The sequence below is a fragment of the Algibacter sp. genome, assembly GCF_039977455.1.
Lineage (GTDB): Bacteria > Bacteroidota > Bacteroidia > Flavobacteriales > Flavobacteriaceae > Algibacter_B.
On the sequence record NZ_JBDWDG010000016.1, the window covers coordinates 1 to 115,343 of the forward strand.

Genomic DNA, 115,343 nt, shown 5'->3' on the forward strand with positions numbered 1-115,343 from the left:
ACTAGAAGACGAATTAATTCATGTAATTGTTAATCACTGGCCTTCTAGACGTGGTGGTGAAGCTAAAAGCCGACCTAAGCGGATTGCTGCAGCTAAATTGAATAAACGAATTATCGATTCGCTTCAAGTTATTAATCCATATGCTAAGATTATTACCATGGGCGATTTAAACGACAATCCTAATAACGCAAGCGTAAAGTCTATTTTAAAGGCTAAAAATGAAAAACGTAAAGTAGGATTAAAAGGTATTTATAACCCATATATCAATTTCTTTAAAAATGGATTAGGAACAACTGCATATCGAGATGCTTGGAGTTTATTTGATCAAATCATGATTTCAAAACCACTAACAAAAAAGGACTATAGTACTTTCAGGTTTTATAAAGCGGGTATTTTTAACAAGCGTTTTCTTATTCATAAAACAGGAACCTATAAAGGTTACCCTTTTAGAAGTTGGTCCGATGGTGGTTTTAGCAATGGTTTTAGCGACCATTTTCCTGTTTACATCTATTTAATTAAAGAAGTCCCAACGGAGGAAAATAAATAAAAAAGACCTGCCACATTTTAAACTTGACAGGTCTGTAATTATATATAATCTTTAAATTTTATCCTATCCAAGTACTCCAAGGAATTCTAGATAAAAACAATACCAATGCTATGGTATAGAAAATAGCTATCATTTTAAGTTTAGCCTTAGAGGTTAACTTCTTTTTATGTTTTGAATAACCTATAGTGATTAATGCTACCGCAATAATATTTATTAAAGGATGCTCTACTAAATAAAGTCTATTAACCGAATCTTTCATGATTTCTCCCATTCCAGATTCACTAAAGAGTTTTAATCTTGGTGACACAAAATATAGGACTAACCCAATTAACAATTGAATGTGTGATACTATTAAAGTAAACAAAGATTTTCTAAAATCATTGGCTTCATATTCCTTATCGCCAAAGGATTTTATAATAGCATTAACAGCTGCTATTGTTAAAATAACAAGCACTAAATAGGCCCAATAAGAGTGGAGTGATTTTACAACTTCGTACATGATTTTCTTGATTTTTTTACAAAGAACAAATGTAATGATAAAATTTAATTCAAAATTTTATCTTGATTCCAATTTCTAGAGTTTTAAACTATTTATAAGAAGCTTAATTTAAAATTAGGAGGACATTTTAATTTATTGGCATAAAAAAGCCGCTTTAGAAAAAAGCGGCTTTAATTATTTTTAGTTCCATCTATTTTCTGCGGCTTCGCCACCCCAAATTATAGTGGCTAAGTAAGGATTATCTATAAATGCATTTCTATTGCCCTGTGCACCATATATAACTTCATTTCTTTGCTCTTCAAATTCAGAAACAGGATCTTCAACATTCCATTTTAAAAATAATTCTAAACTTCCTACTTTATTAAAAGACTCTCCGTATTTATTATTTAAATACAAAATCATTCTAGCTACATCACCTTTCCATTCATCACCCGGATACCAAGCATCTCCAATTAGTTGATAGGTACCACTACCATCTGTAAACGGATGATTACTTCTATCTGAATTTATAGTTGCATCGCACGCCCTTAGATGATGTAAATCTGTCTTTACAATTTCATCCTTATCTGCTCCACCTTCTCCTCCTTCAAACAAAGACTGCGGATAAACATGTTCTGTATTAAACGTTAATGGAGTATAACTTGGATTACCTTGATACTCTTGCCAATATCTACTTTCACCAGAATACATTAATATCACATTATCAGGGTTACTCGAATCTTTATCAGCATCATATAAATAATCATGACGCTGGGTATATTCCAATATCGTTGTATGATTTATTGTTGTGTTACTTTCTAATTCTTCGAACATTAAGTCCCCATCTTCTATAAATAAAACCCCATCATAATAATCGTGCAATTCAGCAGGAATATTAAAATATATAGGTGTAAGTACGTTAAGCGTTACTGTAGCTGTTGAACATGAGTTTTCTGGTGAATCATCATCGCAAATTGTATACGTAAATGTATCTTGACCTTCAAAATCATTTGCAGGTATATAGCTTAATGTCCCATCTGTATTTAAAGTAACAGAACCCATAGTTAAAGTAGTATCAATTGAAATGATGGCTGCATCATCAACCACAGAATCATTACTTAATACTGTTGTTAGTTGTGCTGTTTCATTTTTTAATACCGTAATGCTATCATCAACTGCATTCGGATTCCCTTCATCTTCAATAGTAATAGTAACTGTGGCAGTTACACAAGTTGGATTAGCATCGTTATCACACAATGTGTATGTAAATGTATCTTCACCAGAATAACCATTTAAAGCAGTATATGAAACGCTATTATCATCATTTAAAATTGCAGTACCAATGGTTAAAGTGGTATCAATAGAATCTAATGTAGCTCCATCAGCTAGCGTATCGTTGGTTAATAACGTTGTAAAATTTGTTGTAGAGTTTTCTATAACATCGTATGCATCATCAACAGCTATAGGGTCTCCAGAGTCTGAAACCGTTATTGTAACTGTTGCTGTAGCACAATTTGGCGTGCTGAAACCATCGCAAATGGTATAGGTAAATGTGTCGGTACCTGTAAAGCTATCAGCAGGTGTATAAATTAGTCTATTTGAAACCTCGATTACTGTTCCATTTTGAACCGAATTAGAATCGAAGCTAAAAAGCGTGGCATTATTTGTAAGCGTATCATTTGTTAATACACTTATTGTTACCGCTGTATTCTCAGAAGTACTTGCCGTGTCATTAATAGCTGTTGGAGGCTCAACATCTACATTATCTTCACTTCCACTACAAGCAAAAAGTGTTACGAATACTATTAGATATAAATATTTCATGATAAAAAAGATTAGCAAAAAAAACCTCTGACATAAAGAAAGAGGTTTTTTAAATTATTTAATTAAAATAGGTTATTCTTGAAATACCCATTCTCCATCGGTTTTAATAACGTATTGTGTTTCTGTTACCGTTGCTCCATTATAAATAACAAAAGATAAGGCATATTTTTGACCTTCCGCAGCATCAGCATTTATAGAGTCTAACAATGCATTAAAAGCTTCTAGCAACATATCATCAGACCAGTAATTACTACTTGTATCTCTTCTATCAAAACTCCCAAAGAACCCAACATTGTCAGCTGGTCCAGGATATATATCAATAAATGTATTAGAAATAAATGTAATATCGGCAGATACTAAACCATAACTAATTGTATTATCTGGAACCCATTCTCCATCTTCATACCCGTATTGGAATGATGTTTCGATGATATCTGGAGTTAATTTCCATTTATTTCCATCAAAAACACTTGTACCGTACTTAGTGTTTGTGCTTCCATCATAATATTCATATACTACATTTGTTTCGTCTCCTGCTTGAGCATAAGGAAATAAAGACTCTAAAAAGATGTCTAATCTAAAGATAGAACCACTATCAAAGTTTCCGTATGATTGACCTAACAAATTGTAATCAGCATCTGTAACCGTGTAAGGAAACACCCAGTACAAGCCATTTTTAGCTACTATTGCAGTAACATCAACAGTTGTAGCATTAATAACATAAGCTCCAGAAGTATATTGTAATGTTAAGGTTTCTGTTGTAACAGTTGAGCCATTATAAATTGCATAAGTTACAGCATAAACATCACCTTCAGTTGCTGTTGGTAAAACAAGGTTTAAACCTTCTAAAATCATAGCCTCACTCCAGTAATTAGAACTATTACTATCCGTTGTAAAACTACCATACTGCGCTAAATTTGCTGCAGGAGCAGGATAATCTTCAAGTAATTCGGCTGCTATAGTATCATATTCATCATCACTTAATGTGTAATCAATTGAAGTTCCTCCAGCTGCATCTACGTCTAATTTTAAGAAACCAGAACCATTATATTGAACTGTAAATGATTCAGACCAATTTGTACCACCATCGTAAATTGCAAATGTAACAGCAACTACTTGACCAACAGTGTAATCATCACCAAACAATACATTAAATCCTTCAAGGATCATACCATCTGACCAATATGCACTATTGCTCCCTCTTCTTTCAAAATTACCAAAGGCAATAGCACTTGATGTTGCTTCCGGATAAGTTCCACTTAAAGCATTACCAATAGTTTCAAAATCATCATCAGATAATGTATAAGATAAAATATCTGCCGTATAACTAAGCTCAACAAAAGTACCATTAGCGGCCGTTTCATAGTTTGCAGATAAGTAATCTCTAATTTCATATATATTTGATAACACATCTGTAGTCGACATAGACTCTAAAACTGTTTCTGCATATAAATTGTAAGTTACGTTTACTAGCGAACCTTCTCCCCAAACTGGGTTTTGAGCAGCTAAAAAGTCAGGTATAATTTGATCTGCTAAGTCTTGCGAAGAAAAATATCCTACAGAGTCTAACTCTTGTTCGTATAATTCATAGTCTTCATCAGTGAACGTGTATTCAGCTGCACCTACAGCGTAATCAACTCCTGCTGTTTCTCTAGAATTGATTTCATCTGTAATATCTTCCAATGGGTTACACCCAGTAAAGGCGATCCCAACTATTAATAAATAATAAATTACTTTTTTCATCTTGAATATTTTTTAAAATTTAAGTTTTGCCGAAATACTAAATGTTCTACCCGTTCCAAAATAAACTAATGCAGTATCATTTGTACCATCAAAAGCATCTGTTACATATTCCGTGTCAAATACATTATTAATTCTTGCTGTTAACGTTGTATCAAATGGTCCAAAATCAAAACCATGACTTACAACAGCATCAAATAAACCGTAATCAGGTAATTTCCATGCATCTGGAGCACCTTCAGTACCACGTTCACTTGGATCAAAATCGGCATAAAGATTTCCAAAGTAATTATAATCTATTATTAATCTTGTACTTGGAGATAATCTATAGTTTGCACCTAATGCTAAAGTTGTTTGAGCAGCATCACCTACGTGTAAATCTTCAATATAAAGATCTACTTCTTCAATTAGTTCTTGATCTTCATCAAGAATTTGTACACCAGTTACATTACTATCCCATCTCCAGTCTCCTAAAGACACCATACCTGTAATGTTTAACTCATCAGTAGCCTTATAAATAAAATCTAATTCAATTCCTTGGTGAATTGCGTTTACACCTAAAATATTAGCAAATGCATTTGTACCATCTGGTTGTTGAAAAGAAACCGTTTCTGTTCTATCCTTCCAAGTTGTTCTGTATAAGTTTGCGTTAGCTGTAAGCTTTTCACTTCTATAACCATAACCTAGTTCGAAACTTAAGATCTTTTGGTTTTCAGCATCTTCATTTATATGCTCATTATCAAACTCTTGAAAAACAGCATCAAAATCCGCCGCTTTTTCAAAATATCCAATATTAGCGAAAACATTGTGGTTAGAATCTAACCTATAGTTACCACCACCTTTTACACTATAACCTAAAAAGTTATAACGGTCTGTTTCTTGTAATGGATCGTTATCTAAGTAGTTAAAGTAATCTACTCTTTTATATGACGTATTAGATAATGCAACAGATAAGAAGGTATTAATATCTTCATTAACATCGTATTCTAATTGTCCGAATGCTCCTAACCATCCAACTAAACCGTCATTATAATAACTTCTTTTATCTCCTACTTGAAGTAAAGCATTTGGATTATTTACGTTAGCATCATCTAATAAGTATTGACCTCCTAATAAATCTGTAACTTCAGAGAAGTGAATCCCTTTGTAATCTCTATAATCTAAACCTGTTAATAAAACCATATCATCAGATAGGTTTGTTTTTAACGTAGAAAGTACTCCGTACCAATTATGATCATTTCTAGATGCTCTTAAAGCTGTAATAGAACCATTTGCACCGTTAGCAATGTTTTCATCAACTATTTTATCGAAATCGATAGGTCCGTAAAGTCCATTTCTGTACTCACTAAAACCAGTTTCGTCGAAACCAAATTTATACTCACCAGCAGTACCACCACCACCACCTGTACCGAAAGAAGCATAGGCTACAGTAGAGATTGATGTGTTATCATTTAAAGTCCAGTAGTGATTTAAAGACATTTGAGGTTTATTGTAGAAGTTATCTTCTTGGTGTAATACTTGACCATCTTTGTAACCCCAATCTGCATTAAATTTTCTTCCTCTCTCGCTAGAGTTAAAAGTAGAAATTAACTGTCTGTTTTGTCTTTGACCATGACTTTGTTTAGAACCAAATGCCGTAAACGAAAGTGAATGAGATTCGTTAATTTCTTTAGATAAATTAACAAAGTAAGATACTCCTGTAAATTCTGTTCCATCTACATAACCATCGCCACTTGTTTGTGCTGCAGATACAGTTGCTGCAAATCCTTTATCGTTTAATCCTGTAGAGTATGTTAAACCATATTTAAAGTAACCATCATTTGCAACTGAAGAAAAAACATTTCCACCTTCTTCAACATCTGTAGTTTTTGTGATTACATTAATTGTACCACCAATAGAAGGTACAGCAACTTTTGAAGCTCCTAAACCTCTTTGAACTTGCATTGAAGACGTTACATCTCCTAAACCAGCCCAGTTAGACCAATATACAGCTCCGTTTTCCATATCATTAACAGGGATACCGTTAATCATTACAGCTACGTTTTCTGATTGAAACCCTCTAATTCTTGTTTTAGCATCTCCGTATCCACCACCTGTTTTAGTCGTGTAAATACCAGGAGTAGATTTTAAAATCTCTGGAAATTCTTGAGTTCCTAATTTAAGCTCAATATCTGCGGCTTTAACTGTAGAAACAGCCACAGGGGTTTTTCTATCCACCGCCACAGAAGCAATAATTTCAACAGTTTCCAAACCTACTTGACTTGAAGTTAAAGATATTACACCCAAATTGCTATCTGATGTAAAGGCAACAGTTTTAGAATTGTACCCAATATAGGATACCACAAGGTCTCCGGTTGAAGATTTTGTTTTGATAGTAAAATTACCATCAAAATCTGTTACAACACCATTAGTAGTACCTTTTTCGATAACATTAGCACCTGGAAGTGGCATATTTGAGCCTGCTTCAGTAATTGTACCTGAAATTGTACTTTGAGCCATAACAACAACTGAAAACAGCATCGCTACGGTAAACATTAAAAAACGCGTAGTTCTTCTCATAATTATTTTTTTGAAATTAGTCGGTGCAAAAATACGTATAATTAGAGTATTAACATTAACTAATTATTAACAAATTAATTATTTTATTAAAAGCAAAAAGGCGATAACACTTAAAATATTATCGCCTTTTACATATTTACCTAAGAATAATTTTTACTTTTAAGACTTTTGCTTATAATAATTCAATAAATTATTAGTTGAAGAATCATGTTCATTATTAGCACTATTGTTAAATTCTTGTAAAATTTTACTAGCTAATTGCTTTCCTAATTCTACTCCAAATTGATCGTAACTAAATATATTCCAAATAATCCCTTGCACAAAAATTTTATGTTCATACATAGCGATTAATTCACCTAAACTTTCTGGTGATAACTTATTTATATAAATGGTATTTGTTGGCTTATTTCCTTCAAATATTTTAAATGGGATAATAGGTTCGCTAGTCCCTTCTGCAACAACTTCATCTCGCGTTTTACCATTTAAAAGCGCTTCGGTTTGGGCTAAAAAGTTAGAAGTTAGCTTATCCTGATGATCTTGGTTACCATGCAACGATTTAGCAAACCCAATAAAATCGGCTGGTATTAACTTCGTTCCTTGATGTATTAATTGAAAAAACGCATGTTGCGAGTTAGTTCCTGGTTCTCCCCATATAATAGTACCTGTTTGGTAGTCTATAGGGTTGCCGTTTCTATCCACACTTTTACCATTACTCTCCATAATACCTTGTTGCAAATAGGTTGCAAATTGATTTAAATACTGAGAATAAGGAATAATAGCTTCACTTTCTGCTCTAAAAAAGTTATTGTACCAAACACTAATTAAAGCTAAAACTACCGGCATATTTTTATCGAAATCTTCATTTTTAAAATGCTCGTCCATTTTGTTAGCGCCTTTTAAAAGGCTATCAAAATTATTATAACCAACAGCTAAACTAATGGTTAAACCTACAGCACTCCATAATGAAAAACGACCACCAACCCAATCCCACATAGGGAAAATGTTGTTTTCATCAATACCAAAAGCTTTTACATTTTTTATATTTGTTGAAACGGCTACAAAATGTTTTGCAATAGCATCTTCTGAAGCCGAATTTAAAAACCAAGCTTTTAATGTATTGGCATTAGAAAGGGTTTCTTGCGTTGTAAAGGTTTTTGAAACGATTACAAATAAGGTTGTTTCTGGGTCTAACTTTTTTATAACTTCATTAACATGATCGCCATCTACATTACTAACAAAATGCGTAGTTAAGTGATTTTTATAATACTGTAATGAATCTACAACCATGGCAGGACCAAGATCCGAACCCCCAATACCAATATTTACAACATCGGTAAACGCTTTTCCTGTATATCCTTTTCTATCTCCGTTTACAACTTCGTTAGTAAAACCTTCAATTTTTTGTTTTACTTGATATATTTCAGGCATTACATTTACACCATCAACCTTAAAATCTGCATCTTTTGGTGCTCTTAAAGCCGTATGCAAAACAGCTCGTCCTTCAGTTTCATTAATAATTTCGCCCGAAAACTGACTTTTTATAGCATCTTTCAACTTAACCTCATCAGCCAATTCTAAAAGGTATTTAAATGTTTCTTCTGTGATCCTGTTTTTTGAAAAATCAACATAAAAATCCTCCCATTTAATGGTAAATTTATTTGCGCGTTGATCATCTTGAGCAAACAAATCTTTCATTTTCACATCCTTAACATCGTTAAAATGCGCCTTTAATTTATTCCACGATTTAGTTGTTGTCGGGTTAATGCTTGGTAATGCCATATCTATTAACGGTTTAATGAAATTTGATTAGTATTTTGTTTAATGGAAAGCTCTGGTTGATTCTGTTCCTCAAAAATATCTTCTAAGAAATGAATATTATCTAGTTGCTGCTTAATAGGCGCAATAAAATCAAGATATTTAACTTTTAAAGAATCGGAAATTGGTTTAGCTTCTGGTAGTTTTTGTTTAAACGGATCTACTTGTTTGCCATTTTTCCAGAAACGATAACAAACATGAGGCCCTCCAGTGTTTCCTGTCATACCTACCCATCCTATAACATCACCTTGTTTTACAAAATCGCCCACTTTTGCTTTTCGACTTTTCATGTGGAGATATTGCGTTTCGTAAGTTGCATTATGTCTTATTTTTACATAATTACCATTACCTCCTCTTTTCTTAGATTCGGTAACCGTACCATTTGCCGTTGCCATAATTGGCGTACCTATTGGTGCTGCAAAATCGGTTCCTTTGTGTGGTCGTAATTTAAATCCGTAAACTGCGATACGGCGTTTTAAATTATAACGAGACGATATTCTACTAAACTTAACAGGCGCTTTTAAAAATGCACGACGTAAATTTTTAGCAGCTTCACTAAAATAATCGACAATACCCTTAGCCGAATCCGTTTCAAACTCAAAAGCATAAAATGGTTCTTTATTATGCTCAAAATAAGCCGCTTTTATCTTGTGCACACCGGTATAAATGGTATCATCAATAAACTTATCGGTATAAATCACCTTAAATCTGTCGCCTTTTTGTAACCTTCTAAAATCTATAGTCCACGCATAAATCTCGTCAGCCATTTTATATGCTAACCTAGGACTTAACCCTTGGTCTTCTAAAGTTTGAGATATATTGCTATTAATTACCCCTGTAGCTGATTTTTCAACGTACTTAATAGGTTTTCTACTTGTGTAGGCATGGATTGAATCTTGAAAATTTATAACCACATACTCCTCCAAGGTAGGCTGATAAATAAAGCATTTAGGTGTTTCTAAAGAATCCTTAGAACATAATAGCGTATAGGGTTTCCCTACTTGAAGTCGCCTAATATCAAAAGTATCCTTTGCTTTTTCTGCGATATTAAAAATTTTAGGGTACCCCACTTTATTGCGCTCTAAAATTTCACCAAAACTATCGCCACGACGAATGGTGTCTCTTTTTACAATAAAATCGTCTACCTTAAAACCAAATTCTAAAACTTCTTCTGGTTCTTCAACAACCTCAACTATATCCTCTACAACAGGCTCTTTATCGTCCTTACATCCAAAAACAAATGCAATGCACAATACTAATGTTAAATATCTGTTCCCCACGTTTCTTTTTCTTTCTCTGTCCATAAATCTGGAAAAAATATTCTTTTTTGATATTTCGGGTGCATATATTTCACCCATTCACTTCCGCCGGTAGCCTCGGCAGTTTTTCCGTTAATATTTAAATAATGATTTGCGGTTTCGTAATGCGCCATAACCCATTTTATATTCACCGTGTAATCGTAATGTCTCATGGCACTTATTAAATCTTTACTAGCCTGATCTTCTTTTGGCAAGGTTTTAAACTTGCTCCACAAATTCTTATCTTGATAATGTTTTATAAATCTAATAATTTCATCTTTATAACGTTCCTCAAAAGCAGAAAGTGTATACGTTTTTTTACCCGTTTTAAAATCCTTACCAGCCGCTTGCCAATATAAATGCTCAAAAGCATTCGTAAAATCCTCATCGATAGTAAAATTATCTCGAAAGCGCTTATCAATAAGATTAATTAACTCCGTAGAAGCAAACTCAACCATTCTATACTGCGCACTTTGAAAACCACTAGCAGGTGTTAAGGTGGTTCTAAACTTGTTATACTGATCGACATCCATACCATCCTTCATGATACTAAATGACGATGTTAACACATCAAAATAGCGACTAATGCGCATGATTTTTGCTGTAAACGTTTCGGTATCTATATGTTCTAGAGCTGCTATTTGACTCATTTCAGAAAGCACCATTTTAAATAGCAATTCATTAACCTGATGGTACATAATAAATACATTCTCATCAGGAAAAACGGTACGCTGCACCTGTAAATTCAACAAGGCGTCTGTTTGTATATATTCCCAATAATTAATGGGTTTGCTATGAAGTAGACCTTCTAAATGCACCTCAGCATCTTGGTCTATAGCGTTATATTTTTCTTTTAATTGGTCGGTTATTTTAGAGTTCAAAATATCTTAATTATTAACAACTATTTTAAAGGGATGTTTTAATCCTTTAAATGCTTCAAGGTCTGCTCTTAAAGACCCAACAGCTAAGTCTGCCTTAATGCGTAAAGGTACTTTATTTTTGTCTTTTGACACCCAAAGCGTTAAACTTTCTTCCTCTTTAAATACACGTCCAGCCATAACATAAGGTCTAAATTTTAAAGAGGCTACCTTTCCAAAATCGGTTTCAATAGTTTCTTCGCCCAAATATTTTAACTTAAAACCATAGTTTTCTTCATCAAAAAACATATCAATTTTAACCTCATCCCCCACTTTAAGGCTACTAATTTCAAGATTATTTCGTAAATAGTAAAACGTAGATACCATGTCTTGAATATTAGGCTTTGTATCAATAACCTTTAGCGTTTTGTGCTTTTTATCATTAACATGGGCTTTGTTATTTTCTTGATCGAAATCAATTTCTATATCTTTGGTATGTCCCCCCTCATCAATATTTCTAACAAATTTATACGGGGTAATGGCTTGCTTATCAAAATAGGTTTCATACCGATCCTTAACCTTAAAAAACCATTTTATCATTCCTGTTGTCCAACCCTTACCAACCACATGATATACCTCTTTATTATTAAGTGTAGCATCTTTAACAGTTAACGTTGCATTACCAGCCTTGAGCCAATTACTATAACTCATTTTAAATTTAAACCATTCGCCGTCTTGAAATGCAGATTCTTCCTGAGAAAAAGCACCTTGCATAAATAGTATAGCGAAACCTATAAGTAGTAATTTCTTCATCCTTTTTTGGGTAATTGTTATGTAACTCCTTTGTGGTTACTTTTATTGTTTTAAACTAAAAATTACAATTACTGTTCCAAAAATAAAAATTTTATTGTATTCGATACCTTCAAGTAGGTTATACTTGTATTACAACATAAAAAATTAACGAATTCGCAATTCTTTTGTGGCGTTACCACAAGGGTCGGGCTAAACGCTTTATCTTTTTTTGCCATTGGTGGCAGCAAAAAAAGTATGCCGCTACTATCCCTAACGCGGCTTAGAACTAAACATAATCCATCTTGCTAAAAATTAATAATTTATATAAAACACAAAAAACCTACAAGATTCTAACAACCTTGCAGGTCTATTATATTTACACTAAAGCGTACCTCTTTTTGCCTGTTCACGCTCAATAGATTCAAACAATGCTTTAAAGTTTCCTGCTCCAAACCCTCTAGCTCCCATTCGTTGAATAATCTCAAAAAACAAGGTTGGCCTATCTTCAACTGGTTTTGTAAAAATTTGCAACAAATAGCCTTCCTCATCAGCATCAATCATAATACCCAACTTTTTTAATGCCTCAATATCTTCACGTAATTCATGGCTATGTTCTTCCAATCTTCCCGGAACCGCTCTATAATACTCCTCCGGCGGAATAGATAAAAACTCTACCCCTCGCGCTCTTAACTGGCTTACCGAACTAATAATATCATCCGTTGCAACAGCAATGTGTTGCACACCAGCGCCTTCGTAAAAATCTAAGTACTCTTCAATCTGAGAACGTTTTTTACCTTTTGCAGGCTCGTTAATTGGAAATTTTATGCGTCCGTTTCCGTTACTCATCACTTTACTCATAAGTGCCGAATATTCGGTATGGATTTGTTTATCATCAAAAGACAAAAAGTTTTCAAATCCCATAACTTCTTCATACCATGTAACCCAAGTATTCATCTGGCCCCAACCTACATTTCCAACCATGTGGTCAATATATTTTAAGCCAATTGGTTCTGGACTATAATCGCTTTCCCATTTTTGAAATCCAGGTAAAAAAGCGCCGTTATAATTTTTCCGCTCCACAAACATATGCACCGTTTCACCATAGGTGTAAATTCCTGCTCTAACCACTTCGCCATGTTCATCTTTTTCAACAACTGGCTCCATATAGGATTTAGCACCTCTACTTGTGGTTTCCAAATAGGCTTTTTTAGCATCTTCAACCCAAAGCGCTATAACTTTCACACCATCACCATGCTTTACAATATGCTCGTTTATAGGCGATTTACTCGTTAAAGGTGTTGTTAAAACCAATTTGATTTTGTCTTGTATTAACACATAACTAACAGAATCTTTCGAGCCCGTTTCTAAACCTTTATACGCATAAGACTGAAACCCAAATGCTGTTTTATAAAAATGAGCCGATTGTTTTGCATTACCTACATAGAATTCTACATAGTCTGTTCCTAAAAGCGGCAAGAAATCTTGTGCGCCTTCAAATATTTTTTCTAAACCGTAGTTTACTGATTTTATGTTTTTACTCATGATAAATGATTTATTGGTTTATTCGTTAAGGTGTTTAGTTGATAACGAATATGTGATGTTTATAGCCATGATTAAGGCATTTGTTGGAGCTCCTCGAAGAGAGCGACAGCCGAAAGCAAGAAATAGTTTCTAATAAAATTATTCTAACCATGATTTATAATAACTTTCATCAGCTATTTTCATGGCGTCTTCAGTAACCATTAAAGGCTTAAAGGTGTCAACCATAACCGCAAGTTCGTCTGTTTTTGTTTTTCCTATGCTGCGTTCTGTAGCCCCTGGATGCGGACCATGAGGAATTCCTGCTGGATGCAATGAGATATGACCGGCTTCAACATCATTTCTGCTCATAAAATCACCATCAACGTAATACAATACCTCATCACTATCAATATTACTGTGATTGTATGGCGCTGGAACAGATAACGGGTGGTAGTCGTAAAGTCGTGGCACAAAACTACACACTACAAAGGCATCGGTCTCGAAAGTTTGATGCACAGGTGGTGGCTGATGAATGCGCCCTGTAATAGGTTCGAAATCGTGAATTGAAAACGCATACGGGTAGTTGTAACCATCGTAGCCAACCACATCAAACGGATGCGATGCATACACCATTTCTATTATATCGTCTTGTTTTTTTACTTTAATTAAAAAATCTCCTGACTCGTTATATGTTTCTAATTCTTGCGGACGGCGAATATCGCGCTCGCAAAATGGTGCATGTTCTAGTAATTGCCCAAACCAGTTTCGGTATCGTTTTGGGGTGTAAATTGGTCGGCGAGATTCCACAATAAACAACCTGTTATCCTGAGTATCAAAATCTATTTTATAAATCACACCTCTGGGAATCAGCAAATAATCGCCATATTTAAAATCGAGATTACCTAAATGTGTTCTTAATTTACCGGTGCCATTGTGAACAAAAATTAATTCATCGGCATCGGTGTTTTTATAAAAATAATCTTTGGTAGATTCCTTTGGCGCCGCCAAAATAATAGCGCAATCGGTATTAATTAAAACGGTTTTTCTACTCTCAAGAAAATCGTTTTCTGGTTTCACTTGAAAGCCTTTTAAGCGGTAAGACTTTATATTATTAGTTAGTACTATTTTAGGTGCAACATTATATTGCTTTTTTATTTCTTTTACTTGTGTTGGTCGTTGCTCGTGATAACTATTTGTAGACATACCATCAAAACCAATGGTACCAAAAAGCTGTTCAGAATACAGGCTTCCATCTGGTTTTCTAAATTGGGTGTGACGTTTAGACGGAATATTTCCTAATTTATGATAAAAAGGCATATATACTTGATTTAATTATGAATAGTCAAAAACATTAAAGGTCTTAAAACCCTAATATTCAAACTCTAATAAAGATAATAAAATTAAAAAGAAGTCTTTTCTGAAAATCATATTGATAATCAGAAACAACACGAATTTATGCTCACTCAGGATTTCTCTTGATGAGATAATGAAGATACGCTAATAAATCGTTCCAAAAAGGTGTCATAGTGTTACAAATATCGGGAAAATTATTGATAATTACTTTACACCCGTTTTTCAAGAGTTTTCCTTTGTAGTTTATCTTAAATAAAGACGAAAGGCAGAAATAAAAAAATTAAAACCAGAAGCCAATATTAAAAAACCAATTACTTGCTTCCTGCTCAGGAGAATAACTATATTTAACTTGTATTGGACCTATAATAGATTCAATACCATAGCCCAAAGCATAACCGCGATAATCCGGAAGCGTAAACCATTCACCAGTATCAAAAATATTATTTTCTATATTAGCCCAATTCCCTTCTAAAGTAAGATGGTGTTTTCTTAGGAGTTCGTAATCCGCAAGAAACGATGCTTTCACATAACTATTACCTGTTAAAGAAATAAAATCGTAACCAATAAAAGGGATGAAATTATTTATTAAATCGTTACCATAGCCACCTAAAGCAAAATCGAGTGTTCTGTTCGATTTATCTCCCAATTTAAAGCCCCCACTAGTTCTAATATTAAACGCGACTTTATTAGAAACTCCAAAAGCATAACCTATTTCTGCCTTAGCTATTGAAAAATCTTTAAATTCATCAACATAACCTGAAGCATTTAGGTAAATATTTAAATCGCCATTAAAATAAACGCCTTCACTAGGAAAATATTTATCATCATAAGTATCTAATTTTAGATTACCAAAAAAACTAAGATAGTCTGTATTTTCGAACTGAAAACTTTTATTTGGACTGCTACCTAAAATGGTTTCAGAATTTATTTCGAGTCTTTTATGCTCTAGACCAGCACTTAATGAAAAATCTCTTCTAAACAAAGTTTGCAGGTAAAACTGATTCATTTGATCTCTAAGTTTTACCTCAATTTTGTTTAAACCAGAATTCGCTATTTGCTCATCATCCAACAACAATTGCGCATTTATTTGCTTTTGAAATTGATTGTACCGAGATCTTAAACCTACGCTCCAATAAAACCCTTTATCAATTAAATACTCAAAATTATAACGCACATTATCACCCAAAACAACATCTAACGAAGCCTCATCATTTTTAAATAACAACTGCTTTTTAGTTAAATTTATTAAGGCGCCACTTTTATATAAATCATCAAAATGAAGTCCTAATTTTAAAAAGGTATTTACACGTCTTTCTTCTAGAGTAGCAATAAAATTGTATCCTTCTTTTGCTGGCGTACTTTTTAACTCATACTCGAACGACTTAAAATTATTTGTAGCTACTAGGTTATTTAACCCTTTAGTAAAAGCCAGATAACTTATTATTTTATCCTTTTTTAATTTAAGCTTCCCTAAAACATATGCTCTTGTATAGTTTTTATTCCCTATAATTTTAATATTATGTATTCTTAAACTATCAATAGGCTTAATTTTGAGCTTTTGATTTATATAGGGTGTCGTACTTAATTCCACTAAAGCATTTCCTTCTTTTAACGCTGCAATTTTACCCGAATTAATAATTTCATCGCCTTCATCAAAAGACACCACATTAAATTTTTTAATATTAGGTTTAATGTAAATATCTGTTTTTTTAACCTTTAACTTCATGTCGTGAATAGTCCTGAAGTTGTTAACTTGAATTAAAACATCGGGCGCAGAGATTAATTCATCTCGGGTTGCCAAACCATCTTGTACATCTACACCAATAATAAAATCCATGCCTTTGGCACGAATTTCGTCAACAGGATAATTATTTACAACACCACCATCAATTAATATGTCGTCATTTATATTTACGGGTTGAAACAAAGACGGTAAAGCGGAACTTGCCATAATGGCTTGTGTTAAATTCCCTTTTTCTAAAACAACCTGCTCTCCTTTTTCTACATTGGTTGCAATACAGAAAAATGGAATGGGTAGCTTACTAAAATCATTAATTTCATTAACATGTATTAGTAATTTTAAAAATAAACTATAAGTATTATGGCCTCTAGAAAGAGCCGAAGGCAATTTTATTTTAAAATTATTGAACGGTAATTTAAGCGCATATTTCTCCATATTATTACGTTCGCTAAATGCCGTTGAAGATCTAGGTAAATCGTCATTAATAATTTTATCAAAATCTATTTTATGAAAAATAGAATCCAATTGCTTACCTGAATAACCAGAAGCATAAAGCGCTCCAACAATAGACCCCATACTGGTTCCTGCAACGTAATCGACTTGTATCCCTAAACTATCAATCACTTTTAAAACACCAATATGCGCTAAACCTTTTGCCCCACCACCACTTAACACTAAACCAACTTTGGGTCTAGGTTTTTTTAACTCCTTATATTGCGCTTTCGCGGAAAATGAAGCAAGTATAAATAGGGTTAATATTGTTGTTTTTATCCTCAATTTCTCTTTATTTCAATCCTAGAAGGTTTTTAAAATATGACAGATTGTTTACTTCTCATGATAATAATTATAAACTTTCTCGGCTCTAGACACTCCAACAACAGCTTCCAACTCGTCCAACTTTGCATTAGCAACACGTTTGGCCGATTTAAAATGTCTTAATAATTCAACTACCGTTTTTTCACCAACACCTGTTATGGTTTCCAGCTCTGTATTTAACGCAGTTTTACTACGTTTATTTCTGTGATGTTCAATACCAAAACGGTGCGCCTCATTTCGTAACTGCTGAGTAATTTTTAGGGTTTCGCTTTTTTTATCTAAATATAAAGGAATCGGATCGTCTGGATAAAATAATTCTTCCAATCGCTTCGCTATTCCGATAATAGCTATTTTACCTCTAAGCCCTAATGCCTCTAAGCTTTTTAATGCCGACGATAATTGCCCTTTACCTCCATCGATAATTATAAGTTGCGGCAACGGTTGACCCTCTTCCAGCAATCTTTTGTAACGTCTGTACACCACTTCTTCCATGGATGCAAAATCATCTGGTCCTTCTACCGTTTTTATGTTAAAATGGCGATAATCCTTTTTGCTTGGTTTCCCGTTTTTAAAAACCACACAAGCCGCTACGGGATGCGTACCTTGAATGTTTGAGTTATCGAAACACTCGATATGCCGCGGCTCTTCCGATAAGCGTAAATCGACTTTCATTTGCGCCATAATACGGTTGGCATGCCTATCTGGATCTACAATTTTCATTTGTTTGAAACGCTCCATTCTAAAATACTTAGCATTACGAAGGGATAAATCTAAAATATGCTTTTTATCACCTAATTTTGGAATGGTGACTTTTAAATTTTCTCCTAAATCGACTTTAAAAGGTACATAAATTTCTTTAGAATTGGAGTTGAAACGTTGCCTAATTTCTGTTATTGATAATTCCAGTAATTCTTTATCAGTTTCATCTAATTTCTTTTTTATTTCTAAGGTATGCGAACGAATAATAGAACCATAAGATAGTTGCAAAAAGTTAACATAACCATAACTCTCGTCACTCATTATAGAAAACACATCGACATTGCTAATTTTTGGGTTTACAATGGTAGATTTAGCTTGATAGTTCTCTAGAACTTCAACTTTTTCTTTTATTTTTTGAGCCAATTCAAACTCCATATTATCGGCATACTTGCGCATTTGCACTTTAAATTGCGATAAGGAATCTTTAAAATTACCTTTTAAAATTTCTTTTATGGCTTTGATGTTTTTGTTGTATTCCACTTCGGTTTCAAGTCCTTCGCAAGCGCCTTTACAATTGCCTAAATGGTATTCTAAACATACCTTATACTTTCCGGCATCAACTTTCTCTTCAGCTAAATTAAAATTACAAGTACGCAAACTGTATAAGCCTCTAATTAAATCTAGCAGTGTATGCACGGTTTTCCCACTGGTGTACGGACCAAAATATTCACTACCATCTTTAAATACCCGACGTGTAGAAAACACTCTAGGAAAGCGTTCGTTTTTTATGCAAATCCACGGATAGGATTTATCGTCCTTAAGCAAAACATTGTAACGTGGTTTATGCTTTTTTATAAGGTTATTTTCAAGCAGAAGCGCATCGGTTTCCGTTTCTACAACAATGTGTTTTATGTTAGCTATTTTTTTAACCAAAACCCTAGTTTTACCATTGTCGTGAGTCTTAGTAAAATAAGAGCTCACCCTTTTTTTTAGGTTTTTGGCTTTACCAACGTAAATAATAGTCCCTTCTTTATCGTAATATTGATAAACTCCAGGTTGGTTTGGTAAGGTTTTTAACTGTATATCTAAAGTTGGGGTATCCATTATTGTAAAGGTAATTATTTTAATGTTTTTTTGGGCGAAATTGAGCCTCATTTAATGTTATGAAAAAAAATTGAATTTTGTTTTTTGAACCGATAATTTATATACATTGCGCCGCTTTTAAAAAAAATTAATCCTATTTAAAACAGCATTAATAATAGATTAAATTTGGTGCTAGTATTTACACCCGAGTTAGGGATTGAAGGACATGTTCGAGCTTGCCAACCAACGGAAGGCGCGATTAGTGAATGCCCGTCCCTTGTGATAACGCTCACTTCTCGACACATCCCGAAAAAAAATCAGGACACTCGAAGTGACAAATACATATTTAAAAAAAATGAGTAAAAAAATTCTAGGACGTACCGACATTATTGATTTTCCGCAACTAGGATTGTATAATATTGATGTAAAGATGGATACTGGGGCATACACCTCGACGATACATTGTTCTGAAATTATTGAAATTGACAATGCCTTGCTTTGCGTTTTTAACAGTAATGTGCACAAAAACTTCGGCAAAACCGAAATTATTTTTGATACCTTTTGGCGTACTAACGTAAAAAGTAGCAACGGTTATAAAGAAAACAGATATAAAGTAAAAAGTGAAGTGGAATTTTTTGGTAAAACATACAAGATTAACTTAACTTTAAGCACTAGAGACGCTATGAAATTCCCTGTACTTATTGGCAGGCAATTTTTAAGGCAAAAATTTATGGTTGATGTAGATTTGGAAAACGTTTCGTTTAATTTTAACAGCAAAAACAAAGCATGAATATTGTAATACTATCTAGAAACGCAAATTTATATTCTACAGAACGTCTTATTGAAGAGGGGGAAAAAAGAGGACATGAAATTGAGGTTATTGACCCTTTAAAATGTGATATTATAATTGAAAAGGAAAAACCTACCATATTTTATAAAGACAGGTATTTAGATTATGTAGATGCCATAATACCTAGAATTGGATCTTCAGTAACATTTTATGGCTGTGCCGTAGTACGACAGTTTGAAGAAATGGGAGTTTTTACCATTGTAACTTCGGACGCGATACAGCGCTCAAGAGATAAACTACGTAGTTTGCAGCGTTTAAGCAAAGCCGGAATTGGTATGCCTAAAACGGTTTTTACAAACTATTCGCGCGATGTAGAAGAAGTTATTGAACATGTTGGAGGTGTGCCTGTAATTATTAAATTACTTGAAGGCACTCAAGGTTTGGGCGTAGTTTTAGCGGAAACTAAAAATGCTGCCGAATCGGTTTTAGAAGCCTTTAATGGTTTGGAGGCTCGTGTTATTGTTCAAGAATTTATTAAGGAAGCCGGGGGTGCAGATTTAAGAGCTTTGGTAGTTGACGGACAGGTTGTTGGCGCCATGAAACGCCAAGGCAAGGAAGGTGAATTTAGGTCTAACTTACACCGTGGAGGATCGGCTAATATTATAAAGCTAAACCACGACGAACTAAAATTAGCCATGAATGCAAGTAAAGCATTAAAGCTTCCTGTTTGTGGCGTTGACATGTTACAATCGTCTAGAGGACCTTTATTATTAGAGGTAAATTCTACACCTGGTTTAGAGGGTATTGAAGCGGCAACTGGACGCAATATTGCTAAAGCTATTATTACTTTTATAGAAAAAAACAAACAATAAATGACACAAGTAAATAATAATGGCTTAACCATTTTTGGTGAAACTATTGCACCTGGCGCGAGTAAGGAGGTTAATTTTGATGTGGCCAATTTACATACCTCGACACCGGTAAATATTCCCGTTATTATTGAACGCTCTAAAAAACTAGGACCAACTATATTGTTTACCGCCGGTATACATGGCGACGAGGTAAATGGTGTTGAAATTGTTAGACAACTTATCTCTAAAGGCATTAACAAACCTAAATGCGGCACTATAATTTGTATGCCCGTTATAAATATTTTTGGGTTTATAAATTTAAAACGCGAATTCCCAGATGGTCGTGACTTAAACCGCGTATTCCCAGGAAGTCCCTCGGGATCTTTGGCTGGTCGTGTAGCCCATAAACTTATTAGCGATATTATACCACACGTGGATATGATTATCGATTTTCATACGGGTGGCTCAGGCCGATTTAACGCACCGCAATTACGGTACACTAAAGAAAACAAAGAACTTAATAACCTAGCTAAAGCCTTTGGCGCCCCGTTTGTATTATACTCTAAAAATTTATCAAAATCGTTTAGAACAACATGCTATAAATTAGAAAAACCTTTATTACTTTTTGAAGGCGGAAAATCGTTTCATATTGACGATGCTGTAACCAACTCTGGCGTAAATGGCTCAAAACGTTTATTGAAACATTTAGGCATGTTACAATCTAGCTTTAAGGTTTCTAAACCTAAAAGAGACACCGTTTTTATAAACGATAGTAGGTGGCAACGTGCTAAATATTCTGGTATGTTTAAAGCCTCTATTCCTATAGGATCGTTTGTTTTAAAAGGCGATGTTTTAGGCCATATTACCGATCCTTATGGTAAATTTAACTATGCCGTAAAAGCTTCGAACAATGGGTATATTATTAATGTAAACGAATCGCCAATTGTATATCAAGGCGATGCTTTATTTCATGTTTCTACTAAATTAAAAGGATGATGACTAAAACTGAATTGCGAAAAACATACAAAGCACTTCGTAAGGATTTGTCTGAAAATGACATTGATAATTTTAGTTTAGCTATTTCAAATCAGCTTTTAAAACTACCTATTTGGGAGCATTCGTTTTACCATATTTTTCTAGCTATTGCAGAACAAAAGGAAGTTAATACCGATTATATATTGAATATTCTTGCTGGTAAGGACAAACATATTCTTATCTCTAAAAGTAATTTTGAAACTGGCGGAATGACACATTTTTTACTAACGGATAATACTGTAATAAAGAAAAACAAATACAATATTCCTGAACCCATTGATGGTATAGAGATCACCAATGATAAAATTGACGTGGTATTTATTCCGCTTTTAGCCTTCGACAAAAATGGAAACCGCGTGGGGTATGGCAAAGGGTTTTATGATCGGTTTTTATCGGATTGCAAACCGGAAATTATAAAAATAGGATTATCTTTTTTTGAAGCTGAAACTGAAATTACAGATGTTTTTGATGGTGATATAGGGCTGGATTATTGTGTGACGCCTAAACAAATTTACAAGTTTTAATTGCGATACTTAATTTCAACTTAAAACCACTAACCTTCTTCTGTAGAAAATGCCTTTTTATTAAACACAATAAGCATAATAAAACCAGTACTTATTGCCATATCGGCGATATTAAAAACAGGATCAAAAAAACTAAAGCGTTTGCCCGCATAAAACGGAAGCCACTGCGGTAGGTCAACCTCAAATAACGGAAAGTGAAGCATATCAACAACTTTACCATGTAGTAAACTGTCGTAACCACCTGTTTCCGGAAGAAAATTGGCTACTTGGTTATAACTATCTTCAAACAAAACACCATAAAAAACAGAGTCTATTATATTTCCTAAAGCCCCTGCAAATATTAAGGCAATAGCGATAATTAACAATTTAGATTGTTGCTTAACCGTAGCATTATAAAGCCAATAGCCAATTCCAAAAATAGCTACTATTCTAAAAGAGGTCAGTACAACTTTAGCTGTCCTATCGGAAATAAAAGATACAAAATCGCTAATTTTAGTGCCCCATGCCATACCGTCGTTTTCAACAAAAATGATTTCGAACCAGCTAAAAACATCTATACTTTCCTGAAGTACAAAAGTTGTTTTTATGTAAATTTTACTAATCTGGTCGATAAGTAAAATAATTATAATTAGGATTATAGATTTTTTTAATGACATGTAGCTATAGGTCTCCTTAATAAATAGATTCCTACCAGTGCAGGAATAACAAATAAAAAACGTCTCAAAATTATTGAGACGTTTCAAATATATAATTTAAAATTATTAAATTTCTTTTATACCCCAGAATTATTGCTGCATGTTTTTAGCTTCAATACTTAAGGTAGCATGTGGTACAAGCTCTAGTCGTTTTTTATTTATTAGTTTTCCTGTTACACGACAAATGCCATAAGTTTTATTTTCAATTCGAATTAAAGCATTTTTTAAATCACGAATAAATTTCTCTTGACGAATTGCTAATTCAGAATTAGATTCTTTACTCATTACAGCACTACCCTCATCAAACGCTTTAAAAGTAGGCGATGTATCCTCGGTACCATTATTATGGTCGTTCATATAGGCACTTTTAATTAACTCTAAATCGTGTTTTGCTTTCTCTATCTTACCACTAATTAGCGTTTTAAACTCAGCTAACTCTTGATCTGAATATCTTACGGTGTTTTCTCCCATAATATTAATGTTTTTGTATAAATAGTTTTGTACTTACATCATCGAAAGCAATTTCTATACCATCTTTCAATTTATCAGTAAATTCAAGGTTGTTTGTTAATGTTTCAGTTTTAATATACGTTAAGTTTGCATGGATAGCCTTTATAATATGTTCGTCTTTTTGAAGCATTACATCAATTTTATCTGTAACCTCAAAACCTGAATCTTTTCGCAAATTTTGTATTCTATTAATTAACTCTCTAGCTATACCTTCTTGCCTTAAATCTTCAGAAATAGTTACATCTAAAGCCACTGTTAATGCGCCTTCATTTGCTACTAACCACCCCTCAATATCTTGCGAGGTAATTTCTACATCTGTACGTTCTAAGGTAATACTTTTTCCGTTTATTTCAACGTTTAAAATACCATTTTGTTCGATATTTTTAATATCGACTTGGGTAAAGTTGTTAACTAACTGAGCCACAGCTTTCATGTCTTTTCCAAAACGTGGCCCTAGTACTTTAAAATTTGGTTTTATTTGTTTTACTAGAATATCTGAAGCGTCTTCTAAAACTTCTATTTCTTTTACATTAACCTCAGATTTTATAAGGTCTGCAACCGCTAATATTTCATTTTTTTGAGATTCACTACTAATAGGAATCATTATTTTTTGCAGGGGTTGTCTAACCTTTATTTTTTCTTTAGCTCTTAATGATAGTACCAAAGACGAAATTATTTGAGCACTTTCCATCTTATTTTCTAGCGACTTATCAACATAAGTTTCATCGAAAACCGGAAAATTAGCTAAATGTACACTTTCAAAATCTTCTTTTTTAGTAGCTGCATTTAAATCCAAATACAATCTATCCATAAAAAACGGTGCAATAGGTGCACTTAATTTGGCTATAGTTTCCATACATGTGTACAATGTTTGGTAAGCCGAAATTTTATCCTGTTGGTAATCGCCTTTCCAGAAACGCCTTCTACTTAAACGCACAAACCAGTTACTTACATAATCTTGTGTGAAATCTGAAATAGCTCGTGCTGCTCTTGTAGGCTCGTAATCGGCATAAAACGCATCTACTTTTTGAATTAGCGTATGTAATTCTGAAAGTATCCAACGGTCTATTTCTGGTCTTTCGGATAACGGAATATCTGCTTCACCATAGTTGAAATTATCTAAGTTAGCGTATAATTGAAAAAATGAGTACGTATTATAAAGTGTTCCGAAAAACTTACGTTTCACCTCTTCAATACCGTCTAAATCGAATTTTAAATTATCCCAAGGATTAGCATTACTAATCATGTACCAACGTGTGGCATCGGCACCGTAATTCCCAAGGGTTTCAAAAGGATCGACAGCATTCCCAAGACGTTTAGACATTTTTTGTCCGTTTTTGTCTAATACCAATCCGTTTGACACTACATTTTTATAAGCCACAGAATCGAAAACCATGGTTCCAATAGCATGAAGGGTATAAAACCAACCACGAGTTTGGTCGACACCTTCTGCAATAAAATCGGCAGGAAAGGTCGTGCCTTTGTCAATTAAATCTTTATTTTCAAATGGGTAATGCCATTGCGCATACGGCATAGAACCAGAATCAAACCAAACATCAATTAAATCGCTTTCGCGGAACATTTTTTGGCCAGATGGAGATACTAACACCACCTCATCCACGATATTTTTATGTAAATCTATTTTAGCGTAGTTTTCATCAGAATTATTTCCAACTTCAAAATCGGCAAAAATATCTTTATCCAAAACACCTGCTGAAACAGCTTTGGCCATTTCAGATTTTAACTCTTCAACAGAGCCAATACAAATTTCTTCTTTTCCATCTTCGGACCTCCAAATTGGTAATGGAATTCCCCAATAACGTGAACGCGATAAATTCCAATCGTTGGCATTTGCTAACCAATTACCAAAACGTCCTGTTCCAGTAGATTTTGGTTTCCAGTTTATACCGGTGTTAAGTTCGTGCATACGGCCCTTAACATCTGTGATTTTAATAAACCAAGAATCTAGAGGATAATACAAAATTGGCTTATCGGTTCTCCAACAATGCGGGTAGTTGTGTTTGTATTTTTCAACTTTAAAGGCTTTATTTTCTTCCTTAAGTTTAATTGCTATTTCTACATCTACTGAACGCTCTGGGGCTTCGCCATCATTATAATATTCATTCTTAACATATTTACCGCCAAACTCCTTCATTTCTGGCCTAAAACGACCTTGTAAATCTACAAGTGGCACTAAATTATCATTTTCATCTTTTACCAGCATTGGTGGTACTTCTGGAGTTGCCTGTTTTGCAACCAAGGCATCATCTGCTCCAAAAGTTGGTGCTGTATGTACTATTCCTGTACCATCTTCGGTAGTTACAAAATCGCCCGATATTACTCTAAAGGCATCTTGAGGATTATCGTTTGGTAAGGCGTATGGTAATAATTGCTCGTATTTTATACCAACAAGGTCTTTTCCTTTAAATTCTTTAACAACGACATATGGTATTTTTTTATCGCCATCTTTATACTCTAAAAGTGCTGATTTATCGTCAACTTTTTTAAACTTACCATCAAACTGTTTATTAACTAGCGCTTTTGCCAAAATTACATTCATAGGCTTGAATGTATATTGGTTATAGGTTTCCACTAAAACATAATCAATTTTTGGCCCTACGGTTAAGGCTGTATTACTTGGTAATGTCCAAGGAGTTGTTGTCCAAGCTATAAAATGAATATCGCCATCGTTTTGTAAAAAATCTGGCAACGTGTTTTCTATAGCTTTAAATTGTGCGACAATTGTTGTATCGGTTACATCTTGATAGGCTCCAGGTTGATTAACCTCATGCGAACTTAGACCAGTTCCGGCTTTTGGAGAATAAGGCTGAATGGTATAGCCCTTATACATTAATTTTTTAGAGTAGATTTCCTTTAGCAACCACCAAACAGATTCCATATATTTTGGCTCGTAGGTAATATATGGATCTTCCATATCTACCCAATAGCCCATTTTTTGAGTGAGGTCGTTCCAAACATCCGTATAACGCATAACTGCCTTACGGCATGCCGCATTATAATCCTCAACCGAAATGGTTTTACCTATATCTTCTTTGGTAATTCCTAATTCTTTTTCAACACCTAGTTCTATTGGTAAGCCGTGTGTATCCCAACCTGCTTTACGCTTAACTTGGTAACCTTTCATGGTTTTGTAACGCGGAAAAATATCTTTAATAGCACGCGCCAAAACATGGTGTACTCCCGGAAGCCCATTTGCAGAAGGAGGTCCTTCAAAAAATACGAATGATTTTTTACCTTCTCTAGTGGATACACTTTTTTCAAAAATGTTTTTTTCTTGCCAATATTGTAGTATCTCGTTTGCTACATTTGGTAAGTCAAGTCCTTTGTATTCAGGAAATTTCATCTGATAGTATTTATTTATTTTGTAATGGACAGATGTAAACTTTGGATTTAATAACTGTAAAATACAATCATCTAATTACCAAAGTTTTCGCGCTCATTTTTTCTTAATTCTTATAAGTTCGCGAATTTAATGAATTATCCCTAAAAACATTTATTTAAAAACAAAAAAAGACGACGCGTTAACGTAGTCTTTATTAACTTGAGTTTAGTTGGATCCTTATTTAACGATTACCTTTTTAGTTAGCACTTCATTCGCTTCTGTTTGCATGGCTACTATATAGGTTCCTGTTGCTACATTATTGAATGGTATACCGTTTTCTAATTGTGTTGTTGAAACATCTGTTAAATTTAGAATAGTTTGTCCACGCATATTTATTAGCGATAACCTACTCACATCACTATTTAGCTTCTTAACAAATAAGGTATTAGTTGAATTTTGATAATACATATAGTTTTCTGTAAAGGCAGACACTTGTGTACTTAAACTTTGTTGCTCGTTTTGAAATACAAGTTCCAATCTTTTATTAAAAATACCTGGACTTGATGTAAAACTATACGGGGTACCCTGTGTTAAATCGAAATAGGCTCCTGTTAAATTATCGTGTAAATAGATGGCTTGACCATCTTCGATATTTACTGTTTCCGTAATACCAATTACAAAACCATTATCGCCGGATGACCTGAAGTTTAACGGAATAATTTTATCGTCGGTTATTGGTCCATAAGCTTGAATACTCATATTTATACCTTGAAACTCTAAATTTAAATCATTGTTTTTTTGAGTAGTATTTTTTGCTTCGTAACCATAATCATAATCATCGGTTGTATAGTCGCTAAAACCTAATAATAATTCACGTTTTGTATCTGGACCTGATGTTGAGCTAAATTCTAATCTAATTTTCTGCATTATAGGCTCCTCATCACCATTATCTACCTCAGTTTCCTTTTCTTTATAATTTTTAACAAGCTCAGATTTTGAAAACAATGAACCTGTATCATAAGGACCTGTCGGGGAATAATCGGCTTCTTTTACAAATACGCGTTGGCTATTATTAAACTCTACGGTTCCATCGAATGGCAAAACACCATTATTCTCAATCTCCACCATAAAACCTTGTCCCACCGGTAAGTATCTTGTTGGCATTTTTGTACCTTCTAATCCTCCTGTATCATTTCCTTCTACACCAATAAACTGAGACGCTCTTACCGTTCCTGTCTTGTTTACTTGGGCATAACCACCATTATACTGATCAAGTACGTGGCTTGAACCGCTCCACTGCTGCCACAATTCCACATTGCCTTCTATAACGCCTATGTTATCATCGATAAACTTATGAATATCTAGCGCCGATGGATATGGGTTAGCCAACAAATAAGCTGTTTTTGATACATTTTGAACAGACCCGGTTCCACCTACATCTGCTACATTGACTAGGATGGTACCGTTATTTGGTTTACCATCAAAAATATATTGTTGCGATGTACCCGTAGTTCCGCTTCCTTTTTGTGTATAGCCAACACCAGGTGGTATTGGGGTCGAAATACTAAATTGCTCCCAATCATAATACGTAACACCATTTTTAAAAGTGAATAACCAATAATTACTGATGTTTCCGCTACCCGTATAACCCGATGTAAATGGCATACTAGCTCCTGTTCCATCCTTTAGCATATCCAAAGTAAATGCCGCATTGTTGGCGTTATTACTTGCCGTATTATTATCACTTAAACTTGTAGCTCCTGTTTCACCAACTGGCGACCCCCAATAGTTATACCAAAACGGACAGGTTGTTCCTTCTTGGCGTCGTAATATTTTTCCTGTAGCCGAGGTAACTAAGTCACTTGTAGTGGTTTGTATTAATTGCGAATCGTCTTCTAAATCTAAAGTACCATTTAATTCTAAATACCAACTGTTTTCAACTAGGTTATCGCCCTGTACTGTTAAGGTTTTATTTGCATCTATATACAAACCAATTGACTTGGTTGAGTTACTAGTGGTTACATTATGCTTTATTTCTATAATACTCCAGTCTTTATTGCTTGTAGCATTTGTAATATCCCAAACATTTCCATACAACCATGTGTTTGCAGATGTCCAATCACCATCTGCCTGTGTTGCATAAGGTATTGGAGCTGTTTCATCTTGAAACGAAGTAATGTTACGAACTTTAGTAATTCTATCAAAAGATGAAAAATCGAAAGTTCGTGTGTTAGAAATTATATTACTTAATGGGTAATAGGCTAATAAACTTGACCATGATACGGTTGCATTTGTAGTCGCATCTGTAATATTTTTATTAATTGTTTTTCCTTTTACATCACCGTCATTATTTTTAATTTCTTGATAGACCATGCGCTGTATTTGACTATCTGTAAGTGTAGTATTAAACACTCTTACTTCATCTACATCTCCTTTAAAATATTCGCTTCCTGAACCAGTAGATCGACGTCCTATTTCAAAATTACCATTTGAAGCGACATTAGCTATTGTAGACCCTGTAGCACCCACACTAACACTGGTTGAAAACACTCCATCCACATACAACTTCATGATTCCAGTGGCACTCGAAAAAGTTCCTGTAATATGATGCCATTCATCGTAATTAATATTTGTAGCTGCAGAAATGGTTTTTAAAGTAGTGGCAGCTGTTTTTAGCGTAAATGTGGGTTTATTGCCATTTTGAAGCCATAATCTACAGCCCACATCTTCACCTGCAATGGTCATATTGGTTGTATTTCCAGAATCGGATAACACCCAAGCCATAATAGTTACATTACTTATTCCGTTAATAAAATTTGGAGTCGTCACATAATCATCAACCCCATCAAAGTCTAGTTTAGACTCTTCTATAAATGGATTCACAATAATATCCCCACCACAATTGGCTAATAGCTCTTCGTTTGTACTTGGTAATGAAATACTAGTTACTATATCTATATCTTGAGTACAGCCACCACACCCACTATCAAAACCACCACCATCATCAATATCGTAGTACAAATGCCCTGATATAACACCATTACTACTCAGTGTTGCATTTTTACGCACGACTAGCAAAGAATTTTTGTCATCTCCAATAAGACTATAATTATTTAAGTTAATATTATCAACTACCATAATATTAGAATTGGTAAATACCGATCCGGTAAAATTCAAGGTACCATCTAATATAAGTAAACCCTCATTTGTATAATCGGCATTTAAATTCATGTCTGAATGGATGTATGTAGAACAAAAATTATTCAACCCACTCGATCCTCCTGAAGATAAAGATCCAACCAACTCAAATAATCCACAGTTATTAAAAGGAGCATTCATTGCAGAATCACCTTGTACTATAACTTTAGCATTCGGATAGTTATTTATAGAGGCATTTCCTCCCAAATTTAAATCACCTCCTATATTAAAACTGCCAGCATTATCTATTGTAGCAGAACCACCAGGAGCATAATCACCTGGTACTGAAACAATACCATCAACACCTATGGTTATGGGTAAACCTGAAAATGAAGGCGTATTTGTAAAATCAATTTCACCAGCGGCTAAAATTTGTGAAGAACTGGTAAATGCAGACACCTGACCAGTATACTTTACGCCAGATGCCACATAAAACGTTCCTCTAACATTAAAATTAAAATTACCTGTGTAATTGACTAAAATACAAATAGACTCACTTGACGATAAAGAGGTAGGTGCAATTGTTGGCAGCCCAAAAGCATTTTGCCACCCTGTAGAAGTATACGTATACGTACAATTTGAAGGTGCACTAGGGGGAACAAATGTATTACCACCACATGTTTGCGCCTGCAAGCTTAATACCAATAATAAACAAGCTAGACTTAAAAATAAACGAAAAGTAGGTTTCATAAAATTAACAATTAGATTTAGCATTTTTACTATGATATGTTTCAATCTAAATACAACACAATGAATACTTGAGGGGCCAGTAAACATTATTAAACAAACCAAATTTATGGTTCTCAATCAATTACTAGTACAATAGTAGTAATAAATTACCTATTAAACTAATAAATAAACAGTTTTTTATCGATTAAAAGCGCAATAAGTCCGTTAAAACACTGTATCGGTTCCTAAAAATGACTATTAAAAAGATAAGCAAAAACCTAGTTCACAATAATTTTTTTATTGAACACCTGGTTATCATCTGTCCTGAAATAGACAATATATGCACCTGTTGCCAAACCAGATAGTTGAATTCCATTACTCAAAGCCTGTGTTGACACATCTTTTAACTCCTTAACTAGCTGACCTGTCATGCTTATTACCGACAATCTGCTTACCGAAGCAGTCAACTTTTTAGCAAACAAGGTATTGGAACTGTTGTGGAAGTATATAAAGTTTTCATTATAGCTAGCCTCTGCCGTGCTCAAGGCTTCTGATTCTGACTGGAACATGATTTTAAAACGCTCATTAAATATTCCTTGACCCGATGTAAAACTAAACGGGGTACCCTGAGCTAAATCGAAATAAGCGCCTGTTAAATTATCTCGTATGTAAATAGACTCCGTTTCATCTATATGTTCTGTTTCAGTAATTTTTATACCGAATGTATGATCACCCGAAGACTTGAAGTTTAAAGCAACAACCTTGTCTTTTGTAATTGGCCCATAGGCTTGTATACTCATGTTTTCTCCATCGAGGTCCAAATTTAAATCATCGCTAATTACTTTAGTATTTCTAGCATCATAACCATAGTCAAATGCATCAGTGGTATAATCGCTAAAACCTAACAATAATTCTCGCTTTACAAAAGGACCTTTGGTACATTCAAACTCCAACCTAATTTTCTGCATGACACCTTCTTCTACGGCTTCTTCCTTTGAAGATTCATCTGAAGATGTTGAAGTAGTTTGGGATTTTTTAGAATTTGTTTTTGAAAATATTGAACCCGTATCATAAGGACCTGATGGGGAATAATCGGCTTCTTTTACAAATACACGCTGGCTATTATTAAACTCTACGGTTCCATCGAATGGTAAAACACCATTATCCTCAATCTCCACTATAAAACCCTGTCCTACCGGTAAGTATCTCGTTGGCATTTTTGTACCTTCCAATCCTCCTGTATCATTTCCTTCTATTCCAACAAACTGAGACGCTCTTACCGTTCCTGTCTTGTTTACTTGAGCATAACCCCCATTATAGTGATCAAGTACGTGGCTTGTGCCACTCCATTGTTGCCACAATTCCACATTGCCTTCTATAACACCTATGTTATCATCGATAAACTTATGAATATCAAGCGCCGATGGATATGGATTAGACAACAAATAAGCTGTTTTTGATACATTTTGAACAGATCCGGTTCCGCCTACATCTGCTACGTTTACTAAAATGGTACCGTTATTTGGTTTGCCATCAAAAATATATTGCTGTTCTGTACCCGCAGCTCCGGTGCCTTTTTGTGTATAGCCAACACCAGATGGTATTTGGGTCGAAATACTAAATCGCTCCCAATCATAATATGTAACACCATTTTTAAAAGTGAATAACCAATAATTACTAAGGTTTCCGCTACCCGTATAATCCGATGTAAATGGAATACTAGCTCCTGTTTCACCCTGTAACATATCCAAAGTAAATGCCGTATTGCTGATATTATTACTTGCCGTATTATTATCACTTAAACTTGTAACTGCTGTTGCTCCCACTGGCGATCCCCAATAGTTATACCAATACGGACAGGTTGTCCCTTCTTGGCGTCGTAAAATATGGCCATCGGCAGAGGTTACTAAATCGCTGTTTTCGGTTTGTATTAACTGCGAATCGTCCTCTAAATCTAAAGTGCCGTTAAGTTCTAAATACCAGCTATTCTCTACTAAATTATCGCCCTGTACTGTTAAGGTTTTGTTGGTATCTATTAATAATCCGATACCCTCATGTGAACTAGATGTTGTAACTTCATTTTTAATTTGTACAATACTCCAAGTTTCAGGAGATTGTGACGTTGGCGTAAAAAGTGGTAAATTTTCAATACCCCAAACATCCCCATGTAGCCATGTGTTTTCATTGGTCCAATCGCCATCATTGGTCGTTTCAAATGGCATAGGTGCTGTTTGCTCTAATACCGAGGTAATATTATATAGGTTAAGTCCATTTCCATTCCCAGAATAATCTAAAACCGGAGTATTTTTAATATCTGTTAGCGGATAATAAGAAATTAAACTAGCCCAAGGAATTGTAGCACTAGATGAAATATCTACAATATCTTTAGGAATAACAGAACCGTGAACATTTCCTCCTATATTTTCTATTTCTTGATACACCATGCGTTGTATTTGGTCATCAGTAAGAGCGGTATCAAAAATTCGCACTTCATCCATCCAACCTTCAAAATTGTATTCAAAATCATTGATGCCGCTAACAACTCCTAGACGCAAGGGTTCTGCATTAGTAGATAAAGTTCCTGGCAAGCTTCCCCATGAAGACGCATAACCGTCTCTATAAATTTTAGCTTCAACATTAGCTCCATTTTGCCTAACTACTACTGTTAGATTTGTCCAATCGCTTTTATTAAATTTCCACCCCGAACTCACAGATAAAGTTGGTGAATTATTATAAAAAACACTTGCAAAGACATTATTATTAACAGCATTATGGGCTGCCCCCCAAGTTTTTATAGAAACTTCAAAAACATCATTTTGTCCCATTACAAACACATCATCGCTCGTATCTAAAGTTGGTCCATTATATTTAAACCAAAGCGATACAGTATACTCACTTAAGCCATTAATTACAGAATTGGATACTTCAGCATAATCATCTACCCCATCAAAATCTATAGTTGCAGAAGCAGGAGGATTTATATCGAAGTAATCTCTATAATCTAAATCGCCACCGGTAAATAAGTCTAAATCCGTATCTGGAAGTACAGTCAAATCGGTAGGGTCATTTATTTCGTCATTCACGTCCAAAGGATCACTAAGGTTTCCGCCTTCAAAAAGGTTATCCAAGCCATCGTTATCCAAATCGGTAAATGTAACTATAACATCGGCCATACCATTTTCTTCGATATCTAATAAGCCATCACTGTCGGAATCTAAATCTCTAAAATCAGGAACCCCATCACCATCGGTATCCTCGAGAGTTACAAATCCTAAACCGTAATTATCATCTATACCATTTAGGCCTGCATCAGTAATTCCAGAACCAGCACCACTAGGTGCTACATACCCTAAAGTTGGTTGTGCTTCAATATTATCAGGAATCCCATCATTATCACTATCAATATCTTGATAATCTGGTAATCCGTCGCCGTCTGTATCTTCACAATTAGGAAGTATATAGAGTTGCACTTTATCGACAAAATTCCCTGAAGATGTTCCACCGCCTGATGCAACTTGAATAGCAGTAAAGGTTAATCGTGTTACAGTCTGTCCTGCCGGCACCGTATACGTTCCTGTATGCTCGGTCCATGAGGCATCTCCGGCCGAACTAAAATCGCCTTGACTGGTTAAAGTTCCGGTTGGATCTCCAATTAAAAGCCTAGCAATATCTTCTTGTGCACTGCCAGCGTAACTTGTTCTTTTTCTATGGGCAAAAGACCATTGTAGCATATCGCCAGGCGTTGTTGCTATATCTTGATATAATCCATCATTTGTAGTAGCATTAATTTCTGCCCACTGAATTCCAGAAAATGCTACACCACCTGCATCACTAGCTGCTCCTTGTGAGTTATGCCAGATTTCTAAATGATTGTTTGTCCCATCAGAACTTTCCCAGTTAGGAATTTCACCGGCATCTCCTTTCCAAATACCCGAAGTTCCAACAACATCTGTTGGACCATCATCTAAACCACTAGTTATAATATTTAAGTCTTCAAAATCAGGATTTAATAAGGGTGTTTTACCTAAATCGGTACATTCATCAACATCTAAAATCCCATCATTATCATCATCTAAATCGCATGTATCTGAAATATTATCTCCATCAAAATCTAAATTTCCTGAAGCTGCAGCATCACAAGGGTCTGCAGTAACTGTAGCTTCAACCACCACGTTGTCCCAATATATATCTTCTGAACTGGAGTTCGCCCCAGATCTAAATCTAAGCACGGTATTAGCACCACCAACAGTTGTAAATGAGACGGTTTCAGTTCCTGTATCTGTATCATTTGAAGATGGACATATTTGATCTCCATCTCTAGTAAATAAAGTTGTAGAAAAACTTGTACCACCATCTGTGGAAAGTGCCACGTCTATATAATCATTCGATTCAAATCCAGAACTACTATCATTACAACTCCAAGTAAAAGTTACCGATGCTGTTTCGTAACCACTTAAATCAACTTGTCTTGTGATAGTTCGCGTACCACCTCCGTTCATAAACACTTGCCCTCCAGTGAAAGCTGGAGACCCCGTTGTTCCCCAATTAGCACTCCACCCTGTTCCGCCAGAATTATTATTACTACTAAAATCATCACAAGCTATGTCGTTTCCAGACAAAGTACATTGCGCATGAACCATAAGAGCTGGCAACAAGCACAACATGGCAATAAGCATATGTAAAGTATGTTTCATAAAAGTAGATTTTAGACTTGGGAACCTTAATCACTTAATTTTTAATCACTTAATTTTCTACATAGTAAAAAATATAATACACAATAGTAGGTAAAACAGTCAGAAAAACCTAATTTTTTATCGATAAAAAGCATTTTTATTCGTTGAAATGCATAAAATCCATCCGTTTATACCATTTAAATAGAAAAAATTAATAAAACGAATGCTATTTGGCAGCCATTTATAATTTAACATCTTGATTATTAGACCCCAAAATTTAATAAAGTCACTTTTTTATACCTAATCTTTTTTTTAAATTAAAAAGTAGCAGACCAATCCTATTTCACAATAATTTTTTTAGTGAGCACTTCATTGGCCTCAGTGCGCATATATACCACATATGCTCCTGTTGAAATAGTATTGAATTGTAATCCATTTTGCAGGGTTGCTCCTGCAACATCTTTCATTTCTAATACCACCTGCCCACTCATATTTACCAACGATAAACTATTTACATCGCTATTTAGGTTTTTAATAAACAAGGTGTTTGTTGAGTTTTTATAGTACACATGGTTTTCGTTTAAACTAGAAGCTTCTGTACTTAAACTGGCCTGTTCATTTTGAAATACTAACTCGAACCTTGTATTAAAAACACCATGATCACTATTAAACTCATAACCTTTATTTTGCGTTAAATCGAAATAGGTTCCGGTTTGGTTATCTTTTAAATAAATAGATTGGTTTTCATCTATATTTTCTAATTCACTTAGCTTTATTTCGAATGAATTATCGCCAGACGATTTAAAGTTTAATGGCACCACCTTTTCGGCTGTTAAAGCGCTGTAGGCTTGGATAAGCATATCCTTACCTTCAAAATCTAATAATAAATCGTTATTTGTTTCAACCATATTTTCTGCATCGTAGCCATAATCAAAACTATCGCTTGTTTTATCACTAAAACCTAATAATAATTCGCGATGTGTTTCAGGTCCTGTTATGGAATTTAATACCAATCTTATTTTCTTAAATTCTGTATCTGTGCTTGTTTCACTACTATTGGATGCCGTGGCCTTTTTTGTGCCTTTAAAAAATACCGAACCTGAATCATAAGACCCATTGGCATCGGCTTCTTTTACAAATACACGTTGGCTATTATTAAATTCTATTTGGCCATCGGCTATAATACTCACCATAAAGCCTTGCCCTACAGGAATCGACTTAGTGAGTATTTTTGTTCCGTTTTGAGACCCTGCCTCTACTCCCCCTGAAAGACCATCAAATTGGAAAGCTCTTGTAGATCCTAATTTATTTACTGTAGCATAACCACCATCATACTCGTCTAAATTATGCGAGGTTCCACCCCACTGTTGCCAAAATTGCAAACAACCCGATATGACACCCGCATTATCATCCAGAAATTCACCCACATCTATGGCAGATGGGTAAGGATTACCAACTAAAGATTGTGTTTTATCCGATGATGACCCTTTTTTAACAACGTCTATCAAAATAGTTCCGTTATTAGGCTTACCTTCAAATATATATTCCTGTTCGGCTCCTACAACACCAGTACCTTTTTGGGTATAACCTACTCCAGGCGCTATAGCTGTAGATGTACTTATTTGTTTCCAATCCCAATAAGTTTGCCCACTCATATAAGTAAATAACCAATAACTGCTTATAGAACCATTTCCGGTATAACCATTAGTAAAAAAATAATCGCTACCGGTACCATCTTTAATCATATTTAAACTAAAAGGACTATTATTTGTATTATTAGCAGATGCGTTATCATTAGATAAGGTTGTTTCTCCTAATTCTCCTACTGGCGAACTCCAATAATTATACCAATACGGACTTGTAGTTCCTTCTTGACGGCGTAATACCTTGCCAGTTGAAGAGGTTACTAAATCGCTGGTTTCTGTTTGAACCAATTGCGAATCGTCTTGTAAATCTAATATCCCGTTAAGCTCTAAATACCAGCTATTACTAACTAAATTATCGCCATTTACCGTAAGTCTTTTACCTGGCGCTATTATTAAACCCGCTGTATTTAAGGTTGCGTTTACAGATACATCATTATCTACCTTAATAATGGCATACCCTGTATTACTTAGTGCATCCATATTCCAGTTATCGCCATATAGCCAGGACTGTGCATCACCCATAGTACCATTTGCAATAGTTGTATATGGCATTGGAGCTGTTTGATCCAAAAATGTAGTAATATTATGTAAGGTAGCCGTATGCCCATTGTTAGAAAAATCGCTAGTGGTTAAATTTGCAATATCTGTCATAGGATAATAGGCCTTTAAATTTGCCCATGGAATACTTAAATTTGTACTTTCATCTATGATTGTTTTTGGAACTACCACACCAGAAACACTACCTGCATTTTCTTGAATTTCCTGGTGAATAATTTTTCGCATTTGATTTTCGGACAAGGCAATATCAAACACTCGAACCTCATCAATTTCTCCTTTAAATAATTTTGAATGATCTTGCCCTTTAGCACCAATGGTAAAATTATATGCTGAAGCATATATTGGCGAGGATAGTGATACATGATCGTTTTCTACAACCATTTCCCCATTCACATAAATTTTAAGCATTGAAGAGGGCAACGAACTATTAAACACAATAGCTATATGCGCCCAAATGTCCTTTTCTAATTTATAGGTGGTTGGAACATTAACCAATGCATTATTAACTTTTACCTTTATTTGTTGCGAATGATAGGCTTCTATTTTTAAATTATCAAAATTGATTATGTAACCTGAATCTGAAAAATCTGAAGCTATTTTTGCCCATACCATAATGGTAGCTTGATCGTAATTTTCGAGATTTAAATCGCTATCTATATAGTCGTCAACCCCATCAAAATCAATAGAATAATCCCCATTAAGTTGTAAACACGAATAATCTGATACGGATATTTCTATATCTTCAATAGAACAATTACCAGAATTATCGGTAATGGTAATAGATTTATCGCCTGCGGAAACAGGAAATGGTCCAAAAGATTGCGGTGCTCCATAGGTACCCGTACCCGTAAAATCGCCACTAACTGTATAGGAGTCTCCCAGATTTGTACCTTCAGGATTAAGGGTTATATTATAAAAATCGTCTGACACATTAAATGGTGTACCATTATCATCGCAAATAAATTCTAAATTAGATTCTAATAAATTACAGCTCACAAACCCAAAATCGTTATCACAACTCTTTTGACCAAAAGCAGTAAAAGCTACCGAATAATAACTTGCTGTAGTTAGTGTACCTCCATTAGGAATGGTTGTTTCATCTATTGAAACTATATAATCGAGATTGACTGCATTTGGCTTAGAATACGAAACATTTAGGTTGTCAAAATATAAATAATTATCTTCTTTTTCTCTTTCTCCAACACCTATAATTCTAATATGGGTTGTGTCACTTATATATGACGAAATATCAAAAGAATACGTTTGTTGCGTTTCGTTAAATGAAAAGTTATCTAATGTGGTATAGGTGGTACCATCGGATGACACTTGTACATTTACAGTCCAATTTTGCCCATAAGAATCACCTATTTCCCGCGAAAAGTCAAAGGATAACGTTGCCGAATCATAGGTTGACAAATTAACAGTCCTGTCAACTCCTACACCAGTCATATCCTTATTTCCATTCGTATCCTGACCAAATCTGAGCTTACCAGATTCAACCCGAACATTACCACTATGCGCCCCATTATTTTCCTCCATTTCGTCCCAAGAATTGCTCCAATTCTCAGAACCATTATTGTTAGAAAAAGATATTGAGTTAAAATAATCTGCAACATTATTAGTTGTTGGCGTTTCTGAAATGACCAATGAATAATCACCAGAACCATTTGAAGTCCCTGATGTTACCATAACATCTCCAGAATCTATAATGCCATTACCATTAAAATCTTGATACAAGTTAACGGATACATTTTCAACACCAGAATCTGAGTTTTCGTGGCTACCATTTTGATTTAAATCGCTAAAAACCGTACCGTAAACTATGTTTTGGTTTGGCGCCGTAACGCACTGTGAATAGGAGGTTGGCATGTATACAAACAGACAAACCAATATTGTAAGTAATTTTATATTCATAATTAATAGACTTGGGAATCTAGAATTTGTAATTGGTAAATTATAAAACATTTTAAACTGAAAAATATGTAAAACAATAAAACAAAAGTTATTATCAATGAAACGTATTTTTAACCGACAAACTACACTAAGCCTCTCGATTAACTGAAAAAATTTAAGCTGTTTAAGTTTGTCCTTTTTCAAACAATTCATCTTGGAAACCAAATTTGTTTGTATTATTAGAATTTGAAAAGATTTTATAACCTTCTTTAATCCAACTAACAAAAGCTCCTTGAGGAGGCGCAGCGCTAGAAAAAGAAGAGCCATTAACCAAACCTTCCGCAGAAAAAAACTGTAGATTTGATAAAAATGATACAACAAAAAACGTAAAACTAAATTTTATATTCATAACAAAACATTTAATAGCTTAGGGCTATGTTTATTATGTACGTTAACAAAAAAATTAGTAAAATGGATTAAATAATATCTTGAGGGAAGATAAATTAACAACAAACCAATAATGCTCGCAATCAATTGAACTGCAAGATTAAACCTTATTTTTTTTGATTTATGAAAAAGCTACACTTTTTCGATTAAACATTCAAAAAAACCATTTAAATACATCTTTAAAATATAAAATGCATAAAAACGAGATTAACTACTCTTACTTTTCAAATTAAATTGAACACAATAGTAGTTAAATAAAACTAAAAAACCTAGACAAAACGTAAGTTTTATTCGATGTAATACATATTTTACCACAAATTCTTAAATTTAGACCATTAAAAAGATCGCAACTAGCAGTCTTTTAAAAAGTTAAAAACAAGAGCTTATTTCACAATTATTTTTTTAACTAACATGTCGTTCAACACGGTTCTCATATAAACCACATAAGTCCCTGCTGAAATAGTATTGAATTGTAATCCATTTTGCATGGTTACTCCTGCAACATCTTTCATTTCTAACACCACCTGCCCTCTCATATTTACTAACGACAAATTATTTACATCGCCATTTAGGTTTTTAATAAACAAGGTGTTTGTTGAGTTTTTATAGTACACATGGTTTTCGTTTAAACTTGATGCCTCTGTACTTAAACTTGCCTGTTCATTTTGAAATACTAGCTCAAACCTTGTATTAAATACACCATGACCGCTATTAAACTCATAGCCTTTATTTTGCGTTAAATCGAAATAGGTTCCGGTTTGGTTATCTTTCAAATAAATAGATTGGTTTTTACCTATATTTTCTAATGCGCCTAGCTTTATTTCGAATGAATTATCGCCAGACGATTTAAAGTTTAACGGCACCACCTTATCGGCTGTTAAAGCACTGTAAGCTTGAATAAGCATATCCTTACCTTCAAAATCTAATAATAAATCGTTATTTGTTTCCACCACATTTTCTGCATCGTAGCCATAATCAAAACTATCGCTTGTAATATCACTAAAACCTAATAATAATTCACGATGAGTTTCAGGTCCTGTTATGGAATTTAATTCCAATCTTATTTTCTTAAATTCTGTTGCTTTACTTGTTTTGCCAGCAGCAGATGTCGTTCCCTTTTTCGTGGCTTTAAAAAATACCGAACCTGAATTATAAGACCCATTGGCATCGGCTTCTTTTACAAATACACGTTGGCTATTATTAAATTCTATTTGGCCATCGGCTATAATACTCACCATAAACCCTTGCCCTACAGGAATCGATTTGGTAGGTGTTTTTGTTCCGTTTTGAGCCTCTGAATCTACACCCCCTAAAAGACCCACAAATTGGAAAGCTCTTGTAGATCCTAATTTATTTACTGTGGCATAACCACCATCATACTCATCTAAATTATGCGAGGTTCCACCCCATTGTTGCCAAAATTGCAAACAACCCGATATGACACCTGCATTATCATCTAGAAACTTACCCACATCTATGGCAGATGGGTAAGGATTACCAACTAAAGATTGTGTTTTATCCGATGATGACCCTTTTTTCTCAACATCTATTAAAACAGTTCCGTTATTAGGCTTACCCTCAAATATATATTCTTGTTCGGCTCCTACAACACCAGTACCTTTTTGGGTATAACCTACTCCAGGCGCTATAGCTGTTGATGTACTTATTTGTTTCCAATCCCAATAGGTTTGCCCACTCATATAGGTAAATAACCAATAACTGCTTATAGTACCATTTCCGGTATAACCACTAGTAAAAAAACAATCCGTACCAGCGCCATCTTTAATCATGTTTAAACTAAAAGGACTATTATTTGTATTATTAGCAGATGCGTTATCATTAGATAAGGTTGTTTCTCCTAATTCTCCTACTGGCGAACTCCAATAATTATACCAATACGGACTAGTAGTTCCTTCTTGACGGCGTAATACCTTACCGGTTGAAGAGGTTACTAAATCGCTATTTTCTGTTTGTATTAATTGCGAATCGTCTTCTAAATCTAAAGTTCCGTTTAATTCTAAATACCAGCTATTTTTTAGCCTGTTTTCACTGTGCACTTTTAAAGTTGCATTGGAATCTATAATTAAACCCAAATTAGTTAATGCGTAGCATGATGTTACATCATTTTTTATTTGAACTATACTCCAATCTTTATTATTAGCCACATCTTCTATATCCCAAACATCACCATGTAGCCAGGTACTTTCTAAAGTCCAATTACCGTCGTTTAATGTAACATAAGGCATTGGAGCCGTTTGTTCTTGAATTGTAGTGATATTATTTAACCTAGCGGTATAACTGTTTGATGAAAAATCAGTAATCGTCGAATTAAGAATATCGGTCATCGGGTAATACGCTTGTAAATTTGACCAAGGAATACTAGCACTACTTGAAACATCTAATACTGTTTTTGGAATTACAGCGCCTTGTACATTACCAGAATTATTTTCTATTTCTTGAAATACTACTTGTTGCAGTTGATTTTGAGTTAATGCTGTATCAAAAACGCGAACTTCATCAATATTTCCGTTAAATAACAACGACTGGTCTAAAGATCGTGCTCCAATAGTAAACTTATTGCTTGAATTATTAATGGATGGACTTAAGGACGCACTACTACTTGAACCTATTTGCGCGCCATCTAAATAGACTTTAAGTTGTGATACTAATGCATTTCCATTATAAACTAAGGCAACGTGTGCCCATTCATTTAAATCAAGCGTTTCAGACGACACAATGCTAGCTCCATTAACATTAAACCTTAATGCTCTTGAAGCATCTACTTGGATAAACAAATCACCAAAACTAACCACCATGGAATTAGCCACAAAACTATTGTCTAATTTCACCCATGCCATTACCGTAGTCGCATCATAACCGGACAAATCTAAATCGCTATCTACATAATCATCAACACCATCAAAATCTATGGTTGCGCTTTTAATATACACATCTATATTATCGCGATAATCTAAATCGCCGCCTAAACTTAAATCGCCATCGGTATCTGGTAAAACGGTTAAATCTGAAGGGTTTTCTATGTCTTCGTTAACATCCCAAACAACATCAAATACACCGTTGGTTTCAAAGGCATTGTTTAACCCATCGCCATCTACATCGGATGCCGTTGAGGAATTTGCCATTCCGTTTTCCTCTATATCTGGAATCCCATCATTATCACTATCTAAATCTAAAAAATCTGGAGAAAAATCAGAATCCGTAAATACAATATCTAAACCATCACCATAAGCCGTATCTATTCCTGTTGAAGCCACTGTACCTGTTGGCGCTAAATAACCAGCAGTTAATTGTCCTTCCACATTATCGGGTATACCATCTTCATCACTGTCTAAATCTAAATGGTTAAATATGCCATCACCATCAAAATCTTCACCCTTAACTATTGTTAATGAATTTGAGTTAAAATCTAAAAACTCACATTGCGTGAACGACATTCCAAACTGTCTGGTCGAACCATATGTACCTGTTTTTATGGCTTGCATTCTCAATGAAAAAGAATTACCAATAAACTGATAATAAGCTCTAAGCACCTTTAGAGTTGAAAAACCAGGTCCTTCTTGTAAACCTGAAGCACTTATTTGTACATCTCCCGCTCCTAAATCTAAGATTTCTAAAGACGAAGGATTTTCTATACCATAAGCTGCAACATCATTGTAAACCACCGATTCTTTGAGACCTCCACTACCATCACAATCCCATGTTATACCATTTACTCTAAATATTTCGGATGAAGGAATAGTGGTCCCTGCATTGACAACTGTAAATTTAAAGGTGGCTCCTGGTTTTCCTAAACCCGAAGCTGCAAACGTCAATTCAGTTTGTAAATAGGTAGGATTATCCACGCCATCATTATCAATATTAGCAATTGTTGTATCTGTAAGCTCTGTAATTTCCATTAACACATCATAGCCTTGAATGGAATTACTAAACCTATAAACGGCACCAACAGTACCTACAGCACCAGAACTTGCAGCTGCATCATAAGCTGCATTTTCAAAAGCTAACTCTGGTAGTGTACATTCAAACCTATTTTCACCAAGATTTTCAATACCATCAAGGATTCCATCTGCGTCATCATCATAGTCTAATTTATCTATAACTCCATCTCCATCTGTATCTTGCATACTATTACAAGTGGCATCGCCACCCGAAACATTAAAGTATAAAGTTTGCCCTGTATTTGTTGCACCGCCACCATTATTGTTAATAACTTCTACGCCAGCTACAACAACAGACACGTAACTTGTACCTTGCCAACCGTTGTTATTATAATCGTATAATTTAATGTAATAATTGTTTCCATTGGCAACACAACCTAAGTCGTATTTAGAACCATATTCATCTGTTGAACCTAGCTGGGAATTTCTATAACACTGATTATCATCACAAATAGTAGCGATTAAATCATTCGCTGTATTGTAAACTTCAACTTTATTCTCGTAAGACCTATCTCCCCATTTAACAGTTATTTGCACATCAGAATTTTGTGCAACGGTTAAGGTAGACATGGCGAAAATAAAAAATAGACTAAAAAGTAATTTTATTTTTTTATTCATAACAAAACATTTAATAGCTTGGGGCTATGTTTATTATGTACGTAAATAAAACTTTAGCAAAATGGATTATAAAAAATATTGAGGGAAGAAAAATTAACCACGAACCTAAAGCGCTTGTAATCAATTATAAAGTAAAAATAAATGTTATTTTTCTTGATTCTTGAAAAAGCTTTTATTTTTCGATTAAACATTAAAAAACATCATTTAAATGCATCTATACAATATGAAATGCATAAAAAGGAGATTAACAGCTCTTGTTTTTAAAATTAAATAAAACACAATAATAGTTCCAAAAACACCAAAAACTAGACAAAAAAAACACGTTTTGTCCGACCTAACACCTACTGCCTCTTAAATTCTTATTTTATAAAAAAAGCTGCAAATTGCAGCCTTTTATAAAGTGTAAAACAAGAGTTTATTTCACAACTATTTTTTTAATTAATATATCTTTTGAATCTGTTCTCATATACACCACATAAGCTCCAGCAGCAACCCGATTGAATTGAATGCCACTTTGAACAGTATCCATAGCTAAGTCTGCCATTTCTAGGACTACTTGACCACGCATATTAACCAAGGATAGCTTACTTATATCACTATTTAGCTTTTTAACAAACAAGGTATTGGTTGAATTTTGATAGAAAACCTGATTTTCAATAATCGTTGAATCTTCTATACTTAAGGCCTCCGCTTCGTTTTGGAAAACTAACTCAAAACGTTTATTAAATATACCTTGTGCAGAAGAAAACGAATAAGCATTTAAAGTACTTATATCAAAATATGTACCTGTTAAATTATCTCGAATATATATAGACTCCGTTTCATCTATATGTTCTGTTTCAGTAATTTTTATCTCGAAAGTATGATCACCCGAAGACTTAAAATTTAAAGCTACAACCTTGTCTTTTGTTAGTGGCCCATAGGCTTGTATACTCATATTTTCTCCATCGAGTTCTAAATTTAAATCATCATTAGTTACCTTAGTATTTCTAGCATCATAACCATAATCATACGCATCAGTGGTATAATCGCTAAAACCTAACAATAATTCCCGCTTTACAAAAGGACCTTTAGTGCATTCAAACTCCAACCTAATTTTCTGCATGACATCTTCTTCTGTGACTTCTTCAATTGAAGATTCATCTGAAGATGTTGAATTAGTTTGCGACTTTTTAGAATTTGTTTTAGAAAATAACGAACCTGTATCATAAGGTAATGAAATTGAATAATCAGCCTCTTTTGCAAATACGCGCTGGCTATTATTAAACTCTACGGTTCCATCGAATGGCAAAACACCATCATCCTCAATCTCTGCCATAAAACCTTGTCCTACCGGCAAGTATCTTGTTGGCATTTTTGTACCTTCTAATCCTCCTGTATCATTTCCTTCTAGACCAACAAACTGAGACGCTCTTATACTTCCTAGCTTGGTTACTTGAGCATAACCTCCATTATAATCATTAAGTACATGGGTTGAACCGCTCCACTGCTGCCATAATTCCACATAGCCATATATAACGCCTTCGTTATCATCGATAAACTTATGAATATCTAGCGCCGATGGATATGGGTTAGCCAACAAATAAGCTGTTTTTGATACATTTTGAACAGACCCGGTTCCACCTACATCTGCAACATTGACTAGGATGGTACCGTTATTTGGTTTGCCATCAAAAATATATTGCTGTTCTGTACCCGAAGCTCCTGTTCCTTTTTGTGTATAGCCAACACCAGATGGTATTGGGGTAGAAGTACCAAATTGTTCCCAATCATAATACGTAACACCATTTTTAAAAGTGAATAACCAATAATTACTGATGTTTCCGCTACCCGTATAATCCGATGTAAAAGGCATACTGGCTCCTGTTCCATCCTTTAGCATATCTAAACGAAATCCGGTATTGCTCGTATTATTACTTGCCGTATTATTATCACTTAAACTTGTAGCTCCTGTTGTTCCAACTGGCGACCCCCAATAGTTATACCAATACGGATTGATTGTCCCTTCTTGGCGTCGTAAAACATGACCATCGGCAGAGGTTACTAAATCGCTATTTTCGGTTTGTATTAACTGCGAATCGCCCTCTAAATCTAAAGTGCCGTTAAGTTCTAAATACCAGCTGTTTTGAACTTGGTTATCGCCATTTACAGTTAAGGTTTTATTTGAATCTATAAATAAACCTATGTTTTTTAACGAATGACTTGCTTCAACATCATCTTTTATATGAACTATACTCCAATCCTTATTTGAAGATACATCCTCTATATCCCAAACATCGCCATGTAACCAGGTACTTTCTGAAGTCCAATTACCATCGTTTAATGTAACATAAGGCATTGGAGCTGTTTGGTCTTGAATAGTAGTAATATTATTCAAGGTTAATGCTTTATTATTACCTGAATAATCTAATGTTCTACTCGTTTTAATATCCGTCATTGGGTAATACCCTAACAAACTACTCCATGGAACCGCAGCGCCTGATGTAAAATCTATAATATCTTTTGAAATTATTGTACCTCGAATATTTCCAGAATTATCCTCAATTTCTTGATAGACCAATTTTTGAATTTGGTCTTGGCTTAATGCTGTATTAAAAACGCGTACTTCATCTATGTCCCCACTAAAATACTGAATAGGAGTTGCTCTTGACAAACGTCCTATTTCAAAATTCCCATTCCATAAACTAGGGTCTGCCTCTATTGTTTCTCCAACCCAAGAACCATTAGTTACTGTGGAGACTAATTCTCCATCTACGTAAAGGGTTTGTGTTCCGGTGGTATTGTCAAATTTTCCAACTACATGGTGCCACTCATCTACATTTACAGAGCCGCCACTTAGTATATTAGTGACACCTGATGATAATCGTATTCCAAAAGAAGGTATATTACCATGTTTTCTGTAAATTCTACAGGACACATCTTCTCCAGCAATAGTTCTATCGGTAACACCAGCTATATCTTTTATTTTTATCCATGCCATTATGGTTACTTCTGATAAACCTTGTAACATGGATACTCCGGTTAAATAATCATCTACACCATCAAAATCTATAGTTGCAGAAGCAGGAGGATTTATATCGAAGTAATCTCTATAATCTAAATCGCCACCGGTAAATAAGTCTAAATCCGTATCTGGAAGTACAGTCAAATCGGTAGAATCATTTACTTCATCATTAACATCAAAAGGGTCATCAATATTTATGCCTTCAAAGACATTATCTAATCCATCATTATCAAAGTCGGTAAATGTAATTATTGAATTGGCCATACCGTTCTCTTCAATATCTAAAAGGCCATCACCATCAGAGTCTAAATCTCTAAAATCGGGAACCCCATCTCCATCGGTGTCCTCTAGGGTCACTAGCCCTGAACCGTAATTGTCATCTACCCCATTTAGGTCTAAATCACTAATTCCAGAGCTTGAACCACTTGGAGCTATGTAACCTATAGTAGGTTGCGCTTCCACATTGTCTGGTATGCCATCGTTATCGCTATCTATATCTAAATAATCATCAACGCCATCTCCATCGGTATCTTCACAATTAGGAAGTATGTATAATTGCACTTTATCTACAAAATTCCCAGAGGATGTGGAAGAACTTCCGGAGGCTACTTGTATAGCAACAAAGGTCAACCTTGTAGCTGTTTGTCCGGCTGGTACTGTATACGTTCCTGAATGCTCTGTCCATGAAGAATCTCCGGCCGAACTAAAATCACCTTGACTGGTTAAAGTTCCGGTAGGATCTCCAATTAGAAGCCTAGCAATATCTTCTTGTGCGCTTCCTGAAAAGCCTTTTCGTTTTCTGTGTGCAAAAGACCATTGCAACACATCACCCGGTGTTGTAGCGATATCTTGGTATAAGCCATCATTGGTAGTGGCATTTACCTCTGCCCATTGGGTACCCGAAAAAGCTTGACCTCCAACATCATTACTTGCTGTTTGTGTATTATCCCAAATCTCCAAATGATTGTTTGTGGCATCCGAACTTTCCCAATTAGGAATATTACTCGCATCGCCTTTCCAAATCCCTCCAACTGAAACAACATCGGTTGTTCCTCCATCCAAACCATCAGCAATTTTTAAATCTTCAAAATCAGAATTTAATAAAGGTGTTTTTCCTAAATCGGAACATTCGTTTACATCTAAAATACCATCATTATCATCATCTAAATCGTCAATATCACTAAATCCGTCTTTATCATTATCAGGTAGAGTAAGTATAAAAAGTTTTCCATCTGCATGATCTGAAGATGAAGCCGTTAATTGGGCTTTTGTAATAACCGAACCGTTTGGAGCAATATCATCAAGGTAAAATAATGCAATTCCAATTGTTCCTCGATTCTCAATAACACGATCACTTAACCAATAATCGGAACCTGAAGGAGGTGGGTTAATCGCTCCAGGTGTTCCAATATTACCACTAGAACCTGTACCACCAAAACCCCATTTTGTTGAAGTTTCGTTTACAAAAGTTTCTCCTAAAGATTGTTCAACCCCTCCACCTGCAGGGATACCAAACAATTCTAAATGATAACAGTTATTTGCGTTTCGCTCGGTTACCGCTATTACACCACTAGAACTAGCGAAAATCCCTGTTCCATAGGTTAATGTTTGACGTTGAGAATCTGTTGTTTGTTCGTTAGTATAATTATCACATATACTTCGTCCATTTCCATTGGCTTCAAAATAATGATTTAAGTCCAAATCTTGAAAAGAGGCTAATGCCGATGCGTTCCAAGTAGAACTAGCACTTGTTGTTTCTGTATATGCCCCATTCTTTCTAATTTTATTGACACTATGCCCATTTGGTCCTAATTGGGTTAATTCGTAACCTACTGGCAAGCCATAGTTTTCGTATACAATTCCATTAACCGTTACACTTTTAATAGTTGCTGGCTGACTTGCAACCGCTTGAGTATCGCTCCATTGAAAACTTACACCTGTTTGAATACTAGGTGCATTGGTTTGAGAGCTAGCATTATTAAAAATAAGGCCTATAACTATTACCAAAAAAAGTAGTTTTTTTGTCACTTTATTAGATTTGGGTTGTCTAAATAAATATTTTAATAATATATTTAAGTGTCATATTGTTAAACAAGTTCCTGAAAAGCAACAGTTTTAAGGCCTCTCTTTATTGTTTAAATTGTACACATTAATGATTTAATGAAATTGATTCTTGAGGGAAGAAAATTTCAACTTATTAAACCGCAAAACATTGCAATTAATACATTATACCAATCAAACCTAGGATAATTAATTGGTAACACCAAAAAAAACCTCTTTTAAAACACTATAAAATCAGTTAACAAGCTGTTTTTCATCGACGAAGTGCGTTTTCCTGTAATAATAAGACTATACACCTTACACTAAAAAACCTTCCAAATCTTCAATTTTGGAAATAAGTTGAATTTTAATTTGTGTATTTTTTAAAGATATTTTATTGTATTTGGATACAAAAATAGTTGAAAACCCTAATTTTTCGGCTTCTAAAATACGTTGCTCTACACGTTGCACGGGTCTGATTTCGCCAGATAAACCCACCTCGGCAGCGAAGCAAAAATCTTTCTGAAGTGCTACATCTTCATTAGATGACAAGATAGCTGCCACCACAGCCAAATCTATGGCAGGATCATCTACTGTAATACCCCCAGTAATATTTAAAAATACATCTTTGGCCCCTAAACGAAAACCAGCTCGTTTTTCTAAGACAGCTAGTAACATATTAAGCCTTTTAGCATTAAAACCAGTGGCACTACGCTGTGGCGTGCCATAAACGGCGGTACTTACTAAGGCCTGAACTTCAATCATCAGGGGTCGCATACCTTCCAAAGTTGCGGCAACCGCATTTCCAGAAAGTTCTTCATCCTTTTTAGAAATTAAAATTTCCGATGGGTTCGAAACTTCTCGTAAACCAGACCCTTGCATTTCATAAATCCCTAATTCATTAGTGGAACCAAAGCGATTTTTATGTGCTCTTAAAATTCTAAACACATGATTTCTGTCGCCTTCAAACTGCAAAACAGTATCGACCATATGTTCTAATATTTTTGGACCAGCAATATTTCCATCCTTAGTAATATGACCAATTAAAACTACTGGAGTTGCTGTTTCTTTAGCAAACTTAATAAGCTCTGTGGTACATTCTTTTATTTGAGAAATACTACCCGAAGACGATTCAATATAATCACTATGTAAGGTTTGAATAGAATCAATAATGACAATATCTGGCTCTAAATTTGCAATTTGTTTGAAGATGTTTTGCGTTTTCGTTTCTGTTAAAATATAGCAGTTACTGTTATTTGGATTAATACGTTCTGCACGCATTTTTATTTGCTTCTGGCTTTCTTCACCTGAAACATAGAGTGTTTTATACGGTAACTTTAATGACACCTGAAGCAACAGCGTACTTTTACCAATACCAGGTTCACCACCTAACAAGGTTAAAGACCCAGGCACAATACCACCACCTAAAACACGATTAAATTCGCCGTCGAAAGTATCAAGTCGCGCTTCTTTTGAAGCATCAATTTCATTAATAAGTAAAGGAACTGATGCTTTTTTAACTGTTGAAGTTGGAGTTTTCCAATCACTCTTTTCTGGTTTTTGAATAAGCTCCTCTACAATAGTATTCCATTCTTTACAGGCATTACATTGCCCCTGCCATTTAGCGTATTGCGTGCCACAATTTTGACAAAAAAAAGTTGTTTTTACTTTAGCCATTATTAATATCCGAAATCCTCTTTAATTAATTCTGCTTTTTCTAACATTAAATCTTTTGTTAGTCCGGCAACTTCTTCTAATGTATAAGCCGATTGATACGTATGCATTGCCTTTTTAGGCTCTCCTGTTTCTTCGTAAAAACGCGCAATATAATAAGTTCCTAAAAGTGTTTCTGGATACGCCTTTCTTGCCATTTTTCCAAGCTCTTCATAATACTCGTATAATTCATTTTTTTCTATAGCAGCAGAAATAGCCTTAAAATCATTTAATAAAATCTTTTTATCTATGCCAAACAAATCTGAAATAGATTGATATTTTTCTTTAAGATATACTACTGGTGATATCTCTAACTCCAAGATTACATCTTTATACTCCTTTTTAGAAATAGGCTGAAATACTTTAAAAATACCTTCTATTGCGTTAGGTATGGCACGAGTTGGCACAGAATAATGAGATGGCCCTTCAAAACTATCAAAATTAAAAACTACATGATCATTTTCAATAGCAGAAAGATCTGAATTTAAGGCCTCAGTCATTTTTTTTACAGAACTAGCATCGTTGTTTGTATTGGCTAAATAGTAAAACGTTTTAGATTGAATTTTACCTAAGGCTTGTGGAAGATATTCAATCATTTGTGGGGCTAAATCTGGACTTATCGAAATATAAGCCTTAAACAAAGGCTGTGGTTTTAATAAAAAATAGTTAATAAAATTGGCTGTTTCTCCATGCCCAACGGCTACCCTAAAATTACCAACTCTATATTTTTTTTCTAAATGCGACATTAGCTCCATACCAACAAACTCAAAAAACGCTGCTCCAGTTTCAATAGGCAATGAGTTTTGTTCCGAATACAGACAATCATCAAATCGTTTTCTCATTTGGTTTACACCAACTACAATAGCTTCTGGCATATCTTCCCAATAGGTAAAATAATCTACATTTCCTGCTACGGCTTCAAACATATAGTCACCATCTAAAACCACAAATACTGGGTACGTTTTTTTTGAATCGGAATTATACCCTCTTGGCAATTGAACCTTAATTTGGCGCTCTTCTCCTAACTTTAAAGAGTTAATAGTTTCGTATTTAACTTGTGCATCTATAAGATTACATGCTACCAACAACAACAAAAGAAAAACAGTAGTCTTTTTCATTTTAAAAAGATTTGAGATTTAATAATGGCAAGGTAAGAAATTATAGAGAGAGAATAAAAGCAAAGTCTAAGCCCTTTTTGAAGCTTTATTTCGGTTAAAAATAGGCAAATAAACAAGAGATAATCCTCCAAATATAATGATTAACACGGTTTGAGCCGACCACACTATCCAACCAAAAGCTCGACTAGGATCTTCCGGAATAAAAAACAAAGACGTAAACACTAACACAATAGCTTCTGGATAAGACCCTATACCGCCATTTGTGGCAGCAATACTAAAACTAGCTGCAATAAACCCTATTAAGACTGCAGCAAATGGAATATTACTCATTTCCTGTAACGAATAGGTAGTAACGTAAAACATAAGCACATACATAGTCCAAATAAAAAGCGTATGAAAAATAAAGGCCCATTTTTTTTTCATTTTAAATATGCTTAAAACCCCTTCTATCAATCCATTTACAAAACCTTTTATTTTTAGCGCTATTTTAGAACTGCTCCTTTTTATAATTCTTAAAAACAAAAGCCCTAAACCCAATAGTATGGCGAAGGAAACTGCTATTTTAAATGGGTTAAATTTTTCTACCAAAAACCCGTAAATAAAATCAAATTGAAGAAAAAGGGTTACTGCTATAATTCCAAACATTACAATTAAATCGGCAATACGTTCGGCAACAATAGTTCCAAAACCCTTTTCAAAAGGAACACCTTCATAGTTTGTAAGTATAGAGGCTCTTGCCACTTCTCCTGCTCTTGGAATAGTATAGTTTATTAAATACGTTGCAAAAACAGCCATAATACTGTTACCCAACTTTATTTTATAACCCATAGGTTCGAGCTGAAACCGCCAGCGATAAGCCCTAGACAAATGACTCAGCAACCCAAAAAACATACCCAATACAATATAGGTATAATCTGCTTTTTTAAAGTATTTTATAAGTTCACCTATGGAAATTTGAGATAGAGAGTACCAAACTAAAAAAACTCCCAATAATAATGGGAGTGTAATTTTTAATATGTTCTTTATGTTTTTAATCAATAGTTTATTTTAAAAGATTGGTAGCCTCTTCAGGAAAAACTAACGAAGGTTTAAATACTTTAGCCTCCTCAATATCCATAAAAGCATACGTGATAAGAATTAAAGTATCTCCAACCGCTACTTTTCGAGCAGCAGCACCATTAAGTGTTATTTCCCCGCTATTTCGTGGTCCTGGTATACAATAAGTTTCTAAACGTTCGCCATTGTCATTATTAACAATTTGAACTTTTTCGCCTTGAATAATATTGGCAGCATCCATTAAGTCTTCATCAATAGTTATACTACCTATATAGTTGAGTTCTGCACCTGTGCATTTAACTCTATGAATCTTAGATTTTACTACTTGAATTTGCATGTGACAAAGGTAATTAATTTAATGCGATATTATCAATAAGTCTAATATCGTCTGCATATACAGCAATAAATGCTCTATATTTTTTTGTTTTAGATTTTCGTTTTACTGGTTTTAAGGTTTCAATGTCCGATATTATAAAATATTCTAATTCAAGATTATCATGTTTATCAAACTGATTATTAACCCATTCCGATACTTTAGCAGCACTTTTTGTGCCAAATTTTTCTTTGGCAGTATTTAAAGTTTTAAAAATAAAAGGCGCCGACTCTTTATATTCTGGTTTTAGCCTTGTATTTCGAGAACTCATTGCTAATCCATTGGCTTCTCTATGGATTTCACACCCTACAATTTGCACAGGTATTTCGTACTTTTCAACTAGCTTTTTAATAATGGCAAGTTGCTGAAAATCTTTCTCTCCAAAATAAGCCTTATGCGGTTTTACAATATCGAAAAAACGTTTAACAATAGTTCCCACACCATCAAAATGCCCATGCCTAAATTTGCCTTCCATTTCAAACTCTAATCCATCAAAATCGAAATTTTGAGACACCGTATTTCCATTGTACATATCCTCTACCGTAGGCGCATAAACTATGATATTAACTGAGTTAACAGCGCTAAGCAAAGCTACATCTTGTTCTAAAGTTCTAGGGTATTTTAGCAAGTCGTCTGTATTATCAAATTGTGTAGGGTTTACAAAAATGCTTACCACAACCTTATCGTTATCAACTAAAGCTTTTTTAACTAATTGCAAATGCCCTTCGTGCAAGGCGCCCATAGTAGGCACCATACCAACGGTTAGCTTTTTAGCCTTAAAACCATCAATAGCCAATGTAATTTGTTGTTTATCTGAGTAAATTTCCACGATTTAATAAAAAATTAACGGGTGCAAACTTAAGATTTTACAACCAATTAGCATAAAATTTTGTACTTTTGCGTGTTTTTTATTTTGAAATTTCAAAAGAAGAACCACTTTACAGCAGGCTTTTTAAGGTTCTAATTTCAAAAAGAAAAACAACAATTGCTATTTATAGAGCTATTTTAAGTCAACAAAATCAAACATATGAAAGATAAGAGGATATTATATGTATCATCTGAAGTAGTACCTTATTTACCAGAAACTGAAATTTCTTCCGCTGCTTTTGATGCACCAAGATTGGTAAATCAACAAGGCGGTCAAATTAGAATTTTCATGCCTAGATACGGAAACATTAACGAAAGAAGGCACCAATTACACGAAGTTATTAGATTATCAGGTATAAATTTAGTTATTAACGATTTAGATATGCCTCTTATAATTAAAGTGGCCTCTATACCTAAAGAGCGAATTCAGGTTTATTTTATTGACAATGATGAATACTTTAAAAGAAAAGCAACATTAACAGATGAAGATGGCAAACTGTTTTCTGATAACGATGAACGTGCTATTTTCTTTGCAAAAGGGGTAATTGAAACCGTTAAAAAATTAAATTGGGCGCCAGATATTATTCACGTTCACGGTTGGTTAGCATCTTTGTTACCGCTTTACTTAAAACAATACTACAAAGACGAACCATTATTTAACGAAAGTAAAATAGTTACATCTATTTACAATCAAAGTTTTGATGGTACGTTAAATAAAGATATGGTTAACAAAATTAAGTTTGATAATATTGAAGATGACGCTATTAAAACATTAGTGGATCCATCATACAACAGCTTAATGAAGGTAGCCATTGATTATTCTGACGCTTTAATTGTTGGGTCTGAAAACATTCCTGAAGAATTAGATTCTTACTTAAAAGCCGCTGAGAAACCTATTTTAGAATATAAAAGTAAAGATGAATTTGGTGAAGCTTATACAACATTTTTTAACGAATCTGTTTTAGGTAATTCTATTTAATTCATTAAGTATTCCTATATGAAAACCACATTTACAGCCCTTAAATTCTCCATTTTCACACTCTTTATTCTAACCTCTTTAGTGGCATGCGACAAAGACTTTAGTGTTATTGAAAGTGATGTTCTAGGTGAAGGAAATGCTAATTTTTTAACCAGTACAGATGCTATTGCTGTAACTGCTTATAACAAAAAATTAAACGCCTTACAGGTTAACAACCTATCCTCTAATCTTTTGGGTGTTTTTAACGATCCAGAATACGGCACAACGACAGCAAGTATTGTAACACAATTAACACCTGCCGTTGCTGATTTTGACTTTGGCGTTAACCCCACAGTAGAAGAAGTTATACTACATATCCCATATTTTAGTACCGCAATAGATGTTGACGAGGACGGTAACACCCTTTATCAATTAGACTCTATTTATGGTCAAGCAAATGCACCTATTAAATTATCTATTCATAGAAGCAATTATTTTTTAAGAGATTTCGATCCTTTAGGAAATGCTAGTACAACCCAAAAATATTACTCTAACGCTGCTAGCGCTACTAACTCTGCACTTAACGGAAGTTCTACTATTAATTTTGACGATCATATTGTCGAAACTATTTACTCAAAAAACATAATACCCAGTAGCGATGCAACAGTTATTGTAACGGACGAAGGTACTGACGATGAAGTTGAAACACGATCTGAACCTGCCTTAAGAGAAGTATTAGATAATGCATTTTGGCAAAACACCATTGTTGCAAAAAGTGGCGGAACTGAATTAAGTAACGAAAATAACTTTAAAAACTACTTTCGTGGTTTGTATTTTAAAGCTGAAGCTGTAAATGATAATGGCAGCATGTTTTTAGTAAATCTAGAATCTACAAATGCATACATAACCATAACATATACTTATGGTGAAACCGATGAAAGAGTTGAAGGAACATACACTTTAAATTTTACGGGAAACAAACTAAATACCTTTATAAACGATTTTGAAAACAGCTTAGTCGATGGCGACGCCACCAATGGAGATGAAACACTTTACCTAAAAGGTATGGAAGGCTCTATGGCTATTGTCGATTTATTTGGAACAGAAGACCTTGATGGTAATGAAATTCCGGATAATTTAGATACTTTATTAAAAGACTATAGAAAAACGGATGAGGATGGTGAATATGTTAAAGATGAAGACGATAATTATGTTTTAAAAAGATTAATTAACGAAGCGCATTTAGAAATCTTTGAAGAAGACACCAAGGTTACAAATGCCCTAGACGATAATGGTGAAGAGTACCATAGGTACGATCGTATTTATGCGTATGATATTAAAAATAACACCACAACTATTGATTATTTGTTTGACCCAACCGAGAGTAGCGATGCTGTTAACTCTAAATTAATCAACCTTGGTCAAAGGCAAGTAATTACAGATGAAAAGGTTAAATTTAAAATCCGTCTTACAGAACACCTTAATAGTATAATTCAAAGCGATTCAACCAACTATAAAATTGGTTTGGTTCTATCAAACAATGTTAATTACACGACTAATTCTGAAATTTTAAATAGCACAGGGGAGGTAACTTCTGTTCCTTCGGCTTCAATTATATCTCCACGAGGGACTATTTTATATGGAAGTCATGTAAATGTTAATGATGATAAAAAACTAAAATTAAAAATATTTTTCACCGAAACTAAAGAGGATTAACAGGTTATAACCTAAGCAAAGTGATTTTAAACGTATAAATTGACTAGTTCACATATTAATTATCTGTCATTAACATTTATTTTTCATATTTGCTTTAATTAATTGTAACCCCAAAATCAAATTAAAAACTATGTGTGGAATTGTTGGATATATTGGACCTAGAGAAGCTTACCCTATTATAATTGAAGGACTTAAGCGATTAGAATATAGAGGTTATGATAGTGCTGGAATTGCATTATTTGATGGTACAGACTTAAAAGTATCGAAAACTAAAGGAAAAGTAGCCGATTTAGAAAAAAAAGCTACAGAAGAAATTTCTAAAACAGGAAATGTTGGTATAGGCCATACGCGTTGGGCAACCCATGGTGTTCCTAACGATGTTAATTCACACCCTCACTTATCAAACTCTGGCGAATTAGTAATTATCCATAATGGTATTATTGAAAATTACGATTCACTTAAACAAGAATTAATAACTAGAGGCTACACCTTTCAATCGGATACCGATACCGAGGTATTAATAAATTTAATTGAAGACGTTAAAAAGCAAGAAGGTGTAAAGCTTGGTAAAGCAGTACAAATAGCTTTAAATCAAGTTATAGGTGCTTATGCTATTGCTGTTTTTGATAAAAATAAGCCAGAAGAAGTGGTAGTAGCGCGTTTAGGAAGCCCGTTAGCCATTGGCGTTGGTGAAAATCAAGATGAATTCTTTATTGCAAGCGATGCTTCACCTTTTATAGAATACACTAAAAATGCTGTATATCTTGAAGATGAAGAAATGGCTGTTATTAGATTTCATAAAGGAATTAAAGTTAGAAAAATAAAAGACGATTCGTTAGTAGACACTTACGTTCAAGAGCTTCAAATGAATTTAGAGCAAATTGAAAAAGGTGGCTACGAGCATTTCATGCTTAAAGAAATACACGAACAACCTAAAGCCATAACCGACACCTATAGAGGTAGATTATTAAGAAACGAAGCTATTATAAAAATGGTAGGTGTTGAAGATAACATGAAAAAGTTTCTTAATGCTAACCGTATTATTATAGTGGCTTGCGGTACATCATGGCATGCAGGACTAGTTGCCGAATATATTTTTGAAGATTTAGCACGTATTCCTGTGGAAGTAGAATACGCTTCAGAATTTAGATATCGTAACCCTGTAATTAGAGAAGACGATATTGTAATAGCCATCTCGCAATCTGGAGAAACTGCAGATACTTTAGCAGCCATTAAATTAGCGAAATCTAAAGGTGCCTTTGTTTTTGGAGTATGTAATGTTGTAGGGTCTTCTATAGCTAGAGAATCTCATGCTGGAGCATATACCCACGCTGGACCAGAAATTGGTGTAGCTTCAACCAAAGCATTTACTACTCAAATAACGGTTTTAACGCTTATAGCTTTACGATTAGCAAGAGCAAAAGGTACTATTACGAGTTCTGATTTCCGTCAACATTTATTAGAATTGGAAATGATTCCTAAAAAGGTTGAAAAGGCCTTAGAGTCTGATGCCAATATTAAAACGATTGCTGATGTTTATAAAAACGTAAACAATTTTCTTTATTTAGGAAGAGGGTATAATTTCCCGGTAGCACTTGAGGGCGCTCTTAAATTAAAAGAGATTTCATACATTCATGCCGAAGGTTATCCTGCTGCCGAAATGAAACATGGCCCAATTGCATTAATAGATGAAAACATGCCAATAGTAGTAATTGCCACCAAAAAAGGACATTATGAAAAGGTAGTAAGTAATATTCAAGAAATTAAATCCAGAAAAGGAAAAATTATTGGCATAGTTACCGAAGGTGATGTTCAAGTTAGAGATTTAGCAGACCACGTTATTGAGGTTCCTGAAACTTTAGAGTCTCTATCTCCTTTATTAACTACAATTCCTTTACAACTTTTATCGTACCACATAGCAGTAATGCTAGATAAAAATGTAGATCAACCAAGAAATCTTGCCAAATCGGTTACCGTAGAATAAAAAACGCCTTTTACAAACACTTTTTTAATTCCCATGCTTACTCAAAGCATGGGAATTCTCATTTTAACCCCTTTTTTTTAAATATATACTAATAAACTGACACTTTTTTTATCAAAAACTACTATGCGTGCATAATTTTTTATACTTTTAGACAATTGCATAATATTATATTTTTATATTATCTTGTTATTAAACTAAAACTTTATATACTAAATGAAGACAATTCTCCTCTATTCAATGTTATTCTTTTGTGGATTTTCATTTTCACAAACAACAATTACTGGTACAGTAGTAGATGATAACAGCCAGCCCATTCCGGGAGCCAACATTATTATTATTGGCACATCAACTGGTAATGTAACCGATTTTGACGGTAATTTTACAATAACCACAAATTTAAACCCACCTTTTAAACTACAAGCTAGTAGTGTTGGTTTTGAAACAGCCACGGAAGACATTACAGCACCTAACCAAAAAGTAAATTTTATTTTAAAAGAAGGTAATGCATTAGATGAAGTGGTCATTTCCGCTTCAAGAACGCCAGAACGCATTTTTGAATCACCTGTTACCGTAGAACGTTTTGGTCTTAAAGAAATAAAAAACACAGCATCTGCCGATTTTTATGATGGTTTAGAAAACCTTAAAGGCGTGGATGTAAATACCAATAGTTTAACATTTAAATCTGTAAACACAAGGGGCTTTGCCACTTTTGCAAACAATCGTTTTATGCAGTTGGTAGATGGTATGGACAACTCAACACCTGCTCTAAACTTTCCTATAGGGAATTTAGTAGGTATGACAGAGACCGATGTTCTAAGTGTTGAATTACTTCCTGGAGCGTCATCCGCACTATATGGAGCCAATGCTTTTAACGGAATATTATTTATGCGTAGCAAAAACCCTTTCGATCACCAAGGTATTAGTGCCTCTATTAAAAGAGGAATGACTTCTCAGGAAGCTGCAGGAGACAACCCCTATACCGATCTTAGTTTTAGAGCAGGATATAAGTTTAGCGAAAAATTTGCTGCAAAAATTAACTTCGGATACCTTAAAGGAACCGATTGGGCTGCAACAAGTGAAACTGATAAGTTCAATGAAAACAACACAAGAGCCAATACGGACTACGATGGTATTAACGTATATGGCGATGAGGTATCAGCAAATATTAGGTCAGAAGCACCAGCAAGTGTAAAAGGTATTATTCCAGATGTTGTAGTAAGCAGAACGGGATATAATGAAAGGGATTTAACAAACTATAATGCCGAAAGTGTAAAATCCGATTGGGGTTTATATTATCGCCCATGGGAAAACGACTTTGAAGTCTCTTATGTTGGTAAAATAGGTACAGGTTCAACTATTTATCAAGGCACAAACCGTTACAATATTAATAACTTTTTTCAGCAACAACATAAATTAGAATTTAAAAATGATAATTTCTTTTTAAGAGGTTATATTGTTACCGATAAAGCGGGTGATTCTTATGATATGGTGTTTACAGGTATTAATATTAATAGAGCTTGGAAAGATGACACCCAATGGTTTGAAGAATATATTGGCACCTATGCCGCCGCCACGCTAGGTGGTGCAACTGAAGAAGAATCGCATGCTGCTGCAAGAGCACAAGCAGAATCTGGAAGGTATTTACCAGGAACACCAGAGTACCAAGCTGCATTTAACAAAAGTATTAATGATCCCGACTTATCAACGGGTTCTAAATTTCAAGATGCTTCTAAATATTACCATTCCGATGCTAACTACAACCTTAGTCATTTAATTGACTTTGCCGAAATACAAGTAGGTGGTTCTTATAGACGGTATAGTTTAAACTCTTCAGGAACTATATATACCGATTTAGATAGCCCTATCGACTATTCAGAATTTGGTATCTATACCCAAATTCAAAAAAACCTTGAATTAAAAGATGATTTAGAATTAAAACTAACAGGATCTATTCGTTACGATAAATCTGAATTTTTTGATGGTTTTCTTTCCCCAAGAATATCAGCTGGTTTAACCGTTAATCAAAACCATAACATTCGTGCCTCTGTTCAAACAGGGTTTAGAAATCCAACAACACAAGATTTATTTATTGGTTTAGATGCCGGTAGAGCTATTTTAGTAGGTTCCGCTCCAAACAATTTAGATCGTTATGTAAGAACATTTGATGTGAGTGAAGAAGGCCAAACAATTTACGGACAAGATGAAACAGTAACACAAACAGGACGCGTTGCTTACGAGAACTCTTACTCAGCCAGTTCCGTACAAGAACTAGCCGATACGGGAAACCCTGCGGTTCTTGAAATTTCAAACCCAGATATTATTAAGCCAGAGCAAGTATCATCTGCTGAAATAGGTTATCGCGGTAAATTTGAGAATTTAATTGTCGATTTTAGTGCATACTACAACAAGTATAAAGACTTTATTTCTCAAGAAGTGGTGGTATCTCCGTATTATGGTGAGGTAGGCACACCTTTATCTATAGCTGCAATTTCTAATGATGATTATCAAGCTTACAGCACCTATACAAACTCGAAAGCCGATGTTAACTCTTATGGTGCATCCATAGGGTTATCCACTAAGGTTTTTGGAGATTTTGATTTAAGCGGAAGTTATACCTATGCTAAATTAGATTTTGATAGAAATAAATATCCAGATTTTACAACCAATTTCAATACCCCAGAACATAAGTTTAAAGCATCCTTTGGAAATACTGAGCTAATTAAAAACGTTGGGTTTAATATTGCCTACAGATATAGCGATGATTATTTCTGGGAAGCAACATTTGGTAATGGTTTAGTGCCAGAATACCATGTTGTTGATGCTCAAGTAAATGTAAAAATCCCTAGTTTTAAATCTATTTTCAAGGTAGGTGCTACTAATCTTTTAGGAGATGAATACTTTACCGCCTTTGGTACAGGCCATATAGGCTCAATGTACTATGTATCTTGGACTATTAATAACCTATAAAAAAACAAACATGAAAAACATAAAATATTTAACTTTAATATTTGGTCTTATTGCTTTTGTTGGCTGTAATGAACCAGAAGATGTACTTAAAGGCACCAATATAGAGCCAGAAGGAGTAGTAATTTTACCTGAATTAGTTACAGGATCTGCAGATTTCTCAACTTACGTTTCCATAGGTAATTCACTTACCGCTGGTTTTTCAGATAATGCTTTGTTTAAAGCTTCACAAGAAAACTCGTTTCCAAACATATTAGCTCAAAAATTTACTATGATAGGTGGCGGAAGTTTTAATCAACCTTTAATGAATGACAATTTTGGAGGTTTAATATTAGGAGGTAATGTTGTTTTAAACCCTGCTACAGGCGATCAACTTTTCAAACCAAGGTTAGTTACCACTGGTGGAGCGCCTAAAGACTTGGCAGATGTTATAGGACCGGTTACACCAACTACAGATTTTTTATTAAATAATCCAACAGGACCTTTTAATAATATGGGAGTACCTGGCGCTAGAAGCTATCATATGATTGCACCAGGTTATGGCAATATTGCAAACTTCCCAGCAGCTGCAAATCCTTATTTTATAAGAATGACAGGTGCTACTCCAGATGCGAGTATGCTAGAATTAGCTATGGCGCAATCGCCTACATTTTTCACACTTTGGGCCGGAAACAATGATGTTTTAGGGTATGCTACCTCGGGTGGCGATGGATCAAGTACAATTTCTGATAAAGCCACCTTCGATTTTGCAATATCCACACTAATAACAACTTTAACCTCTGGTGGAGCAAAAGGTGTTGTAGCTAATATTCCTTATGTAACAGACATTCCCCATTTTACAACAGTACCTTACAGTGCTTTAGATCCTAATGATGAAGACACTGGTGATGAGTTTAAAGCTCAAGTTCCATTATTAAACACCGTTTATGGTGCCATAAATGAAGTATTTGCGGTATTAGATCCTACTCGTACCATTATGTTTTCTGACACAGAAGCCAACGGTGTTGTTATTTACGATGAGACTTTAGATGATTTATCAGCTCAAATTTCCGGTGCATTGGGTAATAACCCAGCATTTTCCGTATTTGTTCAATCTCTTGGCTTATCGGCAGAAGATGCCCCTTTAGTAGCCCTATTATTAGGTAATGCTTATGGCCAAGCAAGACAAGCTAATGAAAGTGATTTACTGGTATTACCTAGCAGTTCTATTATAGGTGAAGTAAACCATTTTTCATATTTGGCACTTTTAGACTATGGCTTATCACCTGCATTGGCAGCACAGTTTTCGGTTGAAGGCATTACATTACCATTAATTGACAAATGGGTATTATTACCAAACGAACAAGCAGAGATTAAAGCGGCAACAGATGAATTTAATGCAACAATTGAAGCGGCCGCTAATACTGCCGGATTAGCATTTGTTGATGCCAACGGATTATTATCTGAACTAGCAACCACTGGAATAGCATCAGGAAATTTCATACTAACCTCTAATTTAGTAACAGGTGGTACCTTTTCTTTAGATGGTGTTCACTTAACGTCTAGAGGGTATGCCATGGCTGCTAACGAATTTATGAAAGCCATTGATATTACCTATGGCACTAATTTTGAAGCCTCAGGAAACCTAGTAAACATAGGGCATTACCCAACAAACTACTCGCCTTTACTACAATAAAAAAAGCGACAAAAAAAAACTTTAAAAACACCTTCAAACCGAAGGTGTTTTTATATTCCAAAAAACCTATAAAAACAACTTTCATTTTAAATTAAAAAATATATCTTTGCACGCGAAAACTTAAAGTGTTTTTATAGAATTAAAACGCATAATATTAAATACATAAGTAATGTCTAAAGTTACAGGTAAAGTTGCACAAATAGTAGGACCAGTTATCGATGTTGAATTCGCTGCTGGAACAGAACTTCCAAAAATTTACGATTCATTAGAAATTAAAAGAGCAGATGGTTCGCTTTTAGTACTAGAAGTACAATCTCATATTGGAGAAGATACGGTACGTACTATTGCAATGGATTCTTCTGATGGTTTAAGTAGAGGTACTGAAGTTACTGCAACAGGTGCTCCTATACAAATGCCAATTGGCGATGATGTTTATGGACGTTTATTTAATGTAATTGGAGATGCAATTGATGGTCTTGGAGATTTACCTAAAGCTGGAGAAGCTGGGTTACCAATTCACCGTCAAGCTCCAAAATTCGAAGATTTATCAACTTCTACTGAAGTTTTATTTACAGGTATTAAAGTAATCGATTTAATTGAGCCTTATGCAAAAGGTGGTAAAATTGGTTTATTTGGTGGTGCCGGTGTAGGTAAAACAGTATTAATTCAGGAGTTAATTAATAATATTGCAAAAGGACACGGTGGTTTATCTGTATTTGCTGGAGTGGGTGAAAGAACTCGTGAAGGTAATGATTTACTTCGTGAAATGTTAGAGTCTGGAATTATCCGTTATGGAGATGATTTTATGCATTCTATGGAAGATGGTGGATGGGATTTATCTAAAGTTGATAAATCTAAAATGAAAGAATCGAAAGCAACTTTCGTATTCGGACAAATGAATGAACCTCCTGGAGCACGTGCACGTGTTGCCTTATCTGGATTAACTATTGCTGAGTATTTCCGTGATGGTGCTGGTGAAGGACAAGGAAAAGATGTGTTATTTTTCGTAGATAATATCTTCCGTTTTACACAAGCTGGTTCTGAGGTATCTGCATTATTAGGTCGTATGCCATCTGCAGTAGGTTACCAACCTACATTAGCAACTGAGATGGGTGCCATGCAAGAACGTATTACTTCAACAAAAAGAGGTTCTATTACATCTGTACAAGCGGTTTACGTACCTGCGGATGATTTAACGGATCCTGCGCCTGCTACAACCTTTGCTCACTTAGATGCAACAACCGTATTATCTCGTAAAATTGCTGAGTTAGGTATTTATCCTGCGGTAGATCCATTAGATTCTACCTCTAGAATTTTAACTGCTGATATTTTAGGTGATGAGCATTATGCTTGTGCACAACGAGTTAAAGAGTTATTACAACGTTATAAAGAATTACAAGATATTATTGCTATTCTTGGTATGGAAGAATTATCTGAAGAAGATAAAATGGCTGTTGGTAGAGCTAGACGTGTTCAACGTTTCCTATCTCAACCTTTCCACGTAGCAGAGCAATTTACAGGTATTCCTGGTGTATTAGTTGATATTAAAGAAACTATTAAAGGTTTCAACATGATTATGGATGGTGAATTAGATCACTTACCAGAAGCAGCGTTTAACCTTAAAGGAACCATTGAAGAAGCTATTGAAGCTGGAGATAAAATGTTAGCAGACGCCTAAATTGGTTAATGGTTGTTAGTTGATGGTTTCAAAAAAACCTCAACAAGAAATAACCAGAAGCTAGTAACTAATAACTAAGAGAATATGTATTTAGAAATAGTATCACCAGAGGCCACATTATTTAGCAGCGAAGTTGATTCTGTAGCCGTTCCAGGTGTAAATGGTGAATTTCAAATGTTGGATAACCACGCCCCTATAGTTGCCATATTAAAGGAGGGTGTTATCAAAATTCATACGCATACCCAAAGCCATTTAGAGTTTGATGCATTACATTCGGAAGTTATTCCTCATAAGGATGATGATAAACTATTAACGGTAAAAATTAATTCTGGTACACTTGAAATGAAAGATAATAAAGCTATTATTTTAGCCGATTAATTTAAAATTATATTTATAAAAAAAACGCTTCAGAAATTCTGAAGCGTTTTTTTTGTTTAAAAATCAAATATCCCTAATAGCACTTAGGATAACACCCATTCAAAAAGTTTATTTACAAATCCCATTTCAGAATTTCCCAATCTTGATTTTTAGACTGATAAGAATATAGCGTTGTAAAGCCTATGGCCAAATGCGCATTAAGTGATCGAGAATTGGTTTTATCGACTTCTGTTATAATAGCTTGGTAGGATGGCAACATATGTGCTTTCATTTCGCAATATAACCCTCTAAAAATACCTTTTTTCCTGAACGCCTTATCTATACATATCTGCCCCATTACAATGTATTGGAGCGTGTTTGGAATGCTTTTTTCTATATTGCTAAACATAGGTTTTAAAACATCAATCTCATTTTTAAAATCTTTGTGCATAGATAATGCATAGCCAACCACTTTGTTATCACATATAGCAATAGTATGCGCAGTTGTATCGTTCATAGTTTTAAGTAATACGAAACTATGCTTTACGGTAAGAAAACCTTCTTTTTGCTTATCTTCTTCTGATATAGAAACTGGAATATTTTTACTTTGAAGATCTAGAATTTGATGCAATTCTTGATCAGTTTCAGCCCTTTTATAGATAATGTCCACACTTAATGCTTACACCTTTTTTATAACATTAGTTACAATGCCCCAAATAACAAAGTCGTTATCGTCGGTAATTTTAATAATTGGATAATTAGGATTTTCGGGTTGTAACCACATCCCGTCTCTATCAACCCTTAAGCGTTTTACTGTAAATTCACCATCTAAAAAACACACGGCTATTTTATTATTGGATGGTTCTAAACCTCTATCAATTACTAATAAATCGTTATCATCTAGTCCTGCTCCTATCATGGATTGTCCGCTTACACGCGCATAAAAGGTCGTTTCTTTATTTCTTACCAGTTCGGAATCTAAGGATAAACGTTGCTGACTAAAATCTTCGGCTGGCGCTGGAAATCCTGCCGATATTCCTGTATCGAAAAAAAGTGCACCAGAGCTCTGGCTTGATTCTGGCGAAAAAATATCTAACGGGTTCGTGTTTAGTGCTATCATAAGTTATGCTTATACCTAGGGTTCATTAAAAATGGCCTGCAAGCCAACCATCATATTAATTTTATGCTTCTAAATTTAATTTAAATTTTTGAAATAATACCTTTAATTTTACACAATAATCTTAAAAAAGATCCTTCTTTTTAATAATGGTAGTGCCTATACGCTTATAGTACACTGGCGTACCGTTAGCACAGAAATGATACATGGCTTTCGTTTTTTGTTCGGAAACCGATACCAGCAAAACATCTGCTACCTCACAGTTATTATCTTTTGCAACTTTAGCTTTTACATGACTTATAGTAGCACGTCCTTTTTTTAATTGGGCTTGAATTTTAGTATTTAAAACAGGTTCTTTAAAATCTGAAGCCAAATTACAACCTGTAGCCTCATTTGTAGCTGTTTCAATGCTAGTTGAACTCGATTCCACATCAATATACTCCCACGTAAAATCGGCTTTAAGTAAAACACGTCTGCCATCTTCGGTATTTACAATCTGGTTATTTTGTGCACATACGAAAGATGAAATTAGAATAGTGAAAATAAAAAAATACGTTTTCATGGAGTGATTTATAAAATTTACTATGCATCCAAAAATACAATTTTAATCGTCAATAAATTCTAGAAAAAAGACGTCCGGTTTGAATACAGTTTGTTGCAAAATAGATAATTAATTCTAATAATAAAGTAAGAAAATAACTTCCAAACTAGTGACCCAACAATTTTATTGGGCTATATTTACTAAAACTATACTTGAATTATGGCCGAAACCTTCACTACAGTTGCAAAATTTCAATATACAGCAGAAGCGCAAATTATTAAAGGACGTTTGGTAGCCGAAGGGATAAAAGTATTCTTATGCGATAATTTAACTATTGATACCGACCCTTTGGTAAGCAATGCTATAGGCGGGGTGAAACTAAAAGTTTTGTCGGATCAAGCTTTAGAAGCACAAAATATCTTAAATTCTATAAGTGAATACTCTTTGGATGACGCAGGAGCTAATTTAAAATGCCCAAATTGCAGTAGCAATAAAATAAAACTCTATTATACAATAAAAGAAAGTAAATCTTTTTTTGCCTTTTTATTCGCTCTAATTTTAAGTCTTCTAACTACCATCCTACCATTTTATTCTAAAGATAATTACCGTTGTGAAAATTGTAATACTGAATTTGAAATTCCTAATTAATAAACAGAATTATACCTATTCTTCATTTATAGATTAGCACCTATTCAAATCACCGCATCATAAGCTATTTTTAGTTTTTTAACAACGAGATCAATTTCAGCTTCATTAAAATGCCCAAAACCAAATCGAATGGCGCAGGTATTTTTATCTTGGTACAGCGTGGTGTTTGGCAGATACAAATCGTTTTTTTCGGCTTCTTCGGCTAATTGAACTAACGAAATTTTAGATTTAAACTGTAACCATAGTGCCAATCCACCCGAAGGCACCTCCCAATGCAGTACATCTTGAAAATGCTGTGTTAACTCCCTACACAAACCATCGCGTCTTTGTTTATATACCAAACTATTCTTTTTAAGTAAGCGGTATAGCTCCCCTTCCGAAATTAATTCCGATAGCATTTGCTCCTGTATAACATCCCCGTATTTATCTAATAATTTTAAATAGTTTTTAGCTTCCGAAGCTAAGTTCTCTGGTGCTACAACAAAACCCACTTGAAAACTGGGGAATAACGATTGCCCCAACTTTCCTAAATAAATAACCATACCATTAGCATCGGCACTGGCCATAGGTAACATGGCAGAGCCTTCAAACTGAAAATCGTAATCATAATCGTCCTCAATAATAGCAAATTGGTAAGCTTTGGCTAAGGCTAACAATTTTATACGTCGTTCTGCACTTAGGGTTGCTGTGGTTGGGTAATGTCTGTGCGCACAAACATAAACACACCGTATGCTCCCTTTTACAAAATGTGTTTTTATATAATCTACATCCAAGCCATGCTCGTCGACCGGAATTGTTTTAATATTTGCCCCTGCCTGCTGAAAAATCATATTAGAGGCATAATGACTTAAATGACCTACCAAAACCACATCATTTTGCTTTATTAAAAGCTGCGAAACGATATACAAACTCATTTCTGTACTTCGTGTGCTTAAAAGGTTATTGGGTTGTATATGGAATCCTCGTGTGGCGTTTAAATAATTACATAACTGCGTTTCGAACATCGCATACGAGGATTGATTCCATTTCCTAACCAACGATTTTCGCTTCATTACCGCACTATACCATCTGGAAAATTGGTGTACCGGATGCAATCTTAAATCTGGCAAGCCCTCATTTATACTGTATTTAGCCGTGGTGATTTTAACATTAGAAGCTAAATTAAAAGACGACTGAAAAGGAAACCCTGTAGTTTTAGAGTATGTATTAGCCTGTTCTATATGTTGCGTGGTGGCTTTTATTTTCGCGGTAGTTTGTTCAGGCACCAATACAAAGGTACCTTTATTGGGTATTATATTTACCCAACCTTGCGAAGCCAACTCATCGTACACGGCAACTACGGTATTTCTATGTATTTTTAAAACCTGACTTAAAACACGTGTTCCGGGTAATACCGTCCCCTTTGTTAAATAACCCCGCTGTATGGCATTGATTACTTGCTGCGCTATTTGGATATATACAGGCTGCGCTGTTAATTTATCAAAATGGATTAACTGTTTGAGAAGATGGCTAACCGGACTATTCATTGTTTTAAAACTGGACTATTATACTCGTCCGGAAAGTTACGACTTTTGCAGCCTTAAAAACAAATCATTTTTATGAAGTCAATTTACGCTACAATCGCATTTACTTGTTTCTCTATTCTTGGGTATACTCAAGAAAACCCAGTAAAAACCAATTCGTTGGAAGAAGTAATAATTAATTCCACCAGAATCAATTTACCTTTTAAAGAAAATTCTAGAACCATAGATATTATTTCTTCCGAAGACATTAAAAAAAGTGCTTCAACAACCCTAGCCGATTTGCTACAACAGGTTGCTGGAATAGATATTAGACGCCGTGGAACCGCTGGTAGTCAAGCCGATTTATACATTCGCGGTGGTAGTTTCGACCAAACCTTACTACTTATTGATGGTATAAAAATGGACGATGCCCAAACAGGACACCACACTATGAATGCCGCGTTACCGCTAGAGGTTATTGAGCGCATTGAAATCATTAAAGGGCCTGCTGCTCGTGTTTTTGGACAAAATGCCTTTACCGGAGCAATAAACATCATTACAAAAAAAGAACTAAGCAATTCGGTTTCGATTAAAACAGAAACAGGGTCTTTTGGGCAGTTAAACACAGGTGTTACCGTGGGTGCAGACCTTGATAATTCGTCGCATATTGTTCATGTAGATAAAATGACATCGGCAGGATATCGCCATAATACCGATTACGACAACAGTAATTATTTTGTAAAAAGTGTTTTTAATAAAAACAAAAAGGCCATAGAAATGATTGCCACCTTTCAAGAACGAAAATTTGGTGCTAATGGATTTTATGCTAGAGAAAGTGCTACCGAGCAATACGAAGAAACTCAAAATAGCCTTATTGGATTTACAACAACCTTTAATACCGAAAAACTAAGCCTTAAACCTCGCGTATATTGGAAACGCAACCAAGACGGGTATGTATATTTACGAAACGACCCAACCGTATACCGTAATTTACATATTACCAATAAAATTGGCGCAGAGCTTAATGGAAACTACACATCGAAAGCCGGAATAACTGGTTTTGGAATCGACCTCTCTCAAGTATATATTAATAGCAATAATTTAGGTAACCGCAACCGTTTTATGACGACTTTGTTTGTAGAACATGCTTTTAAATTAGCCAACCAAAAATTAGATATTACGCCAGGCGTTGCGGTTACCTATTTTTCAGATTTCGATTTTTATGCCTTCCCTGGTTTAGATATTGGTTACAAAATTTCCGATCAGTTAAAAGCTTACGGTAACATAGGTTACACTTACAGAGTACCAACCTATACCGATTTGTATTATAATGACTCAAGCACTGTAGGTAATCCAGATTTAGAGGTTGAAGAAGCTTTTTCGCAAGAAATTGGATTTAAATATTTTTCTCCAAAATTTACTGGATCCTTAGCTGTTTACAACCGCGATGCTAAAAACTTAATAGATTTTGTTCGTACAGGGGTTACAGAAACCACGTATACAGCCACCAATATAACCGAGGTTAACACAAAAGGATTTGAAGTAGATGCAGCATACCATTTTAAGCTAAATACCTACAACCAAACACTTGCTATAGGGTATAATTTTTTAGAAGACGATATTTTAAACGATAACAAAGACCTATCGCGTTACTCACTAAACACACTTAAACACCATTTTACAACCCGTTTAAGTACACAATTGTTTAAAAATGTGAGTCAGAATATTATTTACAAACATGCTGAACGCACTACAGGCGATACCTATAACGTTTGGGATGCCTCCATAGCCTTAAACCTAAAGGAATTTGAATTCACATTTACGGCAAGCAATATTTTTAATGCCGATTATATTGAAGCAGGCTTTGTACCAATGCCTCCAAGTAATGTGCTTTTTGGACTAAACTATAAATTTAAATAAATCTATAAATTTTAAAACGACAAATTATTAATATTTAAGTTCTAATATCGTTTTGTTAACTTTGCGGTCTTAAACTAAAAATAATTTGTCGTTAAACCTACAGGACATTCCGCGCGTAAAAACCATTACAAAAGCGGATTTTTTAAAACACTATTTTAAACCACAAAAACCTGTGGTTGTAGAGTGTTTAACCCAAGATTGGCCAGCATACAGCAAATGGAATTTAGAGTATATGAAAGCCATTGGTGGCGATATTACCATTCCGCTTTACGACGACAGACCGGTAGATTATAAAGACGGTTTTAACGAGCCACATGCCAAAATGAAACTGCGCGATTATATAGATTTACTAAAGCGCCAACCTACCAAATACCGTATTTTTTTATGGAATGCCTTAAAGGAAATTCCGCAATTACAAAAAGATTTTACCTTTCCTAAACTGGGCATACACCTTATAAAAAGGGTGCCCATGCTGTTTTTTGGCGGTAGGGACTCGCATACTTTTATGCATTACGATATTGATTTCGCTAATATTTTTCATTTTCATTTTGAAGGTCAAAAGCAAGTTATTTTATTCGACCAAACACAAAATGAATTCCTCTATAAAATTCCGCATGCTTTAATTACTAGAGAAGATATCGATTTTAATAATCCCGATTTTAAAAAATGGCCTATGCTTAAAAAGGCTAAAGGTTTTAAAACCGAGCTAAAACATGGCGAAATGCTATATATGCCGGAAGGCTATTGGCATTATATGCGTTACATAACTCCCGGATTTTCCATGAGTTTAAGAGCCCTGGCCAGAAACCCAAAAAACTTTAGCAAGGCGATTTACAACATTTTAATTATGCGCAATTTCGATAATGTTATGCGCCGTATTAAAGGACAGCAATGGATAGATTGGAAAAACCAACAAGCTATTTTAAAAACCAACAAGCATTTATAGGGCTTGAAACGGCTTTTATTTAGCGCTTTTTAATCCACCTATAAATAAGATAGAACTTACAAATAAGCCTTTAAAATTAAAAAACTTGTAATATATTTGCCCACCTAAATTAATAACTCAAATCATGAAATGAGGACATCTGAAATTTTAGATGAAATCAAAATTTTAGTGTACACATTACATTTTACAACTTAAAAACAAACACGACAAAATGAAAAATTTAATATTATTATTGACAATTCTTAGCGTTTCGGCTGTAAGCGCCCAGGCTTATAAAGGACAAGGCGACAACAAATTTCAAGTAGGTACTAATTTACAAGACAATGGTTCTGGTATTAATGTAAGCTACGACTACGGTATTGGAGAAAACATATCTTTTGGTATATCCTCTACTTACCTTTTAGGTGTTAATGATGCTTTATTAGACAACCCTGGAGTAGATGATGCAGATTTTGGAGATCGCTTTGATATTAGAGCACGTTTTAACGCTAACTTAGGAAACGTTATTAAAATTGATGAAAATTTTGACCTTTACCCGGGTTTAAGTCTAGGCCTTAAAAACTTTGGTGGGCACTTAGGAGCGCGTTATTTCTTTACTGAAGGTTTTGGTGTTTATACCGAGTTAAATGTCCCTTTGGCAAAATATAAATCGGAAACTTTAACAGCTGCCGAAACCTTACACAATCAATTTACTATAAACTTAGGAGCTTCTTTTAACTTATAAGACCTAAACTTTAAATATTAAAAAAGCGGATTATGTTTTACACGTAATCCGCTTTTTTTTGAATTTACTCGAAAAGCTCTCTGGCCTTTTCGTATACTAAGTGCGATTCCCACCCTCTATATTGCAGATAATCGATTAATTTTTTTCTCTTTTTATATTTGTCGCCCCCCGTAATAGAATTCGCCTTTTTTTCGGCTAAACTATTGAAAACCTCGATATACTCCGTGTTTTCAATTTCAGCAAGTGCTTGATTTATATTAACTTTGCTTATGTCTTTTTTCTTTAATTCTAAAGTAATTCGACAGCGGCCCCAACGCTTAATCCTGAACTTACCACTTGCAAATGTTTTGGCAAAACGTTCTTCATTAAGAAAGTTATGTTCCAAAAGATGCACTACAATAACATCGATAGCTTCGGGTATCATGTGTAGCGACTCCAATTTTGTTCTAACTTCTTTATGACAACGTTCTTGATACGCGCAATAATGCTCTAGTTTTCTAGTAGCTTCTTGTAGCGTATATGTTTTTTTTGTGTGCATAAGCATCAAAAATAGCAATTGTAAGTTTGACATTAAAAATAAAACATTATTAATACCAAATCGACTATACCAAGCCTTGCCTTAGCGTAGTTTTTAACTTAAAAATTATGAAATCTATTATTCCCTCAAAACTTCTTTTTTTTATAATTGCGCTTTGTTGCACCGTTTCCTTTGGGTTTGGGCAGACGACTTTAGCACCTGGCGATATTGCTATAACAGGTTTTATAACTGATAATCCGGATGAATTTTCATTTGTATTATTAAGAGATGTAGACAATGGTACAAAAATAAAGTTTACAGATAAAGGATGGGATAATGCTGGATATTTTAGAACATCTCCTTCAGAAGGTGTAATTACTTGGACCGCTCCTTCCTATTTAGAATGTGGCACAGAGGTGGTGATCGCCGATATCGGTGTTGCTACAGGTGGTACTGCAGGTGGTCCTTTTTCATCAACTATAGGAACAGCTATAGAAACAGATGAAGGTTTTGCATTAGCTGGCGGCCCTGATTTAAGTGACCAAATAATTGTGTTTCAAGGTGATTTACTAACTCCTACTTTACTTTATGCCGTTCAATTTCGAGGAACAACAGGCTGGACTAATGCTACAAATAATTTTACAAGTGGTGTGCCAGCGGGTTTAACCGATGGGGTTGATGCTATATATTATACAGGCAACAATGATAATGGGAGCTATAATTGCACAATAACAAGTGGTTCTGCATTAATTTTAGCTGATGTTATTGATCAAAACAACTGGTATATAACAAATTCTAATACAGCGGCCAATAGACCTGTTTTAGGGTCTTGTAGTTATACTTGTGATAGCTGTACCACAACAGTAACGTGGGATGGTACTTCTTGGGTTGGTGGCACACCAGATTTAACAACGGGGGCGATTTTAAGTACTAATTACAATACCGATACTAATGGTGGTAGCTTTAGCGCATGTAGTTTAACCGTAAATAATGGCGCTACTTTAATCATTGCAGATAATGATTATGTAGAAGTAGAAAATGACTTAACAGTCGATTTAGGAGGAGAAATTACTGTTCGACCTTATGGTGCTTTTGTACAAAATAATGATTTAGGTACTGTTACCTATGATGGTTTAATAATAGTTGAAAAAGAAAATGCACCCGCTGATGTATGGTATGAATATACGTATTGGAGTTCCCCAGTTCAAAATGAAACAATTGAATATGGTTTAGCAGAAACTGAAGCCTCAAGAATCTTTAAGTTTAATGCTGAAAATTATTTGGATATCGATGGTAATGATGTTGATGATGACGGTAATGACTGGCAATGGGTTAGTGGAACAACGGTAATGGAACCAGGCGTTGGATATGCATCAACTCAAAACTCAATTATATTTGGATTCCCAAGTGATCAAATTACTTATACTTTTGAAGGCCCTTTTAATAATGGCGAAATTAAAGTTCCTGTTTATAGAAACGATACGGCTCCAACCAATGATAATAACTGGAATTTAATAGGAAACCCTTATCCTTCAGCAATTGATGCACAGTTGTTTTTAGATGCTAACGTTTTAATTGAACAAGATTTAACAGGAACGGATTATTCAGGAGCCGGATTTACTGATGGGGCCATCTTTTTATGGTCACAAAAATCTAATTATTCAGCTGCAAATCAAGGTAACGAAGTATTAAACTTTTCATCATCAGATTACGCCATAATTAATGGCACAGGACAAACGGCGGGTGGTGATGGCTTAATGCCAAACCGCTATATTCCTTCTGGTCAATCATTTTTTATTTCTATGTCTGATTCCGCAATTCCAATTAGTACTGATGCAAATAATGTAAGTGAGGGAGAAGTTGTTTTTAACAACTCTATGCGTGTGTATGGTAATATTTCAGGGGTAGATACTAATGGCCAATTCTTTAAAAACTCAAAAAAGAATACGGCTACCTTAGCTAATAAATTAGGGATTAATTTAACATCAGATAATGGTGTGTTTAATCAAACGCTTATAGGCTATATAAAGGGAGCTTCCAATGCTGATGATGGATCGTATTTTGATGCACTGAAAAATTTATCTTCTGGGTCTTCTGCAATATTGTATACTACAATAGAAGACACTAGTAAAAAGTATGCCATTCAAGGAAAAGCCATTAACAGTATTAATGAAGACGAAATTATTAATTTAGGGTTTAAAACTGCTATTAATGTTGCAACACTCTACAAATTATCAATTGCACAACTAGAAGGTGACTTCTTAACCAATAACACCATTTACTTAAAAGACAATCTACTAAATAAGGTACATAACCTATCAGATTCTGATTATAGTTTTACTTCGGAAGTTGGGGAATTTAACGAGCGTTTTGACATTCTATTTAAAGCCGATTCTACTTTATCCATTGAGCAAAATCAACTTGATGCCAACAGCTTAAAAATTGTTGAATTGGATAATGATCAAGTACAATTTACTGCTTCAAAAAATATAGCATCAGTAAGCATCTTCGATTTATTAGGTCGCCAATTATATGAATTTAAAGGCAACACAACTTCAGAAACCTATAACGTTTCTCAATTAAGTGGAGGCAGTATTTATATAGCTAAAGTAACGCTCTCTACCGGAGCCATTATTACTAAAAAGGCACTTAAAAAGTAACACAAAACATATAAGATGGTTTAATGCTCTAGTTTATAGCTAGAGCATTTTTTTATAAACTATATTTTAAAGCTATAATAAAGTTACGTCCGGCAGCAGCTATTCCAGAAGAATAGGTTTTGTAACGCTGGTCGGTTATATTTTCTAAACTGGTAGTTAAAGTAACCGATTCATTTATTTGGTATTGCGCTCTAAAATTAACAGTGTACCATGACGGGCTATATGGGTTTCCATTGGCATCTAAGGCATAAATATAATCCTTTTCAATTTCAGAAGGTGCCAACTCATAATAAGATAAATCGCCATTATAATTAGCAAAAAAGTCTAATTTTAAATCCTTGGACGTCCATGTTAGATGCGTATTCCCAAAGTTTGGCGCTACATGGCGTATAGGTATTTCTACCAAATTCTCTTCCTCTGTTCCACCAATTACCGAATATTGCGATGTTAACTCTAACTGGCTTGTAATAGGCATTTTTAAACCTACTTCGAAGCCGTAAATCCATGCTTTTGATGCATTTTGCATGGCCTGTACATTACTCCATTCGCCATTATATAAAATTTCGGTTTCGCCATTTAGGCTATAATCTTTCCTAACCAATGCATTATCCAAATAGGTGTAATAGGTGCCCATATCTAAAATTAACTTCTTATTAAAGTTAAGTTTTACCCCTAATTCGCCACCATAAGCATATTCTGATTTTAAATTATTGTTTGGCACTACTACAGAACCAGGTTCGGAATCGAATACTTTACCAATATCATCAATATTTGGAGCTCTAAATGCAGTAGATGCGTTTAATTTCCATTGTATTATGGAACTTGGCGACCAGGTTATACCTGCGGTTCCTGTTAAGGCCTCCGATTCGTTATTAGCATAATCGAAAGGTAAATTTAAAAAAGCATTATTTTCGGTAAAATCGGCATGGGAAACCACATAATTAAAACGTAAACCCGATTGCAATACAAACTTTGAATTTGGTTTATACTTTACACTAGAATACACAGCTGCCGATTGCCAACTTGAGCCGTTTGGATATCTTGTAACCGCATCCACTTCGGTATTATTTGAAATATCTTGATCGACAGCAACCGACCTAACTTTATTGTAGATATACTCGCCACCATAGAAAAATTCTGTTTTAGGTGATAGCTTTTTTTCTAAATCTAAATTAAAGGAATAGGCATCAACAGCTTCTTCAGTAACACTGCGTGTGATTGATTGAAAATCTCTATCCATCCTACTCTCCTGAAAATTTTGATAAGCCGCCGAAACTTTTATTTTATCGTATAGATTAGACCTACTACTTAGTTTAGTCACTTCTAAATTAGACATAAACCAATTTTGCGGACCATAATTCCATTCCGCAGAGCGTAACTCATCGCCTTTATAACGAATTAAACGATCGTACCGAGGAATATTGGACGTTGTTGAGTAATATAACCCCAAATCGAAACTTAAGTTTTCATAAGGCTCATAATGTGCCTTCTGCATAACATTTAACTGATTATAACCTGAGTATTTTTGAATTAAAGGATCGCTATTTTCTATAATAACATCGCCAGTAGTTGTTGTTGCTACAAACTCTGACCTTAAATAATCTTCCGGACCGTGACTTCCCATTCTTAAATCACCAAAATCGGTATAACTGGCACTAGTAATAAAGGCCCATTTTTTATAGCCCAAATTAAAATCGAAATGCCCAGTTTTTTCATTACTTGCCGTAGCATACCTTACAACAGCATTGGCTTTAAACATTAAAGAGTCTGTATAAGATAATTTAGGCTTATGGGTATAAAAACTCATAACACCTCCCATGGCATCGCTCCCATAAGTTACCGAACCTGCACCTAAGGTTACCTCGGTATTTTGAATTGCAAAAGGATCGATAGCAATAACATTTTGAAGATTACCGCTTCTAAAAATAGCATTATTCATTCGTACCCCATCAACGGTAATTAACAACCTATTTGTAGAAAAACCTCTAATCATTGGGCTTCCACCACCCAATTGACTTTTTTGAACATAAACTTGCCCTGTGTTTTCTAATATATCGGCACTAGTTTGTGGGTTTTTAAATTGAATACTTTTAGCATCAGCACTAAGAATTTTTTGAGGAATATCTCTTTTGTTTTGTTTAAATTTTGAAGCAGAAATGACTATTTCCTCTAAACCCTGAGTATTGGACACTAAATACACTTTATGCAATGTACCAATTTGACTTTTAGTTATTGTTTTTAACACATACGACAGGTGCTTAAAATAAATGGTTTCGGTAGCGTTAAACACCCCTAAATCGGCTTCACCATTAAAATTGGTAATGACACTTTTACTTTTATCAACGTTATAAATAGCCACCCCAAAAAGCGATTCTTTTGTTTGGCCATTAAGAACTTTTATATTTTGAGAATGGACACCTAAACTAAGTAATACTAGGAGAAGGGATAAATAAAAAAACTTCATGTTTTAGTTAAAAACTTGATTAAATACTTCTAATGATTTAGGGGTCTTAAAGGCACCCAAATGTAGTTCAAAATAAAGTAAAATCATACATAAAAAAGACTGCCTTTGTTTTGCATTTATTTTGACACTATTTAATGTATCAAATTTTATGCCTAACAACTGTTTTAATAAAACTAAATTTTCACCAAAAATAGCATACTTATTGCTGGGTTTAGTTTCAAACTTACCTTCATACAAATTAAAGTATGGCGCATCTACATTAGTAGTGTCTGGATAGAACCCCAAATACTTGGTGAGCTTTAATAAAAACAACAAATGAAAGTTAGCATATTCCGCTTGCGAATCGAGCCATAAAAAGGTGTTTTCTAGATAACTATACAGGACTTCATTTTGCTCTTCCTCCTGTAAAATATTGGATAGCACTTCAGACAAAAACATTACTATAGAACTTTTTAACACATGGGTATGTAAGCTAGAATACAAATGCTTTAGCTTAGTCTCCTTAACACTTTGTAAGGACCTTGTGTTTTTATGGGTAAAAACGATCTCTAATTGAGATAATAATTGAAAGTAAGCGACTTTAGAATTTCCTTTTTTACTTTTTAAAACCCCACGTAATAAAAAACTAACTACGCCAATATCTTGGGTGTAACATTTTACTATTAAATCGTTGTCTTTAAATTTTAATTTAGATAGAACAATGGCGTTTGTAGTTATAAGCATTATCTAACTACCATTAATTTTAAAACTTTAGTTTCGTAGGTATCCAAATCTGAAAGCATAATTAAATACACCCCCGAAGCAACCAGATTGTTGGCTAAGTTTTTACCATTCCAATAGGCGGTGCCTCCATCAATTTCCAAATTATAACCTTGGTACCTTTGGTTTATTCTAGATTGCGCTTCGGCGACTAGATTTCCTTCAATATCGGTAATTTTAATGTTTACATTTTCGGATATATCCTTAATTTTCACTTTATCTTCTATAAAATCAAAACCAGGGCGCACTGGGTTGGGATAGGTATAAGCGCTTGATAAATCTTCGAAAGCAGAAGACCCTCCCGAATTAAAGGTAAGCAGACCTTTGGTTGTGGCAATGTACACTATGCCATTTTTATCATCTAACTCAATATCACTGATACTATTTGATGGTAAAGGCGAATTGATTGTTGTAAAATGAAAGATGGTGTTTTGGCCGTCTGAAGAAAGATAAAATATACCTGCATCAGACGTTCCTATCCATTTATTATTTGAGCCATCTACTTTTATTTGGGTTATATACTGCTGAAATAAAAGTTCTTTTGCGATACCATCTTCTTCAATAATAATTTCATCAACTTCTAAATTCTCATCATCAAAAAAATTAGATATATTATATAAAACACGCAAACCTCTATAGGTTCCAATCCATAATTGGTTTCTATTATCTATTGCAATGGATGTCACATAAGGATCGGGCATATTTTGATCCTCGCCATCTAGTTTTTTAATTTTTGGATTGCCGTTATTTTCATTGAATCCTACTAAACCATTTTTATGTGATCCTAAAAATTTGGTTCCCGTAGCCTCGTCAATTGCTACTTCACTAAACCCATTTTCCTCGGTTGGCTCTGCGATAATTTCGGTAAAATCATAGGAGGTCCATCTGCCGTTTTCATATTTATTTAAAGGCTCTTTAACCCTACCATTAATTTGCCATAAAACACCATTTGAATCAAAAGTACTTGTTCCTGTAAGCTTATAACTTGCTGCAAATGGCACTAAGGTACTATTATCCTCATTAAATAATTGTACAGGTGTGGCATCATCAAATTCTAATAAACCAGAAGAATACGAGCTTACAAACACTTGACTGGGCTGCGTTGGGTTAATAGCCGCATGAGCTAAATACAATGGGTTTGGTATGGCACTATTTATTGAATCGTATTGAATATTTGACCACTCATTACTTTTAAAACGACTAATTCCTGTTCTAACCCTATCCCCGCCAATAAAGTTGAAAAAAAAGTTATAACCCCCAGAAACACACCATAAATCATTATTATAATATTCTAACGAAAACAGATCGTTTCGTAATGGTCCATCGGGATGAATTTCCTCGAATGCTATAGGATTGCTAATTGCCGTTTTTAAAACACCAAAATCGGTACTCGCCACATATACATCATCATCATCAATAACGGCAGATAAAAAGCCTGAATCAAAATCCTCTATTACCGATACTTGCGCTATTAAATTAAAAGCTGTATCGTAAATAAAAACATTGTTTTTCGTAGTAATTACCAAATTTGAATCATTTGATTTAATTTCTGTTGGTACATCATCAAAACTTTCTAACTGACTTAAAGTATCATTAATAATTTCATATAACACGCCATTAGAATGTATTGCATACAACTTGTCTTCATTAGATTGTATGCCAATAAAATTGCCAGAAGTTACATTTTGCCAATTGCTATAATCTATTAAATTAGAACTTGAAATATCGGCCTTTTTTATACCTCCAGCATCCAAACAAGCTGCATAAATAAACCCGTTAATAATCGAAGTTTGCGATATAGCAACTTGAGAGCCAGCATTTCCAACAAAATACGTATCTCCAAATTCTAATCGTTCTAAATCATAAATTGAAATGCCATAATTGGTGGATATATAGATTACATTATCGTAAGCATTAAAGTGATTTATAGTTTTATTATCTGCAGTAATTGCCGGCTTATCAACAATATCTACTATCGATAACACATCATCATCATTATCGAAAGCAATTTCAATAAGTCCATTGTCATAACCAATTATTAAAAGTTGGTATAATTCGCTATAATAAATGGTAGAAATAGTTTCTCCCGAAAGCCCATTTACAGTTGTAAGCTCTTCAATATTATTAGTTTGAACATCTACAGTAAAAACAGCATTACCTGAAGCCGCATAAATTTTATTATTACCTTTTACAACTTGTGTAATATTATAATACGAAAAATGCCCTTCCCAAAGTGCGGAATAATCTTGAGCAAATTGAATGAATGGTGAAAAGCAAAAAAGGATAAAAAGTATTTTTCTCAAAATTGAAATTTATTATTGTTCAAATATATTACATCTAACGAACTTCATCTTAAAATAATACATTTTAAAACACATAAATTTTATGCGTTGGTTGCATAATTACTTAAAGCTGACCGCATATTAAACGTATTTAACTCGATAATAATTTTCTTTGTCTTTCTTTTCTTCCTTTAGATAAATAGCGTAATTCCAGAAAATGCCACGACAAAGTTGCTAAAATAACGACCAATAAAATTATAAGGACACTTACAAGAAGCGGGTTATAAACCTGAAACAAACCATAAAAAACACTTACTTGAATAATTGGAAAATGATAAATATAAACGCCGTAAGTTATGTCTCCATATTTCCCAAAATGGTTTAGAAACTTAAAATTATAGGCCATATAAAAAACCATAAAACTATAAGCTACTGGTTTAAAAACATGCGTATTAAACACGTATTGTTCTAAAAAGAACAGCAGCAAACAAGGTAAAATAATGTGATGCTTCCATTTTATAAAAAAGTTAAAATTTTTGTACAATACAATGCCACACATAAAAAAGGCTAAAGCACCTGGTAGTTGCTTTGCTATTCGATACAAATCAATGGAAAGAAAGTAATTAAAATACAGGACTGAAAGCAAATAAACAATGACCCCAAAAACATGGATTTTATTTTTTTTAGATTTAGTAATCCAATAAAACAAGGGCAACAGCAGATAAAAGGCTTCCTCAATTTTTATGGTCCAAAGGGCACCATTTACGGCGCACAAAGTGTTGCCACCAAAAACTCCTGGCAAACAAGGTTCGATATAATTTTGAAAAGTTAAATTGGCTAAAAGGTATTTCCAAAACTGTTTATTTAGAAAATAATCTCCAACCGAAAACGTTGAAATAACAGAAAAAAACAAGGCACAAAACAAAATAACAAATAGGTAGGCCGGAACTATCCGCTTTACTCTTTTAATGATGTAAGACCTCAATGAATGGCTATTTTCATAGCTTTTAGCAATTAAAAAACCACTAATAACAAAAAATCCATTAATAGCTAAACGCGTATTAAAAAGTTTGGCATAATCTTGAAATATTTCAACTTGGCTTAACTCTATAAGATGAGCAAAACACACTGTAAATGCAAAAACGACTCTTAAAAAGTCGAAATTATTACTATTTATTTTTTTCAAAACTTAAACTTTATGTTTCAAATATATTTATAACTATCGAGCTTTTATGGAGAATTATGTGATTTAAACAAAAAAGCTCCCTAATACATTAGGAAGCTTTCAATTTATTAATGCTGGTACTGATTAAACGATACCTTGTGCTAACATAGCATCTGCCACTTTTACAAAGCCAGCAATGTTGGCACCTCGTACATAATCAACATAGCCATCATCACCTTTACCATATTCTAAACAGGATTTATGAATATCGGACATGATGTCTTTAAGTTTGTTGTCTACTTCTTCTCTAGACCATTTAAATCTCAATGAATTTTGGGTCATCTCTAATCCAGATGTTGCTACCCCTCCGGCATTTGAAGCTTTTCCTGGAGCAAATAATATTTTAGCTTTATGAAAAGCAGCAATAGCCTCTTTAGTTGAAGGCATATTTGCACCTTCACTAACACAAATACAGCCATTACTTAACAATGTTTTAGCATCGTCTTCATGTAATTCATTTTGGGTGGCGCATGGTAAAGCTACATCGCATTTTTCACCCCATGGTGTTTTACCTTCTACAAATTTAGCATCCGGATAAGATTCTAGGTATTCACTTATCCTGCCACGTTTTACATTTTTAAGTTCCATGATAAAGGCTAGTTTTTCAGCATCAATACCGTCTTTATCAAAAACATAACCTGATGAATCTGAGAGTGTTAAAACCTTACCTCCTAATTGCAATACCTTTTCGGCTGCATATTGAGCAACATTACCTGAACCAGATATAACAACGTTTTTACCTTCGATGGTTTCATTTTTAGTTTCAAGCATTTTTTGAGCAAAGTATACATTACCATAACCTGTAGCTTCTGGTCTAATTAATGAGCCTCCCCATGTTATACCTTTCCCTGTTAACACCCCTGTAAACTCATTGGTTAATTTTTTATACATCCCAAATAAAAAGCCAATCTCTCGAGTTCCTACTCCAATATCTCCTGCAGGAACATCGGTATTAGGCCCAATATACCTAAACAACTCACTCATAAAGGCATGGCAAAACCGCATTATTTCATTATCCGATTTTCCTTTAGGATCAAAATCACTTCCTCCTTTTCCGCCGCCCATAGGCAATGTAGTTAGTGAGTTTTTAAAGACTTGCTCGAAAGCTAAAAATTTTAATATACTAGCATTTACGGTAGGATGAAATCTTAAACCACCTTTGTATGGACCTATAGCAGAATTCATTTGAACACGATAACCTCTATTTACTTGAATCTCGCCATTATCGTCTACCCAAGATACTCTAAATGATATTAGTCGTTCTGGCTCAACCATGCGAAGTAAAATATTTTTACCATAATAAATATCATGCTTTACAATGTAAGGAATTACTGTTTCTGCAACTTCCTCTACGGCCTGTAAAAACTCAGGCTCATGGCCATTTCTTTCCCTAACTAGGTCTAAAAACGCTTCTATATTTTGTTTCATATTTATAATTGTTATGTCATTAATTTATTGAAAAAGTAATATATAAGCACAAATATACGTTATCTTCAAAAAAATACGTGTTATTTTTTGAATTTCGCAACAAAAAAAACAAGCAAGTTCCCCAAGTATATTAATATTTGTTTGTTTTGGTAGTTTTTATATATTTGTTTATAATAATGCCCTCAAAAAAAACAAACCTTTTATGCTTAACTTGAAACATTTAGCTTCAGTTTTTTGCTTGTTCTTTATTCTTCAAACTGCAAATGCTCAACTAGGCTTTTCTCACGAACTAGGTGTTATTGCTGGGCCACTTCAATTTAGATCTGACTATGGTGTTCGTGAAGATTCTAAAACTAATTTTGGAAATTCGGGTTTTGGTATTGGAGTTGTTCACTACATAAACTTTGCATATCGTGCCGATTGTAATTGCTATACTACCGACACGTATTTTAATGATCATTTTAAAATTAGAAATGAGATTTCATATAACAAAACAAATTTAGAACACCTAGGCAAATGGGTGTCTCCTGAAAGAACAACCATTAAAGCAGACCAACTAAGAGCCCATAAAGGCGTGGCTGAAAACCTAGATATTGGTACACAACTTGAATTTTTCCCATTAAGTATTCGTGATTTTCAAGGCTTTGCTTATAAGTATGCACCTTTTATTAGTTTAGGAGTTCATTACACCGCATACACACCCGAAGTAAGCACCACTTATAACAACCCAAATACAGCAGCTTATGGCGATGTTACAGACCCTAGTAACTTTTACACCGGTTGGGATCCTGGCTCTGTTGATGCCTCTCCAGGAAGTACGTGGTCTGTAGTTTCTAGTGTTGGTTTTAGATACAAACTGACTAAGCTATCAGATTTAATGCTAGATTTAAGATGGCAATACTACTTTGGTGATAATATTGATGGGTTAGATCACCAATTGGAATCTAATAAGTTTAACGATTGGTTAGTATGGTTAAACGTTGGTTATATATTTTATCTTGATTAGTAAACTAAACGATAGCTTATTACCATTAAGCAATAAACCCCTTTGTATTTTTTAACTTAAGTAAGCTAATACAGGATTGGTAATCTCTTTGCTAATCTTAGCCACACATTTTACAAAAACTTTAATCTTTTTATTACCTTAATTCACTTGCAATAAGTATCTTTAAACAAGGATTAAACTTTAAGCATGTACTTTCATAAATATCTCATTTTAATTAGTTGTTTTTTTATCCTTTTTAATTGTGAAAAAGAAGAAAAAACCATTTTTACAGACACCTATATTACTAGCAAAAACAATACTATTGTTGAAATAAATATTCCGCAAGCTAGCGGAAACACACCAGTTGCTAATCAAATTAATACCGAAATTAACAACACAATCTTTTCTCAATTACACCTAGCACATCCTAATGAGATTAAAACAACTTCAATTGAAGAAAGTATTGCGTCCTTTATTAAAGAATACCACACCATTAAAAAAGACTTTCCGGAAACTGCTCAACAGTGGGAAGCACAAATTGATGGTGAAGTAATGTATCAATCACCAGAACTAATAAGCATAGCAATTACTAGTTTTATTAATACTGGTGGCGCTCATGGAAATTTGATTATTTCTTTTTTAAATTTTGATTCTAAAACGGGACAACCCCTTAAAAATAGCGATTTATTTACCAATATTGAGGCCTTTAAAACTTTATCTAAATCGTACTTTACCACAGCAACTATAGACAAAAGTTTATTGCTAGACATCGATTCATATAAATTACCACAAAATATTGGGTATAGCGAAGATGGTGTCATTTTACTTTACAACACTTACGAAATCGCACCCTACTCAAGTGGCATAATAGAATTTGCAGTACCTTTTGCAGCTGCAGAATCTTATTTAGCTTTTAACGGCTCTTATTAAGGCCAAAATATAACCTAAATGCATCGATTCATGAAGGAGAATAAACTGCAAGGCTTCATCAATATTGGTTAATGTATTGCCAGTTGTAGATACCGTGTAGGTATTGTATTCTTTAAAAAGGCCATTTTTATAATCCAACTCAAGATCCTTTAATGTTGAAACAAGTAAACCTTCAATTTCAGCTACCTCGGCCTGAGAAACTGTCGATTCTGGCTTACTGTCTTTTCGATATTTATCCACTAATTCGTCACTAACCTTCATTGGCAATCCCGATAATTTATAAGCCAATAATTGAGCCGTAACTACAATGTGGCCTATATTCCAAATAATATTATTATTGAAACCTTCTGGAATTTTATTTAAGTCTTCCAACGAATTATTCTCAATATATTTTGTGAAAAACGGACGAATATTATTTAATACTTCAAATGTAAATTGCATATTATTATTTTTTTGATAAATATAGTATTTATGGCGTAAATGCTTTTATTTGTTAAGCAGATTATTTAGATTTCCTTCCATTGGGAAACAAAAAACATAGTTAATTATGAAAAAAGTATACTATTTAAAAACATGTAGTACTTGTACACGTATTTTAAAGGAATTAAACCTACCGTCTGATTTTATTTTACAAGATATTAAATCGGACCCCATTACAGTTTCACAAATTGAAGCTATGGAAGCCCTTTCCGGAAGTTATGAAGCCTTATTTAGTAAACGCGCAAAGCTTTATAAAGACATGGATTTAAAAAATCAAGACTTGACCGAAAAAGACTTTAAACACTACATTCTGGATCATTATACCTTTTTAAGTAGACCCGTAATTATTATTGATAATCAAATTTTTGTTGGGAATTCTAAGAAAACCATAGAAAAGGTTAAAAATCACATGGCTAATAGTTAAATGTCTGTTAACAAAGGCATATCAGTTAATATTCAATTCAATTGAGATAACCAACGCAACACTCTAAACGTATATTTGGTATAACAAGTTAAGTTTAATTAAAAACCAATATATCATGAGTAATAACGGAAATACCTTTTTAGGAATATTAGCAGGAACAGCAATTGGAGCAACTCTAGGAATTCTTTTTGCACCAGACAAAGGAGCTAATACAAGACAGCGTATTAGCGACGAAGCACAATTAGCTAAACAAAAAATAACCGAAACCGCTAACGAATTAAAAGACCAAGTGGTTAATACCGCCACAGAAAAAAAGCAGACTTTAGATGAGCAGGTAGACTCGATAGTAACAAGTGCGAGCTATAAAGCCGATGATGTAATAAGTACCCTAGAGCGCAAGCTAAAGGATTTAAAAGAAAAGAATAAAAGATTACAAAAAACATCATAATTTATGAGCTTAATAGATTCAATAAGTGAAACAAATGCTAAGGCTAGCGATGTTGGCGAGAAATATTTAAAAACTTCTTACGAATATTATAAGCTTAAAATATTCCAGCAGTTATCCATATCAACAAGTTTAATATTTAAAGTTGTTATTATAGGTGGACTGTTGCTTATAGGATTAAGTTTTTCGGCCATTGCCTTAGCTTTTTTAATTGGTAAGGCACTAGAGAGTTATACCTTAGGATTTGTTATTGTTGGACTTCTATTTTTATGCTTATCCTTAATAGCATACTTTTTAAGATCTTATATTAACAATTACACAGTAAAAATATTATCAGAAAAGTTTTTTAACTAAAATGAAAACATACCACGACATAGAAAGTTTAGAGCGCGATTTAAAAATTTTAAATTTAGAACGCCAAATAGCCTTTGAAGAAATTAAATCTGTTAAAGAAGCCTATAAGGAGGATTTAAAGCCTTACAATTGGATTCAAAGCGCGGTAAAAATAGCTGGTAAATTTGGTGGTATGCTATTATTGAAAAAGATTATTAAATAAAACACTTTAAGCTAAATTAGCTTGAAATGAATTCTATCATGAAAAAGAGAATTTTAAAGCTTGGTTATTACACCAGGCTTTTTTTATAAACTATACTTTTTTATTCTCTAAAACCATAAACAAAACCCGATACTTTCGTTTCGGGTTTTGTTTTGCTCCTTCTTAACGAAAGTGACTCTACATATGAGAATATAAAAACCTTGCTTATTTTCTCTGCTTTTAAGCCAGAACAGCACTGCTAGTAAACCTTTATACATGACAACTAAATAGGTTAAACAATTAGCATATATACAGGCTGAAAAGTGGGTCCCTTGAGGATTTCTATAGGGGCCCTTAAAGACACCCTTTTTTACTAAAATAAGTTAGATTAAAACTAAACGGAATCCTTTCCAATAAATTCCAATGAAACGCATTCTTTCTTTAAAATCCTCATAAAACAAAAAAACCCGATACATTCGTATCGGGTTTTGTTTTGCTCCTTCTCTAGGGCTCGAACCTAGGACCCTCTGATTAACAGTCAGATGCTCTAACCAACTGAGCTAAGAAGGAGTGTGCTTTTTTTTACTTAGCGAGTGCAAATATAAATTGTTTTTTAGTTTCTGCAAACATTTTTTAAAAAAATTTTAACCAAATATTGCTTTATAGATATCATTTCCATTCGCAAACAAGACTAACGCTATTAAAATAAAGAATCCAACCATTTGTGCATACTCCATAAATTTGTCTCCAGGCTTTCTTCCAGATACCATTTCGTACAACAAAAACATAACATGCCCACCATCTAAAGCTGGTATAGGCAATAAATTTAAAACCCCTAACATAATAGATAAAAATGCAGTAATGTTCCAAAATACTTGCCAGCTCCAAAAACTAGGAAAGATATCGTAAATCGCTTTAAAGCCACCTACGCCTTTATATGCCCCTGTACTAGGTGTAAAAATAGCACCTAATTGATCCCAATATGAAACTACTTTGTCTTTAGCTTTACCTAATCCAACAGGAATTGATTCCAAAAAGCTATAATCTTTTACATCAAACTTATAATACCCTAAAGTTTCTAAAGTTTGAGGAGTCGATGCACCGGCAACTACAATTCCTAATTTAGCATCTTTATTAACTTTAAGTGGTACGTTTATTTCTTGACCTCCCCTTTTAACAGTAGCCGAAACATTTTGTCCTTTTAATTTTTCTAAAACGGTTTTAACTTCATCGGCATATTTTGTTTTCTCCCCATTTAACCCTAAAAAGATATCGCCTTCCTTTAAACCACTTGCTTTATTGTAAGAGGTATCCGGAACCTGAATAACAACAAAAGGCTGTCTCAAGCTTATAAAACCAGTTTCTTTCGAATCTAATAATTGTGCTAAGAAATCTTCTGGCATAGTAACGGTAGATTGCTTACCATTACGTTCTATTAAAATTTCTTTTCCAAATAATACTTTTTCAGATATTTCAGAAAAGGTTTCAATTTTATCACCATCTACAGCCAATATTTTATCGCCTGTATAAAGTCCTGCATTATTAGCAGCTGTGCTTTCAATAACCAAACCATCTGTTATATTTTCATTTGGCAAAAAGGTATCGCCATAAAAATAACTCATCCCTATATAAATGAAAATGGCTAGCAAAAAGTTAACAGTAACACCACCTAACATAATAATTAAACGTTGCCATGCCGGTTTAGATCGAAATTCCCATGGCTGTGGCTCTTTAGCCATTTGCTCGGTATCCATACTCTCATCAATCATCCCAGAAATTTTCACATAACCTCCTAATGGCAACCAACCAATACCATACTCGGTACCCCCTATTTTCTTTTTAAATAGAGAAAATTTTACATCGAAAAATAAATAAAACTTTTCTACTCTAGTTTTAAAAGCCTTTGCAGGTATAAAATGCCCTAATTCGTGCAGTATAATTAGCAACGAAAGACTTAGTAAAAACTGAGATATCTTTATAACAAACTCCATATATAGCTTAACATTATTTTTTTAATCGCACAAAAGTAAGCTTTTAAACCAAGTTTAAAAAGTGAATCGTGCAATGGCCGCTGTTTTAACAATAATTTATGGTTGACAACAAAGACTTTACGCTAAAAATCGTCGTATTTTTGTTAACTATTTAATATAAAAGCTCTAAAATGCTATCGTTTTTTAAAGATTATAAAGTGTTTGCCATCGTTTTCGGTGTCATTTCAATAATAATAATTTCTATTATTTATAACACGTTAAATGTTTACCAACCCTTACCTATTTATCAACCTACCATGGTAAGTACAGAACTTGTTGATAGCACCATACAACATAAAAAAAAATATCATAAAATAGCCAATTTTAGTTTAACTAACCAAAACGGCAAAACCATTACACAAGACGATTATAAAAATAAAATTTACGTTGCCGATTTCTTTTTTACAACCTGCCAAACCATTTGCCCTATAATGACTACCAATATGGCAGAAATTCAAAAAGAAATTTTAAACGATGATGACGTTATGCTCCTCTCCCATTCCGTAACTCCAGAAATTGATACTGTTGCCCAATTAAAACGTTATGCCATTAAAAAAGGGGTAAATGATAAAAAATGGAATTTAGTTACTGGCGATAAAAAAGAAATTTATGAACTGGCTAGAAAAAGCTATTTGGCCGTAAAAGACCAAGGCGATGGCGGCTCTTTTGACATGATACACACCGAAAACTTCATGCTTATTGATAAAAACCGTCAAATACGAGGTTTTTATGATGGTACAAATACAGAAGATATTAGGCGCTTGCTCAATGATATTTCAATATTGAAAGAAGCTTATAATAACTAAGAAAAAAAAAGCTCCTTATAAAATAAAGGAGCTTTTAGTTTTTAAAGTTATATTTAAATTATTTGAAACGTCTTTTTGCATTCCAAACTATTGAACTCGCGTTGCTAAATTTTTTAGTTTTTGTTCCTACTTTACTCTCTACTACAATTCTGTTACTTGTTTTCATAATGTATTAATTTACATGGGGTTTATTCCGACCGCAAAACTAACTCCTTAATAATCAACAAGAAACAACACACTTGATACATTTATATGCTAAATTACCTTAAAACCACCCAAAAACACCCAATACCTGATAATTTAATCGTTTTTCAATAAATAGACGCAGAGTAAATTACCATGAAGGGTTACTTTTTATGCATCTATCAATGCATAAATTCAGAATCTTTAATTTACTGTTTTGAGTATTATTCTGACTAATCGCAAACAATTGTTAAATAAATATTTATTTTAAACTCTAAACTTTTCCCTTTTAAACTTTTACATTACTTTTGATTCTTTAAAATCAATCTAAATAAGCTTGCAAGATACTTTAGCACATTTAAAACGTGGGGAACGCGCTATTATTATCGATGTTTCATCCATTCACATTCCTTTAAAACTACTCGAAATGGGCTGTTTACCAGGTAATGCAGTAGAGTTAGTTCAAGTTGCACCATTCCAAGACCCTATGTATTTAAATATAAACGGGTCGCATTTAGCTATTAGAAAAGAAACCGCTTCCCATATTTTAATTGAAAAAGTGACACATGAGTAAACAAATAAATGTCGCACTAATTGGTAATCCTAACACTGGCAAAACATCAGTTTTCAATGCTTTAACAGGCCTAAACCAAAAGGTTGGAAATTATCCGGGTATTACCGTTGAAAAAAAACAGGGTATTTGCAAACTACCACGCGGAGTAAAAGCACATATAATTGATTTACCTGGTACTTACAGCTTAAATGCATCATCACTTGATGAAAATGTCGTAATCGAACTTTTACTCAATAAAAACGACAAAGATTTCCCAGATATTGCTGTTGTTGTTACTGATGTTGAAAACTTAAAACGAAATCTTTTACTATTTACTCAAATTAAAGATTTACAGATTCCTACGCTACTGGTTATTAATATGGCCGACCGTATGACACGTAAGGGCATCTCATTAGATATCGATTATTTAGAAGCTAAACTAAACACCAAAATAGCATTAGTTAGTACCAGAAAAAAAACAGGTATAGATACCTTAAAACAACTTATTTCAAATTACAAGGACATTTCTATCAAGCCATGTTTAGACATGTCTATTATTGACCCTGCTTACTTTGATGATTTAAAAAAAACATTCCCAAACCAATTAATTTATAAACTGTGGCTCGTTATTACCCAAGATGTAAATTTTGGTACCATTACTAGAAAAGAGTTTAAAACCGTAGAAGACTTTAAAACCAAACAAAAAGGCGATTTAAAACGACTTCAACAAAAAGAAACCATTAAGCGTTACCAATTCATTAATGAGATCCTTAAAAAAGGAAAAACTGTCGATTTATCGCAAGCCAAAGATTTACGAACTAAATTTGACCGCGTTTTAACTCACAAAATATGGGGCTATGTTATTTTTAGCGCCATTTTACTCCTTATTTTTCAGGCAATTTACGACTGGTCTGGTATTCCAATGGATTTTATCGACGAATCGTTTTCATCACTTAGCGAATGGGTAAAAACCATATTACCTGAAGGGGCTTTTACCAGTTTACTAGCCGAAGGAATTATTCCTGGTTTAGGTGGCATCGTTATTTTTATTCCGCAAATTGCATTTCTATTTTTATTTATGGCTATTCTAGAAGAAACTGGATACATGAGTCGTGTCGTATTTTTAATGGACAGAATAATGCGTCGCTTTGGACTAAGCGGAAAAAGTGTAGTCCCATTAATTTCAGGAACAGCATGTGCTATTCCTGCTATTATGGCAACCCGTAATATAGAAAGTTGGAAGGAGCGTTTAATCACTATTTTAGTAACACCATTTACAACCTGTGCTGCACGTTTGCCAGTATACCTAATAATTATTGCTTTGGTAATACCCGAAGGAAGAATTTTAGGTCTAAGCTATCAGGCTTTAACCTTAATGCTACTTTACCTTATTGGATTTGGAACAGCCATCATTTCGGCATATATTTTAAATAAAGTATTAAAAATAAAAGGTAAAACATTTTTTGTAATCGAAATGCCTAATTACAAATTACCACTCTTTAAAAACGTGGCAATTACCGTGGTCGAAAAAACAAAAGCTTTCATATTTGGTGCCGGTAAAATAATCTTAGCCATTTCTATTGTACTGTGGTTTTTAGCATCATACGGACCAGGAGATCAATTCAACAAAGCAGAAGAAATAATAAACACCAATTTTGCTTCCCAAAATTTATCTTCGGAAGACATTCAACACAAAATAGCATCACACAAACTCGAGCATTCCTTTATAGGTATTGCAGGTCACGCTATTGAACCAGCCATAAGACCTTTAGGTTACGACTGGAAAATTGGCATTGCTTTAATAAGTAGCTTTGCGGCGCGCGAGGTTTTTGTAGGCACTTTAGCCACTATTTATAGTGTTGGAAGCGATGAAGAAGAAACTATTAAAAACCGAATGGCAGGCGAGGTAAACCCTGTTTTAGGCGGACCTCTATTTACATTAGCATCAGGCATATCACTTTTATTATTTTATGCCTTCGCCATGCAATGCATGAGCACCTTAGCTATTGTAAAAAAGGAAACCAATAGCTGGAAATGGCCTGTTTTACAACTTGTTATAATGAGCACCTTTGCTTATATTGTTGCTTTAATTGCCTTTCAATTTTTGAAATGAAATTAGATTAATTTCGACTTAAACCTTATGAACGATATTATTCAAAACATATTAGTTTTTTCTGCCATAGTTATGGCTATAGCTTTTCTAGTTAAAAAATTCTTCTGGAAAAAATCGAAACCTAAAAAAACTTGTGGTGGAGACGATGGCTGTGGCTGCCATTAAGCACCAATATATTTTAAACAAAATACATTTCCTGTCGTCCTAATTACTCTTTTTATTGTTTCTTTATGTTTTATCAAACAAACTTAAACAACCAATGAGAAAACCACTTTTACTTACATTAATTGCATCCGTATTATTTTCAGCAAACACCATAGCTCAAAAAAAAGGAAAAACAATCTCTTTATTTGATGAGGATTTGAGCCTTTTCGAGAAATGGAATGGCGTTCCTCACACAACAATTCAAGGATTACCCGAAGGCACTTACCAATCTGATAATGTTCATAAAGGAACAGCTCTAGGATTAAATAACGATTTAAAAAATGTTTTCACAATTATTAAAGAAAACAACGAACCTGTATTAAAAATTACAGGCGAAGTTTATGGCGGCCTAACGACTAAAGCATCATACAAAAACTATCACTTAAGTATTATGTTTAAGTGGGGCGATAAAAAATGGGAACCAAGACTAGCAGATCTTAGAGACTCTGGTATTCTATACCATGCCCATGGCGAACATGGAAGTTTTTGGAATACCTGGAAAGCGAGTTTAGAATATCAAGTCCAAGAAACCGACTTAGGCGATTTTATTCCCCTTGGCGGCACAACAGGAAAACCTCAAGTTGAAATTAGAGGTACTCAAGCTACACCTAGAAATAAATACAACCCTAATTCTGACGTATATTTAGAAAAAATAGGCTACACAAGCGCTTCTAAAGAACCAGACGCTCCTCATGGCGAATGGAACCATTTAGAAATTTACGTAGTTGGTAACGATGCGGTTCACTTAGTAAACGGCGAAGTGGTTATGGTTGTTGAAAATGCCAAGAAAAAAGATGGTAGCATGCTTAACGAAGGACAAATTCAATTACAATCTGAAGCAGCCGAATGTTACTACAAACAATTCACTTTAACAGGCATTAAAAAGTTTCCAAGATTTATTAAAAAGCAAGTCCTGTTTAAAAAAGACTAAATATTTCTAACGTTCTAGACTTAACAAAAATCCTCATTTTATAAATTTAAATGAGGATTTTTGCATTTTTTAGTTACATTTGTAAAATATTTAAGCTTACTTAAATATTTTTTAAAGCAAACACAAATGTCTGTAGCAATAGAAAACTTTATAAAAGCCATTTACAAAAATGGTAAAAGCGATAATAGCGATACTAAACCGGGTAATATCGCAAAAGAATTAGGCATATCTAATGCCGCGGCAACCGATATGGCTAAAAAACTAGCCATTAAAGACCTCATTAATTACGAAAAATACCAAGAGCTAAAACTTACAGATAAAGGCAACAAAATGGCTTTAAATGTGGTTAGAAAACACCGATTATGGGAAGCTTTATTATTCAAGCTTTTTGATATGTCCTTGCATGATATTCATCGGGAAGCCGAATTATTAGAACACCAAACCTCCGATTTGTTAGCAAACAAAATAAGCGAGTATTTAGGCAACCCAAAGTTCGATCCCCACGGCGACCCAATACCTAACGCCAATGGAGAAATCACAACAACCGATACCTCCATCTCATTATCAAACACTAAAGAAGGAAAACAATATGTCATTTCACGATTAATGAGTGACAACAAAGAATTCTTCGATTTTTGCTCCCAACATGGATTAAAATACGGTAATACGGTTTTGGTTTCAAAGCAATTCAGCACCAATAAAATGACTCAAATTTCAATAAACAATAACACCATTCTTTTAAATGAAGATTTCACATCAATTATATACGTCAATGAACAGGATTAAATTAATAGTAACCATTTTAAGCATTTCAACTTTTTCAGCATTTTCACAAGAAAATGAAACTAATACAAATGCCTTAGTAACCGATAGGCCAGATGCTACCGAAGCCTCCTCAACTGTAGGCAAAGATGTTTTACAACTTGAAACTGGAGGCTTTTACGACTCTTTTGAAATCAACAATGTAAAATCTGAAAACTATACGCTTAATACCACGCTAGTACGTTACGGTATTTTGGATAATGTAGAACTCCGTTTAGGGTGGGATTTTGTTGAAGGCACAACCAAAATAAATAACACCAAGCTAGATAACGTTACCAGCGGATTATCCCCTTTACTATTAGGATTAAAAATTGATATAGCCGAAGAAAACGGTACCATGCCAGAAATAGCTTTAATAGGACATGTATTTCCTGTATTTAGCGCCTCTGCAGATTACAGACCCGAATACACAGGTGTCGATTTCAGACTATCCTTATCTCACACTTTAAGCGAAAAATCAAGTTTAGGGTACAATATTGGTGCCCAATGGGGAGACGATAACGCCGAAGCGTCCGCCATTTACACCATAGCTTATGGATACAGCATTTCCAATACATTCGGAATGTATGCAGAGCTTTACGGCGACCTTCCAGAAGATAGTAAGGCAAATCATTATTGGGATGCCGGCCTCACCTATTTAGTGTCCAACGATTTACAATTAGATACCTATTTTGGAACAAGCATTACAGAAGGTCAAGACTTTTTATTAGGATTAGGTTTAAGCTACAGAATAAGAAAAATATAAAAGAAAAACATGAAAAAAACAATACTTATACTCGTTACAACATTTATTATATTAGGTTGTAAAAACGAAAAACAATCCAACGGAAAACTCAATATCGTCACCACCACCTCCATGATAACCGATTTGGTTAAAAATATAGGGGGCGAGCACATTAACCTACAAGGTTTAATGGGTAGCGGCGTAGACCCGCATTTATACAAGGCTAGCGAAGGCGATGTAACCAAACTTGCAAGTGCCGATATAATATTTTATAACGGACTACATTTAGAAGGTAAATTGGTTGAAGTTTTCGAGAAAATGAAAAGTAAAAAAACAATTGCCCTTGGTGACAACCTTGACAAAAGCACCTTAATTGGGTCCGATTATTTTGCCTCAAATTATGATCCCCATATTTGGTTTAATGTTGATTATTGGATAGAATCTACCCAATATGTTGCCAAAATTTTATCTGAAGCTATTCCAGACAAAAAACCAATATTTACAACAAATAGCGAAGTTTATATTAAAAAACTTAAAAACTTAAAAACAAAATTATCTAGCACCATCGAAACCCTTCCAAAAGAAGCTAGAATATTAGTAACAGCACACGATGCATTTAACTATTTCGGTAAAGCTTTTAATTTTGAGGTTGTTGGTTTACAAGGCATATCAACAGCAACCGAAGCCGGGGTTCAAGACGTTCAAAAATTATCAGCATTTATTATAGAAAATAACGTAAAAGCCATTTTTATAGAAAGTTCGGTACCAAAACGGACTATCGAGGCTTTACAAGCAGCTGTAAACTCTAAAGGTCACCATGTTATTATAGGTGGTTCTTTATATTCTGATGCCTTAGGAAATTCTGGAACCGCAGAAGGTACATACATTGGCATGTTCGAGTATAATGTAAACACCATTGTTAACGCACTTAAATAAAAGCTTAAGCCTCAGTATAAGTTTATTATAATTACTTTTATAAACACAAAACATTAAATTTATACGAAGCTATTTCCTGCTATCCGCTGTATCTTTTTTGTGCTTAATTAATTATATATCTCATCATATAAATAAATTATTTAATATTGAGGTATTAAAATTAACTATGTAAGTACACAAAAAAGGATGCCGCTTCAATCAGGGCTAAAAAACATTATTATGAGTAAAAAAACAGCGGTAAAGGTAGACGATTTAACCGTCGCCTACAACTACAAACCTGTACTTTGGGATATCGATTTAGAAATTCCCGAAGGCGTACTTATGGCTATTGTTGGTCCAAACGGTGCAGGAAAATCAACTTTAATTAAATCTATTTTAGGTATTTTAAAACCCATAGCAGGAAGCGTCGAAATTTTTGGCAAGCCCTACGAAAAACAACGCCATATTGTAGCCTACGTGCCACAAAAAGGAAGTGTAGATTGGGATTTCCCTACAACAGCCTTAGATGTAGTAACTATGGGAACTTATGGAAATTTAGGCTGGATAAAACGTCCAGGACAAAAAGAAAAAAAATCAGCTTTAGAAGCGCTGGAAAAAGTAGGCATGTTATCCTTTAAAAACCGACAAATCAGTCAACTTTCAGGCGGGCAACAGCAACGTATATTCTTAGCACGAGCCTTAGTACAAAACGCCTCAATTTATTTTATGGACGAACCCTTTCAAGGTGTCGATGCCACAACCGAAATAGCCATCATCAATATTTTAAAAGAATTACGAAAAGCCGGAAAAACAGTAATCGTAGTCCACCACGATTTACAAACCGTGCCGGAGTATTTCGATTGGGTAACCTTTTTAAACGTAAAAAAAATAGCCACAGGACCTGTTAAAGATATTTTTAACGACGATAACTTAACAAAAACCTATGGCATAAATTATAAAGTAAGTATACAGGAGTAAAAAAGTAAGCGGTGAGCAGTCTCAGTAAACAGTACTTACTCGATTGAATAAAAACAAAAATAGCAACTAATTCCTTTCCTAAAATAGGAAAGAGAAATTCAATTTCCCAAGAAATTGAAAGTCGGAAAGGTAAATTATTAAAAAAGCGAATAAAGGAAACCCTGCCTGCCTTCGCAAAAATTATGGATATAACAGAATACATAAAACTAGTTTTTACAGACTACACACTAAGAACAATTACCTTAGGCACCGCCATTTTGGGAGCTGTTACAGGTATGTTAGGTAGTTTTGCAGTACTGCGTAAACAAAGTCTTTTAGGCGATGCTATTTCTCATGCAGCCTTACCAGGTATCGCCATTGCCTTTTTAATTACAGGCGCAAAAGATAGTAATGTGCTATTATTAGGCGCATTAGTAAGCGGACTTATTGGTACATTCTGGATAAGAGGCATAATCAGTAAAACGCATTTAAAATCAGATACCGCCCTAGGCTTAATTCTTTCGCTCTTTTTCGGGTTTGGCATGCTTTTACTCACCTTCATTCAAAAACAACCTAATGCAAACCAAGCAGGATTAGACAAATATTTATTTGGTCAAGCAGCCACTTTAGTGGAAAGCGATGTTTGGATGATGGCCATCGTTACTGGTGCTTGCTTGTTTGTTTTATTATTGTTTTGGAAAGAGTTTAAAATCTTACTTTTCGATGCCGATTACACCAAAACTCTTGGCTTTAACACCAAATTTATCGACATATTAATAACCACGTTTATAGTATTAGCTATTGTTTTAGGACTGCAAACTGTAGGTGTTGTATTAATGAGTGCCATGTTGCTCGCCCCTGCTGCTGCTGCAAGACAATGGACAAACAGCTTAAGCGTTATGGTTTTTCTAGCCGCCATTTTTGGTGCATTTTCAGGCGTTTTCGGAACCGCTATTAGCGCCAGCCAAAACAACCTATCCACAGGACCTGTAATTGTAATTGTAGCCGGCGTTTTTGTTTTGGTTTCCTTTATATTTTCTCCTAGTCGTGGTTTATTATTCAAACAAATACGTTTTATAAAAAACCGTCGCGATTTACAATTGCAAAAAACACTATCATTCATGTTTCATATCGCAGAAACACATGAAAACATTTCACATCCACACACTATTAAAATTTTAAATAATTTTCAAGGTTACACAAAAGGAACCTTGCAAAAATTAGTAGAAAAAAACTATGTAAAGATAGAAGGTACCATGTGGAGCTTAACCGAGGAAGGCTTTAAAACAGCATCCAATTTGTATAACCAACAAACCAATACCAATGAGTAATGCGCAAATAGAAATACAGCTTATTGCTAGTTTGGTTGCCATTGCCTGTGCCATACCAGGAACCTTTTTAGTATTACGAAAAATGGCTATGATTAGCGATGCTATTAGTCATTCCATTTTACCAGGTATTGTCATTGGATTTTTTATCACTCAAGATTTAAATTCACCTTTACTTATTTTACTTGCAGCCTTAACGGGAATTATTACCGTTGTTTTGGTTGAATACATTCAAAAAACAGGCTTGGTAAAAGAAGATACCGCTATTGGTTTAGTGTTTCCTATACTGTTTAGTATTGGTGTTATTATGATTGCCAAAAACGCCAACGATGTGCATTTAGATGTCGACGCCGTTTTATTAGGCGAACTTGCTTTTGCCCCTTTCGACAGACTTTCTATTGGTGGATCGGATGTTGGCCCTAAATCCCTTTGGATTATTGGAAGCATTCTAATTATAACCATTGGATTGCTATTGGCCTTTTTTAAAGAATTAAAAGTAAGCACCTTTGATGCTGGGTTATCAGCGGCATTAGGGTTTTCGCCAGCCATTATACATTATGGATTAATGACTGTATCATCAGTTACCACAGTGGGCGCTTTCGATGCCGTTGGTGCCATTTTAGTAGTCGCTTTAATGATTGCTCCCGCTGCAACAGCATATTTACTAACTAACGAATTAAAACGCATGCTTATCTACGCCATCTGTTTTGGAGTATTTAGTGCCCTTGCAGGATATTGGTTAGCACATGCGCTCGATGCATCCATTGCAGGCTCCATAACCACAATGTTAGGGTTACTATTTTTGGTTGTGTATTTATTTGCGCCAAGAAAAGGTATTATTGCGGTTATGTATCGCGAAAAGCAGCAACGTACCGAAGTCTCTTTATTGACCTTCCTACTCCATTTAAAAAACCATACCGAAGAGCGCGAACGCCATGTTAATCATCTTAACGAACATATAAATTGGCAAAAAGTACGTTCTAAAACCGTTTTAGATTTAGCACTAAAAAATAACATGATTCAGTTTGATAAAAACATTGTTTCCTTAACCAAAAAAGGCGAACAATTCACCTCTCAAGCTATCGATTATATTATTACAAATCAAGACAATAAGATTGAACACATGAAAGATGATTTCTTCTTGTTTAGAGGCTAATATTAATAAAAATGATACATACTACACCAAAACTTATTTGTTCTATTTTTAGCCTTATGCTTCTTTTTATAGGCTGTAAAAACCCTAACAAAAACATTCCTTTTGAATTGAAAGAAGGCGATTTACTTTTTCAAGACACGGGAACAGACGATATTGATAATGCCATAAAATCAGTTACGGCAACGGCATTTTCAAAGAATTATTCCCATATTGGAATGGCAATGCAAACAAAAGGGATTTGGTTTGTTATAGAAGCCATTCCTGAAAAAGGTATTACTAAAACACCCTTACAAGATTTCTTAAATCGAAACAAAAACAACCAAAACAAATCTCGAACTACAGTGGCTAGATTGGATGAAAATTATCAGAAACATATTCCTAAAGCCATTGAATACGGTATAAAACGCCTCAACATACCCTATGATAAGGTTTTTTTATGGGACGACAATAGCTACTATTGCTCTGAATTGGTTTATAAAATGTTTTCTTATCAAGATTTAAAAAATATCCCAATGCCTTTTAAGAATCAACCTATGACTTTTAAGGATAGCACAGGTAACACCTCGGCTAGTTGGACTGCATATTACAAACAACTTAACCAACCTATCCCTGAAGGCGACATAGGCACAAACCCTAATCTTATGGCTGGAAGTCCACATTTAGATTTTATTTATGATTACACCAAATAGATAATCATGGCACAGCACAACGAACTCGGTAAAAAAGGCGAACAATTAGCAGTAGATTTTCTTCTGAAAAACAACTATGACATTATTGAGCGCAACTACCGTTTTGATAAGGCTGAAGTGGATATTATTGCTCAAAAAAAAGATATTCTAGCTATTATTGAAGTAAAAACACGCTCGACTACCGATTTTGGCAATCCACAAGATTTTGTAAAGCCCAAACAAATTCAACGCTTAGTAAAGGCAGTTGACGAATATGTTACCGCAAACAATTTAGATGTTGAAGTACGATTTGACATTATTGCCATTGTAAAAAAAGGTAAAGGTTTTAATATTGAGCATTTAGAAAATGCTTTTTATCATTTTTAATACTACTCTACTTCTACCTCAAAGTATTCCTTTAAAACTTCAAAATCTAAAGGTTTAGCAACAATTTTTTTATCTTTATCTAATATAAAATATGTTGGCGTTGCAGAAACATCATAGGCATCACCAATTTTATTATCCCATTTTCCTTTGCCATAAACGTGAATAAACTCCGGATAATCATAGGTTAAATTTTTCCAACCATAAGGCTCATCTTCCAAACCTATAGCAACAACTTTCACTTTGTTTTTATCGAAAGTATTTACAAACTTTTTTAATTGTGGTACTTCATCTAAACAATGTGAACAGGTGCTACTCCAAAAAACAATAATGTAATTTTCCGCACCTTTTAAATCGGTTAATTTTTTAGTTACAATCTTGCCTTTTTCTTCAATTTCAATATTAAAATTTGGTGCTACCGCTCCTTTTGAAAGGTTCTTATATAAAATTAAATTTCTCAATAATTGCTGATCATTAAGGTTAACCGCAATATCCATTAAATAATTCTCACTAATATAGTTAGCTACAGATTCTTCGTTTAAATCGGCCATTTGTTGCCACAAATCAAATAGCAGAATACGTTGCACCTCTTTTGGCGCTGTTTTCATATGCTTAAAAACAACATCTATATTTTCTTTGTAATTTTCTGCATCATCGTTAGTTTCAGACGACATTCCAAAAACATAATTAAGCATGCGTTCTTCTAAAAAATTAGAACTTTGAAGAACAGGGTTATTAAAATCGACGTAATCAAAATAATGCGCTTTTAAATTGGCAATATAGGTTTCAACAGGTTCAATCGTTTCGGGCACATAGGGTTTATTTGCTTTAATAAACGCTAATGCTTTTGCGCCTTGAGCGGCTTTTTCGAAATTCTCCTGGGTGTCTTTCTGCGTTTTAAATATGGCTTTTAATGCCTTTTTATCTTCACTACCCTGACTAAAATAGTTTCCTAAACTTTGGGTAACCATAGACATACTATTGGTGTACGATGCTAACAATTTATTTTCGTTAGATTTTATAAACTCAACGCCTGTTTCAGAATTAAATGTTAATTCGATATCCTCCTTTCCATTGTAAATAATATCAAAATTATAATCCTCTTGAGGCACTGCATAAACCAAACGGTAGGTACCTTTTGTATTTGTAGAATCTAGCTTAAACTCAAAACTCCCATCTTCTTGAATTTCAGCATTTGTAACATAATCAGATATGGTTGGATTTACTTTATATAACAAAGCAAAATTATAATCTTTTGCAGGCGTAAACTTACCTTTAATTGTATGTTGTGCTATTAATAAACTTGGAAGAATAAGTATTAAAAGTAATAAGCGTTTCATTTATGTAATAATATTTTCAAATTAAAAATCAATAATTAAGCCACAATAGGTTTTAAAGCTTCTAAAGCTTGTTTTACGGTTTTAATAGCATCAAAACTTAGCATTAATCGCAAACCATTTCTAGTTTGTTTCTCTTTCATTTTACAAGCTCCAGGATTATTTTGCACAAACTGTAACACTTTAGTAAAATTCGGACTTTGATAAAAACTACTTTGTTGATCGTTAATAAAATAGCCTATTAACCTCCCTTTTTTCATTATAATTTTTTCGAATCCTATTTTGGTAGCCAACCACTTTATTTGGACACTATTTAATAAATCGGTCACTTGCTTAGGTAAAGCTCCAAAACGGTCTATTAATTCCTTTTCAAAGGTATGCAATTCTTCTTCGGTTTTTAGGTTGTTTAGCTGTGTATACAAACTTAATCGTTCTGCAATATTATTAACATAACTATCTGGAAATAAAAGCTCAAAATCAGTATCGATGGTTACATCTTTTACATAAACTTTATCAGCTTCGTCTTCGTTGTACAGGTCTTTAAACTCGGTCTCTTTAAGCTCTTCAATGGCTTCGTTTAGAATTTTTTGATAAGTATCAAACCCTATTTCATTAATAAATCCACTTTGCTCACCACCCAACAAATCGCCAGCACCACGAATTTCTAAATCTTTCATAGCAATATTAAAACCACTTCCCAACTCGGTAAATTGCTCTAAGGCTGTTATTCGTTTTCTAGCATCATCAGTCATTGCCGAATATTCCGGGGTAATAAAATAACAGAATGCTTTTTTATTGCTTCGCCCAACACGACCACGCATTTGGTGTAAATCGCTCAAGCCAAAATTATTGGCGTTATTTATAAAAATGGTATTAGCATTAGGGACGTCCAACCCACTTTCTACAATGGTCGTACTTACTAAAACATCAAACTCACCATCCATAAAGGCTAACATGAGTTGTTCTAGTTTTTTACCTTCCATTTGGCCATGCCCTATGCCAATTTTAGCATCGGGAACTAAACGCTGCAGCAATCCCGCAACCTCTTTTATGTTTTCAATTCGGTTATGAATAAAATAAATTTGTCCTCCGCGTTCAATTTCATAACTCACAGCATCGCGGATGGTTTCTTCACTAAAACGAATGACATGACTTTCAATTGGATATCGATTTGGTGGTGCCGTTGTAATAACCGACATATCTCGAGCCGCCATTAAACTAAACTGCAAGGTTCTAGGAATTGGTGTTGCGGTTAGCGTTAACACATCCACATTATCCTTTATTGTTTTAAGCTTTTCTTTTACTGCAACGCCAAACTTTTGCTCCTCATCGACAATTAAAAGTCCTAAATCTTTAAACTTCACGTTTTTATTTACCAGTTGATGGGTACCGATAATAATATCAACTTTCCCTTGTTCTAAACGCTCTAGAGTTTCTCGCTTTTCCTTAGCCGTTCTAAATCGGTTAACATAATCGACAGTAACTGGGAAGTCTTTTAAACGCTTAGCAAAGGATCTTGAATGTTGATATGCTAAAATAGTAGTAGGCACTAAAACAGCTACTTGCTTACCATTATCGACTGCCTTAAACGCTGCTCGAATGGCAACTTCTGTTTTACCAAAACCCACATCGCCACAAATAAGGCGATCCATTGGGCGTTGGCTTTCCATATCGGCTTTAATATCTGCGGTTGCTGTACTTTGGTCTGGCGTGTCCTCATAAATAAAGGAGGCTTCCAGCTCATGTTGCATATAACTATCTGGATTATACTGATAGCCTTTTTCGGTTTTACGTTTAGCGTATAATTTTATTAAATTAAAAGCCACATGCTTTACACGCGCCTTAGTTTTTTGTTTTAAGGTTTTCCAAGCATTACTTCCTAATTTATAAACCTTAGGTGGCTTGCCATCTTTACCATTAAATTTCGTGATTTTATGTAACGAATGAATGCTTAAATACAACACATCGCGTTCGCCATAAACCAATTTAATGGCTTCTTGCTTTTTACCTTCGACATCAATTTTTTGAAGGCCGCCAAAACGCCCAATACCATGATCGATATGGGTTACATAATCGCCAATATCAAGATTAGTTAACTCTTTTAAAGTAATGGCTTGCTTTTTAGCATAACCGTTTTTAAGCTGAAATTTATGGTAACGTTCAAAGATTTGATGATCGGTATAGCAAACAATTTTACTTTCATGATCTATAAAGCCTTGATGAAGCGATAATATAACGGTGTTATATGGCGCTACTTCTAGAGTAGAATCGTCGAAAATATCATGAAAACGTTTGGCTTGTTGCTCGCTAACACATGCAATATAATTGGTATACCCTTTATTATGATTGGCATTTAAGTCTTCAATAAGTAAATTGAATTGCTTATTAAATGCAGGTTGTGGTGTTGTATCAAATACGATTTGAGTACTTAAATCCTTGGAAAAAACATTTTGCGTACCAAATTCTATAATAGAAAAATCGAGCAATTGCTTTTTTAATAGCGTTGCATTACAAAATAACTCTTGGGGTTTGGCATGTTTAATTTCACCTGAAAGCTTATTATAAGCCACTTCGGCCTTTTCAAAAAACTCATCGATTCTAGAAAAAAGTAAATCGGCATTTTTTAAACCTACTATTGTTTTTTGAGCAATGTATTTTAAGAAACTCTGTCGGCTTTCCTCTAGAAGCTTATTAGCAACATTAGGGATGATGTTAATTTTTTTAATTTGCTCGATAGATAATTGCGTTTCCACATCGAAGGTTCGAATACTATCAACCTCATCGCCAAAAAACTCAATCCTGTAAGGCACATCGTTAGAGAATGAAAACACGTCTACAATACCACCACGCACTGAAAACTCGCCAGGTTCGGTTACAAAATCGACACGCTTAAACTTATATTCAAACAGTATTTCATTTACAAAGTCGATTGATAAACTATCATTTACCCCCACTTTTAAGGTATGGCGTTCCAACTCTTTCCTAGTAACAACTTGCTCGAAAAGCGCATCGGGATAGGTTACAATTACTGCTGGTTTTTTTTGCGAATTTATGCGATTTAAAACCTCGGCACGCAATAATACATTGGCATTATCGGTTTCTTCTATTTCGTAAGGCCTGCGGTAACTACCTGGATAGAACAACACATCTTTAGTACTTAACAACTGCTCCAAATCGTTTAGATAATGAGCTGCTTCTTCTTTATCGTTAAACACCAACAGAAATGGTTTGTTTGCCACTTTAAAAATGCTAGAAATAACAAAAGAAAAAGAGGACCCTACAAGTCCTTTTACATGTGTTTTTGCCCCGGTTTGGGCCATAGTAGTTTGCAGATTTTGCGTTTGCAAAGCCTGTAAATAGGTTTGAGAGATACTCGTTTTACTCACCTAATTTTGTTTTGAGGTGCAAATATACGGTTTAGAATTATTTTTTGGTGGATTTACTAAGATTGAACACTTTTATTAACCAAAATAATTTGAGCCTACTAAAATAGTTACACAGCCGCGTTAGGGATTGCACCGAAAAGCCCACAGCGGAGGAACGGAGCGCGGACTTGTAGGGAAAAGCCCGACCCTTGAGGTAACGCCCAAAAAAGTAAACTTTCAATTCAAAATCTTAAAAAAAATATGTAGGTTTGCAACACTAAATAAAAAATATTATGTCGTTTTCAGATTTATTTGATAGTGGTTTTAAGAAGCGTAATGAAAGTCATTTTGCATCGATAGTTCGAGTAGCAATGGAAAATGGAGTTATTTCACCAGAAGAACAAGCATTTTTAGATCGTTTGGCACAACGTTTAGAAATTGGCGAAAACGATTATAAAACCATTTTACAAAATTATAATTCGCACCCAATTAATCCACCAGCTTCTTACGATTTACGTTTAGAGCGTTTGTATGATTTGGTACGCATGGTACATGTTGATAAAATCCAAGGGGATTCTGAGCATACGCTTTTAAACAAAATTGCTGTTGGTCTTGGTTTTCATGCTGTGAATGTAAAATATATTATTGACAAGGCATTAACTCTAGTTAATAACGGAGTAGATTTAGATGATTTTATTGATCAAATAAAAAACATGAATAGATAACACAATCTATTTTAAATAAATAATAAAAAAAGCCCTCTAAATAGAGTGCTTTTTTTTTGTGCTTTAATTTTAAGTATATTTTTAAAACTATAATTAACCATTTCTTTTTTTAGCTACGATTTTTGTAGGAAATGTAAAACCAACCCTATTTTTTTGTATATTTAGCTATATCGAATTAATATAAACTTTCACTTTACCCTAAGAATTTTTTTAGTCATAATACGCATTCAAGTAACACCTTTTACTAGGATTTTATGACGCATAGCCATTTTATAAATATCTAATTTATGTGCTATGAAAATCACCTACATTTCAACATGCTATATCAACAAACTAACATGCCTTGTACCCATTGAGGCCATAGTTTTTGCTTGTTTTTTAGCACCATATAACGGCGTTAAATCTATTACTAATATTAATTTTAATCCACATTTTAAATAACACCATTATGAGTAATAAACCTTTTCATTTAGGCATAACCATGGCAGGTGCTGTATCTGCTGGGGCATACACTGCGGGATTTATGGATTATCTTTTTGAAATTTTAGAATTATGGGAAGAACAAAAAACCATTATTCGGAAAAAACTAGATAACAATGAATCATTAACCGCTTACGAGAAAAAAATTCCGCTTCATGATGTTTCCATAGAAGCTCTTGGTGGTGCATCAGCAGGTGGCATGGTTGGTATGATTACGGCACTTTCTACATTTTCAAAAACGCCTCCAGTAAAATTACCTACCAATCTTAAAACGGGAAATATTTTATATGATAGCTGGGTGCTTTTGGATGACGACGACCATGAAAAGACCTTTACAAAAATGCTGAGCACCGACGATTTGGATGCTAGCGATGATATTCCATCATTATTAAATTCAAAACCCATAGATCGCATAGCAGATAAGGTTTTTAACGAATTAGTATCGGAAGATAATAAACGAGAAAGACCCAATTACATTTCTGAAGACCTAAGAATTATACTTACACTTTGTAGTTTACGAGGTGTACCTTTTGAGTTTAAATTTGGAAATGTGTCTTCTGCTAATTTTCCATACACTCCGGGACACCGTATGAATGAACATATGATAATTGCCCATTTTAAAATGAAATTTGATGACGTGGCCGATAAAGATGTTTATTTAAAATTCGACCCTTACAACGAAGCCAACAAAGCATTACTTAAACTATGCACTAAAGCTACTGGCGCCTTCCCCATTGGTTTAGCGCCCAGACATTTTAAAGACCAGTTGAGTAAAACGTATTTAAAAAACTGTATTTTAAGAAATCTTGAAATAGATGAAAAGGATAAATCTGTAATTGAAATTAAAATTGATGATGATTATTTTGATTTTACCGATGTTGATGGTGGCACCATTAACAACGAACCTTACTCTGAGGTTGTTCAAGTTCTAGAAGGTATCATACCAAATTACAACCCTAAACTCCCCATGTTTGGAACCATTATGGTCGATCCTTTTCCTAATTTTTACAACCAAGATGAACCCGGTGCTGTAGATGATATTTTTTCGACAACATTATTTCAAAAAAGTATTTGGACCGTAATACCTAAACTTTATTCAACCCTTAGAGAGCAAGTTAGAGTAAAACATAGCGGTTCATTTTATAAAGATTATTTACGACTTTTAGTATTCCCTGTTAAATGGGAGCATGTTGGTGTTTTAAAAAACCACCCGCCTATTTCTTGTGCTTCGTTAGGGGGTTTTGGTGGCTTTTTAGATATAGAATTTAGAAAGCATGATTTCTTTTTAGGCCGAAATAATGCACGAAACTTTTTTAGAACTTATTTTATGCTTGAACACAATAAAAATAATTTACACCCCTTGTTTGAGGGCTTAAGTGAAGATGCTTTAATGATGTTTAAACGAAACGCCACTAACGATAGCGGTGTGGAAGCAACCTACTTCCCCATTATTCCCGATTTAAACTATATTGAGGATAAAGAAAACGGAAACACAAATCCATTTTCGTATACTATTGAAGAGTTCCCCAAAATAGCTACCAACTATTTTAAAACTATAGAACCTGCGCTAAAACATAGAATAAACACTATTCTCACTTCTGAAATTAATAAAAGATTTGATGATAAATGGCTCATACGAAATGCACTAAAAATAGTAAAAGGACTTATCACTAAACGCCTTGCCAAAAGCACTATTGATATTATGAAAAAGGATTTTAAAAACAGAAATATGCTAGCAGAATAGCCTCATACATTTTATTAAAAATTTATAATAACCTTAACAGATAAACTTTTACCTTTGGAGCATAAATTAAAATTAGTACGGTGTTTAGGTTAGGGCATTTGTTTTTAACGCTTTTTATAAGTCTTTCGACTTTCTTTTTTACAGAAAGCCAAAATGACTATGCCGAAAAAGCTCCTAAAACACAACATAAAGTACTTAAAAGCACAGCCTTAAACAACCAAGGTATTATTGTAAACTCGTATCTAGATTTTACAGTAAATTCCTTTCATGAAGAGCAAATTTCATTTTTTAAAAAATTACATTTAAAAAATAGGGTTTGCAAAGAGCAGCAAGAAAATTACTTGGTGTATCAAAAAACATGTAAACTTATTAGTATTAGCTTACCAATAAGGCAAATTATTTTTCCACACCATTCATTTACGTAAACGCAATTTGTTTATCTAAAAACTATTGCGACACTAAGCTTATACTATGGGCTTGGAGTTGATTTACTATATACAAATAACTCATTCTGACTTTTCCTGTTTCCTAAAAGGTGGCCGAAATCTGTCCATATGTTGTTACTTTTTTAATTCGTAGCAATGCTATGTTTTTCAAAAAGTACATTTTCTGTTAAACACATAAAGTCAAGATCAGTTCTTAATCAAAAAATTTACAACAATGAAAATATCATTCACATTACTAGCTGTACTAGTAACTTTAAGCGTTATCATTCCTTTTTTAATCTTTGTTTTAAAAGGCTTAAACACAAGCACAAAACAAGAAGTAGAAAAATTAACCAAAAAAAACAATTTAAAATATGGCTTTAAAGAAGTTTGGAACAACAAGTTTATTGGCATAACTACAGACAAAACCATGCTCACTTACATTCATTTAAAAAGTGAAGATAAACGGTATGAAAACATTGAATTAGCTGCTATTAAAACCTGCGAGTTGGTTACCAACTATAAATTGGATAAAAATAAAACAAACCATTTAATTAAGTTAGACCTAAGAATCATTTTTAAATCGGTTAACAAAAATGACTTAATTATTAATTTTTTCGACACGGACGAAATGTATATGGAAAATTACGAAATTAACAGAATTAAAAACTGGAAAGACCTAATTTCTACCAACCTACCCAATACGGAAACCTTAAAAAAAGCATCATAAGCATACCTTATAAAAGCATTAATCTAACACAGGTTAATGCTTTTATTTATGTAATTGTAATTGAATTCGCTTTCGCGGAACATCAACCTCAAGCACTTTTACTATAATTTGTTGATGTAAACTAACATGGGCATTAACATCCTTTACAAAACTATCCGAAAGGTTAGAAACATGAATAAGACCACTTTCCTTAATACCAACATCTACAAAGCAGCCAAAATTAGTAATGTTGTTAACAATACCGGGCAGCAACTGGCCTTCGCGTAAATCGTTAATGGTTTTTATATTTTGATTAAAAGTAAATACTTTAGCTTGTTCACGAATATCTAATCCTGGTTTCTCAAGTTCTTTTATAATATCTTCAAGCGTTAGTAAACCAACAGAATCTGTGCAATATTGCTTTAAGTTTATTTTTTGAAGCACCTCTTTATTGCCAATTAAATCTTGTATCGATTTTCCTAAATCTTTCGCCATTTTTGTTACCAAAGCATAACTTTCTGGGTGTACCGCAGAATCGTCTAGCGGATTTTTGGCATCCTTAATTCGTAAAAATGCAGCCCCTTGCTGGAAAGCTTTTCCGCCTAAACGCGGTACCTTTTTAATATCATTCCTAGAGGTAAACACCCCATTTTCATTTCTATAATTAAAAATATTTTCAGCTAGTTTTGGCCCAATTCCAGATACCGAACTTAATAAGGGCTTACTTGCTGTGTTTATATTTACACCAACGGCATTAACACAATTTTCCACGACAACATTTAATTGTTTTTGAAGTTTAGTTTGATCGACATCATGCTGATATTGCCCTACCCCTATGGATTTGGCATCGATTTTAACTAATTCGGCTAACGGATCTTGTAATCGGCGTCCAATAGAAACCGATCCACGAACGGTAACATCATAATCTGGAAATTCCTCTCTTGCTATTTTTGATGCCGAATAAATACTGGCTCCAGCTTCGCTAACCACAAACACCTGTACATCGTTTTTAAAATGCACTTTTCTAATTAACGCTTCGGTTTCTCGTGATGCTGTTCCGTTCCCAATAGCTATAGCTTCAATTTTATAAGCATCACAAAGCGAACTTATTTTTTTCATAGCACCAACACTATCGCTTTTTGGTGGATGCGGATAAATAGTTTCGTTGTATTTTAACTGCCCTTGAGCATCCAAACACACCACTTTACAGCCTGTTCTAAATCCAGGGTCGATAGCTAAAACACGTTTTTCACCTAATGGCGAGCCTAACAACAACTGTTTTAAGTTTTTCGCAAATACACTTATGGCAGATTCATCGGCTTTATCTTTTGCTATTTGAAGCGCTTCGTTACTTAACGATGGTAGCAACAAACGTTTGTAAGCATCTTTAATAGCGGCTTCTATTTCTTCCGAGCAAGCATTATTACTTTTAATAATACGTCTCTCGATATGGTCTAAAGCCCTATCGTTATCAATTTCTATTTTTACGCGTATAAAACCTTCTTTTTCGGCTCTTAAAATAGCTAAAAGACGGTGTGAAGGGATTCGGTTTAAATTTTCTTCCCAATCGAAATAATCCCTGAATTTTTGAGCATTTTCATCCTCGGATTTTGTTTTTATCACTTTCGTGGAAATCATAGCGAAACGCTCTAACTGACGGCGGATATTATTACGAATGTCGATACGCTCATTAATCCATTCTGAAATAATATGTCGTGCACCTTCTAGAGCATCTTCAACCGAGGCCACTTCCCCTTTAACATACTTAAAGGCTATAGACTCGACATCGTTAGCATTCTGGCTCATAATAATTTTGGCCAAAGGCTCTAAACCTAGTTGTCTTGCTTTTTCAGCCTTAGTTTTTCGGCTTTTTTTATAGGGTAAGTACAAATCTTCAAGGGTTACTAAATCTTGAGTACCTTCAATTTTTTGTTTTAATTCTGGTGTTAATACGTTTTGCTCTTCTAAAGCTTTTAAAATGGCTTTTTTACGTTTTTCTAAGGCTTCAAATTGCTCTTTGTATTTAACAATATCGCCAATTTGAACTTCATCTAGATTTCCGGTACGCTCTTTTCTATATCTTGATATGAACGGGATGGTGCAATCTTCATTTAATAATGCAATGGTATTTTTCACCGATCGCTCTGGAAGTTGGGTTTGGGCAATTATATATTTTATCATTCTAGTATAAAGCTCTAAATTTAAACCAAATCTAAAAAATTTAAATGTATTACAACACTAGATTACCCCTTATTGGGTTTTATGGTGTTTCATGAATCTTCACCTAGTTTATTCCTTGGTTTTCTTTAAAGGCGTGTTTAACCAATACTTTAAATTATTATCCATTTTATTTAACCGACTGTATGATAACGGTTGCGATTTATTGATGTATTCTAGATTTGAATCCGGTTGTTTATTTGAAAAAACTTCTTGAACAAACACTTCTCTAAACTGATTAACATCAAAAAAAAGCGACTTATTTAATACTTTATTTGCTGTATCTAGAACATTTTTAGGATACAGTGTAATTTGAGCACCATCAATAATAGCGTACTTTTTAAAAGTATTAGCTTTTAAATGTATTTTAATGGACTTACTACCAACTAACTCTATAGACTTTATAGGAAGTAGAATATTCGTATAATACAATTTAAAGTTTTTCTTTTTTAGCGTACTTTTATTAACGGGGTTATTAAAATCGACATGAACAACATCTACCGAATCTTTTAGATATACCGCTGTTGTTCTAAAGCCCGTCTCGTCCAAAACTTTAAACGCATTATTAAAAGAAAGGTAATTTAAATACATGACATTATTTTTGGGCGTATACTCTAAATTAATGGCATATTTGGAGTTTTTTGATTCCCCTTCGTAAACCGCATACTGTATTTTATGAATTTCAAAATTACCTTTGGATATATAAATAGAACCATGAACCTTAAAGCGTTCTTGAAATTTTCTGTTTTTCATTTTAGAAAGCGAAGTGTTTATTTTAAATTTCTTGGTTATACCAATTTCATAAATAGGCTTGTCGTTTAAAAAGGTAGTGCCAAGTAGCTCGAAGTCATGATTGTTTATAAAATCGGTTTCCAAATTATAAATAAAAGCAAGATTTTTAATTTCATGATTTCTAATAGGGTCGTGCAATTGCAATATACTCAACTCATTTCCTCCCATGGCTATTATATTGGCATTCTCAATATATTTGGAAGACTTATTATCATAAGGCATTGAGAACCTTTCACTTTGATTAAAATTGGTATTTAAAGCATAAGAATAAAGGGCTGTTTTATTTTCTTTATTTAAAAATAGGTCGGTTTTAAAGCCCGCATCAAAAACCTCTATGAGACCTTCATTTAAATTAAAGTATTGATTTTGAAAAACTTGATAATCCCGATAATATGCTAAATAAGAAAAAGGATCTACGGCATAATTAATTTTAATATTCTGAACCGCATTTTTTACAATTTGATTAGCTGTTAAAATTCTAGGTCCCTTGCCTTTTGCTATGTTTTTTGTTATAGTTACCGTTTGTAAAACCTCAACTTTAGGTGCTATGTTTATAATATTAAGAATAGCATTTTCAAAAAATTTAAGATTAACAAATTTGGTTTTAAAACCAATGGCAGATATTATTAAGCTATCGTTTTGAGTTTGGATATCTTGCGGTAATCTAAAATTACCTTCTTCATCGGCAATTAAGCCTCTGGTGGTCTTAGCAATTCTAATGGTTGCAAAACTGATTGGTGTGTTTGATATACTATCTACAACTTTTACAGAAAAAAAGTTGTTTTCTTGAGCAGCCAAGTTAAATGACAAAAAAACGAAGAAAAGAAGCGTGGTTAATGTATGTTTCACGGTATATGGTTATACTTAAAACACACACAAAAATAATGCCATGTCTCCTGCTAACATTACAGAAAATTGATAGCTTTAAAATTAAGCCACTTTCTTAAGTAAATCGAAACAAGGGCATTTTTTACAACGCTTGTTTTCTCCTTTTTTAAATTTTTTACAGCAACTTGTTTTTACTTTTTCAGGACGTTCTATTCCTAATTTTTGTAATTTTTTAAGTGCTTTCTTTTTCTTTTTTTTACCCACAACAGAACCTACTATTCTAATAATGAGCGCAAAAATAAGTTATTTTAATTAAATCTAAATAAGCTTAAGTGTTAAATTTTATTCAGGTGCGTTAGAAGCAGCGGTTGTAACTGTTA

82 protein-coding genes, 1 tRNA gene and 1 pseudogene (1 of these 84 running past the window's edge) are annotated in these 115,343 nt (G+C 34.1%); 40 read left to right on the top strand and 44 right to left on the bottom strand.

Annotated features, from left to right (window positions below; translation table 11 throughout):
• Window positions 1-547: pseudogene (locus ABJM36_RS06085) on the top strand (endonuclease/exonuclease/phosphatase family protein); the annotation flags it as partial.
• 58 nt (window positions 548-605) lie between these two features.
• Here the strand turns inward: ABJM36_RS06085 and ABJM36_RS06090 are convergent.
• From ABJM36_RS06090 to uvrC, 12 genes are all read right to left on the bottom strand, one after another.
• A complete protein-coding gene (locus ABJM36_RS06090) occupies window positions 606-1,046 on the bottom strand; it encodes a hypothetical protein (protein ID WP_348450242.1) in 441 nt (146 codons plus the stop codon).
• 180 nt (window positions 1,047-1,226) lie between these two features.
• Window positions 1,227-2,849 carry an Ig-like domain-containing protein gene (locus ABJM36_RS06095; protein WP_348450244.1) on the bottom strand — a complete coding sequence of 541 codons (1,623 nt, stop codon included), beginning with the start codon at window positions 2,847-2,849 and terminating at the stop codon, window positions 1,227-1,229.
• A gap of 72 nt (window positions 2,850-2,921) precedes the next feature.
• Window positions 2,922-4,592, bottom strand: a complete 1,671-nt coding sequence (locus tag ABJM36_RS06100; RefSeq protein WP_348450246.1) for a hypothetical protein — start codon at window positions 4,590-4,592, stop codon at window positions 2,922-2,924.
• Window positions 4,593-4,604: 12 nt separating this feature from the next.
• A complete protein-coding gene (locus ABJM36_RS06105) occupies window positions 4,605-7,148 on the bottom strand; it encodes a TonB-dependent receptor (RefSeq protein WP_348450248.1) in 2,544 nt (847 codons plus the stop codon).
• A gap of 159 nt (window positions 7,149-7,307) precedes the next feature.
• The gene (gene pgi / locus ABJM36_RS06110) at window positions 7,308-8,927 is read right to left on the bottom strand and encodes a glucose-6-phosphate isomerase (RefSeq protein ID WP_348450250.1); all 1,620 of its coding nucleotides are present in this window, start codon (window positions 8,925-8,927) and stop codon (window positions 7,308-7,310) included.
• Window positions 8,928-8,932: 5 nt separating this feature from the next.
• Complete coding sequence (locus tag ABJM36_RS06115) at window positions 8,933-10,267, bottom strand: peptidoglycan DD-metalloendopeptidase family protein (protein WP_348450252.1); 1,335 nt, start codon at window positions 10,265-10,267, stop codon at window positions 8,933-8,935.
• Window positions 10,225-11,142 (bottom strand): tryptophan 2,3-dioxygenase family protein, encoded by a 918-nt coding sequence (locus ABJM36_RS06120; RefSeq protein WP_348450254.1) that lies wholly within the window; start codon window positions 11,140-11,142, stop codon window positions 10,225-10,227. The genes ABJM36_RS06115 and ABJM36_RS06120 overlap by 43 nt, the downstream gene beginning before the upstream one ends.
• A 6-nt stretch (window positions 11,143-11,148) precedes the next feature.
• A complete protein-coding gene (locus ABJM36_RS06125; RefSeq protein WP_348450256.1) occupies window positions 11,149-11,931 on the bottom strand; it encodes a DUF3108 domain-containing protein in 783 nt (260 codons plus the stop codon).
• Between the two features lie 360 nt (window positions 11,932-12,291).
• Entirely contained in the window at window positions 12,292-13,452 is a 1,161-nt protein-coding gene (gene hppD, locus ABJM36_RS06130; protein ID WP_348450258.1) for a 4-hydroxyphenylpyruvate dioxygenase, read from the bottom strand.
• Window positions 13,453-13,590: 138 nt separating this feature from the next.
• Window positions 13,591-14,748: a homogentisate 1,2-dioxygenase gene (locus ABJM36_RS06135; protein ID WP_348450260.1), complete on the bottom strand. Its 1,158-nt coding sequence runs from the start codon at window positions 14,746-14,748 to the stop codon at window positions 13,591-13,593.
• A gap of 316 nt (window positions 14,749-15,064) precedes the next feature.
• Window positions 15,065-17,302: a patatin-like phospholipase family protein gene (locus tag ABJM36_RS06140; RefSeq protein WP_348450262.1), complete on the bottom strand. Its 2,238-nt coding sequence runs from the start codon at window positions 17,300-17,302 to the stop codon at window positions 15,065-15,067.
• A 48-nt stretch (window positions 17,303-17,350) separates the two neighbouring features.
• Entirely contained in the window at window positions 17,351-19,144 is a 1,794-nt protein-coding gene (uvrC, locus tag ABJM36_RS06145; protein ID WP_348450909.1) for an excinuclease ABC subunit UvrC, read from the bottom strand.
• Window positions 19,145-19,478: 334 nt separating this feature from the next.
• Here uvrC and ABJM36_RS06150 point away from each other — a divergent pair, with 334 nt between their 5' ends.
• From ABJM36_RS06150 to ABJM36_RS06165, 4 genes are read left to right on the top strand one after another with little or no spacing between them, the layout of a single operon-like run.
• Window positions 19,479-19,913, top strand: coding sequence for a RimK/LysX family protein (locus ABJM36_RS06150; RefSeq protein ID WP_348450264.1), 435 nt, complete (start codon window positions 19,479-19,481; stop codon window positions 19,911-19,913).
• Window positions 19,910-20,785, top strand: a complete 876-nt coding sequence (gene rimK, locus ABJM36_RS06155; protein WP_348450266.1) for a 30S ribosomal protein S6--L-glutamate ligase — start codon at window positions 19,910-19,912, stop codon at window positions 20,783-20,785. Before ABJM36_RS06150 ends, rimK begins: the two co-directional genes overlap by 4 nt.
• Window positions 20,786-21,760 (top strand): succinylglutamate desuccinylase/aspartoacylase family protein, encoded by a 975-nt coding sequence (locus ABJM36_RS06160; protein WP_348450268.1) that lies wholly within the window; start codon window positions 20,786-20,788, stop codon window positions 21,758-21,760.
• Window positions 21,760-22,323: a 5-formyltetrahydrofolate cyclo-ligase gene (locus tag ABJM36_RS06165; RefSeq protein WP_348450910.1), complete on the top strand. Its 564-nt coding sequence runs from the start codon at window positions 21,760-21,762 to the stop codon at window positions 22,321-22,323. Before ABJM36_RS06160 ends, ABJM36_RS06165 begins: the two co-directional genes overlap by 1 nt.
• A gap of 29 nt (window positions 22,324-22,352) precedes the next feature.
• Here ABJM36_RS06165 and ABJM36_RS06170 read toward each other — a convergent pair whose 3' ends face one another.
• The 14 genes from ABJM36_RS06170 to panC all read right to left on the bottom strand — a co-directional run bounded on the left by ABJM36_RS06170 (window position 22,353) and on the right by panC (window position 54,665).
• Entirely contained in the window at window positions 22,353-22,979 is a 627-nt protein-coding gene (locus ABJM36_RS06170) for a lipoprotein signal peptidase (RefSeq protein WP_348450270.1), read from the bottom strand.
• A gap of 129 nt (window positions 22,980-23,108) precedes the next feature.
• Window positions 23,109-23,489 carry a TraR/DksA C4-type zinc finger protein gene (locus ABJM36_RS06175; RefSeq protein ID WP_348450272.1) on the bottom strand — a complete coding sequence of 127 codons (381 nt, stop codon included), beginning with the start codon at window positions 23,487-23,489 and terminating at the stop codon, window positions 23,109-23,111.
• 4 nt (window positions 23,490-23,493) lie between these two features.
• Window positions 23,494-26,892 carry an isoleucine--tRNA ligase gene (gene ileS, locus ABJM36_RS06180; protein ID WP_348450274.1) on the bottom strand — a complete coding sequence of 1,133 codons (3,399 nt, stop codon included), beginning with the start codon at window positions 26,890-26,892 and terminating at the stop codon, window positions 23,494-23,496.
• 216 nt (window positions 26,893-27,108) lie between these two features.
• Window positions 27,109-30,759 (bottom strand): LamG-like jellyroll fold domain-containing protein, encoded by a 3,651-nt coding sequence (locus ABJM36_RS06185; protein ID WP_348450276.1) that lies wholly within the window; start codon window positions 30,757-30,759, stop codon window positions 27,109-27,111.
• A gap of 257 nt (window positions 30,760-31,016) precedes the next feature.
• Window positions 31,017-35,432 carry a T9SS type A sorting domain-containing protein gene (locus ABJM36_RS06190; protein ID WP_348450278.1) on the bottom strand — a complete coding sequence of 1,472 codons (4,416 nt, stop codon included), beginning with the start codon at window positions 35,430-35,432 and terminating at the stop codon, window positions 31,017-31,019.
• A gap of 317 nt (window positions 35,433-35,749) precedes the next feature.
• Complete coding sequence (locus ABJM36_RS06195; protein ID WP_348450280.1) at window positions 35,750-39,529, bottom strand: LamG-like jellyroll fold domain-containing protein; 3,780 nt, start codon at window positions 39,527-39,529, stop codon at window positions 35,750-35,752.
• A 163-nt stretch (window positions 39,530-39,692) separates the two neighbouring features.
• Entirely contained in the window at window positions 39,693-39,917 is a 225-nt protein-coding gene (locus ABJM36_RS06200) for a hypothetical protein (RefSeq protein ID WP_348450282.1), read from the bottom strand.
• 421 nt (window positions 39,918-40,338) lie between these two features.
• Window positions 40,339-44,532 (bottom strand): LamG domain-containing protein, encoded by a 4,194-nt coding sequence (locus ABJM36_RS06205; protein WP_348450284.1) that lies wholly within the window; start codon window positions 44,530-44,532, stop codon window positions 40,339-40,341.
• 415 nt (window positions 44,533-44,947) lie between these two features.
• Complete coding sequence (locus ABJM36_RS06210) at window positions 44,948-49,564, bottom strand: LamG-like jellyroll fold domain-containing protein (protein ID WP_348450286.1); 4,617 nt, start codon at window positions 49,562-49,564, stop codon at window positions 44,948-44,950.
• 330 nt (window positions 49,565-49,894) lie between these two features.
• The gene (radA, locus tag ABJM36_RS06215) at window positions 49,895-51,253 is read right to left on the bottom strand and encodes a DNA repair protein RadA (RefSeq protein ID WP_348450288.1); all 1,359 of its coding nucleotides are present in this window, start codon (window positions 51,251-51,253) and stop codon (window positions 49,895-49,897) included.
• A gap of 2 nt (window positions 51,254-51,255) precedes the next feature.
• Entirely contained in the window at window positions 51,256-52,407 is a 1,152-nt protein-coding gene (locus tag ABJM36_RS06220) for an alpha/beta hydrolase-fold protein (protein ID WP_348450290.1), read from the bottom strand.
• Window positions 52,408-52,473: 66 nt separating this feature from the next.
• On the bottom strand, window positions 52,474-53,445 hold the full coding sequence (locus ABJM36_RS06225) for a lysylphosphatidylglycerol synthase transmembrane domain-containing protein (RefSeq protein WP_348450292.1): 972 nt from the start codon (window positions 53,443-53,445) through the stop codon (window positions 52,474-52,476).
• Window positions 53,446-53,449: 4 nt separating this feature from the next.
• Window positions 53,450-53,800, bottom strand: a complete 351-nt coding sequence (panD, locus tag ABJM36_RS06230) for an aspartate 1-decarboxylase (protein ID WP_348450294.1) — start codon at window positions 53,798-53,800, stop codon at window positions 53,450-53,452.
• A 13-nt stretch (window positions 53,801-53,813) separates the two neighbouring features.
• Entirely contained in the window at window positions 53,814-54,665 is an 852-nt protein-coding gene (gene panC, locus ABJM36_RS06235; RefSeq protein WP_348450296.1) for a pantoate--beta-alanine ligase, read from the bottom strand.
• Between the two features lie 198 nt (window positions 54,666-54,863).
• Here panC and ABJM36_RS06240 point away from each other — a divergent pair, with 198 nt between their 5' ends.
• The 7 genes from ABJM36_RS06240 (at window position 54,864) to ABJM36_RS06270 (ending at window position 66,056) form a co-directional block, all read left to right on the top strand.
• Window positions 54,864-55,682: a glycogen/starch synthase gene (locus ABJM36_RS06240; RefSeq protein ID WP_348450298.1), complete on the top strand. Its 819-nt coding sequence runs from the start codon at window positions 54,864-54,866 to the stop codon at window positions 55,680-55,682.
• 18 nt (window positions 55,683-55,700) lie between these two features.
• A complete protein-coding gene (locus ABJM36_RS06245; RefSeq protein WP_348450300.1) occupies window positions 55,701-57,377 on the top strand; it encodes a DUF4270 domain-containing protein in 1,677 nt (558 codons plus the stop codon).
• A 130-nt stretch (window positions 57,378-57,507) separates the two neighbouring features.
• On the top strand, window positions 57,508-59,361 hold the full coding sequence (gene glmS, locus ABJM36_RS06250) for a glutamine--fructose-6-phosphate transaminase (isomerizing) (protein WP_348450302.1): 1,854 nt from the start codon (window positions 57,508-57,510) through the stop codon (window positions 59,359-59,361).
• A 213-nt stretch (window positions 59,362-59,574) separates the two neighbouring features.
• Window positions 59,575-62,328 (top strand): TonB-dependent receptor, encoded by a 2,754-nt coding sequence (locus ABJM36_RS06255; protein ID WP_348450304.1) that lies wholly within the window; start codon window positions 59,575-59,577, stop codon window positions 62,326-62,328.
• Window positions 62,329-62,338: 10 nt separating this feature from the next.
• On the top strand, window positions 62,339-64,000 hold the full coding sequence (locus ABJM36_RS06260) for a G-D-S-L family lipolytic protein (protein WP_348450306.1): 1,662 nt from the start codon (window positions 62,339-62,341) through the stop codon (window positions 63,998-64,000).
• 169 nt (window positions 64,001-64,169) lie between these two features.
• A complete protein-coding gene (atpD, locus tag ABJM36_RS06265) occupies window positions 64,170-65,678 on the top strand; it encodes a F0F1 ATP synthase subunit beta (RefSeq protein WP_348450308.1) in 1,509 nt (502 codons plus the stop codon).
• 84 nt (window positions 65,679-65,762) lie between these two features.
• A complete protein-coding gene (locus ABJM36_RS06270; RefSeq protein WP_348450310.1) occupies window positions 65,763-66,056 on the top strand; it encodes a F0F1 ATP synthase subunit epsilon in 294 nt (97 codons plus the stop codon).
• A gap of 112 nt (window positions 66,057-66,168) precedes the next feature.
• Here the strand turns inward: ABJM36_RS06270 and ABJM36_RS06275 are convergent, their stop codons facing one another.
• The 3 genes from ABJM36_RS06275 to ABJM36_RS06285 all read right to left on the bottom strand — a co-directional run bounded on the left by ABJM36_RS06275 (window position 66,169) and on the right by ABJM36_RS06285 (window position 67,714).
• Window positions 66,169-66,705: an N-acetyltransferase gene (locus ABJM36_RS06275; RefSeq protein ID WP_348450312.1), complete on the bottom strand. Its 537-nt coding sequence runs from the start codon at window positions 66,703-66,705 to the stop codon at window positions 66,169-66,171.
• Between the two features lie 9 nt (window positions 66,706-66,714).
• Window positions 66,715-67,155: a translesion error-prone DNA polymerase V autoproteolytic subunit gene (umuD, locus tag ABJM36_RS06280; RefSeq protein WP_348450314.1), complete on the bottom strand. Its 441-nt coding sequence runs from the start codon at window positions 67,153-67,155 to the stop codon at window positions 66,715-66,717.
• Window positions 67,156-67,276: 121 nt separating this feature from the next.
• A complete protein-coding gene (locus ABJM36_RS06285; protein WP_348450315.1) occupies window positions 67,277-67,714 on the bottom strand; it encodes a DUF3157 family protein in 438 nt (145 codons plus the stop codon).
• 198 nt (window positions 67,715-67,912) lie between these two features.
• Here ABJM36_RS06285 and ABJM36_RS06290 point away from each other — a divergent pair, with 198 nt between their 5' ends.
• Window positions 67,913-68,341, top strand: coding sequence for a DUF2007 domain-containing protein (locus tag ABJM36_RS06290; RefSeq protein WP_348450316.1), 429 nt, complete (start codon window positions 67,913-67,915; stop codon window positions 68,339-68,341).
• 44 nt (window positions 68,342-68,385) lie between these two features.
• Here the strand turns inward: ABJM36_RS06290 and ABJM36_RS06295 are convergent, their stop codons facing one another.
• Entirely contained in the window at window positions 68,386-69,867 is a 1,482-nt protein-coding gene (locus ABJM36_RS06295) for a PLP-dependent aminotransferase family protein (RefSeq protein WP_348450317.1), read from the bottom strand.
• Between the two features lie 72 nt (window positions 69,868-69,939).
• On the opposite strand from ABJM36_RS06295, the gene ABJM36_RS06300 reads away from it, so the two are divergent.
• From ABJM36_RS06300 to ABJM36_RS06310, 3 genes are all read left to right on the top strand, one after another.
• The gene (locus ABJM36_RS06300) at window positions 69,940-71,763 is read left to right on the top strand and encodes a TonB-dependent receptor (protein ID WP_348450318.1); all 1,824 of its coding nucleotides are present in this window, start codon (window positions 69,940-69,942) and stop codon (window positions 71,761-71,763) included.
• Window positions 71,764-71,848: 85 nt separating this feature from the next.
• Window positions 71,849-72,709 carry a cupin-like domain-containing protein gene (locus ABJM36_RS06305; protein ID WP_348450320.1) on the top strand — a complete coding sequence of 287 codons (861 nt, stop codon included), beginning with the start codon at window positions 71,849-71,851 and terminating at the stop codon, window positions 72,707-72,709.
• A 211-nt stretch (window positions 72,710-72,920) separates the two neighbouring features.
• On the top strand, window positions 72,921-73,433 hold the full coding sequence (locus tag ABJM36_RS06310) for a DUF6646 family protein (RefSeq protein WP_348450322.1): 513 nt from the start codon (window positions 72,921-72,923) through the stop codon (window positions 73,431-73,433).
• 64 nt (window positions 73,434-73,497) lie between these two features.
• On the opposite strand, the gene ABJM36_RS06315 is transcribed toward ABJM36_RS06310, so the two are convergent.
• Window positions 73,498-73,971, bottom strand: coding sequence for a regulatory protein RecX (locus tag ABJM36_RS06315; protein WP_348450324.1), 474 nt, complete (start codon window positions 73,969-73,971; stop codon window positions 73,498-73,500).
• Window positions 73,972-74,078: 107 nt separating this feature from the next.
• Between ABJM36_RS06315 and ABJM36_RS06320 the strand changes: the two genes are divergently transcribed.
• Window positions 74,079-76,610: a T9SS type A sorting domain-containing protein gene (locus ABJM36_RS06320; protein WP_348450326.1), complete on the top strand. Its 2,532-nt coding sequence runs from the start codon at window positions 74,079-74,081 to the stop codon at window positions 76,608-76,610.
• Window positions 76,611-76,662: 52 nt separating this feature from the next.
• On the opposite strand, the gene ABJM36_RS06325 is transcribed toward ABJM36_RS06320, so the two are convergent.
• From ABJM36_RS06325 to gdhA, 5 genes are all read right to left on the bottom strand, one after another.
• The gene (locus tag ABJM36_RS06325) at window positions 76,663-79,074 is read right to left on the bottom strand and encodes a TonB-dependent receptor (RefSeq protein WP_348450328.1); all 2,412 of its coding nucleotides are present in this window, start codon (window positions 79,072-79,074) and stop codon (window positions 76,663-76,665) included.
• 3 nt (window positions 79,075-79,077) lie between these two features.
• Window positions 79,078-79,797, bottom strand: coding sequence for a DNA repair protein RecO (gene recO, locus ABJM36_RS06330; protein ID WP_348450330.1), 720 nt, complete (start codon window positions 79,795-79,797; stop codon window positions 79,078-79,080).
• Window positions 79,797-82,136, bottom strand: a complete 2,340-nt coding sequence (locus ABJM36_RS06335; RefSeq protein WP_348450332.1) for a two-component regulator propeller domain-containing protein — start codon at window positions 82,134-82,136, stop codon at window positions 79,797-79,799. The genes recO and ABJM36_RS06335 overlap by 1 nt, the downstream gene beginning before the upstream one ends.
• A gap of 130 nt (window positions 82,137-82,266) precedes the next feature.
• Window positions 82,267-83,301 (bottom strand): acyltransferase, encoded by a 1,035-nt coding sequence (locus ABJM36_RS06340; protein WP_348450334.1) that lies wholly within the window; start codon window positions 83,299-83,301, stop codon window positions 82,267-82,269.
• Window positions 83,302-83,424: 123 nt separating this feature from the next.
• A complete protein-coding gene (gdhA, locus tag ABJM36_RS06345) occupies window positions 83,425-84,768 on the bottom strand; it encodes an NADP-specific glutamate dehydrogenase (protein ID WP_348450336.1) in 1,344 nt (447 codons plus the stop codon).
• A gap of 202 nt (window positions 84,769-84,970) precedes the next feature.
• On the opposite strand from gdhA, the gene ABJM36_RS06350 reads away from it, so the two are divergent.
• Window positions 84,971-85,774 (top strand): glutamate dehydrogenase, encoded by an 804-nt coding sequence (locus tag ABJM36_RS06350; RefSeq protein WP_348450338.1) that lies wholly within the window; start codon window positions 84,971-84,973, stop codon window positions 85,772-85,774.
• A gap of 186 nt (window positions 85,775-85,960) precedes the next feature.
• The gene (locus ABJM36_RS06355) at window positions 85,961-86,683 is read left to right on the top strand and encodes a DUF3298 and DUF4163 domain-containing protein (protein WP_348450340.1); all 723 of its coding nucleotides are present in this window, start codon (window positions 85,961-85,963) and stop codon (window positions 86,681-86,683) included.
• Here the strand turns inward: ABJM36_RS06355 and ABJM36_RS06360 are convergent.
• Window positions 86,660-87,124, bottom strand: coding sequence for a DinB family protein (locus ABJM36_RS06360; RefSeq protein ID WP_348450342.1), 465 nt, complete (start codon window positions 87,122-87,124; stop codon window positions 86,660-86,662). The two genes, ABJM36_RS06355 and ABJM36_RS06360, sit on opposite strands and share 24 nt — an antisense overlap.
• Window positions 87,125-87,230: 106 nt before the next feature.
• Here ABJM36_RS06360 and ABJM36_RS06365 point away from each other — a divergent pair, with 106 nt between their 5' ends.
• The 4 genes from ABJM36_RS06365 (at window position 87,231) to ABJM36_RS06380 (ending at window position 88,588) form a co-directional block, all read left to right on the top strand.
• Window positions 87,231-87,587 carry an ArsC/Spx/MgsR family protein gene (locus ABJM36_RS06365; protein ID WP_348450344.1) on the top strand — a complete coding sequence of 119 codons (357 nt, stop codon included), beginning with the start codon at window positions 87,231-87,233 and terminating at the stop codon, window positions 87,585-87,587.
• Window positions 87,588-87,702: 115 nt separating this feature from the next.
• On the top strand, window positions 87,703-88,035 hold the full coding sequence (locus tag ABJM36_RS06370; RefSeq protein WP_348450346.1) for a YtxH domain-containing protein: 333 nt from the start codon (window positions 87,703-87,705) through the stop codon (window positions 88,033-88,035).
• 3 nt (window positions 88,036-88,038) lie between these two features.
• Entirely contained in the window at window positions 88,039-88,386 is a 348-nt protein-coding gene (locus ABJM36_RS06375) for a hypothetical protein (RefSeq protein WP_348450348.1), read from the top strand.
• A gap of 1 nt (window position 88,387) precedes the next feature.
• The gene (locus ABJM36_RS06380) at window positions 88,388-88,588 is read left to right on the top strand and encodes a hypothetical protein (protein WP_348450350.1); all 201 of its coding nucleotides are present in this window, start codon (window positions 88,388-88,390) and stop codon (window positions 88,586-88,588) included.
• Window positions 88,589-89,063: 475 nt separating this feature from the next.
• Here the strand turns inward: ABJM36_RS06380 and ABJM36_RS06385 are convergent.
• A tRNA-Asn gene (locus ABJM36_RS06385) sits at window positions 89,064-89,137 on the bottom strand.
• Between the two features lie 74 nt (window positions 89,138-89,211).
• Window positions 89,212-90,558: an RIP metalloprotease RseP gene (rseP, locus tag ABJM36_RS06390; protein ID WP_348450352.1), complete on the bottom strand. Its 1,347-nt coding sequence runs from the start codon at window positions 90,556-90,558 to the stop codon at window positions 89,212-89,214.
• Between the two features lie 170 nt (window positions 90,559-90,728).
• Here rseP and ABJM36_RS06395 point away from each other — a divergent pair, with 170 nt between their 5' ends.
• The 13 genes from ABJM36_RS06395 to ABJM36_RS06455 all read left to right on the top strand — a co-directional run bounded on the left by ABJM36_RS06395 (window position 90,729) and on the right by ABJM36_RS06455 (window position 102,344).
• Window positions 90,729-91,403: an SCO family protein gene (locus ABJM36_RS06395; protein ID WP_348450354.1), complete on the top strand. Its 675-nt coding sequence runs from the start codon at window positions 90,729-90,731 to the stop codon at window positions 91,401-91,403.
• 520 nt (window positions 91,404-91,923) lie between these two features.
• Window positions 91,924-92,160: a FeoA family protein gene (locus ABJM36_RS06400; protein WP_348450356.1), complete on the top strand. Its 237-nt coding sequence runs from the start codon at window positions 91,924-91,926 to the stop codon at window positions 92,158-92,160.
• A complete protein-coding gene (gene feoB / locus ABJM36_RS06405) occupies window positions 92,153-94,252 on the top strand; it encodes a ferrous iron transport protein B (protein WP_348450358.1) in 2,100 nt (699 codons plus the stop codon). Before ABJM36_RS06400 ends, feoB begins: the two co-directional genes overlap by 8 nt.
• 27 nt (window positions 94,253-94,279) lie before the next feature.
• Window positions 94,280-94,417 carry a FeoB-associated Cys-rich membrane protein gene (locus ABJM36_RS06410; RefSeq protein WP_348450360.1) on the top strand — a complete coding sequence of 46 codons (138 nt, stop codon included), beginning with the start codon at window positions 94,280-94,282 and terminating at the stop codon, window positions 94,415-94,417.
• A gap of 94 nt (window positions 94,418-94,511) precedes the next feature.
• The gene (locus tag ABJM36_RS06415) at window positions 94,512-95,387 is read left to right on the top strand and encodes a DUF1080 domain-containing protein (RefSeq protein ID WP_348450362.1); all 876 of its coding nucleotides are present in this window, start codon (window positions 94,512-94,514) and stop codon (window positions 95,385-95,387) included.
• A gap of 126 nt (window positions 95,388-95,513) precedes the next feature.
• Entirely contained in the window at window positions 95,514-96,173 is a 660-nt protein-coding gene (locus ABJM36_RS06420) for a metal-dependent transcriptional regulator (protein ID WP_348450364.1), read from the top strand.
• Entirely contained in the window at window positions 96,160-96,954 is a 795-nt protein-coding gene (locus tag ABJM36_RS06425) for a transporter (RefSeq protein WP_348450366.1), read from the top strand. Before ABJM36_RS06420 ends, ABJM36_RS06425 begins: the two co-directional genes overlap by 14 nt.
• Window positions 96,955-96,963: 9 nt before the next feature.
• Window positions 96,964-97,869 (top strand): zinc ABC transporter substrate-binding protein, encoded by a 906-nt coding sequence (locus ABJM36_RS06430; protein WP_348450368.1) that lies wholly within the window; start codon window positions 96,964-96,966, stop codon window positions 97,867-97,869.
• Window positions 97,870-98,088: 219 nt separating this feature from the next.
• Entirely contained in the window at window positions 98,089-98,826 is a 738-nt protein-coding gene (locus tag ABJM36_RS06435; protein ID WP_348450370.1) for a metal ABC transporter ATP-binding protein, read from the top strand.
• 182 nt (window positions 98,827-99,008) lie between these two features.
• Window positions 99,009-100,136 carry a metal ABC transporter permease gene (locus tag ABJM36_RS06440; RefSeq protein ID WP_348450372.1) on the top strand — a complete coding sequence of 376 codons (1,128 nt, stop codon included), beginning with the start codon at window positions 99,009-99,011 and terminating at the stop codon, window positions 100,134-100,136.
• The gene (locus tag ABJM36_RS06445; RefSeq protein ID WP_348450374.1) at window positions 100,129-101,289 is read left to right on the top strand and encodes a metal ABC transporter permease; all 1,161 of its coding nucleotides are present in this window, start codon (window positions 100,129-100,131) and stop codon (window positions 101,287-101,289) included. The genes ABJM36_RS06440 and ABJM36_RS06445 overlap by 8 nt, the downstream gene beginning before the upstream one ends.
• A gap of 11 nt (window positions 101,290-101,300) precedes the next feature.
• A complete protein-coding gene (locus ABJM36_RS06450; protein ID WP_348450376.1) occupies window positions 101,301-101,978 on the top strand; it encodes a YiiX/YebB-like N1pC/P60 family cysteine hydrolase in 678 nt (225 codons plus the stop codon).
• A 6-nt stretch (window positions 101,979-101,984) separates the two neighbouring features.
• On the top strand, window positions 101,985-102,344 hold the full coding sequence (locus ABJM36_RS06455; RefSeq protein WP_348450378.1) for a YraN family protein: 360 nt from the start codon (window positions 101,985-101,987) through the stop codon (window positions 102,342-102,344).
• 2 nt (window positions 102,345-102,346) lie between these two features.
• Here ABJM36_RS06455 and ABJM36_RS06460 read toward each other — a convergent pair whose 3' ends face one another.
• Complete coding sequence (locus ABJM36_RS06460) at window positions 102,347-103,681, bottom strand: TlpA disulfide reductase family protein (RefSeq protein WP_348450380.1); 1,335 nt, start codon at window positions 103,679-103,681, stop codon at window positions 102,347-102,349.
• Between the two features lie 35 nt (window positions 103,682-103,716).
• Window positions 103,717-107,064, bottom strand: a complete 3,348-nt coding sequence (gene mfd / locus ABJM36_RS06465; RefSeq protein ID WP_348450382.1) for a transcription-repair coupling factor — start codon at window positions 107,062-107,064, stop codon at window positions 103,717-103,719.
• A 272-nt stretch (window positions 107,065-107,336) separates the two neighbouring features.
• On the opposite strand from mfd, the gene ABJM36_RS06470 reads away from it, so the two are divergent.
• From ABJM36_RS06470 to ABJM36_RS06485, 4 genes are all read left to right on the top strand, one after another.
• Window positions 107,337-107,768, top strand: coding sequence for a TerB family tellurite resistance protein (locus ABJM36_RS06470; protein ID WP_348450384.1), 432 nt, complete (start codon window positions 107,337-107,339; stop codon window positions 107,766-107,768).
• A 448-nt stretch (window positions 107,769-108,216) separates the two neighbouring features.
• Window positions 108,217-109,992 (top strand): hypothetical protein, encoded by a 1,776-nt coding sequence (locus ABJM36_RS06475; protein ID WP_348450386.1) that lies wholly within the window; start codon window positions 108,217-108,219, stop codon window positions 109,990-109,992.
• Window positions 109,993-110,072: 80 nt separating this feature from the next.
• The gene (locus tag ABJM36_RS06480; RefSeq protein WP_348450388.1) at window positions 110,073-110,417 is read left to right on the top strand and encodes a hypothetical protein; all 345 of its coding nucleotides are present in this window, start codon (window positions 110,073-110,075) and stop codon (window positions 110,415-110,417) included.
• A gap of 235 nt (window positions 110,418-110,652) precedes the next feature.
• Window positions 110,653-111,147 carry a hypothetical protein gene (locus ABJM36_RS06485; RefSeq protein ID WP_348450390.1) on the top strand — a complete coding sequence of 165 codons (495 nt, stop codon included), beginning with the start codon at window positions 110,653-110,655 and terminating at the stop codon, window positions 111,145-111,147.
• Between the two features lie 42 nt (window positions 111,148-111,189).
• On the opposite strand, the gene ABJM36_RS06490 is transcribed toward ABJM36_RS06485, so the two are convergent.
• The 3 genes from ABJM36_RS06490 to ABJM36_RS06500 form a co-directional block, all read right to left on the bottom strand.
• Window positions 111,190-113,307 carry a Tex family protein gene (locus tag ABJM36_RS06490; RefSeq protein ID WP_348450392.1) on the bottom strand — a complete coding sequence of 706 codons (2,118 nt, stop codon included), beginning with the start codon at window positions 113,305-113,307 and terminating at the stop codon, window positions 111,190-111,192.
• Between the two features lie 108 nt (window positions 113,308-113,415).
• Window positions 113,416-114,984 (bottom strand): carboxypeptidase-like regulatory domain-containing protein, encoded by a 1,569-nt coding sequence (locus ABJM36_RS06495; RefSeq protein ID WP_348450394.1) that lies wholly within the window; start codon window positions 114,982-114,984, stop codon window positions 113,416-113,418.
• 321 nt (window positions 114,985-115,305) lie between these two features.
• Window positions 115,306-115,343, bottom strand: the 3' portion of a protein-coding gene (locus tag ABJM36_RS06500) for a ferritin (RefSeq protein WP_348450396.1). It continues 481 nt past the right edge of the window; only the last 38 of its 519 coding nucleotides appear in the window; its start codon lies beyond the right edge, outside the window; the stop codon is at window positions 115,306-115,308.

What these genes read in the sequence shown, in the direction of transcription:
- ABJM36_RS06090 (WP_348450242.1), bottom strand. Translation starts at nt 1,046, where the DNA reads ATGTACGAAGTTGTAAAATCACTCCACTCTTATTGGGCCTATTTAGTG.
- ABJM36_RS06095 (WP_348450244.1), bottom strand. Translation starts at nt 2,849, where the DNA reads ATGAAATATTTATATCTAATAGTATTCGTAACACTTTTTGCTTGTAGT.
- ABJM36_RS06100 (WP_348450246.1), bottom strand. Translation starts at nt 4,592, where the DNA reads ATGAAAAAAGTAATTTATTATTTATTAATAGTTGGGATCGCCTTTACT.
- ABJM36_RS06105 (WP_348450248.1), bottom strand. Translation starts at nt 7,148, where the DNA reads ATGAGAAGAACTACGCGTTTTTTAATGTTTACCGTAGCGATGCTGTTT.
- pgi (WP_348450250.1), bottom strand. Translation starts at nt 8,927, where the DNA reads ATGGCATTACCAAGCATTAACCCGACAACAACTAAATCGTGGAATAAA.
- ABJM36_RS06115 (WP_348450252.1), bottom strand. Translation starts at nt 10,267, where the DNA reads ATGGACAGAGAAAGAAAAAGAAACGTGGGGAACAGATATTTAACATTA.
- ABJM36_RS06125 (WP_348450256.1), bottom strand. Translation starts at nt 11,931, where the DNA reads ATGAAGAAATTACTACTTATAGGTTTCGCTATACTATTTATGCAAGGT.
- hppD (WP_348450258.1), bottom strand. Translation starts at nt 13,452, where the DNA reads ATGAGTAAAAACATAAAATCAGTAAACTACGGTTTAGAAAAAATATTT.
- ABJM36_RS06135 (WP_348450260.1), bottom strand. Translation starts at nt 14,748, where the DNA reads ATGCCTTTTTATCATAAATTAGGAAATATTCCGTCTAAACGTCACACC.
- uvrC (WP_348450909.1), bottom strand. Translation starts at nt 19,144, where the DNA reads ATGGATACCCCAACTTTAGATATACAGTTAAAAACCTTACCAAACCAA.
- ABJM36_RS06150 (WP_348450264.1), top strand. Translation starts at nt 19,479, where the DNA reads ATGAGTAAAAAAATTCTAGGACGTACCGACATTATTGATTTTCCGCAA.
- rimK (WP_348450266.1), top strand. Translation starts at nt 19,910, where the DNA reads ATGAATATTGTAATACTATCTAGAAACGCAAATTTATATTCTACAGAA.
- ABJM36_RS06160 (WP_348450268.1), top strand. Translation starts at nt 20,786, where the DNA reads ATGACACAAGTAAATAATAATGGCTTAACCATTTTTGGTGAAACTATT.
- ABJM36_RS06165 (WP_348450910.1), top strand. Translation starts at nt 21,760, where the DNA reads ATGACTAAAACTGAATTGCGAAAAACATACAAAGCACTTCGTAAGGAT.
- ABJM36_RS06170 (WP_348450270.1), bottom strand. Translation starts at nt 22,979, where the DNA reads ATGTCATTAAAAAAATCTATAATCCTAATTATAATTATTTTACTTATC.
- ABJM36_RS06175 (WP_348450272.1), bottom strand. Translation starts at nt 23,489, where the DNA reads ATGGGAGAAAACACCGTAAGATATTCAGATCAAGAGTTAGCTGAGTTT.
- ileS (WP_348450274.1), bottom strand. Translation starts at nt 26,892, where the DNA reads ATGAAATTTCCTGAATACAAAGGACTTGACTTACCAAATGTAGCAAAC.
- ABJM36_RS06185 (WP_348450276.1), bottom strand. Translation starts at nt 30,759, where the DNA reads ATGAAACCTACTTTTCGTTTATTTTTAAGTCTAGCTTGTTTATTATTG.
- ABJM36_RS06190 (WP_348450278.1), bottom strand. Translation starts at nt 35,432, where the DNA reads ATGAAACATACTTTACATATGCTTATTGCCATGTTGTGCTTGTTGCCA.
- ABJM36_RS06195 (WP_348450280.1), bottom strand. Translation starts at nt 39,529, where the DNA reads ATGAATATAAAATTACTTACAATATTGGTTTGTCTGTTTGTATACATG.
- ABJM36_RS06200 (WP_348450282.1), bottom strand. Translation starts at nt 39,917, where the DNA reads ATGAATATAAAATTTAGTTTTACGTTTTTTGTTGTATCATTTTTATCA.
- ABJM36_RS06205 (WP_348450284.1), bottom strand. Translation starts at nt 44,532, where the DNA reads ATGAATAAAAAAATAAAATTACTTTTTAGTCTATTTTTTATTTTCGCC.
- radA (WP_348450288.1), bottom strand. Translation starts at nt 51,253, where the DNA reads ATGGCTAAAGTAAAAACAACTTTTTTTTGTCAAAATTGTGGCACGCAA.
- ABJM36_RS06220 (WP_348450290.1), bottom strand. Translation starts at nt 52,407, where the DNA reads ATGAAAAAGACTACTGTTTTTCTTTTGTTGTTGTTGGTAGCATGTAAT.
- panD (WP_348450294.1), bottom strand. Translation starts at nt 53,800, where the DNA reads ATGCAAATTCAAGTAGTAAAATCTAAGATTCATAGAGTTAAATGCACA.
- ABJM36_RS06240 (WP_348450298.1), top strand. Translation starts at nt 54,864, where the DNA reads ATGAAAGATAAGAGGATATTATATGTATCATCTGAAGTAGTACCTTAT.
- ABJM36_RS06245 (WP_348450300.1), top strand. Translation starts at nt 55,701, where the DNA reads ATGAAAACCACATTTACAGCCCTTAAATTCTCCATTTTCACACTCTTT.
- glmS (WP_348450302.1), top strand. Translation starts at nt 57,508, where the DNA reads ATGTGTGGAATTGTTGGATATATTGGACCTAGAGAAGCTTACCCTATT.
- ABJM36_RS06255 (WP_348450304.1), top strand. Translation starts at nt 59,575, where the DNA reads ATGAAGACAATTCTCCTCTATTCAATGTTATTCTTTTGTGGATTTTCA.
- ABJM36_RS06260 (WP_348450306.1), top strand. Translation starts at nt 62,339, where the DNA reads ATGAAAAACATAAAATATTTAACTTTAATATTTGGTCTTATTGCTTTT.
- atpD (WP_348450308.1), top strand. Translation starts at nt 64,170, where the DNA reads ATGTCTAAAGTTACAGGTAAAGTTGCACAAATAGTAGGACCAGTTATC.
- ABJM36_RS06270 (WP_348450310.1), top strand. Translation starts at nt 65,763, where the DNA reads ATGTATTTAGAAATAGTATCACCAGAGGCCACATTATTTAGCAGCGAA.
- umuD (WP_348450314.1), bottom strand. Translation starts at nt 67,155, where the DNA reads ATGATAGCACTAAACACGAACCCGTTAGATATTTTTTCGCCAGAATCA.
- ABJM36_RS06285 (WP_348450315.1), bottom strand. Translation starts at nt 67,714, where the DNA reads ATGAAAACGTATTTTTTTATTTTCACTATTCTAATTTCATCTTTCGTA.
- ABJM36_RS06290 (WP_348450316.1), top strand. Translation starts at nt 67,913, where the DNA reads ATGGCCGAAACCTTCACTACAGTTGCAAAATTTCAATATACAGCAGAA.
- ABJM36_RS06295 (WP_348450317.1), bottom strand. Translation starts at nt 69,867, where the DNA reads ATGAATAGTCCGGTTAGCCATCTTCTCAAACAGTTAATCCATTTTGAT.
- ABJM36_RS06300 (WP_348450318.1), top strand. Translation starts at nt 69,940, where the DNA reads ATGAAGTCAATTTACGCTACAATCGCATTTACTTGTTTCTCTATTCTT.
- ABJM36_RS06310 (WP_348450322.1), top strand. Translation starts at nt 72,921, where the DNA reads ATGAAAAATTTAATATTATTATTGACAATTCTTAGCGTTTCGGCTGTA.
- ABJM36_RS06315 (WP_348450324.1), bottom strand. Translation starts at nt 73,971, where the DNA reads ATGCACACAAAAAAAACATATACGCTACAAGAAGCTACTAGAAAACTA.
- ABJM36_RS06320 (WP_348450326.1), top strand. Translation starts at nt 74,079, where the DNA reads ATGAAATCTATTATTCCCTCAAAACTTCTTTTTTTTATAATTGCGCTT.
- ABJM36_RS06325 (WP_348450328.1), bottom strand. Translation starts at nt 79,074, where the DNA reads ATGAAGTTTTTTTATTTATCCCTTCTCCTAGTATTACTTAGTTTAGGT.
- recO (WP_348450330.1), bottom strand. Translation starts at nt 79,797, where the DNA reads ATGCTTATAACTACAAACGCCATTGTTCTATCTAAATTAAAATTTAAA.
- gdhA (WP_348450336.1), bottom strand. Translation starts at nt 84,768, where the DNA reads ATGAAACAAAATATAGAAGCGTTTTTAGACCTAGTTAGGGAAAGAAAT.
- ABJM36_RS06350 (WP_348450338.1), top strand. Translation starts at nt 84,971, where the DNA reads ATGCTTAACTTGAAACATTTAGCTTCAGTTTTTTGCTTGTTCTTTATT.
- ABJM36_RS06355 (WP_348450340.1), top strand. Translation starts at nt 85,961, where the DNA reads ATGTACTTTCATAAATATCTCATTTTAATTAGTTGTTTTTTTATCCTT.
- ABJM36_RS06360 (WP_348450342.1), bottom strand. Translation starts at nt 87,124, where the DNA reads ATGCAATTTACATTTGAAGTATTAAATAATATTCGTCCGTTTTTCACA.
- ABJM36_RS06365 (WP_348450344.1), top strand. Translation starts at nt 87,231, where the DNA reads ATGAAAAAAGTATACTATTTAAAAACATGTAGTACTTGTACACGTATT.
- ABJM36_RS06370 (WP_348450346.1), top strand. Translation starts at nt 87,703, where the DNA reads ATGAGTAATAACGGAAATACCTTTTTAGGAATATTAGCAGGAACAGCA.
- ABJM36_RS06375 (WP_348450348.1), top strand. Translation starts at nt 88,039, where the DNA reads ATGAGCTTAATAGATTCAATAAGTGAAACAAATGCTAAGGCTAGCGAT.
- ABJM36_RS06380 (WP_348450350.1), top strand. Translation starts at nt 88,388, where the DNA reads ATGAAAACATACCACGACATAGAAAGTTTAGAGCGCGATTTAAAAATT.
- rseP (WP_348450352.1), bottom strand. Translation starts at nt 90,558, where the DNA reads ATGGAGTTTGTTATAAAGATATCTCAGTTTTTACTAAGTCTTTCGTTG.
- ABJM36_RS06395 (WP_348450354.1), top strand. Translation starts at nt 90,729, where the DNA reads ATGCTATCGTTTTTTAAAGATTATAAAGTGTTTGCCATCGTTTTCGGT.
- feoB (WP_348450358.1), top strand. Translation starts at nt 92,153, where the DNA reads ATGAGTAAACAAATAAATGTCGCACTAATTGGTAATCCTAACACTGGC.
- ABJM36_RS06410 (WP_348450360.1), top strand. Translation starts at nt 94,280, where the DNA reads ATGAACGATATTATTCAAAACATATTAGTTTTTTCTGCCATAGTTATG.
- ABJM36_RS06415 (WP_348450362.1), top strand. Translation starts at nt 94,512, where the DNA reads ATGAGAAAACCACTTTTACTTACATTAATTGCATCCGTATTATTTTCA.
- ABJM36_RS06420 (WP_348450364.1), top strand. Translation starts at nt 95,514, where the DNA reads ATGTCTGTAGCAATAGAAAACTTTATAAAAGCCATTTACAAAAATGGT.
- ABJM36_RS06425 (WP_348450366.1), top strand. Translation starts at nt 96,160, where the DNA reads ATGAACAGGATTAAATTAATAGTAACCATTTTAAGCATTTCAACTTTT.
- ABJM36_RS06430 (WP_348450368.1), top strand. Translation starts at nt 96,964, where the DNA reads ATGAAAAAAACAATACTTATACTCGTTACAACATTTATTATATTAGGT.
- ABJM36_RS06435 (WP_348450370.1), top strand. Translation starts at nt 98,089, where the DNA reads ATGAGTAAAAAAACAGCGGTAAAGGTAGACGATTTAACCGTCGCCTAC.
- ABJM36_RS06440 (WP_348450372.1), top strand. Translation starts at nt 99,009, where the DNA reads ATGGATATAACAGAATACATAAAACTAGTTTTTACAGACTACACACTA.
- ABJM36_RS06445 (WP_348450374.1), top strand. Translation starts at nt 100,129, where the DNA reads ATGAGTAATGCGCAAATAGAAATACAGCTTATTGCTAGTTTGGTTGCC.
- ABJM36_RS06450 (WP_348450376.1), top strand. Translation starts at nt 101,301, where the DNA reads ATGATACATACTACACCAAAACTTATTTGTTCTATTTTTAGCCTTATG.
- ABJM36_RS06455 (WP_348450378.1), top strand. Translation starts at nt 101,985, where the DNA reads ATGGCACAGCACAACGAACTCGGTAAAAAAGGCGAACAATTAGCAGTA.
- ABJM36_RS06460 (WP_348450380.1), bottom strand. Translation starts at nt 103,681, where the DNA reads ATGAAACGCTTATTACTTTTAATACTTATTCTTCCAAGTTTATTAATA.
- ABJM36_RS06470 (WP_348450384.1), top strand. Translation starts at nt 107,337, where the DNA reads ATGTCGTTTTCAGATTTATTTGATAGTGGTTTTAAGAAGCGTAATGAA.
- ABJM36_RS06475 (WP_348450386.1), top strand. Translation starts at nt 108,217, where the DNA reads ATGAGTAATAAACCTTTTCATTTAGGCATAACCATGGCAGGTGCTGTA.
- ABJM36_RS06485 (WP_348450390.1), top strand. Translation starts at nt 110,653, where the DNA reads ATGAAAATATCATTCACATTACTAGCTGTACTAGTAACTTTAAGCGTT.
- ABJM36_RS06490 (WP_348450392.1), bottom strand. Translation starts at nt 113,307, where the DNA reads ATGATAAAATATATAATTGCCCAAACCCAACTTCCAGAGCGATCGGTG.